This window comes from Lysinibacillus sp. GW821-FHT14F06 (assembly GCF_058803665.1).
In genome coordinates this window covers 28,322-137,020 of the sequence record NZ_JBXAPF010000011.1, presented here as the reverse complement: position 1 = coordinate 137,020, position 108,699 = coordinate 28,322, and the positions used below count along the sequence as shown (strand labels likewise).

The 108,699-nt window shown below is 37.7% G+C and carries 94 protein-coding genes, 1 pseudogene and 2 riboswitches; of the genes and pseudogenes, 59 read left to right on the top strand and 36 right to left on the bottom strand.

From position 1 onward, the window contains the following. Positions 1 to 126: 126 nt before the first annotated feature. From AC1RNS_RS12360 to AC1RNS_RS12350, 3 genes are all read right to left on the bottom strand, one after another. Entirely contained in the window at positions 127 to 1,104 is a 978-nt protein-coding gene (locus AC1RNS_RS12360) for a DMT family transporter (RefSeq protein ID WP_492992985.1), read from the bottom strand. 249 nt (positions 1,105 to 1,353) lie between these two features. Further along, on the bottom strand, positions 1,354 to 2,583 hold the full coding sequence (gene pepT, locus AC1RNS_RS12355) for a peptidase T (RefSeq protein ID WP_492992983.1): 1,230 nt from the start codon (positions 2,581 to 2,583) through the stop codon (positions 1,354 to 1,356). A gap of 292 nt (positions 2,584 to 2,875) precedes the next feature. Further along, positions 2,876 to 3,529, bottom strand: a complete 654-nt coding sequence (locus AC1RNS_RS12350; protein WP_492992981.1) for a lysoplasmalogenase — start codon at positions 3,527 to 3,529, stop codon at positions 2,876 to 2,878. A gap of 166 nt (positions 3,530 to 3,695) precedes the next feature. Between AC1RNS_RS12350 and AC1RNS_RS12345 the strand changes: the two genes are divergently transcribed. Continuing rightward, complete coding sequence (locus AC1RNS_RS12345; protein WP_492992979.1) at positions 3,696 to 5,375, top strand: hypothetical protein; 1,680 nt, start codon at positions 3,696 to 3,698, stop codon at positions 5,373 to 5,375. A 55-nt stretch (positions 5,376 to 5,430) separates the two neighbouring features. Here AC1RNS_RS12345 and AC1RNS_RS12340 read toward each other — a convergent pair whose 3' ends face one another. Both AC1RNS_RS12340 and chrR read right to left on the bottom strand, forming a co-directional pair. Beyond that, entirely contained in the window at positions 5,431 to 5,856 is a 426-nt protein-coding gene (locus tag AC1RNS_RS12340; RefSeq protein WP_492992977.1) for a hypothetical protein, read from the bottom strand. Between the two features lie 213 nt (positions 5,857 to 6,069). After that, positions 6,070 to 6,801 carry a class II chromate reductase ChrR gene (gene chrR / locus AC1RNS_RS12335; protein ID WP_492992976.1) on the bottom strand — a complete coding sequence of 244 codons (732 nt, stop codon included), beginning with the start codon at positions 6,799 to 6,801 and terminating at the stop codon, positions 6,070 to 6,072. 281 nt (positions 6,802 to 7,082) lie between these two features. Here chrR and scpC point away from each other — a divergent pair, with 281 nt between their 5' ends. After that, complete coding sequence (gene scpC, locus AC1RNS_RS12330) at positions 7,083 to 8,606, top strand: succinyl-CoA:acetate CoA-transferase ScpC (RefSeq protein ID WP_492992975.1); 1,524 nt, start codon at positions 7,083 to 7,085, stop codon at positions 8,604 to 8,606. Positions 8,607 to 9,039: 433 nt separating this feature from the next. Here the strand turns inward: scpC and AC1RNS_RS12325 are convergent, their stop codons facing one another. Further along, positions 9,040 to 10,521 carry a DASS family sodium-coupled anion symporter gene (locus AC1RNS_RS12325; RefSeq protein WP_492992974.1) on the bottom strand — a complete coding sequence of 494 codons (1,482 nt, stop codon included), beginning with the start codon at positions 10,519 to 10,521 and terminating at the stop codon, positions 9,040 to 9,042. Positions 10,522 to 10,717: 196 nt separating this feature from the next. Next, positions 10,718 to 11,350 carry a glycerol-3-phosphate acyltransferase gene (locus AC1RNS_RS12320; RefSeq protein WP_492992973.1) on the bottom strand — a complete coding sequence of 211 codons (633 nt, stop codon included), beginning with the start codon at positions 11,348 to 11,350 and terminating at the stop codon, positions 10,718 to 10,720. A gap of 156 nt (positions 11,351 to 11,506) precedes the next feature. Next, positions 11,507 to 11,620, top strand: a riboswitch (SAM riboswitch). A gap of 118 nt (positions 11,621 to 11,738) precedes the next feature. Between AC1RNS_RS12320 and AC1RNS_RS12315 the strand changes: the two genes are divergently transcribed. Together AC1RNS_RS12315 and AC1RNS_RS12310 are read left to right on the top strand one after the other, a co-directional pair. Continuing rightward, positions 11,739 to 13,040 carry an O-acetylhomoserine aminocarboxypropyltransferase/cysteine synthase family protein gene (locus AC1RNS_RS12315; RefSeq protein WP_492992971.1) on the top strand — a complete coding sequence of 434 codons (1,302 nt, stop codon included), beginning with the start codon at positions 11,739 to 11,741 and terminating at the stop codon, positions 13,038 to 13,040. A gap of 381 nt (positions 13,041 to 13,421) precedes the next feature. Beyond that, a complete protein-coding gene (locus AC1RNS_RS12310) occupies positions 13,422 to 13,808 on the top strand; it encodes a hypothetical protein (protein WP_492992969.1) in 387 nt (128 codons plus the stop codon). Here the strand turns inward: AC1RNS_RS12310 and AC1RNS_RS12305 are convergent. Further along, entirely contained in the window at positions 13,805 to 14,074 is a 270-nt protein-coding gene (locus AC1RNS_RS12305; protein ID WP_492992968.1) for a hypothetical protein, read from the bottom strand. The two genes, AC1RNS_RS12310 and AC1RNS_RS12305, sit on opposite strands and share 4 nt — an antisense overlap. 495 nt (positions 14,075 to 14,569) lie before the next feature. Here AC1RNS_RS12305 and AC1RNS_RS12300 point away from each other — a divergent pair, with 495 nt between their 5' ends. Beyond that, a complete protein-coding gene (locus tag AC1RNS_RS12300; protein WP_492992966.1) occupies positions 14,570 to 15,556 on the top strand; it encodes a homoserine dehydrogenase in 987 nt (328 codons plus the stop codon). 328 nt (positions 15,557 to 15,884) lie between these two features. Here AC1RNS_RS12300 and AC1RNS_RS12295 read toward each other — a convergent pair whose 3' ends face one another. Then, a complete protein-coding gene (locus AC1RNS_RS12295) occupies positions 15,885 to 16,115 on the bottom strand; it encodes a MerR family transcriptional regulator (protein WP_283870584.1) in 231 nt (76 codons plus the stop codon). Positions 16,116 to 16,654: 539 nt separating this feature from the next. On the opposite strand from AC1RNS_RS12295, the gene AC1RNS_RS12290 reads away from it, so the two are divergent. Genes AC1RNS_RS12290 through AC1RNS_RS12280 form a run of 3 tightly spaced genes read left to right on the top strand, consistent with a single transcriptional unit; the run spans position 16,655 to position 19,690 of the window. Continuing rightward, positions 16,655 to 17,347, top strand: a complete 693-nt coding sequence (locus tag AC1RNS_RS12290) for a response regulator transcription factor (RefSeq protein ID WP_492992965.1) — start codon at positions 16,655 to 16,657, stop codon at positions 17,345 to 17,347. Further along, positions 17,325 to 17,480 (top strand): hypothetical protein, encoded by a 156-nt coding sequence (locus AC1RNS_RS12285; RefSeq protein ID WP_492992964.1) that lies wholly within the window; start codon positions 17,325 to 17,327, stop codon positions 17,478 to 17,480. The genes AC1RNS_RS12290 and AC1RNS_RS12285 overlap by 23 nt, the downstream gene beginning before the upstream one ends. A 17-nt stretch (positions 17,481 to 17,497) precedes the next feature. Then, a complete protein-coding gene (locus tag AC1RNS_RS12280; RefSeq protein ID WP_492992963.1) occupies positions 17,498 to 19,690 on the top strand; it encodes a histidine kinase dimerization/phospho-acceptor domain-containing protein in 2,193 nt (730 codons plus the stop codon). 34 nt (positions 19,691 to 19,724) lie between these two features. On the opposite strand, the gene AC1RNS_RS12275 is transcribed toward AC1RNS_RS12280, so the two are convergent. After that, complete coding sequence (locus AC1RNS_RS12275; RefSeq protein WP_492992962.1) at positions 19,725 to 20,873, bottom strand: acyl-CoA dehydrogenase family protein; 1,149 nt, start codon at positions 20,871 to 20,873, stop codon at positions 19,725 to 19,727. A 438-nt stretch (positions 20,874 to 21,311) separates the two neighbouring features. Here AC1RNS_RS12275 and AC1RNS_RS12270 point away from each other — a divergent pair, with 438 nt between their 5' ends. The 4 genes from AC1RNS_RS12270 (at position 21,312) to AC1RNS_RS12255 (ending at position 26,093) form a co-directional block, all read left to right on the top strand. Then, positions 21,312 to 22,391 (top strand): metallophosphoesterase, encoded by a 1,080-nt coding sequence (locus tag AC1RNS_RS12270; RefSeq protein ID WP_492992960.1) that lies wholly within the window; start codon positions 21,312 to 21,314, stop codon positions 22,389 to 22,391. 95 nt (positions 22,392 to 22,486) lie between these two features. Next, a complete protein-coding gene (locus AC1RNS_RS12265) occupies positions 22,487 to 23,320 on the top strand; it encodes an undecaprenyl-diphosphate phosphatase (protein ID WP_492992958.1) in 834 nt (277 codons plus the stop codon). Positions 23,321 to 23,622: 302 nt separating this feature from the next. Beyond that, the gene (locus AC1RNS_RS12260) at positions 23,623 to 24,915 is read left to right on the top strand and encodes a protoglobin domain-containing protein (RefSeq protein WP_492992957.1); all 1,293 of its coding nucleotides are present in this window, start codon (positions 23,623 to 23,625) and stop codon (positions 24,913 to 24,915) included. A gap of 215 nt (positions 24,916 to 25,130) precedes the next feature. After that, on the top strand, positions 25,131 to 26,093 hold the full coding sequence (locus AC1RNS_RS12255; RefSeq protein ID WP_492992956.1) for a 2-hydroxyacid dehydrogenase: 963 nt from the start codon (positions 25,131 to 25,133) through the stop codon (positions 26,091 to 26,093). A gap of 76 nt (positions 26,094 to 26,169) precedes the next feature. On the opposite strand, the gene AC1RNS_RS12250 is transcribed toward AC1RNS_RS12255, so the two are convergent. Then, the gene (locus AC1RNS_RS12250; protein ID WP_492992955.1) at positions 26,170 to 26,970 is read right to left on the bottom strand and encodes a TIGR00266 family protein; all 801 of its coding nucleotides are present in this window, start codon (positions 26,968 to 26,970) and stop codon (positions 26,170 to 26,172) included. A 443-nt stretch (positions 26,971 to 27,413) separates the two neighbouring features. On the opposite strand from AC1RNS_RS12250, the gene AC1RNS_RS12245 reads away from it, so the two are divergent. From AC1RNS_RS12245 to AC1RNS_RS12230, 4 genes are all read left to right on the top strand, one after another. Beyond that, positions 27,414 to 28,892: an aldehyde dehydrogenase family protein gene (locus tag AC1RNS_RS12245; RefSeq protein WP_492992953.1), complete on the top strand. Its 1,479-nt coding sequence runs from the start codon at positions 27,414 to 27,416 to the stop codon at positions 28,890 to 28,892. Positions 28,893 to 28,918: 26 nt separating this feature from the next. Beyond that, on the top strand, positions 28,919 to 30,091 hold the full coding sequence (locus AC1RNS_RS12240; protein ID WP_492992952.1) for a saccharopine dehydrogenase family protein: 1,173 nt from the start codon (positions 28,919 to 28,921) through the stop codon (positions 30,089 to 30,091). A gap of 9 nt (positions 30,092 to 30,100) precedes the next feature. Further along, positions 30,101 to 31,294 (top strand): acyl-CoA dehydrogenase family protein, encoded by a 1,194-nt coding sequence (locus tag AC1RNS_RS12235; protein WP_492992951.1) that lies wholly within the window; start codon positions 30,101 to 30,103, stop codon positions 31,292 to 31,294. Positions 31,295 to 31,425: 131 nt separating this feature from the next. Further along, positions 31,426 to 33,528: a beta-propeller domain-containing protein gene (locus tag AC1RNS_RS12230; RefSeq protein WP_492992949.1), complete on the top strand. Its 2,103-nt coding sequence runs from the start codon at positions 31,426 to 31,428 to the stop codon at positions 33,526 to 33,528. A 78-nt stretch (positions 33,529 to 33,606) separates the two neighbouring features. On the opposite strand, the gene AC1RNS_RS12225 is transcribed toward AC1RNS_RS12230, so the two are convergent. Then, complete coding sequence (locus AC1RNS_RS12225; RefSeq protein WP_492992948.1) at positions 33,607 to 35,010, bottom strand: polysaccharide deacetylase family protein; 1,404 nt, start codon at positions 35,008 to 35,010, stop codon at positions 33,607 to 33,609. A gap of 244 nt (positions 35,011 to 35,254) precedes the next feature. Between AC1RNS_RS12225 and AC1RNS_RS12220 the strand changes: the two genes are divergently transcribed. Both AC1RNS_RS12220 and AC1RNS_RS12215 read left to right on the top strand, forming a co-directional pair. Beyond that, positions 35,255 to 36,007 carry a threonine/serine exporter family protein gene (locus tag AC1RNS_RS12220; RefSeq protein WP_492992946.1) on the top strand — a complete coding sequence of 251 codons (753 nt, stop codon included), beginning with the start codon at positions 35,255 to 35,257 and terminating at the stop codon, positions 36,005 to 36,007. A 20-nt stretch (positions 36,008 to 36,027) separates the two neighbouring features. Next, the gene (locus AC1RNS_RS12215; RefSeq protein ID WP_492992988.1) at positions 36,028 to 36,495 is read left to right on the top strand and encodes a threonine/serine exporter family protein; all 468 of its coding nucleotides are present in this window, start codon (positions 36,028 to 36,030) and stop codon (positions 36,493 to 36,495) included. Positions 36,496 to 36,551: 56 nt separating this feature from the next. Here AC1RNS_RS12215 and AC1RNS_RS12210 read toward each other — a convergent pair whose 3' ends face one another. Beyond that, complete coding sequence (locus AC1RNS_RS12210; protein ID WP_492992944.1) at positions 36,552 to 38,573, bottom strand: EAL domain-containing protein; 2,022 nt, start codon at positions 38,571 to 38,573, stop codon at positions 36,552 to 36,554. A gap of 186 nt (positions 38,574 to 38,759) precedes the next feature. Here AC1RNS_RS12210 and AC1RNS_RS12205 point away from each other — a divergent pair, with 186 nt between their 5' ends. From AC1RNS_RS12205 to AC1RNS_RS12190, 4 genes are all read left to right on the top strand, one after another. Further along, positions 38,760 to 39,653, top strand: coding sequence for a DMT family transporter (locus AC1RNS_RS12205; RefSeq protein WP_492992943.1), 894 nt, complete (start codon positions 38,760 to 38,762; stop codon positions 39,651 to 39,653). A 75-nt stretch (positions 39,654 to 39,728) separates the two neighbouring features. Further along, positions 39,729 to 41,450 (top strand): ABC transporter ATP-binding protein, encoded by a 1,722-nt coding sequence (locus AC1RNS_RS12200; protein ID WP_492992941.1) that lies wholly within the window; start codon positions 39,729 to 39,731, stop codon positions 41,448 to 41,450. Next, positions 41,450 to 43,282 (top strand): ABC transporter ATP-binding protein, encoded by a 1,833-nt coding sequence (locus tag AC1RNS_RS12195; protein ID WP_492992940.1) that lies wholly within the window; start codon positions 41,450 to 41,452, stop codon positions 43,280 to 43,282. The genes AC1RNS_RS12200 and AC1RNS_RS12195 overlap by 1 nt, the downstream gene beginning before the upstream one ends. A 596-nt stretch (positions 43,283 to 43,878) precedes the next feature. After that, positions 43,879 to 44,745 (top strand): GNAT family N-acetyltransferase, encoded by an 867-nt coding sequence (locus tag AC1RNS_RS12190; protein WP_492992939.1) that lies wholly within the window; start codon positions 43,879 to 43,881, stop codon positions 44,743 to 44,745. A 312-nt stretch (positions 44,746 to 45,057) separates the two neighbouring features. On the opposite strand, the gene helD is transcribed toward AC1RNS_RS12190, so the two are convergent. Further along, positions 45,058 to 47,286 (bottom strand): RNA polymerase recycling motor HelD, encoded by a 2,229-nt coding sequence (helD, locus tag AC1RNS_RS12185; protein ID WP_492992938.1) that lies wholly within the window; start codon positions 47,284 to 47,286, stop codon positions 45,058 to 45,060. A gap of 175 nt (positions 47,287 to 47,461) precedes the next feature. Between helD and AC1RNS_RS12180 the strand changes: the two genes are divergently transcribed. Then, positions 47,462 to 48,193, top strand: a complete 732-nt coding sequence (locus AC1RNS_RS12180) for a glycerophosphodiester phosphodiesterase (RefSeq protein ID WP_492992937.1) — start codon at positions 47,462 to 47,464, stop codon at positions 48,191 to 48,193. Between the two features lie 57 nt (positions 48,194 to 48,250). On the opposite strand, the gene AC1RNS_RS12175 is transcribed toward AC1RNS_RS12180, so the two are convergent. After that, positions 48,251 to 49,273, bottom strand: coding sequence for a DUF2804 domain-containing protein (locus AC1RNS_RS12175; protein ID WP_492992936.1), 1,023 nt, complete (start codon positions 49,271 to 49,273; stop codon positions 48,251 to 48,253). A gap of 182 nt (positions 49,274 to 49,455) precedes the next feature. Here AC1RNS_RS12175 and AC1RNS_RS12170 point away from each other — a divergent pair, with 182 nt between their 5' ends. Next, entirely contained in the window at positions 49,456 to 49,950 is a 495-nt protein-coding gene (locus AC1RNS_RS12170; protein ID WP_492992935.1) for an amidase domain-containing protein, read from the top strand. 99 nt (positions 49,951 to 50,049) lie between these two features. Next, on the top strand, positions 50,050 to 50,622 hold the full coding sequence (locus AC1RNS_RS12165) for a nitroreductase family protein (protein ID WP_492992933.1): 573 nt from the start codon (positions 50,050 to 50,052) through the stop codon (positions 50,620 to 50,622). 53 nt (positions 50,623 to 50,675) lie between these two features. On the opposite strand, the gene AC1RNS_RS12160 is transcribed toward AC1RNS_RS12165, so the two are convergent. Further along, the gene (locus AC1RNS_RS12160; RefSeq protein WP_492992931.1) at positions 50,676 to 52,058 is read right to left on the bottom strand and encodes a dipeptidase; all 1,383 of its coding nucleotides are present in this window, start codon (positions 52,056 to 52,058) and stop codon (positions 50,676 to 50,678) included. Positions 52,059 to 52,414: 356 nt separating this feature from the next. Between AC1RNS_RS12160 and AC1RNS_RS12155 the strand changes: the two genes are divergently transcribed. Continuing rightward, on the top strand, positions 52,415 to 53,389 hold the full coding sequence (locus AC1RNS_RS12155; RefSeq protein ID WP_492992929.1) for a helix-turn-helix transcriptional regulator: 975 nt from the start codon (positions 52,415 to 52,417) through the stop codon (positions 53,387 to 53,389). A 68-nt stretch (positions 53,390 to 53,457) separates the two neighbouring features. After that, a complete protein-coding gene (locus AC1RNS_RS12150; protein WP_492992927.1) occupies positions 53,458 to 53,913 on the top strand; it encodes an SRPBCC domain-containing protein in 456 nt (151 codons plus the stop codon). A gap of 258 nt (positions 53,914 to 54,171) precedes the next feature. Here the strand turns inward: AC1RNS_RS12150 and AC1RNS_RS12145 are convergent, their stop codons facing one another. The 3 genes and pseudogenes from AC1RNS_RS12145 to AC1RNS_RS12135 form a co-directional block, all read right to left on the bottom strand. Continuing rightward, positions 54,172 to 54,828 carry a DJ-1/PfpI family protein gene (locus AC1RNS_RS12145; protein WP_492992926.1) on the bottom strand — a complete coding sequence of 219 codons (657 nt, stop codon included), beginning with the start codon at positions 54,826 to 54,828 and terminating at the stop codon, positions 54,172 to 54,174. Positions 54,829 to 54,966: 138 nt separating this feature from the next. Further along, positions 54,967 to 55,572: a TetR/AcrR family transcriptional regulator gene (locus AC1RNS_RS12140; RefSeq protein WP_492992925.1), complete on the bottom strand. Its 606-nt coding sequence runs from the start codon at positions 55,570 to 55,572 to the stop codon at positions 54,967 to 54,969. Between the two features lie 178 nt (positions 55,573 to 55,750). Then, positions 55,751 to 56,154: pseudogene (locus AC1RNS_RS12135) on the bottom strand (SDR family NAD(P)-dependent oxidoreductase). Between the two features lie 546 nt (positions 56,155 to 56,700). Here AC1RNS_RS12135 and AC1RNS_RS12130 point away from each other — a divergent pair. Then, the gene (locus AC1RNS_RS12130) at positions 56,701 to 57,249 is read left to right on the top strand and encodes an RNA polymerase sigma factor (protein WP_427541836.1); all 549 of its coding nucleotides are present in this window, start codon (positions 56,701 to 56,703) and stop codon (positions 57,247 to 57,249) included. A 131-nt stretch (positions 57,250 to 57,380) separates the two neighbouring features. Here the strand turns inward: AC1RNS_RS12130 and AC1RNS_RS12125 are convergent, their stop codons facing one another. Next, positions 57,381 to 57,821: a MarR family winged helix-turn-helix transcriptional regulator gene (locus AC1RNS_RS12125; protein ID WP_492992923.1), complete on the bottom strand. Its 441-nt coding sequence runs from the start codon at positions 57,819 to 57,821 to the stop codon at positions 57,381 to 57,383. A 22-nt stretch (positions 57,822 to 57,843) separates the two neighbouring features. Next, the gene (gene spx / locus AC1RNS_RS12120; protein WP_004225558.1) at positions 57,844 to 58,248 is read right to left on the bottom strand and encodes a transcriptional regulator Spx; all 405 of its coding nucleotides are present in this window, start codon (positions 58,246 to 58,248) and stop codon (positions 57,844 to 57,846) included. Positions 58,249 to 58,657: 409 nt separating this feature from the next. Here spx and AC1RNS_RS12115 point away from each other — a divergent pair, with 409 nt between their 5' ends. Then, entirely contained in the window at positions 58,658 to 58,882 is a 225-nt protein-coding gene (locus tag AC1RNS_RS12115; protein WP_492992921.1) for a hypothetical protein, read from the top strand. 91 nt (positions 58,883 to 58,973) lie between these two features. Here AC1RNS_RS12115 and AC1RNS_RS12110 read toward each other — a convergent pair whose 3' ends face one another. From AC1RNS_RS12110 to AC1RNS_RS12100, 3 genes are all read right to left on the bottom strand, one after another. Continuing rightward, the gene (locus tag AC1RNS_RS12110) at positions 58,974 to 60,539 is read right to left on the bottom strand and encodes an ABC-F family ATP-binding cassette domain-containing protein (RefSeq protein ID WP_492992920.1); all 1,566 of its coding nucleotides are present in this window, start codon (positions 60,537 to 60,539) and stop codon (positions 58,974 to 58,976) included. A 34-nt stretch (positions 60,540 to 60,573) separates the two neighbouring features. Continuing rightward, the gene (locus AC1RNS_RS12105; protein WP_054772075.1) at positions 60,574 to 60,759 is read right to left on the bottom strand and encodes an SE1832 family protein; all 186 of its coding nucleotides are present in this window, start codon (positions 60,757 to 60,759) and stop codon (positions 60,574 to 60,576) included. 189 nt (positions 60,760 to 60,948) lie between these two features. Continuing rightward, positions 60,949 to 61,995 carry a PseG/SpsG family protein gene (locus AC1RNS_RS12100; RefSeq protein WP_492992919.1) on the bottom strand — a complete coding sequence of 349 codons (1,047 nt, stop codon included), beginning with the start codon at positions 61,993 to 61,995 and terminating at the stop codon, positions 60,949 to 60,951. Positions 61,996 to 62,229: 234 nt separating this feature from the next. Here AC1RNS_RS12100 and AC1RNS_RS12095 point away from each other — a divergent pair, with 234 nt between their 5' ends. The 26 genes from AC1RNS_RS12095 to AC1RNS_RS11970 all read left to right on the top strand — a co-directional run bounded on the left by AC1RNS_RS12095 (position 62,230) and on the right by AC1RNS_RS11970 (position 94,423). Then, on the top strand, positions 62,230 to 63,075 hold the full coding sequence (locus tag AC1RNS_RS12095) for an NAD(P)H-binding protein (RefSeq protein ID WP_492992917.1): 846 nt from the start codon (positions 62,230 to 62,232) through the stop codon (positions 63,073 to 63,075). A 141-nt stretch (positions 63,076 to 63,216) separates the two neighbouring features. Then, positions 63,217 to 63,771 (top strand): NADPH-dependent FMN reductase, encoded by a 555-nt coding sequence (locus AC1RNS_RS12090; RefSeq protein ID WP_492992915.1) that lies wholly within the window; start codon positions 63,217 to 63,219, stop codon positions 63,769 to 63,771. A gap of 442 nt (positions 63,772 to 64,213) precedes the next feature. Then, positions 64,214 to 67,996: a DEAD/DEAH box helicase gene (locus tag AC1RNS_RS12085; RefSeq protein WP_492992913.1), complete on the top strand. Its 3,783-nt coding sequence runs from the start codon at positions 64,214 to 64,216 to the stop codon at positions 67,994 to 67,996. A gap of 2 nt (positions 67,997 to 67,998) precedes the next feature. Then, complete coding sequence (locus AC1RNS_RS12080; protein WP_492992912.1) at positions 67,999 to 68,751, top strand: hypothetical protein; 753 nt, start codon at positions 67,999 to 68,001, stop codon at positions 68,749 to 68,751. A gap of 147 nt (positions 68,752 to 68,898) precedes the next feature. Beyond that, entirely contained in the window at positions 68,899 to 69,969 is a 1,071-nt protein-coding gene (locus tag AC1RNS_RS12075) for a glycosyltransferase family 2 protein (protein WP_492992911.1), read from the top strand. A gap of 313 nt (positions 69,970 to 70,282) precedes the next feature. After that, a complete protein-coding gene (locus AC1RNS_RS12070; RefSeq protein ID WP_492992910.1) occupies positions 70,283 to 72,475 on the top strand; it encodes a DNA topoisomerase III in 2,193 nt (730 codons plus the stop codon). Positions 72,476 to 72,667: 192 nt separating this feature from the next. Next, positions 72,668 to 73,432, top strand: a complete 765-nt coding sequence (locus AC1RNS_RS12065) for an SDR family oxidoreductase (protein WP_492992908.1) — start codon at positions 72,668 to 72,670, stop codon at positions 73,430 to 73,432. 192 nt (positions 73,433 to 73,624) lie between these two features. Continuing rightward, a complete protein-coding gene (locus AC1RNS_RS12060; RefSeq protein ID WP_492992906.1) occupies positions 73,625 to 74,491 on the top strand; it encodes a MurR/RpiR family transcriptional regulator in 867 nt (288 codons plus the stop codon). 5 nt (positions 74,492 to 74,496) lie between these two features. Next, on the top strand, positions 74,497 to 75,612 hold the full coding sequence (locus tag AC1RNS_RS12055) for a M20 peptidase aminoacylase family protein (protein WP_492992904.1): 1,116 nt from the start codon (positions 74,497 to 74,499) through the stop codon (positions 75,610 to 75,612). Positions 75,613 to 75,664: 52 nt separating this feature from the next. Beyond that, positions 75,665 to 76,477 carry a GNAT family N-acetyltransferase gene (locus AC1RNS_RS12050; protein ID WP_492992902.1) on the top strand — a complete coding sequence of 271 codons (813 nt, stop codon included), beginning with the start codon at positions 75,665 to 75,667 and terminating at the stop codon, positions 76,475 to 76,477. Between the two features lies 1 nt (position 76,478). Then, positions 76,479 to 77,585 (top strand): o-succinylbenzoate synthase, encoded by a 1,107-nt coding sequence (gene menC / locus AC1RNS_RS12045; protein ID WP_492992900.1) that lies wholly within the window; start codon positions 76,479 to 76,481, stop codon positions 77,583 to 77,585. A 34-nt stretch (positions 77,586 to 77,619) separates the two neighbouring features. Then, entirely contained in the window at positions 77,620 to 78,672 is a 1,053-nt protein-coding gene (locus tag AC1RNS_RS12040) for a YkvI family membrane protein (RefSeq protein ID WP_492992899.1), read from the top strand. 512 nt (positions 78,673 to 79,184) lie between these two features. Next, complete coding sequence (locus AC1RNS_RS12035; protein WP_492992898.1) at positions 79,185 to 79,802, top strand: TetR/AcrR family transcriptional regulator; 618 nt, start codon at positions 79,185 to 79,187, stop codon at positions 79,800 to 79,802. Positions 79,803 to 80,190: 388 nt separating this feature from the next. Next, positions 80,191 to 81,333, top strand: coding sequence for an acyl-CoA dehydrogenase (locus AC1RNS_RS12030; protein WP_492992896.1), 1,143 nt, complete (start codon positions 80,191 to 80,193; stop codon positions 81,331 to 81,333). Positions 81,334 to 81,557: 224 nt separating this feature from the next. Continuing rightward, complete coding sequence (locus tag AC1RNS_RS12025; RefSeq protein ID WP_492992895.1) at positions 81,558 to 83,192, top strand: AMP-binding protein; 1,635 nt, start codon at positions 81,558 to 81,560, stop codon at positions 83,190 to 83,192. A gap of 15 nt (positions 83,193 to 83,207) precedes the next feature. Then, the gene (locus AC1RNS_RS12020; protein ID WP_492992894.1) at positions 83,208 to 84,566 is read left to right on the top strand and encodes an acetyl-CoA carboxylase biotin carboxylase subunit; all 1,359 of its coding nucleotides are present in this window, start codon (positions 83,208 to 83,210) and stop codon (positions 84,564 to 84,566) included. Positions 84,567 to 84,640: 74 nt separating this feature from the next. Beyond that, on the top strand, positions 84,641 to 84,853 hold the full coding sequence (locus AC1RNS_RS12015; RefSeq protein ID WP_031418413.1) for an acetyl-CoA carboxylase biotin carboxyl carrier protein subunit: 213 nt from the start codon (positions 84,641 to 84,643) through the stop codon (positions 84,851 to 84,853). 15 nt (positions 84,854 to 84,868) lie between these two features. After that, positions 84,869 to 85,783 carry a hydroxymethylglutaryl-CoA lyase gene (locus AC1RNS_RS12010; RefSeq protein ID WP_492992891.1) on the top strand — a complete coding sequence of 305 codons (915 nt, stop codon included), beginning with the start codon at positions 84,869 to 84,871 and terminating at the stop codon, positions 85,781 to 85,783. Next, positions 85,783 to 86,565, top strand: a complete 783-nt coding sequence (locus AC1RNS_RS12005) for an enoyl-CoA hydratase (protein WP_492992890.1) — start codon at positions 85,783 to 85,785, stop codon at positions 86,563 to 86,565. The genes AC1RNS_RS12010 and AC1RNS_RS12005 overlap by 1 nt, the downstream gene beginning before the upstream one ends. Before the next feature lie 207 nt (positions 86,566 to 86,772). Then, positions 86,773 to 88,308, top strand: coding sequence for an acyl-CoA carboxylase subunit beta (locus AC1RNS_RS12000; RefSeq protein WP_492992889.1), 1,536 nt, complete (start codon positions 86,773 to 86,775; stop codon positions 88,306 to 88,308). A gap of 71 nt (positions 88,309 to 88,379) precedes the next feature. Then, positions 88,380 to 89,081, top strand: coding sequence for a VanZ family protein (locus tag AC1RNS_RS11995; protein ID WP_492992888.1), 702 nt, complete (start codon positions 88,380 to 88,382; stop codon positions 89,079 to 89,081). Positions 89,082 to 89,394: 313 nt separating this feature from the next. Next, positions 89,395 to 90,153 carry a putative metalloprotease CJM1_0395 family protein gene (locus AC1RNS_RS11990; RefSeq protein WP_492992886.1) on the top strand — a complete coding sequence of 253 codons (759 nt, stop codon included), beginning with the start codon at positions 89,395 to 89,397 and terminating at the stop codon, positions 90,151 to 90,153. A 22-nt stretch (positions 90,154 to 90,175) separates the two neighbouring features. Beyond that, positions 90,176 to 90,670: a Cys-tRNA(Pro) deacylase gene (gene ybaK, locus AC1RNS_RS11985; protein ID WP_492992884.1), complete on the top strand. Its 495-nt coding sequence runs from the start codon at positions 90,176 to 90,178 to the stop codon at positions 90,668 to 90,670. A 684-nt stretch (positions 90,671 to 91,354) separates the two neighbouring features. Beyond that, the gene (locus tag AC1RNS_RS11980; RefSeq protein WP_492992882.1) at positions 91,355 to 91,990 is read left to right on the top strand and encodes a YczE/YyaS/YitT family protein; all 636 of its coding nucleotides are present in this window, start codon (positions 91,355 to 91,357) and stop codon (positions 91,988 to 91,990) included. Positions 91,991 to 92,088: 98 nt separating this feature from the next. Continuing rightward, entirely contained in the window at positions 92,089 to 93,165 is a 1,077-nt protein-coding gene (locus AC1RNS_RS11975; protein ID WP_492992880.1) for a nucleotide kinase, read from the top strand. A gap of 58 nt (positions 93,166 to 93,223) precedes the next feature. Continuing rightward, the gene (locus AC1RNS_RS11970; protein WP_492992879.1) at positions 93,224 to 94,423 is read left to right on the top strand and encodes a glycine C-acetyltransferase; all 1,200 of its coding nucleotides are present in this window, start codon (positions 93,224 to 93,226) and stop codon (positions 94,421 to 94,423) included. 127 nt (positions 94,424 to 94,550) lie between these two features. Here the strand turns inward: AC1RNS_RS11970 and AC1RNS_RS11965 are convergent, their stop codons facing one another. From AC1RNS_RS11965 to AC1RNS_RS11940, 6 genes are all read right to left on the bottom strand, one after another. After that, positions 94,551 to 95,747, bottom strand: coding sequence for a CaiB/BaiF CoA transferase family protein (locus tag AC1RNS_RS11965; RefSeq protein ID WP_492992877.1), 1,197 nt, complete (start codon positions 95,745 to 95,747; stop codon positions 94,551 to 94,553). Then, positions 95,744 to 96,904, bottom strand: a complete 1,161-nt coding sequence (locus tag AC1RNS_RS11960) for an alpha-hydroxy acid oxidase (RefSeq protein ID WP_492992875.1) — start codon at positions 96,902 to 96,904, stop codon at positions 95,744 to 95,746. Before AC1RNS_RS11960 ends, AC1RNS_RS11965 begins: the two co-directional genes overlap by 4 nt. A gap of 14 nt (positions 96,905 to 96,918) precedes the next feature. Beyond that, positions 96,919 to 97,698 carry an enoyl-CoA hydratase/isomerase family protein gene (locus AC1RNS_RS11955; RefSeq protein ID WP_492992874.1) on the bottom strand — a complete coding sequence of 260 codons (780 nt, stop codon included), beginning with the start codon at positions 97,696 to 97,698 and terminating at the stop codon, positions 96,919 to 96,921. 11 nt (positions 97,699 to 97,709) lie between these two features. After that, a complete protein-coding gene (locus AC1RNS_RS11950) occupies positions 97,710 to 98,381 on the bottom strand; it encodes a methionine ABC transporter permease (RefSeq protein ID WP_492992872.1) in 672 nt (223 codons plus the stop codon). After that, positions 98,374 to 99,399: a methionine ABC transporter ATP-binding protein gene (locus AC1RNS_RS11945; protein ID WP_492992870.1), complete on the bottom strand. Its 1,026-nt coding sequence runs from the start codon at positions 99,397 to 99,399 to the stop codon at positions 98,374 to 98,376. Before AC1RNS_RS11945 ends, AC1RNS_RS11950 begins: the two co-directional genes overlap by 8 nt. Before the next feature lie 131 nt (positions 99,400 to 99,530). Next, entirely contained in the window at positions 99,531 to 100,364 is an 834-nt protein-coding gene (locus tag AC1RNS_RS11940) for a MetQ/NlpA family ABC transporter substrate-binding protein (protein WP_492992869.1), read from the bottom strand. 88 nt (positions 100,365 to 100,452) lie between these two features. Beyond that, positions 100,453 to 100,557: riboswitch (SAM riboswitch) on the bottom strand. A gap of 222 nt (positions 100,558 to 100,779) precedes the next feature. Between AC1RNS_RS11940 and AC1RNS_RS11935 the strand changes: the two genes are divergently transcribed. After that, positions 100,780 to 101,283, top strand: a complete 504-nt coding sequence (locus AC1RNS_RS11935; RefSeq protein WP_492992867.1) for a PPC domain-containing DNA-binding protein — start codon at positions 100,780 to 100,782, stop codon at positions 101,281 to 101,283. 460 nt (positions 101,284 to 101,743) lie between these two features. On the opposite strand, the gene AC1RNS_RS11930 is transcribed toward AC1RNS_RS11935, so the two are convergent. From AC1RNS_RS11930 to AC1RNS_RS11910, 5 genes are all read right to left on the bottom strand, one after another. Then, positions 101,744 to 102,919, bottom strand: coding sequence for a pyridoxal phosphate-dependent aminotransferase (locus AC1RNS_RS11930; protein ID WP_492992866.1), 1,176 nt, complete (start codon positions 102,917 to 102,919; stop codon positions 101,744 to 101,746). A gap of 145 nt (positions 102,920 to 103,064) precedes the next feature. Beyond that, on the bottom strand, positions 103,065 to 103,235 hold the full coding sequence (locus tag AC1RNS_RS11925) for a tyrosine-type recombinase/integrase (RefSeq protein ID WP_492992864.1): 171 nt from the start codon (positions 103,233 to 103,235) through the stop codon (positions 103,065 to 103,067). 54 nt (positions 103,236 to 103,289) lie between these two features. Then, complete coding sequence (locus AC1RNS_RS11920; protein ID WP_492992862.1) at positions 103,290 to 103,487, bottom strand: hypothetical protein; 198 nt, start codon at positions 103,485 to 103,487, stop codon at positions 103,290 to 103,292. Positions 103,488 to 103,709: 222 nt separating this feature from the next. After that, a complete protein-coding gene (locus tag AC1RNS_RS11915; RefSeq protein WP_492992861.1) occupies positions 103,710 to 103,880 on the bottom strand; it encodes a helix-turn-helix domain-containing protein in 171 nt (56 codons plus the stop codon). 20 nt (positions 103,881 to 103,900) lie between these two features. After that, positions 103,901 to 104,608 (bottom strand): hypothetical protein, encoded by a 708-nt coding sequence (locus AC1RNS_RS11910; RefSeq protein WP_492992860.1) that lies wholly within the window; start codon positions 104,606 to 104,608, stop codon positions 103,901 to 103,903. 600 nt (positions 104,609 to 105,208) lie between these two features. On the opposite strand from AC1RNS_RS11910, the gene AC1RNS_RS11905 reads away from it, so the two are divergent. Then, positions 105,209 to 105,976 (top strand): hypothetical protein, encoded by a 768-nt coding sequence (locus AC1RNS_RS11905; protein WP_492992859.1) that lies wholly within the window; start codon positions 105,209 to 105,211, stop codon positions 105,974 to 105,976. Positions 105,977 to 106,701: 725 nt separating this feature from the next. Here AC1RNS_RS11905 and AC1RNS_RS11900 read toward each other — a convergent pair. Continuing rightward, a complete protein-coding gene (locus tag AC1RNS_RS11900) occupies positions 106,702 to 106,944 on the bottom strand; it encodes a DUF3923 family protein (protein WP_492992858.1) in 243 nt (80 codons plus the stop codon). A 242-nt stretch (positions 106,945 to 107,186) separates the two neighbouring features. Here AC1RNS_RS11900 and AC1RNS_RS11895 point away from each other — a divergent pair, with 242 nt between their 5' ends. Continuing rightward, positions 107,187 to 107,645, top strand: a complete 459-nt coding sequence (locus AC1RNS_RS11895; RefSeq protein WP_492992856.1) for an SMI1/KNR4 family protein — start codon at positions 107,187 to 107,189, stop codon at positions 107,643 to 107,645. Positions 107,646 to 107,762: 117 nt separating this feature from the next. Continuing rightward, the gene (locus tag AC1RNS_RS11890; RefSeq protein ID WP_492992854.1) at positions 107,763 to 108,557 is read left to right on the top strand and encodes a carbon-nitrogen family hydrolase; all 795 of its coding nucleotides are present in this window, start codon (positions 107,763 to 107,765) and stop codon (positions 108,555 to 108,557) included. The last annotated feature ends 142 nt before the right edge of the window (positions 108,558 to 108,699 follow it).

Below are 108,699 nucleotides of genomic sequence, written 5' to 3'. Positions count from 1 at the left end.
TAGCCTGGAACGGAAATCACCTTCATTTTGACTAAATATTCACAAAGAGTCCCTTGACTATTTAATTTTTCAACACTGTGTGTACATCACTAAAGTAAATTTAATGATGTACATTTGACTTTAATATTACAGAGTAGGGCTGTTATGAGAGGTAGATTGTTGGACAGCACTTTTTTTCCCAAGTATCATCGTGTAGTAGCTGTGTAAGAGCATACCTACAATAATGACGCCTAGACCAGCTAAAGCAATTGGATCCGGGAAGGCGATACCGAGTAATAATACTTCACCAATAATAACAAAAAGAATTTCAGTCGATTGTGTTGCTTCAACTGCAGCAAGTTTACCTTGATGGTCTCTCACTCGATCGGTCGCAATGAAAAATAAGATTGTGGCAATAACACCTGAGCTGATACCGACAAGCAAAGATTGAAGCATTTGGTTTATGGAAGGAAGCCCAACTGTTGCTAGGGCATAAACGGCCATAATAATCCATGCTGGCATAGAGGCGATGGTCATACCTAGAACTCGCTGAAATGTATCAATACGTCCTCCGCAGATTTCCATCATTTTGCGATTACCAAGAGGGTATGCAAACGATGCAACTACGACAGGCATGATGCCAAGTATTAAGCTTTTCATTGGAACAGATTGTGCCTGTGGTACTTGAATAAGCAATATACCAGCTAAAATAACACTTGAAATCAGTAATGAAATAAGCGGTATTTTTTGACGCACTGTTTTTCCTGCTACGATCGAAACAAAGAGGGGAGCTAGTAATACACCAGCAACTATTGTAAACTGCCATGTTCCTGAAACGAGCCAGCCTGGTCCAAAGGCTGCTGCGAATGTGAGAGGCGCATAAAATAATACGAACCCAACAAAGCTCCATAGCAGCCATGCGATAGGCTGTGCTTTCATTTCGCCAGATAGTTGGGGAAAGCCCTTTCTGTAGAAGACAATTACGAGTAAAAATGGAAGCATGAAGAAATAACGAAGAGATGCGCTCCATAACCAGCTACCACCTTGCATCTCCATTGCATGATTTAAGATGAATGTAACAGCAAAAAATAGTGAAGCCAAAATACCTAATGCAATTTCTTTCATAGAAGTCACCTCAATTTGAGTTAATAATTCGTAAGTGAAATGTTAATATGTAATTCGAAAATTCAGTTATTTATCTTCATTCAGGCAGAAGACTCCCATCTCTCCATGTGGTGAGATGAATGCGGTTTTGGTTCCTTTTCAGTGGGTGTCGAAGATAAAGCCTCCGGACGCAATTACGTCAAGGCGAAATTGATTCTGAAAAAATTACGAAGAAAGGAGAAAGCCCTTCTTCGTAATTAAAATTATATCTTATTTTCCTTGCTGTTCAAATAGCTGAACAATCTCAATAATAACCTGTGTCGCCTTTTCCATTGTTTCAGCAGATACATATTCATATTTACCATGCATATTTTCTCCGCCTGCAAAAATATTTGGTGTTGGTAAGCCCATGTAAGACAGCTGTGAGCCATCCGTACCTCCACGAATCGGTAATGTAATTGGTGTAATATCTAATTTTTCCATTGCTGCACGTGCTATGTCAACAATTTCTTTTACAGGTTCAATTTTTTCACCCATATTATAGTATTGATCTTCGATAGTAATAGTTAATGCATCCTCACCAAATTGAGCTTTAATTTTGGCAGCCGCATCAAGCATAAGTTGCTTCTTCTCCTCAAACTTTTGACGATCGTGGTCGCGTACAATATAGGAAAGCTCTGTATGCTCGATAGCTCCCTTGAAGCCCATTAAGTGAATAAAGCCCTCATAGCCATCTGTTTTTTCTGGTACTGCATCAGCAGGCATTTCATTTTGGAAGGCTATAGCCATTGTGATGGCATTTACCATTTTATTTTTTGCAGAACCAGGGTGTACACTTGTACCCTTTGTCACAATCTTTACACCAGCAGCATTAAAGCTTTCATATTGTAACTCGCCAAGTGGTCCGCCATCCAACGTATAAGCATAGTCGGCTCCAAAAGCAGCTACATCAAATTTATGAGGACCACGTCCAATTTCTTCGTCTGGTGTAAATGCTACACGTAATTTACCATGTTTAATAGACGGATTGTTTTTTAGGTATTCCATCGCCGTCATAATTTCTGCAATACCTGCTTTATCGTCTGCACCTAATAATGTAGTGCCATCTGTTGTGATTAACGTTTGCCCTACATAATTTTTAAGCTCCGGAAAATCCGTTGGTGACATCACTAAATTTTCATTTAGCTGAATATTTCTGCCATCATAATTATCTATGCGCTGTGGATTGACATTTGTACCAGTATAATCAGTAGCTGTATCAACATGTGCTAAAAAGCCGATAGTAGGTACTTTTTTATCTGTATTCGCCTCTAGTGTTGCAAATAAATAACCATTTTCATCTAATGTAACATCCGTTAAACCTATTGCAGCTAGTTCATCTTTTAAAATGTGCAATAAATCAAATTGCTTTTGTGTAGAAGGAGTTGTTTCACTTGTAAAGTCAGATTGTGTATCAATTTTTGCATAACGGATTAATCGCTCGATTACTTGTTCTTTCATAAAGTATGGCCTCCTAATGTGTATGTTTAACTTATTTTAGCAGGTGTCCATACACCTGCTGAAATAGAGGAACTCAGTCTAAGTATGCCATGTCCTGTGCAAAGCGACAGCAACACGGTTTATCTGTGCGAAAGCGAAGCGACAGCAACACGGTTTTATCTGTGCGAAAGCGAAGCGACAGCAACAACAACAACAACACACAACTGAGTGACCAACATCATGCTAATGACGCTACGTTAGCACTACGCTTTCATGCAAAAAACATCTGTTGGCCCAAAGCCTCCGGTGGATATTATTGTAACACTTTACTTCGGATTTCGGAATATTGAAGGATGCTTAAAGCTATGAGTAATTGAGCGCTGTAATAGGTCAGCATAATAATCTCATGTGAAAAGGATAGGGGCATTACAAATTTATTAATGGCTAAATAGGAATCCGATGCGATAAATAACAGCGCCCCAATTATTGCGAAAGTGGAGCCTGTACGAATCGCAGTCCAACCCATCATTAAGATAATGGATATATACGCGATGACTGCAATACCTAGGACGACATCTCCAGAAGAAAGTACCGTTCCAGCAATCCACATAGCCATACTTGCCCCATAAACAAGTAAAATTATTTTTGCCCATGATGGTACCTGTCGCTCATTAGTAGACGAAAAGGCAAAGATATAAAAAATATGACCGATTAAAAAACTTGTTAATCCAACGAGAAACCACTGTAATGTATAATCACCCACCATACAAAAAATAAGACCAACAACAATCAGCAACTGGTACTTCTTTATGCCTTTTTGAGAAGCAGCTAAAATAATGATTAATAGCATAGGGATAACTTTAAAGATAAGCTTTATATTTTCTTCTATATGGGAATAGAAAAAAATATAATAAAAACCAAACACAACGATGACAGAAATTAAAAATTTTTTAAACAAATATTTCATCTCCTTTTCATTGAAATTCTTTATCTATGTTAAAATTTCCTTTATGAAGTCTTCTAATTTGATAAAAATCATTAATCAAGAAAGATTGATCCTCATGTAATGTATGAAACTTTTTACGAATGCAGTCGTAAATAAGTAGACAGTTAGCTAAGAAAGGGTGAGCAAAATGACCAAGCTATTAATAGCTTCAGCAGTCATTGCACTAATTGCGAGTATATTATTAACACCGCTTATAACGAAGAAGCGAGAAGATGGAAAATCTAAAAAGGTAATTGGATACTTTTTTATAGGTGTCTTTGTACTAGGATTTCTAGCTACTGGCATCACAGTATATGTCACAAAAATGGATGTAAACTGGCTTGCATTTTGGCCAGCTGTTATTCTATTAACATTAGGCGGGGCGTTCCTTGCAAGTGGTATTGAAAGAAAAATAAAAGGTGTGTTATTTTTAGCAAGTTTAGGGGTTGCCATATATGTATTATCAGCTCCTTTATGGAATGCCAACAACAAATTTACATCAGCAGAAATGAAGGAAGAGGTCGAGATAAAGCCGTTTGATGAAACACAAACACCAGCTAGTGTACCTCCTAAATTTGCACGTAATAAGATGAAAAAAGCGTTTGGTCAAGTACCGAATACGAGCTATTATGAATTAGGGCGCTTACAAATTCAAAAAGTAAATGGTGAGTATGTGTATATTGCACCCGTTGAATTTTCAGGCTTTTTTAAATGGATGAACGGTGGCTCTACACCAGGTTATTTTATGATGAGTGCGACAGATTCAGCAGATAATCCAAAATTCGTGGAGCAAGCAATGAAGTATGTTCCTTCAGCTTACTTGAATTCTAATTTAGAGCGTCATATTCGCTTACAGCATCCTTTCCTTATTTTCTATGGAGATGTACAACTTGAAGTAGATGATGAAGGTAAGCCGTATTACATTCGTTCCTATGGTGAATTTGTTTCAGCACGTAATGGCTTTGATGTAAAAGGGATTGTATTAGTGGATGCGTTAACAGGAAAATCCGAAGTTGTGAAGTTGGAGGATGTTCCAGAATTTATTGATGGCGCGGTTTCACCTGAGACTGTAAGCTTACAAAACAGCTACTTTGGTAATTATGTTCATGGATTTTGGAACAGTAAATTTGGGAAAAAGGATGTAAAACTTCCTTCAGATGAGGGAACAGAATCGAATGTCAGCCCAATTTTTGATGAAAAAGGCGATATGTATTATTTCACAGATTTTACGAGTCCTAAAGAGGGTGTCGATTCGATGCTCGGTTATTCTTTAACAAATGCACGTACAGGTCAAGCGACTTACTATACTGGAAATTTGGATTCATCTTATATGGATTCACAAGGGAATTTGCAAATTATTGAGAAGAAATTTATTGAGAAGAAATGGTCTGGTGAAATGCCTGTATTATATAACTTTTACGGGGAAGCTAGTTGGTTAACTGCGGTGCTTGATTCAAATGGTTTTTTACAAAACTATTTCATTGTTTCAGCAGCAAATCCTGAAATTTCGGTTTTTGCAACAACCCCTAAAGAGGCACTAAAACTGTATAAAACAGCCTTGAGCCGAGGAGGAAATACGGTTGATGGCAGTTCGAATGCAACTGAAAAAAATGCTAGTGGGAAAGTATTACGCGTATATAAAGAGCGTCTAGGCGACTTTACCGTTGTATCATTTTTATTAAGTAATGGGGAAAATTACTTAGTGAGTGCAGAAACGGAACCACTTTCAATTTATTTACAAGAAGGCGATGAAGTCATTCTTACTTACGGGGATACAGGTGAGCAGTTCCTCCCTGTACGTACTCTTATAATTAAAGGTCTACAATAGAAAATATGCTAAAAAAAGACGATCTAGTTGCAAATAAATTGCGCAGATCGTCTTTTTATGTTGTTTGGGATTGAATATAGTAAAGCATCTTTTCTTGATGATTAATAAAAAGTGTTTTTGCATGCTCGTTTAAGTCGAAAATTTCCTGAATATATTCATGAAGTATCTTCTGTTCATATTCAAAAGAGCAGGGATCTTCATTTTCTAATACATATGACAACAAAAGTGTATGTAATACTAATACTTCTAAGTTTTGTGTATTGGTAATAAATTTCAAATTGAAGATAGTTGTATGGGAAACGAATTCATTTACATAATCGATAGCACTCTGATAAACGGTCATATCTATATGAGGCTCCAGCCTCTTTCTTAATAACATACATTTATTATTTAAGTCTTGAATTTTTAAAAACAAACCTCTAACACTTCGCTTATGTTGTTGTTCTAAAGTACGAGCAAGATGTTTATTGACATGGGACATTTGAACAGAACTCCTTTCCACATAAAGTCATCATCTATAAATATGAATGGAATTGTTGGAAAAGGAAAGAGTCTTTTCGTTTAATTTGTACCTTAATTTAACATAATAATAGAGACGAATATACTAATTGCAATATGACGAGCTATTCTACATATAAAAAAGTGGAGTTAGTATCATACGATAGTAACCCCACCTATAAAATCTGAATTGAAACTATTTCCAATTGAAACCTTTTTTAGCTAAGAATTCATTAATATGTGGACGGCGTTGTTCCATTAAAAAATCAGCCATTTGTTTTGTCCAGTTGTCAATTTTTCTATTGGAAGAACGACTATTATAATAGGCTTCCATTGTTTCATTGTAACTTGGTAAAAGCTCCTCGTACTGTTGTGCATTGTATTCATTTTCATGTAGGATTGCAGCAACTGGTAGCCGAGGTTTTACTTCATTACGGCGAGCGGGAACCCCAATCGTTAAGCCAAAGAGTGGGAAAACATGGTCAGGTAAATCCAATAATTCGCTAATTTCCGCAGGTTTGTTACGAACACCGCCAATATAGCAAATACCGTATCCCATTGACTCTGCAGCAATAACAAAGTTTTGAGCAAATAATGATACATCTGCAACCCCAACAAGCACGTTTTCGGCTGTATCTGCTACAATTTCTACGCCTTCTAGTTTACCAGCTATTTGTAGACGTTTAAAATCTACACAAAAGACAAATGCAGCACCAGAGGTTTCGTATTGACGAGGGTTACCAGAGAGCAAGCCTAGTTGTTCCTTTTTTTCCTCATCTGTTACCAAAATAACACTATAAGCTTGTACAAAATGAGAGGTAGCAGCCATTTGCGCAGTAGCAATTAACTCCTCGATAATTTCCTTCGAAATTGGATTACCATCATAAATTCGAACCGAAGAGTGGTTACGCAATAAATCTTTAACCATTTAATATTCTCCTTTTTCCCTTATATATATGAAGAGCATATCACGCTTTTTCTACAAAATCGAATGTATTAGACGCTTAAACTATTTTTAAATAATTAATAAATGTATAAAATTTCTCGAAAAATATAATATTTTCTCGTATGTAGATTAAATATTCTAAATAGTATAAAATTGTGTATGCGACGGTTTATTTGGTATAACTTCTAATATTCGGAATTACGCAACGGGATACCTACCAAGTAATTCAGTTGAACAAAAAAAGTGGGATGGAGGAATAAGGAATGGAAGAAAAGTTAGCGAAAAAGCTTCGTAATGAACAGCTGAGAAGCAAGGTTGTCACAGCAGAAGAAGCAGCATCTTGGATTAAGGATGGTATGGTACTTGGGATGAGTGGATTTACACGTGCTGGTGATGTTAAAGTAGTGCCGCTTGCACTTGTTGAAAAAGCTAAAAAAGAGAGCTTTCAGGTAGATGTATATACAGGTGCATCACTAGGTCCTGAAGTTGACCAGTACTTAGCCGAGGCTGGCGTTATTCGTAAACGTGGACCTTTCCAGGCAGATGCGGGAATTCGAAATAAAATCAACAGTGGTGATATTACATTTGTCGATGCGCATCTGTCACACAATGCAGAATTAGTACGACAGAGCATTATAGGTCCTATTGATTTTGCGATTATTGAAGCGGCTGCTATTACAGAAGATGGCTTACTAATTCCTACAACTTCAGTTGGTAATTCTCCGATTTTTGTACAAGAGGCCAATCAAGTAATTATTGAGCTGAATGTGGCTCAGCTTGATGCATTAGAGGGAGTGCATGATATCTTTGTTCCAGGACCACAAGGAAAACGTGACCCAATTCTATTACAAAAGGCTTCAGATAGACTTGGCACAACAGGTATTCCGCTAGATTTAGAGAAAGTAAAGGGTATTGTGATTTCTGATATTTTAGATGCGCCATCAACAATTGTTCCGGCTGATGAAGAAACAGATATTATGGCCAATCATTTATTAAGCTTCCTACGTGATGAAATTAAAGTGGGACGTTTAACAACGAGTTTACGACCAATTCAGTCAGGAGTAGGGTCCGTAGCAAATGCTGTATTATTAGGCTTCAAAGAGTCTGAGTTTGAAAATTTAGAGGTCTACTCAGAAGTGCTGCAGGATGCAGTATTCGAATTAATTGATGCTGGTAAAGTAAGTTTTGCATCTGCTACTTCTATTACCCTGTCAGAGGAAGTTGGAAACCGGGTTTATGGTAATTTTGATAAATATGCAGATAAATTAGTATTACGCCCACAGGAAATTTCGAATCAGCCAGAAATTATTCGCCGACTCGGGTTGATTTCTGTAAATACAGCGCTGGAAGTTGATATTTACGGAAATGTGAATTCAACGCATGTTTCTGGCACAAAAATGATGAATGGTATTGGTGGTTCTGGAGACTTTGCACGTAACGCACGATTGGGTATTTTCGTCACAAAGTCTTACGCAAAAGGTGGTAATATCTCAAGTATTGTTCCAATGGTATCACATGTGGATCATACAGAGCACGATGTAGACGTAATCGTGACAGAGCAGGGGGTAGCGGACTTGCGAGGACTGGCTCCGAAAGAAAGAGTTGCGTTAATTATCGATAATTGTGCACATCCTGAGTATCGTGAGCAATTATGGAAGTATTTTAACGATGCTAATGAAGCAACAGGTGGACATCATACGCCGCACGACTTAGAGAAAGCGCTTTCATGGCATATTAATTATGCAAAAAGCGGCACTATGAAGGACGCAGCATTATCAAAAAAATAATAGAATAGTATAACAAAAGTCTTGAAGGATAGCTAATTTATCCTTCAAGACTTTCGTGTTAATAATAGTATCCAAAAGAAAAGCTCGGGTTGCTCAGGGAACTGATTGTATTGCTCAAAGAAAAGCTCAGATCACCCGAAGAACTGATCGGTTTGACCAAAGAAAGCTCGGGTCACCCGAAAAACTGGTCGGGTTGCTCAAAGAAAAGCTCGGGTCACCCGAAGGACTGATCGGGTTACTCAAAGAAAAGCTCGGGTCACCCGAAGAACTGATCGGGTTGCTCAAAGAAAAGCTCGGGTCACCCATAGAACTGATCGGGTTGCTCAAAGAAAAGCTCGGGTCACCCGTAGAACTGATCGAGTTGCCCAAAGAAAAGCTCAGGCTTCCCAAAGACTTGCCCAGATACTCATTAAAGAGTACTTAATGACTCTATTTACAATAATCCAATCCATTTCCAGTAAGTCATGGAGAACAGAAGCACTAGGATGAAACCAATAATGGTTAATGGAATACCAGATTTCAAGAAATCCTTTGTTGTAAAAGCACCTGTACCATAAGCAAGCATATTTTGTGGTGCGCTTATCGGTAACAGGAATCCAAAGCTAATTACAAATTGCTGCACGATGACGAAACCGACCTGATCAACATTAGTAGTTAATGTGGAGGCCAAAACGATAAACACAGGTACAAGCGCAGATGCTAAGCTTGTCGCACTGGCAAAACCTAAGTGAATAAGAATATTAAATAGTGTAACCAATGCGATTGTTGCTAGTATCGGCATAGTATCTAGACCAAGTGAACCAAACACCTTGTCAGATAACCATGATGCACCTTTCGTATTCAATAAAACTGTGCCTAGCATAATACCTACCGCAAAGACGATAATTGTCCCCCAAGGAATATGAGGCTCAACTTCCTTCCAAGTATAAACACCAATTTTGGGCATTAATAGAATAGCGATGGCAATAATTGTGACTGTTGTTGTGTCGAATGGGTGTAGCTTGCCCTCAGTTGCCCAGAAAAATAGTAAAATCATTGACGTAATGATTAAACGAATTTCTGGAGCTTTTAATGGGCCTAGTTCTGCAAGCTGCTTTTTGATTACCTCTTTACCGCCTTCTATGTTATTAGTTTCAGGCTTAATCAGAGAAATCATAATGAAAAATAAAGCTATAGACATGATAATCGAGAAGGGGGCTGCGTAGAGTAACCAGGTACCCCAAGAAATATCCACATTAAATTGTTCTTGAATAAAATTTAAAGCGACCATATTTTGAGCGGCTGCTGTCTTAATCCCAATATTCCAAATGGAGACGGCCTGTACTGAGGTAATGACAAGTAAGGCAGCGAGTCGGCTATCACGAGGCAAACCAAATGCAGCGACCATTCCAAGTAGTATTGGGACCACTGCTCCGGCACGAGCTGTAGCAGAAGGAACAAAAAATGCGAGTGCTATAGATACTAAAATGGCCCCAAAAACGATTGCTTTTGTTTTAGTCCCTACAAGCGAAAGTATCCATAGGGCAAGTCGTTTATGTAAGTTGGTAATTTGCATCGCTGCTGCTAAAAATAGAGCTGCGGCTACTAGGGCGACTGCAGAATTACTAAATCCACTTAAAGCTAGTTTTAAGGCACCTGCTGTTCCTAATTCTGTTGTTGGATCGTCTATTGACGGAGCAAGTCCTAGTAAAACAGTTACGAGTGCGATAATCATGGCAGAGCTGACAGGATATGAAACTGCTTCCGTTACCCAAAGGATGACTGCGAAAGCTAAGATGGCTAAAGCCCGTTGACCCGCAACAGGTAAATCGCCGCTATTAGGTAAAAAAATAATGATGATTAATGAAGCAAAGGCTAAACCAATCCAAAGTGGCTTCAAATTACGTTTTGCTGCTTCTTGTTGAAGTGTAGACATATTTTCTCATCCTTTCTACAATAAATATGACGATTATTGTCTATAACATCGGTCAGTAAAATGTTTTATTAAGAAAATAATTTGTCTATTTACTGGAGAAAAAATTAATATGTGAAATACTCTTTTTTTACAGCATTAATAGTAAATAAAGAGAAAATATATGGTCATAGAAAAGACAAAAACATCCAAAAAATTATTATTTCTTTTTCTTAAAAGCTGAAGTTACTTTAGGCTCTGTTCCTTTGACTAATCGTTTAATATTTTCTATATGCAAAATGATAGCTATTCCAAAAAGTAGCAAAGCAATGATCGTTGGACCTATCCCAGGAATCCATAAAAAAGTTGCTGTACAAAAAACAAGATAAAACTCTAAAACGCCAACGATTAAATAGTTTGTTGCAAAAGATAAAATGACAAATAAAATAAGTGCAAATAAACCAATTTTCCAATCAACAGCAAGCAAGATTCCTATGATGGAGGCTGTACCTTTACCGCCATTAAAGCCCATATGAAATGGAAAATTATGACCTAGAATGACACCTGCTGCTATGAGATAGATGAAGAGCCAAACCTGTACCTCTGTGTAATGTGTTGCATCTGCTAGATAGAAATGTGCGCCGATAATCGCTAATACACCTTTACCAATATCGATAATCGCTACTAATACCCCATATTTCCATCCTAGGGAAAGGGTTGCATTGGATGCACCTGCATTCCCATGACCAGTCTTTTTTAAATCTACACCGGATAAAAACTGAGCCACTTTAGAGCCATGAAGACAGCCGATAAAATAACCAACAATAATAAATAGAATGATGGTTTTGATCATGAAAATCCTCCTTTCTAAATAAATATTAAAATAGTGTATGCGTTCATATTACGTAAAGAAGCAGACTGAAGTTTCGGAAAAAATAAAATTTTAGTATTGACAGAAAAAAAGTCTATGTTTATACTGTGTAACAACGATGGAAATTGAATCTCAATACTCTTATCAAGAGCGGCGGAGGGATAGGCCCTATGATGCCCGGCAACCAGTAAGTGACATACTTGCTAAGGTGCTAATTCCTACAGATTCTTACTTGGATCTGGCAGATAAGGGGAGGAAAACTTGCAACCGCAACCCTCTTCTTAGCTGAAGGGGGTTTTTGTTTTTCTACTGAAAAAATCCTCCTCATCTCCGGTACCATCGTAAAAAAATAACCACTTGGAGGTATATAATGACAAATTTTAAACCAGAAACATTGCTGTTACATGGTGGCCAAGAGCCAGACCCAGTAACAGGATCTCGTACCGTACCCGTATATCGCTCAACAGCTTTTGTGTTTAAAGACACTGCCCATGCGCAACGTCTTTTTGCCTTAGAGGAAGCTGGTAATATTTACACGCGTATTACGAACCCAACTGTAGATGTATTTGAAAAGCGTGTCGCTTTATTAGAAGGCGGTACTGCAGCAGTAGCACTTTCATCTGGTGCAGCAGCAATAGCATTTTCAATATTAAATCTTGCAGGTGCAGGGGATGAAATTGTTGCAGCTAGCTCTTTATATGGTGGTACTTATAACTTATTTGCTAACACACTACCAAACTATGGTATTAAAACAATTTTTGTAGATGAAACAAATCCTGAGAACTTCAAAGCAGCAATCACTGATAAAACAAAAGCAGTATTCGCTGAAATTTACGGTAACCCAAGTTTAAAAGTACTGGACATTGAAGCAGTGGCTAATATTGCACATGAAAGCGGCTTACCATTAATTATTGATAGTACATTTGCTTCACCATATGGCTCTACACCAATTGACTTCGGTGCCGATATCGTTGTTCACTCCGCAACAAAATGGATTGGTGGACATGGAACAACTTTAGGTGGCGTTGTCGTTGATGCAGGGAAATTTGATTGGACTCGTGGTCGTTTCCCAGGATTCACTGAGCCAGATGCTTCCTATCATGGTATCAGATATGGTATAGACACAGCAGCAGCTGCATTTGCTACAAAACTGCGTGTACAATTACTACGTGACTTCGGACCAACATTAAGTGCTGATGCAGCATTTAATTTATTACAAGGTTTAGAAACGCTTCATTTGCGTATCCCTAAACATAACGAAAATGCTTTAGCAGTAGCTGAATATTTACGAAACCACCCATCTGTGGAATATGTAAATTATAATGGCTTAGAAGATTTTCCTACACATGATTTAGCTAAAAAATATTTAAGAAATGGCTTCGGTTCTGTGCTTACATTTGGCATTAAAGGTGGACGTGAAGCAGGGCGTAAATTAATCGATAGTGTGAAATTATTCTCCCACGTAGCTAATGTAGGGGATGCTAAATCATTAATAATTCATCCAGCTTCTACTACACATCAGCAACTATCAGCAGAAGAGCTAATTCAAACTGGCGTAACCGAGTCGCTCATTCGCTTATCAATCGGTTTAGAGGCAGTAGAGGATATTATTGCAGATTTAGAACAAGCTATTGAGCAAGTAACAGCTTCACAACAAAAGGTTGAAGCATAAAATATCGGCTAATGTTGTGGCGTTTACGTATTTTCTCATTCGATAAGCCTCATTTGGTAATGCGTAAAACGTTGCTACATCAAGCACTTATCTCATTTGATAAATTATCTGAAATTTTTTATAAATAATACCTAGTAATTTTATAAGTATTATTGACTTAGATAAAACCATGTTGTATACTAGGAAATAAGTTAAGCGTTCGAAAGGCTACCAACCTAGAACCAATTTCCAGCACTGACTTTTTGATCGGTTAGGTGCTCCAAATGATACTATGATTCCATTCGTTTTCATAAGTGCTCCCCCACTTTTGAAATATATATGAGTAGCTGCCAAGCCAGCAGCTACTCTCACTAAAAAACTGATGATAAAGGAGTGTTTTAAATGGGAAATGTTTATAGTGCACAAAACATTGCATCTTATCTTATTTACGAACTAAATGAAGGTCATGTGTTTGTGAACAACATGTCCATTCAAAACATACTGGCATCAGTTGAAAGTAAGTGGCAACAAACTTTTGGACATTCTGCTTTTGAGGAAAATGTTTATGCAAAAGAGGAAGGCTATACAGTAAAAGAAGTTTTTGAGGCATATGAAGAATATGGAATGAGTCATATTCATCTACCTGCGACAGAGTTTTATTTAAAATACGGTACATTTCAACTAGTTGAACGTACGTATGCTATACCAAATTTTACACAAGATGAAATAGGACTTGTTCAGCAAGCTATTAAACAATCTCGTTATCAGTTGTTAATAAAAGCTAGTTAATTCTCCCTCATATATTTGAGCTCATTCTCTGCTGCTACAGGGAATGAGCTTTTTAATTGAACAGAAAAAGGGAGTAAGCTATTTTTGTAAATAATTTTATGGCTATCTATCAAAAGAACAATTTTTATAGATGTTGTAACATACATATATAATAGAAGAAAGACAATCCTTTTATCAATTTCGCCTTGGCGTAATTGTTGCTGTCGCTTCGCTTTCGCACAGATAAACAATGCGTCAGGATTTTGAATTGTGCCTGCACAATTCATTCCTTCTAAAAATCCGTGACATTCGCCGGAGGCTTTATCTTCATTCAGTAAGTGTTTGGAAACCCACTGAAAAGGAACCTAAACCGCATTCATCTCACCATCTGTAGAGGTAGTAGTCTCCTACTGAATGAAGATAAAAAATCGTCAATATTTGTTCATAGATTATAGAACATCTTAAAAAACGTATAATAAAGGGAATGAAACCGATTTCTTTTGCACGTCTAGGGAAAACAAATGTCCGTCCTAGAAAGATTTTTCTTGTGCAATGTATGTATTTGCGTTACAATTTTCTTTAAGTTAAATTTTGAATTATTTGAATTTGTACGTCGGTTTATCTACATGAGCCAAATTTATTCTAGATGAGGGTGAAATACCAAAAAGTCATATTTATCAAAGTTACTTTACTGGTGTACGCACATTTCAAAATTAGTACGGATGAAGCTAATGCTTAAATATAATGAAACTGCGGAATGTAAGTTGGAGGGAATAACAGGAATGGCAACTATAAAGGCAGCGATCTTAGGATTTGGGACGGTAGGTCAGGGGATTTACCATATATTAAACGAAAAGCGAGAAGAGCTTAAAAATAAATTAGGCATTGAGTTAGAAGTAGCAAAAATCTTAGTGACAGATGCTAGTCGTGAACGTGTACCTGGCACAGCACATTTGATGACAACTAGTATGGATGATGTATTAGCGGAACCGGGCATGCAGGTTGTTTTTGAGGCAATCGTGAATGAGGAGCCAGCTTTTACATATTTAAAGCGCGCAGTTGAACATAAATGTCATGTCATTACTGCTAATAAGGTAATGTTCGCTAAGAGAGGCTTAGAGTTACAAGATCTTGCGAAAGTGAATGGTGTTTTTGTAGGTTATGAGGCGACAACTGCGGGCGGAGTACCTGTCATTAAAACAATGAAAAATATTTTACTTGTCAATGACGTAAGTCGTATTCAAGGCATTCTAAATGGGACATGTAACTATATATTAACGAAAATGCGTGCAGAAGGATGGTCGTTTGAGACGGCGCTAAAAGAAGCACAAAATTTAGGGTACGCAGAGGCAGACCCATATAACGATATTTCAGGTCAAGATTCGTTTAAGAAATTAATGGTGTTAAGTGCATTGGCATTTGGTGAGCAGCCGGATTGGGCAGAAGTAGAAGTGATTGGCATTGACAGCATTTCTGCTGAACAGGTAAAGGAAGCAACTGCAAAGGGTCTGCGCTATCGTCATGTTGCAGAGGTAGAAAGACTAGCAGATGGTAAGATTATAGCCAAAGTAGAACCTTTATTAGTAGACGCAGAACACCCGCTGTATCCAGTAGATGATGTAAATAATGCTGTTGCCTTAGATACGAACTATATCGGCACTTTGACGCTTGTAGGACCTGGTGCAGGCATGTATCCTACAGCCAGTGTTATGGTTGAGGATTATGCTGAAATTATTGGTAAACGTGCTGGGTTTGTTGTGAGTATTTAACTTCTTTCATCAAAAATCTCCCACCTGTATAGATGGTGAGATGAATGCGAATTTTAGCTACTTTTCAGCGGGTGTCCAAACACCCGCTGAAAGAAGTTAAGTCTCCGGCGGATGTCACGGAATCGAAAAGGAGTTAATAATGGATGTTAGCCTAAAATCATCGCATCCATTCGATAACGGCTAACTGATCTGCATCACGCAGGCCTAAGCACAAAGACTATTCCAGACGCAATTATGCCGAGGCATAATTGATATAGTAAAACGCAAAGTTACAAGGATTGCTACTTGATAACTTTGCGTTTTTTGTTGAACGATCTACATTAATTTGTTAATCCTCGTCCTTCACATCGATATCCTCAGGTATTGGAGTATTACGCCAAATTTCTATTTCTTCTTTAATGCGTTCTAACTGATCAAAGTACGTATTAAACTGTCCGCTATTAATTAAGATTTGGTCTCCATCATATACAGATCGAATGCGTCCTTCATAGACTAATCGTAGAATTTGGTCTTCAGACATGCCAAGATCTATCGCTGTTTCTTCAACTGTTTTATACATATTTTTCTCTCCTTTTATCTTGATTCAGCAATTCTTTACTGTGCGAAAGCGTAGCGGCAAGTATAGAATGCTTCTCCCCCCTAAAAGTGGAGAGATGAATGCGGTTTTTTCAGCGAGCGTACAAATGCCTGCTGAATCAAGATAAAGCAGTGAATATCACGGTTTTTGAAGAGGAGCTTTTTGAGCGAGCTCGGAAAAATCCGAACGTAATTACGCTAGAGCATAAATGACCACTTTTATTATAACGTCCTTTTCTAAGAAAAGCATAATCATCACTTAGGTAATTTAAAAATGGTAATTGTTTGATTTTGGATAAATCTGTATTATTAAAGGTAGTGATAGTGTTCTCGATGAGAGAGGAGCATTATCTGATATTTCCATTTTTGTCCTTCTAGCTGCTTTATTAATTGGCATGTAACGATTCGTTCTGCAATTGGCGGAGGGTTATTCATTAAAAGCTTAAGAAATTCTTCATTTTTATAATAAGTGGTTTTTAAGATTTGAACGGTACACTATTAATTGAGAGCGAGGTGTATATCATGACGAAACTAACAGTTCTTGTAACAGACGATGATCAAGATATTCGTGATGGTATTGAAATCTATTTAAAAAATGAAGGCTATAATGTGATAAAAGCTGCTGACGGTTTAGAAGCACTTGAAAAACTAAAAAACAATGAAGTACATTTAATTATTTTAGATATTATGATGCCCAATATGGATGGTATAACTGCGACGTTTAAAATTAGAGAAGAGCGCAATATTCCAATTATTATGCTTAGTGCTAAGGCAGAGGATGGCGATAAAATTCATGGATTATCTGTTGGTGCAGATGACTATGTAACCAAGCCTTTTCATCCATTAGAGCTGCTGGCACGTGTAAAATCACAGCTTCGTCGTTATGTACAACTTGGGACGTACAATGAAGGTACAACAAAAATAGAAATTGATGGACTGCTATTAGATGAAGATGCTAAAGAAGTAGTTCTAGAAGGTGAACCAGTTCGATTAACACCAATTGAATACAAAATAACTGAGTTATTAATGAAAAATGCAGGGCGTGTGTTTTCAATTCGGGAAATTTATGAGCGTGTTTGGAATGAAGAAGCCTATAATGCTGAGAATATTGTGGCTGTTCATATTCGAAAAATACGTGAAAAAATTGAAGCAGATCCGAAAAATCCACGCTATCTAAAGGTGGTATGGGGCGTTGGCTATAAAATGGAAAAATAAAATCGAACAATATATAACAATACTTGGTTTCGTAGCAGGAGTTATTGGGTTAATTTATTTCGGTATCTATGCCTATCAAATGGTAAATGCTCGCTCTTCTGAGGTACTACAATTACTTGAAAGAATTTTTTAGAGGGGAGAGTGTTCAGCGTGGTGAAAAAATGGAAATCTCTTCTTGCACTTTTGTGCTTAATTTGGGCTATTTTCAGTATATTTACATTCACTAGGGTAGGGTATCAATATATTGGGAAATCTTATTTTCAATCTGAAAATTTTCAGCATGAAATTGATAATTTTCAATCTCAGTTAGGACCATTCGTATTAAATTTACCAACTGCTGAGGATTTAAAAAGTAAAATAGAGGTTAATCAAAATGAAATTGAAGATCACCGTAATTATTTTGGAACTTTGGGAGAACAGATCGATAGCATAAAGGCTCAATATGAAGATCGCATTCAGGAAGCTGCCAATGTGAATGCAACAGATTTAAAAACTAAGCTTGAAAAAGAACGAGATGAAAAGATAAAAGATATTACAACTAATTTTGAGGATGATGAGCATGTCCGAAAAAAAATCCTTGCTCAAAAAGAAGAAGTTATTGATCAATATATAAAGGCCGCAAAAGACGAAGCAAAAAGTTTTGCGAAAAACTATAATTATTGGTCCTATGAATTAACGAACACCGAGACAGGTAAAACATATCGTTCAGGTGATGTTTCTGAAAGTAGTACCTATAAAATAAGATACACGTCGCAACGTCCATTAACTACTTGGAACATTAGTGATAATTTAAGTCATATTTTTTATCGAACGGATACCAATGTTGAAACAGAGCCTTTAAGAGAAACTGCTGACTACACGGGCATTATTTCGATTTCTAAAAAATCAGCTCAATTAGCAAGTATTATGGATGGCTATGAGCAGTTTACACGTAATCAATATATTTTCTTCTTTATTTGGATAACAGGTATTGTAGCGGCTGTTTTTGCATGGAAAGGTCGCAAAGAAGTACTTCAGGTGGTACAGGGTATCAAGGAAAAAGAAGCCCTTGCTAGGATGAAAATTGATTTTCAGTTAATAATTTTGTTTATATCTGGCTGTATATATTGGGCGGCATCACAAATTGCCTTTGAATCCATCGAATACTACTATCAAAATAATTATGTAAGCTATGTACTAAGTTTTTTATTTAAAGTTGGAGCACTATTTATTGTTGGTATTTTGTTCTATGTTCAGCTGATATGGTTATATGATCGATTGAATACGGCCAAGAAACTAGAGGGAAATTTAAAGTCCAGCTATTTATGGGCATTAGGGGATTCGATGACTGATTTATTTATCAATCGATCCATTGCACTACATTCTTTTGTCATGATTGGTGCAGCCTTTTTCGGCGGTGGCAGCCTTGTAGCTTCCATGTTAAGAGGTGGCGGATTCCCTGTACTAGTTTTGGGTATTTGTGCAATTATAGGTTTTCCGTCTGCTATTGTCTTTTTATCTAGAATGGGCTATTTAAACCGAATTATGAAGGATACGAAGGATATGGCAGAAGGGCGCTTAAACCGTGATGTCAAGGTAATAGGCAAATCGCCACTTAAGGAACATGCAGAAAATCTTAATCATTTAAGAGAAGGTGTTCGTACTTCTATGCATGAGCAGGCAAAAAGTGAGCGTTTAAAAACAGAGCTTATTACGAATGTTAGTCATGATTTGCGTACACCACTGACATCAATAATTACCTATACTGATTTACTAAAAAATCCTGACATTACAGAGGAAGAGCGTAAACAATACATTCATATACTAGATAAAAAATCAGAGCGTTTGAAAGTGCTGATTGAGGATTTATTTGAGGTTTCGAAAATGGCAAGTGGCAATATCGAGCTTCACCGAAGTAGAGTAGATTTAACCCAGTTAATACAGCAAGCAGTAGGGGAACATGAGGAGGATTTAGTACAGGCTCATTTAGATTTAAGAATGACCAAACCTAATGAACCAATATATGCTTATGTTGATGGGCAAAAATGGTGGAGGCTAGTTGATAATTTAATTGTCAATGTATTAAAATATGCATTAGAAGGTACACGGGTTTATGTAACATTGAAACGTACAGCAGATGGTGATGCTGAATTTTCGGTGAAAAATGTAGCTAAATATGAAATTAGTGAGGATGCTGAGGAATTATTTGAACGTTTTAAACGGGCAGATGCTTCAAGACATACAGAGGGCTCAGGGCTGGGATTAGCAATCGCTCAATCCATCGTTGATCTTCACGGTGCTCGAATGAGTATAGATGTGGATGGAGATTTATTTAAAGTGATTGTCCGCATTCCAGCAGTTTAGATAAAACAGCGGCAAATAGTTTGCCGCTGTTTTTTTATAAGCCTAAGTTTTTAGCTATAATTACTTTCATGACTTCATTGGTTCCTGCATAGATGGACATAACAGGGATATCTCGGTATCTTCGAGCAATTTTATATTCTTCCATATAACCATAGCCTCCATGTAATTGCATACATTGGATAGCAAGCTCACGTGCATTTTCCGTGATCCAGTATTTAGCCATGGATACTTTTGTGACAACATCATTTCCTGCAATATGCTCTTCAATTAAGGATTGTAAAAAGGATTTACCAAGCTCAATTTTTGTGGCCATTTCAGCTATCTTAAATTGAGTATTTTGAAAATTACCAATGGATTTTCCAAAAGCTTCTCTTGATTTTACATAATCAATTGTCAAGGCTAACATATCCTCAGCAGCCGTCTGTGCGGCAATAGCTACTGCTAAACGTTCCTGCTGTAGCTTTTCCATCATATAGATAAAGCCTTTTCCTTCTTCACCAAGAAGGTTTTCTATAGGCACACGACAGTCCTCGAAATATAGCTCAGCTGTATCCTGTGCGTGCATCCCAACCTTATCAAGTTTACGCCCTTTTATGAAACCTGCTGTGCCATCCTCGATGACTAGAAGGCTTATACCGTGATGTTTTTTTTCAGCCTGAGGATTTGTTTTCACCGCAACAACTGCTAAATTTGTATGAATACCATTTGTGATAAAAGTTTTTTGTCCATTAACGACATAATGATCACCGTCACGAATAGCTGTGGTTTGAATATTTGCCAAGTCGGACCCAGCTCCTGGTTCTGTCATTGCAATGGCAGTAATATAGTCGCCTGTAACACATTTAGGCAGCCAACGTGCTTTTTGCTCTTGTGTGCCATATGCTTCAATATAGGGCACAACAATATCATTATGCAGGCCAATGCCAATAAGACTGGAGCCTATTCTCTCTAGTTCCTCTTGAATGATGACACCAAAGCTAAAATCTAATCCAAGACCGCCAAATTGTTCTTCTACCTGTGGACATAGATAGCCCATTTCTCCAAGCTTATGCCAAAAATTGAGTGGTATGAGGTGATCCTTTTCCCATTGCTCATAGTGTGGCTCGGCTTCCTCGGCTAAAAACTTTCGTATAGTTTTACGGAATAACTCATGCTCAGCTGATTCAAATTTATACCTTGTCATTTGAATAACACCCCTTTTAGCTAGTAAATGCGTAAATTTACCTTCTTTGTTGTTATAATACTGGAAAAATTGTGAAAATAAAAGAGCTATATTATTTTGAGTAATTCATGAAAGATGACGAAAATGTCACTAATCCCAGAAAATTGTCATGTAAAACGTGAGAAAAAATAGAAAGTGGCAGGGTACAATTTAATTGGCAATAGGGCACTCACTTTCCTTAGTAGTTTATCTTGATTCAGCGGATGTACAAACCCCTGCTGAATCGAGATAAAGCCTCGGCGGATGTCACGGATTTGAAGAGGATTTTTTCGAGTGAACTCGAAAAAATCCGAACACAATTACGCTGGGGCTTAATTGATTCTAAGTACTTATTAAAATATGAATGGTAAAGATAATGCTATAATCAGTTAAGAATAAATGAAAGTAGAGGACTAGAATATGCCAAAAGTAATCGGTGGAATTCTTCTATTAAGTATTTATAGCGCATTAACATTTTACATAGGGTGGGGATTAAGGCAGTGGCTTGTCTCACTGGGATGGTTTCGTTACCCTATACTCTATTGGTTAGTACTGTTTGTTGCTGCATTTAGCATTGTTATTGGAAGACTGCACGGGTCTTTGAAAATATTCTCAGTAATAGGGAATTACTGGATGTTTATTTTTGAATACGGATTATTAATTTGTTTAACAGCACATGTAGTAATTTGGTTAAGCCCCTTTAAAAATGTGCAAATAATTGGTAGTATAGCAATTGCTGTGTTGTTTGGACTAAGTATTGTTGGCTCCTATTTAGCGTATTCTCCTGTAGTCCGTCATTTAGAGTTCACGATGGATAAAAAAACTAGTGAGCTAGATACTTTGAGAGTTGTTGTGGCATCGGATTTTCATTTAGGTGTTCTTTCACATAAAAGACATTTAGAGCGCTTTGTTACATTTTCGAATGAGGCAAAGCCAGATATCGTTTTTTTAGTTGGAGATATTGTAGATGATGATCCTAAATGGTTTGTAAATGAGGGAATGGCAGATGTGATGAAACAGCTAACTGCTACATATGGCGTGTATGGCGTACTGGGCAACCATGAGTATTATGGTAAGAAAATCCCTGAGTTTGTTGAAGAGATGGAGAAAGCCCATGTGAAAATTTTAAGAGATGAAACTATTCGGATTGATAATACGTTAATAGTAACTGGTCAAGAGGATCTGACGAACAAGGAAAGAAAGCAACTTGATGCCTTGAAGTTAACAGATGATCTGCCATGGTTTGTGATGAATCATACACCAAATGATTTAAACACACCTGCAGATTTGGGTGTAGACTTTCATATGTCAGGACATACACATAAAGGACAGCTTTGGCCTAATCAGTATATAACCTCTCGTGTATTTGAGCTCGATTACGGTTATAAGATGAAGGAGCAAATGCATACACTTGTTTCATCAGGTTTTGGCTTTTGGGGTCCTCCAATGAGGATAGGCAGCCGTTCAGAACTATGGGTAGTGGATATACGTTTACAATAACCTATAGTAATAGCTATTTTAGGTAAGTTGATAATCTTAGATCTTCTTCTAACCATAGATAATCAGTTATATTCAAAAAAAGGTAAGGTGACAACGTGGAAATCATAGAGTTATTAAAGGCACTTATTTTAGGTTTTGTAGAGGGCATGACAGAGTTTGCGCCAGTTTCGTCGACAGGTCATATGATTATAGTAGACGATATGTGGTTAAAGACAGAGGAATTTCTAGGGATGTATCCCGCCAATACGTTTAAAATTGTTGTACAATTAGGATCTATATTAGCCGTTGTTGTAGTAATGTGGAAACGAATGCTAAACCTAGTTGGACTTTATAAAATTGATGGGCAATCAACATCTGTGAAAGGTCACTTCAATTTATTGCATGTAATTGTAGGGATGTTACCAGCAGTTGTGTTAGGTTTTGCCTTTAAAGATTTTATTGATGATCATTTATTTAAAGTAGAGCATGTTATTTATGCATTAGTGGCTGGGGCTCTTTTAATGATAGCCGCAGATAAGCTTGCTCCAAAAAGACCAAAAGTGGATTCGCTAGATAAAATCTCCTACGGTTTAGCATTTAAAGTAGGCTTAGTACAATGTTTATCACTGTGGCCAGGGTTTTCCCGTTCTGGTGCAACAATTTCTGGTGGTGTACTATTTGGTATGAGTCACCGTGTAGCTGCTGATTTTACTTTTATTATGGCTGTACCCATTATGGCAGGAGCTAGTCTAGTCTCTGTATTGAAAAACTGGGATACGTTATCCATGGATTATTTGGGCTTCTATGTAGTAGGCTTTATTAGTTCATTTGTCTTTGCATTACTTTCTATTAAATTCTTTTTAGCGCTCATTTCTAAAGTGAAATTGATGCCATTTGCTATTTATCGTTTAGTATTAGCAGCCGTATTAGCCATTATTATCTTTATGTAAATTAGATAGTCACTCTTCTTTTAAAAAGACGAGTGACTTTTTTTGTAGATTTAACCGTTCAAACGTACAAAATTTAGGGTAAAACCAAAAAAAATGACTTATAGACAGTAAAAAAGACCTTAATATTCTAAAAATTGATAGGAAATTAACTCGAAAACAGACGGAATTTACCTATATATTGTAACTTTTATGGATTAGACCTTATAATAGATGCAGATACAAACTGGATACTTGTTACTTTTAGATAATGGTTAGTAGGATAGGTATAGTATGGCCAAGAACATATGCATGAGGTGGAGAGAATGTTTCGTATTGGAAATAGGCCTAAGAAAAATACAATTGAAATTTGTGATGAATCAAGTATAGGGGTTATTATTCAAGATCAGGAACGTTTGTTACAAATAAATCTTATAAATCTGACTAGACAGGATTTACGGTTGATAAGGAGTTTAAAGCCTTATATCGAACGCAATGTCGTAGAGGTAGTGGCAGCGTTTTATCAAGCGGTAGAAGGTGTACCTTCCTTGCTTGAGGTAATTCAAAAGCATAGCTCCAGCGAGCGTTTACGCCAAACATTACGCCATCATATTATAGAAATGTTTGAAGGACGTATAGATGAAGCCTTTGTGGAAAAGAGAAGAAGAGTGGCAAAAATGCATGTGAAGATTAATCTATATCCTAAATGGTATTTAGCTGCCTTTCAAAATCTTGAAAAATCATTAAGAAAAATAGTTTATCAGCTTCAGCTATCGAAGGACGATGAAGAAAAGTTTTGTGAAGCCATCAGTAAAATTTGTAATTTAGAGCAGCAGATTGTTTTAGAGGAATATGATAATTATGCGAATACATTGATGGAAGAGCACCGAAATAGTGTACGTACACATGTTAAGGAAATTATAGGTGGTATCTCAACGCGATTAGAGACTCAATCCCATAGTACGAATGAGACTGTTACGGAACTTATTTTTAGTGCCAAGGAAGTTAATGAGTATTTAAAGGACAGTATTAATGAAGCAAAAACAATGCAAAAAATATCCAATGTAGGTTATTCCAAAATAGTTTTGATGAACGAGCAAACTGGAAAAATACATCATAAGACAGTTGATATGGCAGGAATGGTAGGGGAATTAGATAAATCTTCCTCTAAAATTAATGATGTTGTTGAAATCGTTAAAAGCATTTCTGGTCAAACAAATTTACTTGCATTGAATTCAGCGATTGAGGCTGCGCGTGCTGGTGAGCATGGGAAAGGTTTTGCTGTTGTAGCAAATGAGGTACGAAAGCTTGCAGATCAAACCAAACATTCAGTGGAGCAAATTGCTGATTTAATAAAAATGTCTAATGGGATAACAAATCAGGTTGTCCATGCAATACAAGAGATTCAAGAGCTAGTGAATAATAGTATGGAACAAAATGCAGAATCTTTAAAAGCATTTGATGCGATATCTGGCTCAGTAGAGGGCTCTATCACTAATTTCCAAAATGTTGGACAGCAGATTACAGAATTAGCTGCTATTATCGAAACGATTGGCGAATCTTCTGGGGAATTGGAAAAGGTGGCCAATAGATTAGATACAACAATTAGAGATTTTTAAAACTATGCATGAAATCTTGCATAGTTTTTTATTGTTTTGGATTCGATAAAACTACTTTTTAGAAGGATGGAACCATTTATAGACGGATGAACATAATAGTTAGGAAGAAAGAAGGCGATAGCAAATTAACGAAGATAAGAATTCCCTAGAAAATGCTTGTACTAAGTGTTACGCTATAGGCGAATTGGGGAAATAAAAAGAGGGGTGTTCGGAGTATGAAAAAGAAATTATTTATTACACGTAAGTTCCCTACGCATATAGTGGAGCCATTGCAAGAGTATTATGAAATCGAACAATGGAAGGAGGAAGAGGAGGTTATACCACGGGATAAATTGTTGGCGGCTGTTACCAATTGCGAGGTACTATGGGTAACTATTGCAGATCAAGTAGATGAAGAATTGTTATCGCACGCACCCAATCTTAAATTAGTGACAAATTTAGCTGTTGGCTTTAATAATATTGATGTTAAAGCTTTACGCAAAAGAGGCATAATGGCAACAAATACGCCTGGAGTCTTAACAAATACCACTGCAGATTTAGTATTCGGCTTATTGCTTGCAACTGCAAGGAGAATTCCAGAAAGCGAACGATATTTACGTGAGGGTAAATGGAAAAGCTGGTATCCAATGCAATTAGTAGGAAAAGATGTGTCTGGAGCTACTATTGGAATAATTGGAATGGGCCGAATTGGGCAGGTCGTAGCAAGACGTGCAAAAGGCTTTGATATGAAAATTTTATATAATAATCGAAGACGTCGGCATGAAGCGGAGGAAATGTACGGATTTAAGTATGCTTCATTAGAGGAGCTTTTAAAGCAATCGGATTTTGTTGTCATTATGACGCCATACAATAGTGATACTGTCGGCCTTATCGGAGCAGAGGAGCTTGCCCTAATGAAGGATGACGCAGTGTTAATCAATGCATCACGCGGCGGCATCATTGATGAAGATGCACTCTATCATACGCTGAAAAACGGTAAGCTATGGGCAGCGGGGTTAGATGTTTTTGAGCATGAGCCTATTGCAATGGATCATCCGTTATTGACGCTACCAAATGTTGTGGCACTTCCACATATCGGTAGTGCATCACTTGAGACGAGAATGGCTATGTTCATGCTGAATGTGAAAGCACTTACTGCATATGGGCAGGGCAAGGCTGTTTCGAATAGGATTGATTAATGACACCTCTGTTAAAAGCAAAATAAAAAAGGAGCACATCGTAGTTAGATGTGTTCCTTTTACTTGAAAATAGATATTATCTATTAAATAAATCAAATAAACCGCCAATGCCGCCTTCACCTTTAGATTGACCGCCACCGCCTTGTGAAATTGGGGCTGCTGCGAAGACGCGACTTGCTAAACGGCTAAATGGTAGTGATTGAATCCATACTTTACCAGGCCCCTTTAAAGTAGCAAAGAAGATACCTTCGCCACCAAACAATGCCGTTTTTACGCCGCCAACCATTTCGATATTGTAGTCCACATCAGATGTCATAGCAACTAAGCATCCTGTATCTACGCGTAATACCTCGCCAGGCTGTAAAGTTTTTTCGTGAATAGCTCCCCCTGCATGTACGAAGGCCATACCATCGCCTTCGAGTTTTTGCATAATAAAGCCTTCGCCACCAAAGAACCCTACGCCAATTTTTTTCTGGAATTCAACACCGACTGAAACCCCTTTAGCAGCAGCTAAAAATGCATCCTTTTGACAAATAATTTTCCCGTTTAATTGACTTAAATCCATTGGAATGATTTTTCCTGGATATGGAGAAGCAAAATAAACATGGCGTTTACCTGAACCAGCATTCGTAAATGTTGTCATAAATAAGCTTTCACCAGTAATAAGTCGTTTTCCTGCACCAAGCAGTTTACCCATAATGCCGCTATTTTGGCCTTCTTTTGAGCCATCACCAAAGATTGTTTCCATATGGATTCTATCATCCATCATCATTAAGGCTCCTGCTTCAGCTACTACTGTTTCCTGAGGGTCAAGCTCAACTTGTACGTATTGCATGTCGTCGCCAAAAATTTGGTAGTCTATTTCATGATTATTCATAATGGGATTCCTCCAAAAGTAATTTTATTGTTACTGTATACGATTATAATTGACATTAGTTTCATTGCATAATTAATTATTTTAGAAAAAAAGGGAATAACATAGAAAATGTCGAATATAAAAAACTAGAATGTGTATTATTTATTTTCGTTTAGTCAAGCGACTTAATGATTGTTAATATAATAATCATAAAAGTCACATCTGTGGGAAAAGGGTTTAAAGTCTTTTCTACGGAAGTCAGCTAAAAGAAAATAAGGCCTCTGGCGGTTGTCACCGATGTTGCTAAACGTAAAGCTTTGCTATGCAGGTGAAATGTTTGGTGAAAATTCGGAATTTTGACATATTTAATTTTAATTAAATAGAATGATAGATAAATACCTGCATGCGATGTAACAATTAGCAACGTAGCCGAGGCATCTAGATTACTTCAGGGGGTGTGAGTATTGGAAATCAAAAACTATATCGGTGGTGAATGGGTAACACATTCCCATTTACAAAGTATAGCAGTGACGAACCCTGCGAACGGAGAGCAACTAGCGACAATTCCGCGTTCCACAGTAAATGAGGTAAATGAAGCGGTAGCGGCTGCTAAACAAGCACAAAAAAGTTGGGCATTAGTGCCAGCGCCTAAACGTGCTGATTATTTATATGCCATCGGTCAAAAAATGAAAGAGAAAAAGGAATATTTGGCGACCGTTTTAACAAAAGAGATGGGAAAGGTCATTGAAGAGGCTAGAGGTGAGGTACAGGAAGGGATTGATATGGCTTATTATATGGCAGGTGAGGGGCGGAGATTGTTTGGGGAAACAACCCCGTCTGAACTTGCTAATAAATTTGCAATGAGTGTCCGGTCACCTATAGGTGTTGTCGGCTTAATTACACCTTGGAATTTCCCAGTAGCAATCGCAACGTGGAAATCATTCCCTGCTATTGTTGCGGGTAATACATTTATTTGGAAGCCATCCAATGAGACACCGATGATGGCCTATGAAATGGGCAAAATTTTTGAGGAAATCGGACTGCCGAATGGGGTAGCAAATATTGTATATGGCAGTGGCCCAACTGTAGGAACAGCATTAATTGAGCACCCCGATGTTAAGGTCATCTCATTTACCGGCTCAACAACAACAGGAAGTAAAGTAGCAGAGCTAGGTGGCAAACACCTAAAAAAGATGTCACTAGAGATGGGTGGCAAAAATGCAGTAATTGTTATGGATGATGCTGATTTACAGCTCGCTACAGAAGGAATTTTATGGAGTGCATTTGGCACAGCTGGTCAAAGGTGTACAGCATGTAGCCGAGTGATTGTGCATAAAGATGTAAGAGAAGAACTAGAAAAACGTCTACTGGACGAAATGCAAAAATTAACAATTGGGAACGGCCTAGATGAACATGTAAAAATAGGACCAGTAATTAATAAAGCAGCATTAGAAAAAATCAATCACTATGTCCAAATTGGTAAACAAGAAGGGGCGACATTGCTAGCAGGTGGCAGAATATTAAATGAAACACCCTATGATAAAGGGTTTTATTATGAGCCGACATTGTTTACTAATGTTAAGACAAACATGATTATTGCACAGGAGGAAATCTTTGGCCCTGTCGTTTCAATAATCGAAGTAGCAAGTTTCGAGGAAGCGATCGAAGTAAACAATGGCGTGAAATTTGGCTTATCCAGCTCAATTTTCTCACAAAATGTGAATACAATTTTCCGTGCCCAGCGAGATTTAGACACAGGGATTGTTTATGTGAATGCAGGCACAACTGGGGCAGAAATCCATTTACCATTTGGTGGCACGAAAGGGACGGGGAATGGTCACCGTGACTCAGGAGTAGCTGCCTTAGATGTTTATACTGAATGGAAAAGTATTTATGTAGACTATAGCGGTAAATTACAAAGAGCACAAATCGATACAGAGTAACAGATCAACGAAAGGGGATGTTCTTGATGAAAGTTGTTGTATTAGGTGCAGGTTTAATGGGAAAAGAGGTAGCTCGTGATTTAATTAAAAATAATAAAGTAGAACGTGTAATCTTAGGGGACATAGATGTAAGAGTGGCACAGGATTTTGTGAACACGTTAAACACAGATAAGGTTGAGGTAGTGGAGCTTCATGCAGAGCACGATGAATCTTTAATGAACGTCATATCTAAAGGAGATGTGGTCGTAAATGCTCTATTCTATTCCTTTAATGAACGTGTAGCAAGAGCAGCAATTGAGGCTGGAGTACATTCCGTGGATTTAGGTGGACATATCGGTGGGGTAACGGAGAAAATTCTAGATCTTCATGAAGACGCAAAAGCTAAAGGCGTAACAATTATTCCTGATTTGGGCGTTGCTCCAGGTATGGTCAATATTCTAGCGGGCTATGGTGCATCAAAATTAGATGAAGTTGAATCTATTAAGCTCTTTGTGGGAGGTATTCCAACAGAGCCAAAGCCGCCGCTTCATTACACACGAGTATTTTCTTTAGATGGGGTTTTTGATCATTATACAGAGCCTTCAAAAGCGATTCAAAAGGGGAAACTTGAGGAAGTTCCATCTTTATCAGGTGTCGAGCCTATTTATTTTGACGATTTTGGTGTGTTAGAGGCATTTTATACATCAGGTGGTATTTCCACGCTGTATAAGACATTCCCTAATGTCCACACATTAGAGTACAAAACAATTCGTTATAAGGGGCATGCAGAGAAATTTAAGCTGTTAGCTGATTTAGGATTCCTCGATTCAACGAATAAGGTAGAGGTCGATAATCAAGAAGTACCTGTTCGAGCAGTTGTGCGTGAGGCACTTAAAAAGAAGCTTGAGCTTGGTACAAAACCAGATGCTGTACTACTGCGTGTCATTGTTGCTGGAGAAAAGGCACAGCAACAAGTAACATATGAGTACGAGATGGTCGTTAGAAAAGATATGACAATAAATGAAACAGCCATGGCTCGTGCAACAGCTAATACTATTTCTGTCGCTGCTCAAATGATTGGTGAAGGGACGATTACAGAGCACGGTGTATTTGCGCCTGAATCAATTGTACCAGGAGATACGTATATGGAAGAGATGGCAAAACGCGGTGTTGTTATAAAAGAGACATCTCATAAATCTGCAATGATTGTGAAATGGTAGGTGTTAACCATGAATTTTGACTTTACCATTGAGCAGGAGCTGCTACGAAAAACCGTTCGACAATTTGTAGACGATGAAATCATGCCCAATATTGCAAAGTGGGATGCGACAGGTGGTTTTGATGCAAAGATTTGGTCAAGACTTGCTGAGCTTGGCTTAATGGGCGTTTGTGTTCCTGAAAAATATGGTGGTAGCGGTATGGATTATAATGCGCTTGCTATTGTTTGTGAGGAACTTGAGCGAGGAGATACGGCATTTCGAACAGCAGTTTCAGTTCATACGGGCTTGAATAGTATGACCTTAATGCAATGGGGAACAGAGGAGCAGAAGCTACAATACCTTGTTCCACAGGCAAAGGGTGTTCGAATTGGTGCATTTGGTCTAACAGAGCCAGGAGCTGGTTCAGATGTAGCGGCTATGTCTACGACTGCCGTACGTGATGGAGGTTTTTATGTTATAAATGGGCAAAAAACGTGGATCTCCTTATGTGATATAGCTGATCATTTTATTGTATTTGCCTATACAGATAAATCCAAAAAACATCACGGTATTAGCGCATTTATTATAGAACGTTCAATGGCTGGCTTTACTTCAAAGGCTATTAAGGGAAAATATGGTATTCGCGCTGGTAATACTGGTGAGCTCTTCTTTGAAGATTTACGTGTACCAGTAGAGAATCGACTAGGAGAAGAGGGCGAGGGCTTTAAAATTGCCATGTCTGCTCTTGATAATGGTCGTTTCACGGTAGCTGCTGGCGCTGTGGGACTCATTCAAGCGTGCCTTGAGGCAAGTGTGAAATATTGTCATGAACGTGAAACATTTGGTAAACCTATTGGTGAACATCAGCTAGTAGGGCAAATGATTGCAAAAATGGAAGCAGGCTATCAAATGAGTCGTCTACTTGTCTATCGTGTTGGTGAACTAAAAAACAAAGGTGTTCGGAATACACAAGAGACGTCTCTTGCAAAATGGCAGGCCTGTGATTTTGCTAATAAATCAGCAGATGACGCAGTGCAAATTCATGGTGCCTATGGTTATTCAGATGAATATCCAGTTGCACGTTATTTGCGTAACTCCAAAGCGCCTGTTATTTATGAAGGCACACGTGAAATTCATACTATTATGCAGGCTGATTATGTGTTAGGAAAACGTCAGGATAAACCATTAAGCAAAATGCTACCAAAGTGGCCTTTTGATGAATAAACGAGAGGAGAATCATCCTCTCGTTTTTCTTATGTAGAAAAATTGCTATGCAAAAAATTTCTGAAAAATGTAACTTTCCAACTCTTCAGCAGTCTAATTGATAAACAAGTATATGAAAGAGAGGAAAAAAGATGAAAAATAAGTGGATAGCAATTATGGTTATCGCCGTACTCGCCGTTTTACCAGGGATCATTATGCTGACAATGACTCCAACTGTAGAGGCAAAAGCAGCAAGTGTTAGTATGGCCACTAAAAGCTGGCAAGCAACTTTTACTAAAGCTTTAAAGGAAAGCAAGATAACAAAAGAAACTGTTTATGTTACAAATAGCAAGGATCAAAAAGTTGAAGCAACTATCACACTAGGAGAAGATAAAAAGACATTAATTGTTAGTGATTTAACACCTGGTAGCTATAAATTACATGTACAGAAGGAAGCATTTGTACTTGGTGGACCAAAAGCTGCCTCACAAGTAATTTCATTTACCATTATTGAAAAGCTAGAAGCAGTAAAATCAGAGAAAGAGCTACAGCAATACTTTGACACTCTTTTAGCTAATCCAAATAAGGAAGTGAAATATGATTCAAGTAGAGAAATGGAAAGTAAGGCAGATAGCCCAAGTGTAAGCAGTAATTCCTCTATGACAAACAATCAAGTAGAGGGAGTTGAAGAAGGCGATTTAGTCGTTGTAAAGAATGGCTTTATTTATTCTGTACAAGAACATAGTATTACAGTGGTAGATGCAACAAATCCGAAAAATTTAGCATTAGCGACAACTCTTAAAATAGAGGATTCTAAATATATTTCAAAGCTTGCATTATATGATCATTTGTTAATAGCAATTGGGGATAAATATTTAGAAAAAGCAGGCACAAGCATGTCAACAGCTACTTTGTATGATATTTCGAATCCTAAGAGCCCAAAATTTATACGTGAGGTAGGGCAAGAGGGGTATTTACAGGATATTCGTATTACCAATAACACATTATATTTAATTGGTAACATGTTTCCGAATTATTGGGCGCTTCGAGATAACAAAGCAATAGATTTAAAGCCAAAAACATATGATAGTGGAGATGCGAAAGAATATCAAAGCCTACCACTTGAAAAAATATCCATTTTACCAAATACCATGGATGGAACATATAGCTTAATAACAGCTATAGATTTAAAAAATGGTGCAAAGGCAACTGTCAATACAAAAGGTTATTTGGGCGGTAGTAGTGGACTATATATGTCTGAAGATGCACTTTATCTTACAACATCAGTCTATGATGGCAGTCCAGTAGCTCCTGCTGAAAACCGGATTATGGATATGATGATTTGGATGCCAAGAGCAACAAATACACAGGTCTTTAAATGGAATGTCGATGGCACTACCATGAATTTTGTAGGTAACACAGAAGTAAAAGGAACTGTGTTAAATCAATATTCAATGGATGAGTACAAGGGGAATTTCCGCATTGTAACAACTGAAGGAAATACGTGGGATGAAAAAAATATTTCACGTAATCATCTCTTTATTTTAGATAAAAATTTAAAAGAGCTTGGCGCAGTTAAAGACTTAGCACCAGGAGAAAAAGTATATTCAGCACGCTTCATGGGTGAAAAAGCGTATGTGGTGACATTTAAGCAAGTGGATCCGTTATTTGTGATTGATGTAGCTGATCCTAAAAAGCCAACTGTCCTAGGGGAATTGAAAATACCAGGATTTAGTAATTACTTGCATCCATTAGATGAAACACATTTAATCGGAATTGGCTATGATACAGAGCAACGCTATGACGCATTTTCAAAAAGCAATTTTACAGTGACAACTAATATGAAAATGTCGTTGTTTGATGTTTCAGATTTCAAAAATCCAAAAGAACAATCATCTGTAAAAATCGGTGGTAAAGGTTCTTATTCGGATATTCAATACAATCCTAGGGCTCTATTCCGAAATAAGGAATACAATTATTTTGGCTTCCCAGTTGTCCTTTATGAGGCAGGGAAGGGCGATGAAATTGTTTACAAAGGTCAGGGAGCTCAAATTTATGAAATAACAGCAGATAAAGGAATCGTGCTAAAAGGTAGTATCATTGAAGAAAGTACTGGTGAGCCATATGAGAATTGGGATCAGCTTGTACAGCGTGTCGTATATATAGATGATGCCCTCTATACAGTCGCTCGCAATGAGGTGAAGAGCTATCAATTAAAAGACTTCCAACCATTAGATAAGCTAATAATAAAATAAAAAAGAAGTCCAATAAACTAAATTCTAGTTTATTGGACTTTTGCTTTTGTTGGATATAGGCAGTGCTTGAAAGAATAATTATTGACGATACGGGAGAATCTCTGAGACTGTTACAAATTCATAGCCCTGCTCCTGTAGATAGGCGAGTACCGCATCCAGTCCATCGGCAGTTGATTGATGAATATCATGCATTAAAACGATAGCGTTATTGTGTAAATTATTTTTCACATATGGTAATAGCTGCTGTGCATTGCGATGCTTCCAGTCTAATGTATCGATCGTCCATAGTACGACTGGAATTGGTATTTGCCCATTAATAGCATCGTTTGTTGCCCCATATGGAGGTCTAAATACAGTGGCATCATGATTAATTGCTTTCTCTAGCTCTGCAGAAGTTGATGTGTATTGCTTTAGTACCTGCTCTTGTGAAAGCTTTGTTAATACAGGATGGTTCCATGTATGGTTACCTATTTCATGACCTCGAGCAAGAACATCCTTAGCAATATCAGGATAATACTGTACACGCCCGCCGAGCATAAAGAAGGTAGCTTTTGCATGGTATTTATCAAGAGTATCTAATATTTGTTCAGTTACTTTTGGATGTGGGCCATCATCAAAAGTTAAGGCGATACGTTTCGTAGTGGAATCACCTGTAGTAGGTGGTTTCGTAGGCTTTATAGTCTCCATAGCAATTTGAAAATCAGAGGCTAACAACGGATTAATCAGCGAAAGAGGAAGCTTCACTATTGGTGCACCTGCTGCTCCACTAGCAATCTCATACTCATCGAAATAGAATTGTAACGAATCTTCTACAATGGAGAAGCGATTGAAGTTAGACCATTTAGGTTCTGTTGCCTTTTCTAGCTCATCAGTAAAGAGATCGTCTTTTAACTGAAGATTTTGCTGTAAATCTTTACGTACTTGAGTAGCCAATGTTGATAAGTTGTTTTCATCGCCTTGCAGTAATGTTTTAATGGTGATTTGTTCGCCAGTTTCATTATTGATGAAGAATGTCTTAGTTGAAACCTCATGATTTGCCCCGCCTAAGTACAGCATTTTCGTCAGTACAAAGGAATAATAATGCTCACGATATGGGAATGTTTCTAAACTAATATTAAGCTCGCCCATAGCCTCTTTGTTTTTAATTTTTTTCATTGATGACAGATAGGTTTCTTTTGAATCCGATATGTACTGTAAAACGGCTTCATTAAATGCTTTATTGTCTGTCTGTGGATAATGAATAGCAAAAGGTGTTTGTTTATCATTAGAAACGTCTGTTAAAATACGAATACCTGGAAACGCAGAGCTTTCTGTGGATAAATTACTAGGTACTGATTCTGTCCCTTTTGAGGCACTAATTTTTTGAAACTTAAAGTCATCCTTTGATAGGATAATGACTAAAATAATAGTTGTTAATGTAATAATGAGGCCGATTAATAGGAAATCAATCATCGGGCCGCGTCTTCTTCTGCGTTCCGGCATTTTTATGGATACGCTCCTTTCCTAAATTACTTTTCTATACAATCAGACGTGTCAGCCATTGAAAAAGTTATACGAATCTACGAAGTTTTGTTATCATTTTGTGGAAAATTAATTTTCATATAAAATCAATTTGCATTAGTCAGCATATAACAGCCAAAGTATAGTATTAAAAATTTCAGTTGAGTTTTTTTGGGCAGTTCGATACTATTGGCAAGGAACCTTTTAAAGGAGGCAGATAGCTGTAATGGTTTTACATGAAGCGGATAATGAATTTACGATTGACTGCTTATTGCTTGCAGGGCGTATTATGATTGAAAGTGGTGCAGAAACATACCGTGTGGAGGATACGATGCTACGCATGGCACATTCTCAAAATATGCTTGATGCGCAATGTTATGCCACACCAACTGGAATCATTTTTTCGTTAGGCAAGACACAGCCAACGAGGATCACATCGATTTCCAATAGGGTTACAGATTTACAAAAAATAGCCTTGGTAAATTCAGTATCTCGGAGACTCACATCTCACATGATAACATTAGAAGAGGCTTATGACGAGCTAAAGTCGATACAAAAAACAAATTATTTTTTACCAACCTATTTACAAGTCCTAGCATCAGCTCTTGCAAGTGGTTGTTTTCTTATTATGTTTAAGGGAGGATGGGCTGATTTTCCGATAGCATGTTTAGCGGGAGGATTAGGCTTTCTAGTGCTTGTAATGATAAATAATTTAACCAAAGTAAAGTTTTTCTCAGAATTTACTGCATCACTCGTTATCGGCTTCGTTGCCTTCTTTGCAGTCAAGTATAGTTATGGAACAGAGCTTGATAAAATTATCATTAGTTCTGTCATGCCACTTGTACCAGGTATATTGATTACAAATGCAGTGCGTGATTTAATGGCAGGTCATTTTATGTCAGGGATGGCAAAGGGGGCAGAGGCCTTTTTAACAGCCTTTGCTATTGGTGCAGCAATTGCTGTCACCCTAGCATTTTAGGAGGCGCACAATAACATATGATGGATATTATCATTCAATTAATTGTTAGTTTCTTTGCCACTGCTGGGATTGCTGTTATTTTTAATGTACCTAGAAAAACACTGCTTCATTGTGGCCTTGTTGGAGTAATTGGCTGGATCATCTATTATCTGTTAACAGAAAAAGGAATGGATGTCGTCAATGCTTCTTTCTTCGGATCATTTGTCATTGCAATAGTTGCTCATTTATATGCGCGGCGCTTTAAAATGCCAATGATTATTTTTATAGTAGGCGGAATCATTCCATTAGTGCCTGGAGGTATGGCTTATAATGCTATGAGAAACGTTGTAGAGGATGATTACTTACAAGGTCTGCAGTATGGGTTAAAAGCATTTTTAATTACTGGAGCTATCGTTATGGGCCTTGTATTTGCAGAGGTATTTATGCAATTAATATTCCGGTCGATACGTTCAAGTAAAGTTAAATTACAAAAAGTCTATAAAAAATAAAATAACTGGAGGCTGCGTTTGAAAAATTGCTCTAACGCAGCCTCCCTTTGTTTTTTCTATTTTACAAATAATGTTTCAATTTCCTCAGGAGTAGCAGGCTTACTAATATAATAGCCCTGAATAGCATCACAGCCATAAGTAATTAAAAGGTCTGCTTGCTCTGCAGTTTCAACACCCTCTGCTACAACTTTAAGTTCCATCGATTTTCCAAGCTGCACCATACCATGCATTAGCTTTTGTGTCTTTTCAGATTTAAGTAAGGAGCTTGTAAATGTTTTATCAATTTTTAATGTATCTATCGGTAAAATTTGCATGTATCTGAATGAGCCATACCCTGTGCCAAAGTCATCTAGAATAAAGGAAATGCCCTCGTTCTCTAGCTTACGCATTTGCTGAGTAATGAAGGTAGCAGCCTCTGCCTCTAGTGCAAACTTTTCTGTAATTTCAATTTGAATAAGGCTGGCAGGGCAACCCGTTTTAGCTAGTTTTTCAAGAATTGATTTTGCCATATTTTTATCACGGAATTCGCGAACAGAAGAGTTTATAGATACTTTCATGTCTAGACCGGCTTTTTTCCAAATTAACGCCTGTTCGCAAGCTTTTTCTAGCATAAAGGAACCAATATTGTTAATAAGTCCTGTCTCCTCTGCAATTGGAATAAGTTCGTCAGGTGCGACAACACCGATTACTTCATCTTCCCAACGGACTAGTGCCTCTACAGCTGTGATTTTTCCTGAATAAACATCAATTTGGGGCTGATATAATACTTTCAAATTCTTTTGATCAAGAGCCTGAAGTAAGCGTTTTTCAATTAAAGCTTTTCGATTCAAGGCCTTATGAGTAGCTTTAGATAATGAGACAATTTTATCGCCGCCTGCCTCACGAACATTAGAAATAGTTGCGATAGATGCTTTCATTAGTTGAGAAAATGTTGTCTGATCTTCTGGGAATCGTGTAATACCACCACTAATAGAAATTGGTACTGCAATATTGCTGCTATAGATTGGATGCTGTTGTAGATAGGACAGGAAACCTTGAATAAACCACTCACTTAAAGGTGTGATGACAACAAAATCATTTTCATTAATGCGTGCCATTGTACTATCTTGGAAATACATTTTTATACGGTTTGTAAATTCTACAATAAGGCTTTGATCGATTTGCTGATCATGTAGCTCTTTTAATGTGTAAAATTTATCAATACTTAAATAGACAAAAGAAAAGTGTCTCTCATCCTCAATCATATTAGAAATTACTTTTTCGAGTCGATGTGCATTCATAAGACCTGTTTCAGTATCTATATAAGCAATTTTTTCTAATTGATGCTGGATTGTTTTTGATTTCGTGATGTCCTTCTCGATTAAAATAAATTGTTGGTCATTTGTTTCAAGATTAAAGGTCGGGATAGCTGTTAGAAGTACCCAATAAGATTGGCCTGTTTTTGTAACTTTTTCAACCTCACCTTGCCACGTATGACCATTGTTTAAATTACGCCAAATAGTGTTTGTAATCTTTTCACTTAATTCATTGTCAGGGAATAGCTGCCAAAACGTCTTGCCGATGACACGCTTTGGAGTCCACTGACTTGTCTTTAGAAATTCTGCATTGCATTCTAAGATAAAACCATCATGATCAAGCGTAACGGTCATGAATGCTACGTCTAACCCTTGCTTTAAATTAATAAGCGTACTGCTATTTGACACAGAATTAATCATTAATTCTGGCAGCATAAATAACAGGAGAATATACTTCTCTCCTTGCTCTATAAATGGTTTAGCCAGCAATGCTGCAGTAATCTCTTCATTTGTAAATGTGACCACTTGAACTTGATCTATATACGTACTTTCATCATTGTGTAAAATAGCCTGAAATGTCTCTAATGATAAATGACGCAGTAGATTTTCATGTATGAATGGAGTAGTATTTCCTTTAATATCAGTCGCTGAAATACCAAATAGTTGTTCAGCCGGTTTTCCCAAAATAATAGCTTGTCCATCTTGATTCATGACAATTGCAGGAAAAGGAAGTGAATTTAAATAATGTTCATCAATCGTAAATGATTTATGCATATGACTCATGATTATTCGATCTCCTTGGGTAATCAATATATACTAATATTATAGTTAATTATCGGGAATTAGTCATTATGAATATATTTGTAAATATTTGATGATGAAAAATATTAGGACTTTTCTAGTGAAATGCAAGAAAAGTTTTGAAGAAAAATAACATTTTTTAGTACGTATATAGGAAGCAGGAATTGTATGGAACGTTTAAAAGGAATAATATTTATCGTTACTGGCTCGATGTTATGGGGTGCAACTGGGCCTTTAATGGAATGGTTACTTAGCCATACACCACTAACAGTGTCTTTTATGTTAACAATTCGTTTAACAGTTGCAGGTATACTATTGCTTACATATTTATTATTAACAAGAAAAGACATTTTTGGCATTTGGAAACAAAAACTGTGGAGTAGACAGCTCGTTATATTCGGTATAGCCGGAATGTTGGGCGTGCAATTTGCCTTTGTGGCAGCAATTAATGCGAGTAATGCGGTATTAGCAACCCTATTGCAGTTTTTAGCGCCGATATTTGTTGTTGCTTATGTCTCTCTTAGTTTAAAGAAATGGCCCCCTAAATATCAAGTGTTAGGGATTATTGGTACACTTATAGGTCTATTTCTCCTACTAACGAACGCTTCATTTGACGCTTTATTAGTTAGTAAAAAAGCCTTATTGTGGGGAGTAGCAGTTGGTCTAACGTTTGCCTTCTACACATTGTATCCAGCACGTCTTATGAAAGAGTGGAATGTTCTACTCGTTGTCGGCTGGGGGATGCTGATAGGCGGAGGAGCATTGGGGATTATTGGTCGTGTATGGCAGTCAAATCTATGGCTAGTGTTCACAGATATGAAGATAATAGGGTTGATGCTTGCACTCATATTCTTTGGAACAGTAGCTTTTGTGCTGTTTTTAAGCAGTATGAGATATATTACAGCAGTTGAGACTAGTGTACTATCTAGTATCGAGCCCTTAACAGCTATGGCTATTTCAGTAATTGTGTTTGGTACAACTTTAGGTTTTTGGCAATTAGTTGGTGTGTTTGTTATGCTTGTTTGTGTAACATGGCTTTCAGTAGCTGGAGAAAAAGCATAAAAGTATTATCGGACCAGGTGTTTATTACTATTTTGAAAATTCACTAAATTCCTATAAGTAACAAGGGGGAAGAATATGAAAGAAATTTTTTCCTATGTAAAGCCGTATAAATGGACAGCATCTATTGCGTTATGTTTAATGCTGTTGGAGTTATTTGTTGAGTTAGTTCAGCCGCTTATAATGGCTAAAATCATAGATGATGGGGTACGAGCACAAAATCAGGGAATGATTTTACAATGGGGGGCTATATTACTAGCTCTTTCCTTCGTAGCTTTTTTTGCTGGTGTCATTAATTCATATTTTTCATCACATACTGCACAAAGCTTTTCTTATGATTTACGAAATGCGATGTTTGAAAAAATTCAAGCGTTTACTTTAGCTGCTTATCAAAAGTTTTCAACTGCCTCACTAATTACAAGGCTGACGAATGATGTGACACAGGTTCAAACTGTGCTTTTTATGAGTCTGCGAATTATGCTTCGAGCACCATTGGCTGTTGTTGGTAGTATTGTTATGGCTTTTGTTGTCAATGCAAAACTTGCATTATTTTTAGTTATTGGGGCACCTGTAATTTTCATTTTTCTTATTTTTATGGTAACAAAGGGCGTGTCTTATTTTGGGCTTGTTCAAAAGAGAGTGGATCGTTTAAATCGTGTACTACAGGAAAATTTACAGGCTATCCGCTTGGTTAAGGCTTATTTACGTGGTACCTATGAAGCCTCTCGTTTTGAAGAGGTAGCTTCACGCTTAAAATTAGATACAGTCAAGGCTTTGCGTACAATGGAGTATATTATGCCTGTCCTGTTATTCATCATGAATATGAGTTTACTTGCTGTTTTGTGGTTTGGGACAAAGCAAATAGCTTCAGGTACAACACCGATTGGTGATATTGTGGCAATTGTCAATTATGCAATGCGTATGACAGGCTCATTTTCAATGTTTGCGTTTATTATAATCTTTTATGCTCGTGCCAAGGCCTCGGCAGAACGTATGGCAGAAGTACTATCTATTGAAAATGAGACTGAGCTTTCATCATCTATAGAAAGTGCCTCTAGCAGAAGATATTTTGGCGAATTGACCTTTGACAACGTTAGCTTTACATATCCAGGTGGAGACTCTCCCGTATTAGCGAGTGTAAGCTTTCGCGTTAAATCAGGTGAAAAATTAGCCATAATGGGTGCTACAGGTGCAGGTAAATCAACATTATTACAACTAATTCCACGCTTTTATGATGTCACTGAGGGGCGAATAGTAGTAGAAGGCAAGGATATTCAGCAATGGGACTTACAAGAGCTAAGAGAGATTATTGGTTATGTCCCACAGCAATCCTTATTATTTACAGGCAGTATCGCAGACAATGTTAAATGGGGGGACGCTGATGCTGAAATGGCTGCTGTGCGACAGGCGACGATGCAAGCGCAAATACATGCTTCTGTAGAAGATTTTCCACAGGGTTATGAAACAAGAGTTGGACAGAAGGGCGTTAATCTTTCAGGTGGTCAAAAACAAAGGTTATCTATTGCAAGAGCGTTATTACGAAAAGGTCATCTATTAATGCTGGACGATAGTACGAGTGCGCTTGATGTAAAAACGGAGCAAGCATTATGGGAGGCACTGAGCGAGGAACCAGCAACTATGCTTGTTGTTACCCAGAAAATACGTACGGCTAAAGGGGCAGATCGAATATTACTAATCGATGCAGGGAGAGTAGTAGCATATGGCACGCATAAAGAGCTATTACAGACTTCTGAGCTCTATAAAAAAATCGCAGTCTCCCAGCAGGAGGTAGAGAAATAATGGCATTTTTCCACAAACCTTTTGGTTATGAGCCGATTTTGACAAAAGATGATTTACAACAGGTTGTTAAGAAAAAGAAGGGCCCGCGTGCGACAGATTGGCGAAGTACATTGTTGAGATTATGGAAAATTGTCGATGAACAACGTGTACTCTTAATGATTGTGCTTTTACTTGTTATGGTGAGTTCTGTTTTAGCGCTTCTTGGACCCTATATAATCGGAAAAATGATAGATATGTATGTGATGCATGGTCAGCTCGCAGGTCTAGGTAAGGGCATTATGCTGTTAATCGGCATTTATGCTCTACTAGCAGTAGCGTTATTTTTACAAAATTACTGGATGATTGGTATTGCCCAGCAAACCATTTATAGACTGCGTACAAGCGTCTTTACACATTTTCAAAGATTACCCATTTCATTTTTTGATCGCCGACAGCATGGAGAGTTAATGAGTCGGATGACAAATGATATAGAAGCGGTAAGTTCAACATTAAATAGTTCCTTTATTCAGGTGTTTTCCAGTGTTTTAACGCTTACAGGTACTATAGTTATCATGCTAAGCTTAAGTCCTTTGCTAACGGTATTAACGATGACCATTATACCGATTATGTTTTGGGCTATGCGCTGGATTACTCGAAGAACAGCTCCATTATTTAAACAGCAGCAGGTGGCTATTGGTGCGCTCAACGGTATGATTGAAGAGACAATTTCAGGTCAACGAATTGTGAAGGCATTCTCACAAGAGGACAGAATGATGGAGGAGTTTCGTGAGAAAAGCTTGCGATTAAAAACAACAGGCTTTTGGGCACAGACATATTCAGGCTATATTCCAAAGGTCATGAACTTCTTAAACAATATGAGCTTTACAATTGTAGCTGGGATTGGGGGCGTACTTGCTCTTTATGGTCACGTGTCAATTGGGGTCATTGTTATTTTTACTGAGTACGCACGCCAGTTTACTCGCCCATTAAATGATTTAGCCAATCAATTTAATACAGTTTTATCAGCCATTGCTGGTGCTGAACGAGTATTTGCATTACTGGATGAACAGCCTGAAGTGGAAACTGCTTCAACACAAAAGCATAAACTATTAGGACAGGTGAGCTTCCAACATGTTTATTTTAAATATGAGCAGGAGGAAGAAGCTTATACGTTAAAGGATGTTAATTTTAAAGTAGAGCCTGGACAAACAATAGCTCTTGTGGGAGCAACGGGTGCAGGAAAGACAACTATCTTACAGCTTATTGCAAGATTTTATGAGGTAACAAAAGGTGAGGTTTTATTTGATGGTGTAAACATTCAACAAATAGAACGACAAGCATTGCGTTCGCAAATGGCCTTTGTGCTTCAGGACCCATTTTTGTTTGAAGCGTCAGTACGAGAGAATATTCGCTATGGTCGATTAGATGCAAGCGATGAAGAAATAGTAGAGGCGGCAAAACGCGCAAATGCTCACGACTTTATCATTAAGCTAAAAAATGGCTATGATACTATTCTTGCAGCAGATGGTCGAGAAATTTCACAGGGACAAAAGCAGCTACTGTCAATAGCTCGAGCATTAATTGCTGATCCTAAGATATTATTACTTGATGAGGCTACAAGCAGTATTGATACTGTTACTGAGCTTGCCATTCAAGAGGCACTGGATACCTTAATGCAGGGGCGTACAAGCTTTGTTATTGCTCATCGCTTAAATACTGTACACAATGCCGATATTGTACTTGTTATGCACAAGGGTGAATTAGTTGAAGCAGGTCCTCAACAACAGTTAATTGAATCGGGTGGGGTTTATGCGCAAATGTTACAATCTTCTTCATATCATCTTGAAGAGTAGCGTTATTATATGGAGTGATCTCTCTTTGGGATCGCTCCTTTCTTAGTTTTTGAAAACAATATCAATTATGCCTCTGCAGAATTGCCTTCATAAAGAGCTCCTTTTTGGTTCCGTGACATCTGCTGAAAAGTAGCTTAAATTAGCATTCATCTCACCCACCTAAAGAGGTAAGAGATTTCTGTATCTGCCACTGCCCTATGCTTATGCGCATAAAACAACTGCCGCTACGCTTTCGATACAAAAAAACATTTGCTGAAAGAAGTTAAAAGAAGGGTCGAAAATATGGCATCATTGCAAAAATAATTAAATGAAATGAAGACCATATTCTTATATCAAAAATGTAATTTATTTGTATAAATGGTATAATTGTAAGGAGGGTTGAAATATTTAATGAGAGCGCTTAGTATGAATATGTATCTATAAATTCTAGTAGTTTTCAGTTATTACAGTCATTAATGATTGTATAAATCCATTTATTTTCCTTGTATTAAAAACAAAATAGTTGATTATTAGAAGTTACTATTATAATTTGTTGCAAGCTGATTTTCTTTCTTGCTACAATAGGGCAATAGTCTGATTCAAGAACGGAGTAAACGATGAATATTTCAGTAATGACGGTGTCTTTTCCATTAGATGGGGAAACATTAAAAGAAGTAACATTATTATGTGAAGAAGCAACCGTACATGATTACCGTGTATATGAAACTGCAATGGGAGTTCCTATGGCGGGATCTTTTGAAACAAAGGGCTTTATGATACTTGCATATGAAGATGATAAGGATGTGTTAGTAGGAGCAGCAAGTGCTGTAGACTTAATGGGGCTTCATACATATGAATGGTCTCTAGTAGTAACGCCTGCCTATCGTCAAAAAGGAATCGGAACCGCTTTAGTGGAAGCTTTACAGGCTGGTCTTCAAGAGCGTGGAGTAGAGGGGCAATTGGCTGTAGTAATAGATGGATCACCCTTTGGTCATACGTTTATTGAAAATAAAGGCTTTACATATAGCTTTTCAGAGGCAACTTTAGAAACAAGAGCAGAATCAGTAAATTTATGTAAGGATGTAGAAATTACTCTTTATGCAGGTGAGCAGGCAGAGTTGATTGACATTTATAGTGAAGCGTTTGGGGATTTACCAGAAGAGTCTGAAGAGCTAATAGCCTTTAATACATCTACAGATGGCAGAAAGCTATGGCTGGCCCGCAAAGACGGTGAGGTCGTTGGAACAGTGACAACTGCTCAGGAAAATGAAGTTCAATGGGTCACAGCATTGGCCGTACATCCAAATTGCGAAGGACAGGGCATTGGTACAGCTATGTTATCCTTTTCCAAGGACTATGCAAGCAAAATCGGAGCAAAATTTGTGATGCTTGATGTAGAAATTGACAATGGGAAAGCCCTTTCTGTTTATGAAAAGGCTGGCTTTATGAAGGCACAACAAATCGATTATTATGTAAAGCATTAAAATGAATGGTAAGGAGGGAAAAGTAAAATCACTCCTTACCTTTTTTATTATAAAAGTATAACTAAGCTTTTTTATCATAAATACCTACTATCTTCATATAGTATTAATAACCCGATGAAAGGAGTCGTTACTCGTGCGCATGCCAGCATTGCCTAAAAAGAAGTCTCCTCCAAAGGAAGCACCTAGCTCATGGTGGAAAATTATTAAAGTGTATTTATCCCGAGGGAAGTTTTACCGTTTACCACCTCGGAATTAATAAAGGAGCATTGAAAAAGTCGCCCTAATAGCGACTTTTTATTGCTTATGGGAATTTTAGCTTTCTAAAAGAAAGGCTTCTTTTGCAGGGCCGATTAAATAGAGTTCATGCATTGCCCGTGTAAGTGCCACATACAGTAGCTTTCTGTCAAGCTTTGTATCATAGAAAGGTGTATCGAAGGCAGCGACGATGACTGCATCAAATTCAAGTCCCTTTGCTAAATGACTTGGCACTACAAGTAATAATTCCTGATTGATGGAATCATTTTCTGTAAGTAGTTGAGTGTTTATTTTATGGTCAGTTAAAGCTTTCTGCATTTTGAGCGATTCTGCTGATGTTTTACAAATTAATGCAATGGATCTATGTCCTTTCGCGCGAATGGATTCAAAAATTGACTTAATTTTTAGGGCATCGAATGCATTTGCTTGTATGAAAGTTGGCGCATTGCCATGACGAACTACAGGCTCCACTAGTGGTAACTGTTCTTCCATTTGTACTAAAACCTTATTTGCGACCTCCATGATTTCAATGGTTGTACGATAACTTTTTTGTAGTGTCCTGAAGCTTGCGCGAGGAAATAACTGTTGGACAGGCTCCCAGGCAGTTAGTGAACGATAACTATGAATGCCTTGTGCTAAATCGCCTACCATTGTAAACATATCTGTTTCAAGTCCAGCTTTTAAAGCAGCAAGCTGGAATAAACTATAGTCCTGTACTTCGTCAATAAAAACCACCCGCATTTTCCATTCATCCGAAATACCCTTAAAGCGAGCCTGTAAATAATACAACGCGGCTAAGTCCTCAAGCACCCACTGTTCCTTTAGATGAGCCTGTAAAAACTGCTGTTGTTCAAGATAATGCCACTCTGGTGCAAGCTCTGCTAAAAGCTCAGGTTTTGTAAGTAGGGTACGGTAAAGTATTTTTATATTATGTTTAGAGAAACGTCGCATATAAATAGTTGCAGTGGATTTAGCCTCTTTTTCAATAGCGGGTATTCGTTCATCCCGTTCATCAATAAACTTTGTAACGACACGACGACGTTTGTCATCATCTCGAATTCCATTTAAAGCTTTGCCAAGCGCCTCATCATATTTTTTATGCAACATATTTAAGACGGCTTGCTTCTTTTGGCGAACATGGCTGGCTAAAATCTTTTTAATATGGTCAATTCGCTTTTCAATAGGCATATAAGAAAGTTCGTATAAGAACAGCTTTTTTAAATGAGAGGCGCGCATAATACAGTATTTTTCAATGAAAACATCTTCAAATTGCTCAGCGATTTCCTGCTCAAGCTTTTGAACATAACGTTCTATAACATCACGATAATAAAGTGAGCCCTTCATCTCAGATATCCAAGCGGTGGACTGTTGAGATCCGCCTGCAACAAGAGTTTCTAACTGCTCATTAGGGTTTTGAAGTTTAAGCTTAAGCTTAGTAGCAGCAAGGACATAATCTGCAAAGGTTGTTTGACAAATTTTGTCAACGCCGAGTTCTGGCAAAACGTCACCAATATAATCGATAAATAGCTTATTTGGTGCTAATATCATGAGCTGCTCAGGGTTAAAATGCTCGCCCATAGTATAGAGGAAGTAAGAGATTCGGTGGAGAGCTATCGTTGTTTTTCCACTGCCAGCAGCACCCTGTACGATAATAGGCTGACGAAGATGTGCTCGTATAATTTCGTTCTGTTCTTTTTGAATGGTCGAGACGATTTCTGTTAAACGTACATCTGCCTTTCCAGCTAACGCTTCTTGCAGTAATTCATCATTCGTCGTTAAATCAATATCTCGTATATCAAGCAATTCACCATTTTCAATTTTATATTGACGCTTGGCAAAAAGGTGACCTTTATGAATTTCACCTCGAACATCATACTCCATATCACCAAGGCGACCATCATAATAGACGTTTGCAACTGGTGAACGCCAGTCTACAATAATTGGTTCGTGTGTCTCTCGATGGAACAATGAGGTTTTACCAATATAAAGAAATTCCTCTGGATCACCAGTCTTTTGAAAATGGATTCGGGCAAAATAAGGCTTCTTTTGCACAGCCTCTAAGCCTTCCTTTTGGTTACGTGCCATTTCAAAGAATCGGGCGTTGGCAAGGATATTTAAATAACTCAAACTAGAGTCTAAATAATCAAGATCTGCCATCGATTGCCGAATATTCTCCTGCGCTGATTTCAAGTCTCTTTGCGATTCATTTAATATTTGTTGCATATAATTTTTAGTAAAAGCTAGCCATTCCACCTCAGCCCTAAAATCTGGATGTTGTGTAGTCATTTTTAGCACCTCCTAAGTACTTACAAATTCAAAGTAGATTATCATACTACTATATATAATATTTACCATCAAGCGAAAGCGTAATAGGCTAATTATGTTACTATTAGATTTAGAAGCAAGTAATATATAATTGGTTTTTTGATCAAATTAAAAGGTGTCATAGGAGGTTATAGGTTTGGATATTTTCGCACATAGAGGCGTTTCTGCACATTACCCAGAAAATACGGTAGCCGCATTTTGCGCAGCAGCAAGGCTTCCCATTGCAGGTATCGAGTTAGATGTACATGTAACAGCTGATGGCGAGCTAGTGGTCATTCATGATGAAACGATTGATCGGACATCCAATGGTAGTGGCTATGTTAAAGATTATACCTTACAGCAGTTGCGTGCATTTGATTTTGGTTCATGGTTTTCTGCGGAATTTGAGGGTGAAAGTATCCCGACACTGGGTGAAATATTAGAATTGTTTGCAGGTACAAATCATCGTATTAATATAGAGCTTAAAACAGATGTAGTGCCCTATGATGGGATTGAGGCTCTTGTCATGAAGGAAGTTGCTGCACATCAAATGACAGAAAGAGTGATCATATCCTCCTTTAATCATGAGTCGATACAAATTGTCTCACAGATGGCACCATATATTGAAACCGCAGCTTTATTTGCTGAAATTTTAATTGATTTTAACGGCTATGCTGCTCAAATTCCAGCAAATGCAATCCATGTTAGTTTACCAGCAGCATTTCGAAAATCTGTTGGTAGAGCTTTGCAAGAAGGAGCAATTGTGCGGGTTTATACAGTGAATGATGTTAAGCATGCTGGGCATTTACAGGGACTCGGTGTGCGGGCAATTTTTACAGATGATCCAGAGCAGATTATAGCTGGATTGAGTGGGCAGAAAAAGGAATGAATAGGGGAGAGGCGCTGATACATCAATATCAGCGCGCTTGAGCCTAGTAATAATCCTTTACCATTTCGCACGATGCTCTTCGATACAGCCAAGCATTTGCTGAATAACGAGTGTTTCACCGTTATCAAGTAAAATTGAGCCAGCGTAATAGCCAAACATTTGGTGAACCTCAGATTTAACGAGTCCAGCATTTGTAGTGGCGACACGTTCGAAAAAGGGAGAGAAGGTTAAAGAAACTTGATTAGAGAATTTAGACTTTATCTTCCATCTTTGCATATAATCCTCTCGATCATAATGAAACAATAAATCCTCATGAATTTTTGTCATTTTTCCATCTACAAAAACGGCATTCTCTGTCATGCCAGTTCCATCGGTCCATTTTCCACCTAAATTGAGGCCGATACGTCTACCTCGAACTCGCTGCGAAGCCATTCCCCAATTCCAAGTAGCCTCACGTGGCCAAATTCCTCGACCATAATCTAAAACCGCAAAGTTTTCCTCTGGAGAGAATGTAAAACGGCGAGTGCCGATTGTCACAACACCTGAAGTTGGAAGTATATGATGCTTGCCGGTAAATTGAAAGGTTTTACGGTTCCAAGGGATGACTACATTTAAGGTTTCATCTGTAGGTGGATGCTGAATGATAAGCTTTGCACGTAAAATATCTCCATCAAAGTTTGGGATTGAAACAGATAGATGTGTTTCATTTTGGATATAGGCCATATCAATCATCATTTCACTATTTTTGAATGTTACTGATTCTAATACTTGAGTAGGCATTTTTAGCTTTCCGCCCAATGGAATCGTTATTGTTTTTTCAAAGTAGCGCTGAGTTTCATATTCAAGGAAATAGACGAAGCAGACCGCCGCGTAGTCTAGATGACTGATTGTCGCAGAGAATAAGATTTCATCACCGTAGACACACCAATAATTCCATTTCTTTTTGCGCATGATATGGCCGCTTAAATTGCTGTTTATAAGAGGCTTTCGTGCAAATCCGATGGCAGCTGGATTTAAATTACCTTTTTTATCGCATAAAAGAGTGGTTTGTAAAATCTCCTTTTCAGCATGCTGCTTCACATTCAACATCCCTTCTGGTCATAAAATAAAAGTCTATACTTTGTTAACCCTATTGTAGCAAAAACTATCTTAAAATTGGAAAAGATAGTGTTAAATCAGACCTCTTTCATCAATTATGCTAATAAGGACCTAATTAATAGAAATACCTATGTTTACATATCATGAACATAAGGAGGGAAGGCGTGGCGAAAATGTATAACAGACAGGCTGCTGTACAGTACGCAAATTTGTGGTGGAATAGACGAAATCCGGCATTTCCAAACTTTACGGTTGATTGTACGAACTATATATCACAATGCTTACTTGCGGGTGGAGCGCCAATGCGCGGAGCACCGAGTAGGGATAGAGGCTGGTGGATTCAACAGGGCAATTGGAGCTTTAGCTGGTCTGTAGCACATTCCCTAAGATGGTATTTGGAAGGTTCAAAAACTGGACTGAAGGGGAGGCGGGTTCAATCCGCTGAAGAATTGGACATTGGTGATGTGATTTTTTATGATTTCCAAGGTGACGGAAGAATTGACCATTCTGTTATTGTGACAAGTATTCAGAATGGTGTCCCTTATGTGAATGCTCATACTTCAGATAGTATCAATCGACCGTATCTTTACGAGGATTCCACAGCTTATACACCAAGCATGACTTATTATTTCTACCATATTGATGATAGTTTTGCTTAAAAAGATAGCTGTTTTAAAGCTTATCATTTTGTGATAATGTGGAAGATAGAAGAGATTCATTATAATACGATGTAATGTTATAGAAGGAGATAGTATACTATGAGCGAACAATTTTTGTCTGTTAGGGATGCCATTATTCAGCGTCGTTCCATTAAAAAATTTAATGGGCAGCCAGTAGATCGTGAAGACCTATTGGAAGTTATCGATGATGCAGTATGGGCACCCAATCATGGAAATCGAGAGCCATGGCGTTTAGTTGTTGCATGTGGTAAGGAATTATTTGCGCTTCACGATTTATTGCGTGATTTAACGGTACCCAAATGGCAAGAGCTTTCTAATGAGGACTTAACAAAGCAAATGACAAAATTCACATTAGCAGGTGGTTATGCTTTTATCATCGTTCCAGAGGATGCTCGTCAAAAGGAGCGTTTAGAAGATTACGCTGCAGCGAGTATCTTTATTCAAAACATTCAATTGCTAGCATGGGATAGAGGGATTGGTTCTTGCTGGAAAACACCTGCTTTCTTAGATCAACCAAAATTCCGTGAGGCTTTAAAAGTGCAGCCTGGTGAACGTGTAATTGCAATGCTGCAAGTTGGCTATTTTGATGAAGTCCCAAAAGGAAAAGAACGAAAAAAATCAGAAGATATTGTAACGATTTTTGGTCAATAAAATCATAAAATCCCCTCGCGTATAGTGAAGAGGGGATTTTGATTTTCCAATAATTATTTTTGTAATGTAGCCACTTCAAATAAATAATCGCTTAAAACGCGCAGTCCTTTATCGAAGTTTTCTAAATGGAAGTGTTCATTTGGTGCATGGAAATTTTCACTAGATAAACCAAAGCCCATAAGTACGACTGGTAATTCTAAAATTTCATCAAAGGCAGCCACGATAGGGATTGATCCGCCGCCACGTGTATAAGCAGTTGGGACGTTATATACTTTTTCATATGATCGACCAGCAGCTTGGATGAATGGGTGATCAAATGGTGTTAAGAATGGACGCCCTTTATCGAATTCAGAGATTGACACTTCAACACCTATTGGCTTGTGTTTTTCAACATGCGACTTTAACAGTGCTACAATTTCTTCGGGTTCTTGATTTGGCACAAGACGGCAAGTGATTTTCGCACCAGCCTCAGCAGGAAGGACTGTTTTAATGCCTTCGCCTGAGAAACCACCAAATACACCATTTACCTCTAATGTCGGACGTGCCCAAGTACGCTCTAAATAGGAATAACCAGCCTCACCGAATAATTCCTTGACGCCAACCTCATCTTTCACTGACTCCTCATCAAAACCAAGCGCACGATAAGCTTCACGTTCCTTTTCAGTTAATGGTAATACTTTATCGTAAAAGCCTTCAACTTGAATTGTGCCATGCTCATCACGGAAGGATGCCAAAATTTCTGCTAATGCATGGATAGCATTTTGTACGCCTCCACCATAAAGACCAGAATGTAAATCACTTTTAGCTCCACGAACGTCAATTTGAATACCTGTTAAACCACGTAAACCATAGCATACTGCAGGCTTTCCAGGACCATATAGACCTGTATCTGAAATCAAAATTAAATCTGCGGTTAATTTCTCCTTATATTCTTCAACATAAGTAGGAAGGTTTGGACTGCCAATCTCTTCTTCGCCTTCATAAATGAATTTAACATTAACAGGTAAAGTCCCTGTAGTTGCAAATAATGCTTCAATCATTTTTAGGTGCATAAACACTTGACCTTTATCATCACTGGCACCGCGAGCAAATAATTTATTGTCGCGAATTGTAGGATCAAACGGCTCACTTTCCCATAAATTTAATGGATCTACAGGTTGTACATCATAATGACCATAAAACAGAATAGTCGGTTTGCCCTCAGCATGTAGCCAATCAGCGTAAACAACAGGGTGACCAGCAGTTTGAGTGATGGAGATATTTTCAAGATTTAGCTTTTCAAACGCATTAGAAAGCCATTGTGCGGCATTTTGAATATCACCTTTATGCTCAGATAAAGAGCTAATACTAGGAATACGTAAAAATTCCATTAATTCATTCAAATGCTCCTCACGATGTTCTGCGAAGTAAGTATCTAGTTGCTGTAAATTTGTCATCTAACATCCCTCTTTCTAATTATTTCGATAATAGAAATAGTATAGCATAATTTTCTTACAGGAATGGCAATATCGTAATAGTAAAGCGAGAAGAAGTAGAAGGCACATCAGGTTTTTGCAATAGCATTCACAGTATAGTGGCTGTTCTCAGAGAAGTATTCAGTCGGGGGTGTTTTTAATCCAACTTTATTAAAAGCTTTAGCGAGATATTTTATAATAAAGTAGAATGTTCTTCAGAGTAAACGCTGTAAGTTATTTAACCAAAAGGTAAACATAGTTTTACATTAATGATTAAATTTTTTACTAATATTAATTTCTTACAACTATTTGATTTTCTGAGAAAGGAGTGACTATATATGTCTAAAATGGTTAATATGCTTTCTATATTATGGCTCCTCAAAACGAGGAAACAATTGACTGCTAAGGAGCTAGCAGAGGAATTAGAAATCAGTATTCGTACGGTGTACCGCTATATTGATGCATTGTGCGCAAGTGGAGTACCAATCATTTCAGATGCAGGACATAATGGTGGGTACAGTTTATTGAATGAGTTTACAAAGGCACCTTTATTTTTTAACCTGGATGAGCAAAAAGCACTTGTTCATGCTGCAAAATTTGCAATAGATGCAGGGTATCCCTTTAGTGAAACGTTAGATGAAGCAATTTCTAAGTTAAAAATGTATACAAATGAGGAACAATTAAATCATATCAATCGGCATTTAAGAGGATTTGAAGTCATCCATCCTACTATTGAATCGTCTTTGAAATCCAATCTTCAAGATTTGGAAATGGCTGTTGCCGAAAGTTATAGATTAGCTATTGTTTATCATAAAGATAGGGGGATTGAGCCACAATCACGTCACATAGATCCTTATGGTCTTGTTTATTGGAAAGGTAAGTGGTACACAGTTGCTTATTGCCATCTGCGCGAAGAAATTCGAAGTTTTCGAATTGATCGTATTCAATCATTATCCAGAACAGATGAAAAATTTGATAGGCCCTTGGGGTTTTCAGCACGTACTTTCTTTTTAAAGGGTCTTTTACCTGATTCAAGTCAGCTTGAAAAACTCATTTCTGTCCGTATCAAAGGCAATGCGCATGTGCTTGATGATTTATGTCAGCATTGGTTATTTCATCATGCTTTAATAGAACGAAAAAACGACCAAGCTCTTTTTAAGGTTGATAAAGAGTCTATTCATTGCTTTGTACCTTACTTTCTACTTACCTATGGTAAATCTATTACTATTTTGGAGCCAACTTTATTGCAAGAAAAATTGGCAACAATCAGCTTTGAGTTATTCAATCATTATCAAAATACTTCACTTCACTGACCGTACTTGTCAGTGAATTTTTTTATAATGTACATGTTCATAATAAAATTTTAGGAGGAATAAAAATTATGAAGGATTTGAAATATCAATTTTATATTTCAGGTACACCAGAGGAAGTTTGGAAGGCACTTATCTCTCCTGAGGGTACAAAACAAATTTATTATGGGTCCGTCATTAAATCTACATTTCAAGTGGGCGATCTCTTGGAGTATGTCGGTCCTGGAGTAGATGGAGATGAAACCGTGCATGTTTACGGGAATGTATTGGAATATGAACCAAATCAGTTACTTCGATTTACTCACTATCCTGGAAAGTCATATATAGAAGATGATTATGCATTAGAGTCACGAATTTCCTATTTTTTAGAACCTATTGGCTCATGCACGAAATTGACACTCATTCATGACCAGTGGAAAGAAGGCGATTCCACTTATGAAAACAGCGACAAGGCTTGGTGGATGATATTAAGTAATACAAAGACTTTAGTAGAAACAGGAAGTACTCTAGAATTTGATGAGGGTTAATAATCCGTCACAAATGGGTTATTAGAAAGGGAGTAGTAGAGCGTAATTTCTTAACTAATTTGTATCTAAAGATTTATGTATCTCATTGATTGTGAAATAAACAATTTTAATTGTGTAAAAAACTTAACCATGGTCTATAATTTTTCACATATTAAGCTGTACAATTATCGGGTACGAAACTGTAGAGAATAATCCATTTTGACTAAACTTTCTTCAAAGTGGATTATTCTTATATTTCAATCTTTATTTTTATATAAATTACATTTCAGGTTCTTTCTCAGAAAGCTCATGAAGTAGCTTTTTAATATTTTCAATTAAAGGTGCTGGGGCTTTTTTTATTGATCCAGTATCGAAGGGTGGTTGTGGATCATATTCCAATATTAATTGAACCCCTTTACTAAGATCCTCTCCAAACTCCCAAGCAACTAATTGAAGAGCCATGTCAATACCTGAGGAGATTCCAGCCGCTGTTACTATTTTGTCTTGACGAACAACTCTTTCTTCTGTTGGAATTGCACCAAGCGATTGAAGAATGTCAAAAGAACCCCAGTGACTAGTTGCCACTACATCATTCAATAAACCAGCAGCACTTAAAATCAATGAACCATTGCATACAGATGTAGTCCATTTAGTAGTCTCGTGCATTTTACAAATCCAGTTTAATGTTTCTTCGTCATTCATTGGATTTTTGTAGTTAGGGGGACTACAACCAGGAACGACAAGAATATCAGCAGATGTAATTTCCGAAAAGCTATAATCTGCATGTAAATAACCCATTTTAGAATCCAGCTTTACAATTCCTTTTTCCTTAGCAACAAATTTCACATTACATTGCTGTGTAGCTGCAAATACCTCATAGGGACCAATTGCATCTAATGCTGTAATTCCATCATATAGCATGATTGTAACTTCCATCATCATCTCTCCTTAAAGATTATTTCAGACCGGACCGTCCGGTCTGAAATAATCTTATATGTTCTTACTAGTATTTTCAATCTAATAATTGTTACATTTTCGTGAAGAGGAAATAAAAAAAACAAGAGGAATTGAGTTTTAGACCTCTTGATTCTTAGCTGAGTAGTATTGTAGGAGTATTTTTATTTGTTGAATGCTATGGAGCATGTGCTCATTATTTAAGGATAAACGACTTGCCATAATAGCACCCTCTAAAGTAGAAAATAAAAAAGAGGCTATAGAATAGGAATCTATATCTTCGCTAAATTCCTGTGAGCAAATTCCTTCCTCAATAATAGAGTGTATAAAATGTAATGTTTCGTTATGGGCTTTTGCGGCTAACTCATGAAGTTCTTGGAAGCCGTCATCACTTTCGATAGCTGTATTAAGAAGGGGGCAACCACCATCTACTGGAGGATTGTGAACAGCATCTTGATAAATTTCAAACATGGCTATTAATTTATCTGTAGCTGAAGCTTTAAATTGCGTTGCTTCAAAATAATGCTTCCAAATGATTTCCATGGAATAAACAAAAGAAGCAATAGCAATTTCATTTTTGTTCTCAAAACGTCTATAAATGGCTCCCTTTGGTAATCCAGTTGCATTCATAATATCCTGTATAGAGGTTAGATTGTAGCCTTGTTTATTAAATAATTTAAATGAGGTTTGGATAATCAGATCACGAGTTATATCTTCTTTCATCATTTGTTGTCCTCCGATACACACTAATAATAAAACAGTATAGCATAATGTAATCGGAGAATCTGATACTTCAATATAATAGAAATAAAATAAGGCCTGATTCCTGATAAAATTCCAGAGTCAGACCTTATGTTCAATTAATGGCTGTATAGCCATCATCGACAAGCAAAGTTGTGCCATTTTAAAGTGCATCATCACTTGTTAAAAATAGGGCAGCTTTTGCTATTTCCTCTGGTGTTGAACATCTACTGCTGTAAGTAGGGGAGTGTCAATGTATCCAGAACAAACCGTTTTTCGTAGGATAGTTCATGTGCAGGAGCATCATCAGCCCGCATTTGCATACATAATATTGAGCTTAACGTATTTATTAACGGTTTCATTAATTATGTTTATAATATCTTCTTCTTTTGTTATCGAAAGTGTATCATAACCATTCTGATTTAATTCTTCTGAGATACTTTGTCCACAATTTGAGAAATCCGCGATGACAACTTTGGTCTCTTCTTCAACAAAAAGGCGAACAGTAACTTAACCAATACCACTTGCGCCACCGGTTATGATAGCTACTCTATCATTTAGTTTCATAGTTAATCCCATCCTTTATTCCGCATTAACGGGCTGTAAGACGCTCACCCCAAAATTCAGCGAGAGCAAAGAAGTTAGGTGGGAGATGAACAGTCCGTAAGAGCCCGATTGGTAAATACTAATAATCATTGGGGGACGGAGAAAATCCATAATGATTAAGTTTTACTTTATTTTGCTGTTGCTCTGCCATCAATGATAAATTCGGCAGCTTGCAGAACAGCATTTTGTTTTTGACTCCAAGAAGCCAATTTACTTAAAGAATTAAGGTATGGCAGTTTCTTTTTCCTTTAAAATAACAGAAAAATAAAAATATTGATTTACACGAATACTATTGAAACTAACATAAAAAATAGGGAAGCGAGGCATGATAAAACGGTTATTTAGGGATAAGAAATATAGTAGTAAAACAATTTTTACGAATATTACAAGTGATAGTATCTAAGCTTACATGATTGTAATGAAATTGAAAGCCAATACGATAGAGTGTAATACATTATTTTGCGAGAATGTGTATAGAAGAAAGAACAAGAAGCGGAGGAATACACAATGAATGAAAAATTAGAAGGCGTATATGAGGAATTTAATCGTTACATATACCATTTATGTTTAAAACTTACTCGCAATAATGTAGAAGCTGAGGATTTAATGCAAGAAGTTTGGGTAAAGGTTGTTCGCTATGAGGACAGCGTGGCCGAAGTGGAGCATATTAAAGCTTGGCTGACAACTATTACGATGAATACATTTAGAGATCGCTATCGCAAAAAAGTGAGACGTAGTAAATATATGATGAACCAACCTGAAACATTAGACGTTCCGATTTTAGATTTGGTTCCCAACAATGATATTTCAACTGAAGAAAAAATTGAAAAAGATATCGTTACAAAATTAGTACAGGATAAAATGGAGCAATTAGATGGCATCTATCGAAAAACGTTATGGTATTTCTACATAGACCAATATTCACTTGCTGAAATCTCTACGATTATGAAAGTTTCCATTGGAACTGTGAAATCTCGTTTATTCCGTGCAAAAGCTCGTTTAAAAGAAATGCTAATGTCTGATGTGTCAATTGTAGAAGCTGTGCTGCCAGCATAATAGTATGAATTGGCCGCCAAGCGTAATTACTTAGACGGAAGTATTCGAACGGCTAAATCAAAAAAGGATGCATTGCAAAATAATTTGCGATGCATCCTTTTTATATTGTATAAACTTGATAAAGGTCATTCCTATCGATTTGGATCAAACTCAAGTAAACATTTAGCAAAAATATCACGTAGTGTTTGAACCTCCTCAGCTGAGAGCATACCAAACATATTGTTGATAATTTCACTTACTTGCTGGCGAGATTCCTTTAAAATATTTTCGCCTTCTGTAGTGATCACTAATTGTGATGCTCGTCTATCTGTTGCGTGCTGTGTTTTTTCAATAAAGCCAGCATTTATTAGCTTACTTGTTAAAACAGTGACACCGCCTGTCGTCACTTTTAACCGATCAGCAATGGCAGAAGGGCGCTTTGGACCCTCCTGCGATAAATAGTCTAAAATTAAAATATGGGATTTTGAAAAGCCGAGTACATTATGATTATTCCACTCGTTCGCCCACTTACGCTCAATGGAAAATACAACTTCAAACAACGAGGTAATGGCTTTCTGTTTTTCTTGATCCATATAGGTCATCTCCAAAACTGTTTTAACTTTCTTGTGCCAATCTTGTCATCGCATTTAATTCGTAAGCACGTACTTTACGTGGAATAAAACGACGGATGTCCATTTCATTGTACCCAACTTGTATACGTTTTTCATCAATTATGATTGGGCTACGCAGCATTCTTGGATGAGCTTGGATAATAGCAAATAGCTCTTGAATTGAAAGTTGGTCAATATCAATATTTAAATTTTTAAAATCATTTGAGTTTGTTGCAATAATTTCGTCTGTTCCATCTTCTGTCATGCTTAAAATTTCTTTGAATTCTGCAAGTGTTAGTGGATGTGAAGTAATACGTTTTTCTTTATATTCAATATTGTGATCTTTTAACCATTTAAGTGCTTTTCTGGATGAAGAACAGCTCGCTTGTGAGTAAATTGTAACTGTCATTCTTCATTCCTCGCTTTCTTTTTTAGATTATATTTTATAAATATCTTATTAGTAAGTTAAATAGGTTATACATATATCTTACTAGTAAGCTATATATAAATCAATAGTTAATTAAAAATTTTTTCATAGAAAAATGCTATTTTTTCAACTACATTAAAGTATACGCAGAAGAGAACGAAAAGTTTCGTAAATTCAGCTTACAATGATGTAAGTTTATCCAATATTCATGTATGAAGAACATAGGATGTAGAGAGTAAATCTAATAGATGGAAAGAGAGTCTGATTTAAAGGAAGTGATATAGTAGTTATTCCACTGATTATATTATGATGAAACACTGGTGATTATGCATAAAAAATATCTATTTGGATTTTTTGGAGAATTGGACCGATTAGGAGAGCAGGGGAATGCTTGGATAGGGAAGGAGTCGCTCAGATAGTCGAAGAAAAAGCTCAGGTAGTCAGAGTAACCGCTCGGGTAGTTGAAGAAAGCGCTCAGGTAGTCAGAGTAACCGCTCGGATAGCTGAAGAAAGTGCTCAGATAGTCGAAGAAATAGCTCAGGTAAGTGGAAGAACTGCTCAAACAGCAGAAAGAATTGCTCAGGTAACTGTAGAAACTGCTCAAGTCGCTAAATAAATCGCTCAGGTTAGCCACAAAATTACTTCTCCATCAAAAAAAGGGCAGTCCCAAGTGATAGATACATCACACTAGAACTGTCCCGATTAAATTAGCTTTGTTGTCCTGAAGTAAACCAATCTTGGACGTTCCAAACTTTAGTTGCGAGACCTTCATAAAAATCAGGCTCATGGCTAACGAGTACGATTGTCCCTTTAAAGTCTTTCATAGCACGTTTTAATTCGTCTTTTGCATCAACATCTAAGTGGTTAGTTGGTTCGTCAAATACTAGCCAGTTTGCTTCCTCCATCATCAGCTTACATAAGCGCACCTTTGCTTGCTCACCGCCAGATAAAGAGTTAAGAGGGCGTGTAATATGCTCCGTTTTAAGTCCAGCACGTGCTAATGCTGCTCGAACTTGGGCTTGCTCCATTGAAGGGAAGGCATTCCAAACATCGTCGATTGGCGTAATTTTATCAGCCTTTACTTCCTGCTCAAAGTAAGACGGATAAAGGTAATCACCACGAACAACCTTTCCATCAAGTGGATTGATTTTACCAAGCATTGTTTTTAATAATGTAGATTTCCCTACACCATTCATTCCCACAAGCGCGATTTTTTCACCTCGCTCAATATTGAAAGTCAATGGAGGCAGTAATGGTTTTTCCTTGTCATAGCCAATAACTAAGTTTTCAGCCTCCACCACATAACGACTTGAAGAACGAGCTTCTTTAAAACCGAATTCAGGTTTTACAGCTGTTTCAGGACGGTCGATACGCTCTAAGCGGTCAAGCTGCTTGGCGCGGGATTTTGCACGACCAGTAGTTGAGTAGCGAGCTTTATTTTTCGCAATAAAATCTTCTTGTTTTTTAATGAATTCCTGTTGTTTTTCATAAGCATCGATATGCTGACGTTTATTGATTTCAGCAAGTTCTAAAAACTTTTCATATGTCGCAGTATAGCGAGTTAATTTAGAAAACTCTAGTTGGAAGATAACATCCACCGTTTCATTCATAAACTCTGTATCGTGCGAAATTAATAAGAAAGCGTGTGGATAATTCTTTAAATAGATTTTCAACCACGTAATATGCTCTTCATCAAGATAGTTGGTCGGCTCATCTAGTAATAATACTTTTGGTTTTTCAAGTAATAACTTTGCTAGTAAAACCTTTGTACGTTGACCACCAGAAAGAGCAGCGACGTCACGGTCCAAGCCGATTGCGTCAAGACCAAGACCACGTGCAACCTCATCAATTTTCATATCAAGCGTATAGAAATCACCTGCGTCAAGAGCATCCTGTACCTCAGCCATTTGCTCTAATAACACCTCTAATTCCTCAGGTGTTGCGTCAGCCATTTTTCCTGTAATGTCATTCAGTTCTTCTTCTTTTTTATATAAAGGAAGAAAGGCATCTCGTAATACATCACGCATAGTACGACCCGCTGTCAGTACAGTATGTTGATCTAAATAACCATAATGGGTTCCTGGTAGCCATTCAACTTTACCAGTATCGTGGATTGCTTGACCCGTAATGATGCCCATTAATGTTGACTTACCAACACCGTTTGCACCTACTAGACCAATATGATCCCCTTCTACTAAGCGAAAGGATACATCCTTAAAAAGAGTACGGTCACCAAATGAATGACCTAAATTTTCAACTGTTAATATTGCCATATATGTTCCTCCAACTATTTATCCTGTTTATATCTTAAAGTTCTGCTAATTGTTTATTTAACTCTGCTAGTTTTGCTTCCATATTCGCAAGGCGTTGCTCTGCTTTTGCCACCTGATCATTATGACCAGTGGATTCAAGTTTTTCAATATCACCTTGTAAATTTATATAATCCATTTTTAGCTCTTTAATTTGGTATTCAATGTCGCTTTTTGTTGGCATGATGATTGCTCCTTTTACATATTTGTATTGCGAATGCGTATAAAAGCGATGGAGGCTTTTCCCATCCCCCACCGCTTATTTGTTAAAATCAATCGGGTACATATCATGTTTGAAATCACAATATCAGTAGGTGAAATACATAAGTGAAAAATTCTAATATATTGTATCATATTCACCTTCAAAGTAGCACTAAGTTGAAGCGATATTATGTCGATCGTAAGCGAAATCTAATAGCATGGAATGCAGTGTTTCATTGTTACTGACAAGATTTAGCTGTTGTTGCTTTTTAACAGCTCTTTCACTTCGAGCCTCATGTAATAGGAACTCCATGACAGCATTTTGAATTTGTGATTGCTTCATTTTGCGGCCAAGACCAAGATGAATAAAGCCGTTCTGCTCTCGAGGAAATGCATGTAGAAGCTCGGCCTCTGTCTGTGCAAGCGTAATACAAGGAACGCCATATGAGGCGACTTTATAAGGTGTGTAATTGGCATTACAAATCATAACATCGGCCTTTGGTAGTAGTTTTAGGAGTGCATTTTTATCGCGAAGAATAGCTGTGTTGCGACGACTGAGCACCATCATTTGCAAATCCTCGATTGCATGTTGATAGCTATCATCAATCATCACGGTAATTTGTAGTGGAATTTGTAGCTGCGTTAAGTGTCGAAGAGTACGGTAGGTAAGGTTATGCTCGTCCCCATCCTCAAAAGCAACAACGATATGGGGTGGGTCTTCAGGTGTTTTACTTTCTGGTATATCTTTGAAGTTTTGATATACTTCAGGTACTGCGAAAACAAAGCTACCGCCTATATAATGTGATGGTAAGTAATCTTTCACTTCTTGATAAAGTGCTAGTAAAACACAGTCACAGGCTTGACCACCATCACCAAAATCGTCAAAGTGAAGTATAGTCTTGCAGAATGGACGTAAATTCTCTACTTGCCAGCTTTCAGAGTTACGACCATCCCTTACAATTAAATCAGGTTGTAGTTCCTTTATTTGCTTCGATAGTTCATCAAAATGGTCGAATAAAATTGGAGAAAGGTTTTCATGCATTAAAATTGGAATCCCATCATTTGAAGGGGTTTTTACAAATATCAAAACTTTTTCATTTGTAAATAGCTTGGCTAACGTTGCAACCCGTTCAAAAGGATACAGCCCTTTATCAATACAGCTTTCAATAATGAAAACAATCGTCTTTTTCAGTTCTGTTGCTTGAGTTTCGTTTTGCAAATGTATCCCATCCTTTCATCTGTCTATTTAAATTATGGTGAATAATGGGCAAGTATGTGTAAAAATTAGGATTAGATTATTTGGAATATAAAACACTTTTAGTCTGATAACCTTTGATAAAGCCTTTATCCTTAAAAAGTTAGTGATAAAAAACGCTTCTTTTACCGATAAATAAAGTAGATAGTTTAATAGTATTGTTTTGTTAGGTATACGAATGTGAAGGGGGTACATCCAATGGGAATGCGTGCAGCAATTGTTGTAGGGGCTACAGGTTTAACTGGTACCTCACTTGTGGAACAATTATGTGAAAATGATGAATATGTTTCAGTTTTGGTTATTGCTCGAAGAAAGCCCGTGTTTACACATCCAAAGCTTGAAGTGAAAATCCGTGATTTTGATACTTTAGAAGAAAAAGACATAGAATTTGCACATGAATTGTACTGTTGTTTAGGGACAACGATAAAAAAAGCGGGTTCTCGTGAAATGTTCGAAAAAGTTGATTTTGAATACCCATTAGCTATCGCCTCATTAGCAAAAAAACGTGGTATCCCTCATATGCTTGTAATTACAGCGATGGGGGCAAATGAGAGTTCTCCATTTTATTATAATCGTGTAAAGGGGAAGCTAGAGCATGATCTGATAGAGCTAGGCTTACAGAGACTTTCTATTATACGCCCATCATTATTAGTGGGTGATCGAGAGGAATTTCGTTTGGGTGAGAAGGCAGGAGAGAAAGTGTTAAAGGCAGCCAAACCTCTATTAGTGGGGCCGCTTAAACGTTCGAGGGCAATTGATGCCTCACAGGTTGCAAAAGCGATGATTGTTATTGCACTGCATGGGAAGAAGCAGCCCGTTGCAATTTATCAATCACAAGAGTTAGCGAAGTTAGATTTCCCTGAAATAAAGGAAGAGGATGTTTCGCGGGAGGATTTATTTAATTGGGAGAAGCACAAATTATCTTCTGCAATTGATGAGGGCGATAAAGTAAACCGAGAGGTCATTATAAATCGGGATAAATATAAAATTGAGGAAACCGTTGTAGATAAGGAAGTGAATTTTCATCAGCGGGAGGATGAATAAATACGCCTCATCAATAAAGTGAGGGTGATTGCGTTCCGCCTAAAGACTGAATTTCCGTTTTTCACTATTGCTCTGCTTTTCGTGTCTCTATTCATTTGTTACAATATTATTGTAGAAGATGACTGTGGAGGCAAAGTGAACATGAAAATTTTACTGGTTGATGGCACAATGTTTGGTCGTAAAACAGGTGCTATTTTAGAGCAAGTGGAACAGTATATTAAGGAATTAAATGCTAGTTTCAATTTAGAAATTATGCATTTTAGTCAATATAAGCATCAAATTGTTGACGGATCTCCGTTAAATGATGATATGAAGAACATGATTCAGAAATTTGAGGAAGCGGATGCATATATTATTGCCACTCCCATTTTCCAAGCATCGATTCCAGGAGTTTTGAAAAATGCCTTTGATTTCTTACATCCGAAAACAATGCGCTATAAACCAGTGTCAATCGTAGCAAATGGTGGTACCTATCAACACCATTTAGTAGTAGAAAATCAATTAAAGCCGATTTTAGACTACTTCCGTGCACTTGTTACACCTAACTATGTGTACACACATACATCTCATTTCGATGCAGACAATCATATTATAGATGAAGATGTTCATAATCGTTTACGTGAGTTGGCTCGTGTGTTTGTTCAGTATTGTGAAATGAGTAAAACATTGCCGAAGGAAACGATTGACCAACATTAAGATTAAAGCTGTATCTTCATCCAGCAAATGTTTTTTGTATCGAAAGCATAGCGGCAGATACAGAAGACTCCTACCTCTACAGGTGGTGAGATGAATGCGGATTGGTTCCTTTTCAGTGGGTGTCCAAACACCTACTGAAATAGCGGAACTCAGTCTAAGAACACCACGTCCTGTGGCAACGACTGAGTGACCAACATCATGTTGGCCTAAAGCCTCCGGCGGATGTCACGGATTTTAAAAGGTATGAATTGTGCGGGCACAATTCAAAATCTGGACGCATTGTTTATCTGTGCGAAAGCGAAGCGACAGCAACAATTACGCCAAGGCGAAATTGGTCCCTTGTATGGTGGAAGAAAATCACTATGCAGGGGATTTTTCTTTTTAAGTATCCTTTTTCATTGTGATAAAATAGGATTTTAGCGATCGGAAAGGAGGGCTGCTCATGCAGGACATCGCTTTACTAGAAAAGCAACGCTGTAATCTTATTTTGACCAATAAGGCCAAGGAAGCGGTAGAGGAATGCTCAGCAAATGAGCATGCCTTTTTTGCGTTACAAAAATCTTTCACTGTGTACATAGAAAAGCGTAAAGCTAAAACGATTGGCGAAACGTTTTTATCCGTTTATTTTAATGCTGAGCATAATGAAAAACTAAACGAAGTTCTAGCAAAAAAAACAGCTATTATGGATTGTGTGCTAAAGGTGGAGGGCCTATTAGCTACAAATATTCGTTTTGTTCATATGCATAGTCCGATTAATACCAATCGACGCTTACCAGCAGCATTACAATTTATCACAAAGCCTAATAATGGTGCGGGTATTCCTCTCGAGCTTCATACAAAGATTAGAGAGCTGCCGATAGCTGAGGAACGTACAGAATATGTGAAAAAGCGTATTTCGAGCTGGGAAGGCTATTTAAAAATTCAAGAACGTGATGCAACCATTGATGATATTCATACAGAATTTAAGCAAAGCTATTTTAATGAAGATTTTTCAAGGCTCACGATTGTTTGTCCATATATAAAATCTAAGGAATGGAAGAAGCTTGAAGGTTTAAGCGTTAGCATTCAAGGAGTTCGTGGTGAAGTTGGACAAGTATTAAAAACAAATGCAGGGAAACAGACAGTAGAAATTGACCTAAAGCCTTTTGTACAGGATTTGGCTCGTAAAGACCAGCTGCATTTACGTTCTAAACAAGCAAGCTTTAGTAATTTTGCTACATTGAGTCAGATTAGGCGTTTACGCAATGGTTTTACAAAGCTAGAGAAGGGTGAGGCTGTTAATCCTCATTTAGAAACAATCTTATTTGAAAGACGCCCTACTGTCCGAGCAGCAAAACTACGTGAGGATATCGATTTTCATAATCATTTAAATGAATATCAGCAGCAAGCCGTCTTAGGAGCATTATCTGTTGAAGATTTGTACGTAATTCAAGGACCTCCAGGAACGGGAAAGACTACTGTTATTTCAGAGATTTGTCAGCAAAATGTCAAGGCTGGATTAAAAACACTTGTTGCTTCTCAATCGAATTTAGCAGTTGATAATGCACTAGGTCGACTTCTCTCCAATCAGGAAATTCGAATTTTACGCTATGGTAGAACAGAGAGCATTGAAGAAGAAGGTAAAAAATTTATTGAGGAAAATGTTGCTCTTCACTGGCGTGAGCAAACTCTCGCAGCGATTAAAGAGGAAATTTCAGCCTTTACTGAGCGTGAACAAGATCTAAAGGCAGGCATAAACAAGGCTAACGAAGAGCAGACCAAACTTAAGGCATGGCTTGAGAACCTGACAAAAGAGATAGCGGCAAAAGAGCAGGCTGCTATAGATGAGCCCGTTTTACAGCAGGAGATTCAAGCTTTAAAAAAAGAATTAAAGGCTACAAAAGCTGAGCAGCAGGAGTGTGAGGCGCAAAAAGAGCATTACGAAAAACAACTGGCACAAATTGAACCTACTGTAAAATCGCTTGAACAGGTTCTTACTGAAAATCCATCAGCTGAGCAGCTGCAAAATGTGATTCAGGAGACGACTAAAAAGATTGAGCAACTAGAAGCTGCTGCCCAATATAAGGAGCTACAGGAGCAAAAGCAACAGTTAGCTTACCAGTTTAAAGATATTCAGGTGAAATATGAGGAAGAAAGCGATCGACTGCATTTAATGAAGGAAGCGCAAAATTATATTGGTAATTTACTTTCCTATGAGCGAATTCAGCGATTTTTTCAGCATTATCAAATAAAACCCTCCTATGTACTGTCACAGCAAATTGAACGGGTTCAGCATTTAGAGGATGCTAAAGATCTAAATGCATGGGCTACGATTAACACGCGACTACAAAACGCCATTGCGAAGCTTGAGTCATTGCTTGCAAACGATGCAAGAGAACGCGCACTTGCTAAAAGTAGAGTACAGCCTGTTCAGTCGTTTTCATTGCAAAATCTAACAGGTGTCTTTTTTCAGCTTAATCAAGCCTTTCAAGATGGGCAATCACCCTCAGCTGAGCAGCTTGAAAGCTATTTGCTGGGACTGTATATGCGTCGTGATTTTGTTTGGCAAAAAGGTGTTGCTCTAAAACAGCAACAGCAGCATAAGGATCAAGAATTTGAATTGCTGCGTAAAAATATTAGCTCTTTAATTCATCAAGAATGTGCCATTACGAGCTTTGACGTTCAAAGCTTACAGAGACAATTGCAGCCATTTATACAGCATACAGAACGACTTCAGCAGTTAGCTGATACATTCCAAATAGATGTTGAACCAGAGGAATCTGTTGAGCAGTTGAAAATGCTTGTATCGCAATCAAAATCTTCCCTTCAGGACGCACAAAAGCTGCTAGAAGCAGTTGAGAAGGCAAATGTACAGCTCATGCCAAAGAAAGCAGTTCTTCAAACTGCACAAACTAGCTTACAAGAAATTGAACAGCAGCTTTCACAAATAGACGGAAGCCTAAAGGAAATAAATATTGCTGGATTAAAGAAGGAAAAGCAACTCACAGCTTGCACTAAGCTTCTGCAATCAACACCAGAGCGCACGTATGAGGAAGTAGAAGAAGCGATTAAAACATCTCAAACAGCTTTAGAGGAAATGCAACGTAAGGAACAGCAACTACCTCTAAGGAAAAAATTACAGGAGCAATGGCGTGACAAGCTACAAAACGCTACTGAATATGATTTAGATGAGATTCGTAAATTATATGTACGTCATGCTAATGTTATTGGTACAACATGCGTTGCTTCGGCAAGTAAGGAGTTTATGGAAAACTATCCTACATTTGATGTAGTTATAATTGATGAAGTATCCAAAGCAACACCACCAGAACTCTTATTACCAATGCTAAAGGGGAAGAAGATTATCTTAGTGGGCGATCATCATCAGTTACCGCCATTACTTGGAGATGATACGTTAGAGGAAACCTTAAAGACGATGCTGGATGAAAATCCAAATTTTGAGGGAGCACATGAATTAAAGAACTTGCTACGTGAATCTTTATTTGAACGTTTATTTAATAATCTACCACACACACATAAGCAAATGCTTGCATTGCAGTACCGAATGCATGAAAAAATCATGCATAGTATTACACCATTTTATGCGAAGGAAGAGAATGGCTTACAATGTGGTTTACCAGATTCCGATGCTGCACGTGATCATTGCTTAGAAGGTCAGTTTGTGAACCGAGATGATCATTTGTTATGGATTGATATTCCTAGCGAAAAACCTTATCTGGAGGAGCAGGTAAAGGGCGGAACAAGTCGTTACAATGAGGGTGAATTACAAACTATTCGACGTATTTTAATAGATTTAAATGATGCTGTTATCGCAGCAAAGAAGGCTGGCCGAATGCCACAAGATGCACAAAAAAGCGTCGGCGTTATAAGCTTCTATGGTGAACAGGTAAAGAAAATAAATCGTCTTCTTCAGCAGGAATTACAGTTATCCCATCTGCAATTTAGAACAGGAACTGTCGATAAGTTCCAAGGGATGGAGATGGATGTCATATTAGTTAGTATGGTCCGTAACACCCCTAAAGGTGGAGATATTGGCTTTGCAAGAGATTATCGCCGCTTAAATGTCGCCTTATCTCGTGCTCGAGAGCTATTACTGCTTGTTGGAAGTGCTGATATGTTTGCAAAACGTGCCAAGCATCAGGATACACGGGAAATGTATAGTAATCTTTTAAATACAGTAAAATCTTATAATGGCTTGCGTAATCATGAAGGACAGGTGATGTAGATTTGTCAAAATTACAGCAACGCTTAATGCGCGAACTTCAACAAAATCGAACGATTAAAATTGTTAAAACGGATGAATGGTGTATTCCAATCCGCACGGTAGAAGTGACATATGAACCTGTACGGCGCTCAACAATGGATGTTTTAATGACGATGCTGTTAATTAGCATACAGGAAGCGAATTTTAGTAGTGCTCAAGAGCTGAGTGAGCTTTTACTGGTTGATCCATTATTTATAGAGGATTTGGTGTCATTAATGTCTAGAGTAAGTTTAATTGAGAAGCAGGAAGGCTTTTATCAATTAACTTCTAAAGGACAGCAGCAGTTGGAGCGTGGGATTTTTGAGGAGGAGCTAGAGCCAGAGACAGCTACTTTATATTATAGTCCATGTCATCTCGCATTTCTTGCAGTTGACGTGAATCATATGGAAGAATACGAAGAGCTACCAGAGCTATATCGCTATGTGGATAAAGAGGCAGAGCAGCAGGAGCGTTTTGAAGAAGCTACATTAATAGCTGCACTTCAACAAGAGGATGACAAAGAAGCTGGCATCTCTCAAAAAATAATCTCAAAAATTGTTCAAGCAGACGCGAAGCAAATTAATGATATTCTATGCCTTGAATTTGTTCTTTATGATAAAGAACAGGATATTCTGTTTGCGCGTGTTTGGAATACCTTATTACATCAATGGGATCAACACCTTGAACAACAGCTCACAGAAAAAGAACAGCTACAATGGCGTGAACAATATTTATAAGCCAAAAAACGAACGTGATTAGCGTTCGTTTTTTGGCTTTTAGCGAAAGTTGGGCGATAAATTAAAAAAATAGGGTGATAAATTAAAAAAATGTTTCGATAAATTGATGAGCCTGCATATATTACTACAAATAAAAGGAGGGGACAGATGTTTACGATTAGTTTATGTATGATTGTTAGAAACGAAGAATGTATTATTGAAAGATGCTTAGATTCTGTTCAGCATGTAGTGGATGAAATCAATATTATTGATACGGGATCGACTGATCGTACAAAAGATATCGTCCAAAACTATACCTCACGTATTTACGATTTTATATGGTGTGATGATTTTGCAAAGGCACGAAACTTTTCCTTTCAGCAGGCCACGAAAGATTATATTCTGTGGCTTGATGCAGACGATGTGATGACAAGTGAACATCAACAAAGGCTACTTCAGCTTAAACATTCTTTGTATCCTAATGTCGATGCTGTATCTATGCATTATGATATATCACTGGATGCTGATGGCTATGTAGAGTCACGTGAAAAAAGATATCGTCTTATAAAACGACTGTGTCATTTTCAGTGGCATGGTGCTGTCCACGAATATTTAGAAGTATCAGGCCAGCTTTATCATAGTGATATAGCGGTGACACATTTACCTTTAAAAAGAGATGCTCATCGTAATATTCGTATTTATGAGCGTTTAAGGAAAGATGGGCATTCATTTTCAGCTAGAGATACATTCCATTATGCTAATGAATTAAAAAATCATCAGCGTTTTTTAGAAGCTGTTAATAAATATCATGGCTTCCTAGATTCTGCAACAGGCTCTGCTGATGATAAAATTCAGGCTTGCTTAAATTTAGCGGATTGCTATCAGGAGTTGCATGATGATAAACTAGCGAATCAAGTTATTTTGCAATCATTATTGTATGATCGACCAAGACCAGAAACTTGCTGTCGAATGGGTCAATTTTTTATGGAGCAATTTAAAAATAAAGAGGCTATTTACTGGTACTCACAAGCCTTGCAGCAGCCTTCGGAACAGCTATTTAGTATTCATAAGCCTGCTTTTTCTACATGGCTTCCCCATTTACAGCTAAGCCTGTTGTACAATCGTTTGCGTCTCTATGAAAATTTACATCAACATAATGAGGCAGCTCGTCAATACAAGCCGAAGGACTCTCGTATAATCGACAATCGAAAATACTTACTAAAGCAGTTAAAAATATAATGAACTTAAGGGAAAGGAACATCAATAAAATGAACATAAATACCATGTCCAATTAACACTGCAATAAATACAACAACCGTCATAAAAATCACATTTCGAGGTCTAAAATTTCGTGCCTCCATCTCATTCATCTCCTTTTTAACTTGAAGAATATTCTGTCAATTCAACATATGTTTGAAGAGTTAGAGTATGCACTATTTTTTGATGGATAGAAAAGGAACACATTCATATGCCTGAATGTGTTCTTAAATCACAAAATATAAAGCTCTTGTGCTATATTAAACACAATGATTGACGAAAGGATGTTTACAATTTGGCTAAAAGTTTAGTACTAGCAGAAAAACCTTCAGTAGCACGCGATATTGCGAATGTATTGAAGTGTCATAAAAAGGGGAACGGATTTTTAGAGGGAGATAAATATATTGTAACTTGGGCACTTGGTCATTTAGTAACACTAGCAGATCCAGAAAGCTACGATGTGAAATATAAAACATGGAATTTGGAAGACTTACCAATGCTGCCAGAACGTCTTCGCTTAACAGTAATCAAGCAATCAGGAAAGCAATATAATGCCGTAAAATCACAATTAAATCGTGATGATGTAAAAGAAATTATTATTGCAACAGATGCTGGACGTGAAGGTGAATTAGTAGCCCGTTGGATTATTGCAAAAGCAAATGTGAAGAAGCCAATGAAACGACTATGGATTTCATCTGTGACAGATAAAGCCATTAAAGAGGGTTTTGCCAATTTAAAGCCGGGTAACAGCTACGATAATTTATATGCTGCTGCTGTTGCCCGTTCGGAAGCAGATTGGTACATTGGTTTAAATGCAACCCGTGCGTTAACTACAAGATTTAATGCACAATTGAACTGTGGTCGTGTGCAAACCCCAACTGTGGCAATTATTGCTGCGCGTGAAGATGAAATTAAAAACTTCAAACCACAAATCTATTATGGTATTGAAGCACAAACAGATTCCTTAAAGCTTACTTGGCAAGACGCAAACGGCAATTCGCGTAGCTTTAATAAAGAAAAAACGGACGGTATTGTCAAAGCATTAGGCAGTCAGGATGCAAAGATTGTTGCACTTGACCGCAAGCCTAAAAAATCATTCGCCCCAGGTCTTTATGATTTAACAGAATTACAGCGTGATGCCAATAAATTTTTTGGCTATTCAGCAAAAGAAACATTGAATATTATGCAAAAGCTCTATGAATCTCATAAGGTACTGACATATCCTCGTACAGATTCACGTTATTTATCATCTGATCTTGTAGGTACATTACCAGAACGTCTCAAAGCATGTGGTATTGGCGAATATCGTTCATTAACAAATAAAATCTTAACAAAGCCAATTAAAGCAAATAAATCGTTTGTAGATGATAGTAAAGTTTCTGACCATCATGCGATCATTCCAACTGAAGGCTATGTGAATATATCTGCATTCAATGATAAAGAACGTAAAATTTATGATTTAGTGGTAAAGAGATTTTTAGCTGTCTTATTCCCAGCACATGAATATGAGCAGTTAACAGTGCAAGCTCAAATCGGTAATGAGAAATTTATAGCTAGAGGAAAAACAGTCATAAATGCTGGTTGGAAAGAGGTTTATCAAAATCGCTTTGATGATGATGAATCCACTGATGATGTAAAGGAGCAGCTGCTTCCTCGTTTAGAGCAAGGACAAGTAATAAAAACAAAGCTAATTGTCCAAACATCAGGTCAAACTAAGCCACCTGCACGCTTTACAGAGGCAACATTACTATCAGCTATGGAAAATCCTGCGAAGTATATGGAAACCAATGATAAAAAGCTTGCAGATACGTTAAAATCGACAGGCGGACTTGGAACGGTTGCTACACGTGCAGATATAATTGACAAGCTTTTCAACTCTTTCTTAATTGAAAAACGTGGAGGTAAAGATATTTATATCACCTCTAAGGGACTTCAGCTCTTGGACCTAGTGCCAGAAGAATTACGTTCTCCTGCTACGACAGCAGAGTGGGAACAAAAGCTTGAGTTAATTGCAAAAGGGAAACTGAAAAAAGATGCGTTTATTCATGAAATGAAAGAACATACAAAAGAAATTGTAGCTGAAATAAAAGGCAGTGCTAAAAAATATAAGCACGATAATATTTCAACAAAATCCTGTCCTGATTGTGGAAAACCAATGCTTGAGGTTAATGGTAAAAAAGGCAAAATGCTTGTGTGCCAAGATCGAGAATGTGGCCACCGTAAAAATGTATCCCGTGTCACAAACGCACGATGCCCGCAATGTAAGAAAAAGCTAGAGCTTCGTGGTGAAGGTGATGGACAAATCTTTGTATGTAAATGTGGATATCGTGAAAAATTATCAGCATTTGAAGCCCGTCGTAAAAAAGAGGGTGGCGGTAAAGTCGATAAGCGTAGTGTGCAGAAATACTTGAAGCAGCAAGAAAAAGAGGCCGAGCCGATTAATAATGCATTTGCAGATTTGTTAAAGGGTTTAAAATTAGACGAATGAAATAACTCTAGAAAGTAGCAGTTTGTGTGAAACTGCTGCTTTTTTTTATTACCCTCACTTTAGGAAAAATGAGAGAGCAACATTTCAAATATTGTTCCATGATAAGATTCTGTCTGTATTAAGCGACCAGTAGAATGAAGCTGTTTAATACAAATGAAATTCTACTACTATTTTAAACAGGGAGATGGGCGTATGGGTAAACTAGTTGGCAAAATTGCTCTTGTGACTGGAGCGAGCCGAGGAATAGGACGTAGCATAGCATTACGTTTGGCTCAAGAGGGTGCATTTGTAGCAGTACATTATGGAAAAAGGCAAATGGAGGCGGAAGCAGTTGTTCATCAGATTGAGCAAGATGGTGGAAGGGCCTGTGTGATTGGTGCAGATTTGAGTACACTTGAGGGTATTCATGATTTATTTAAGAAGTTAGATAATCGTGTTTTAGAGCATACTGGTAGTATACAGATTGATATTCTAGTTAACAATGCTGGGATTGGGCAAATTGTCTCTTTAGAGGAGACAACAGAAGAATCCTTTGAAGAGGTTATGAAAATAAACGTCAAGGCACCACTATTTGTTACGAAGCAAGCTTTACCACGCTTAAAAGATGGAGGAAGTATTATTAATATCTCTTCCTTTGTAACGCGTGTAGCATCACCAAGTGTATTCGTCTACAGTATGTCAAAAGGAGCCATTGACACATTGACTTGTCTTTTAGCTAAGCAATTGGGGAGCCGTCATATTACCGTCAATGCCATTCAACCTGGAATTATTAACACAGAGATGAATGCTGAAACTTTGCAGCATCCTGATGGTCAAAAAAATGCAGCTGGACTTTCAATCTTTAAGAGATGGGGAGAGCCTGAAGATGTGGCAGATATTGCAGCATTTCTAGCATCCTCAGACAGCCGTTGGATAACTGGTCAGTTAATTGATGCTAGTGGTGGATCTCATTTATAAAATAAATATCTGTTGAAACAACCAGCCCTGTAAGTTCTTTACAGGGTTTTTTTTATTTATGCTTAAAATTAACTATATAAACAGAAATTTCAGAAAAAATATTGAATTACGAAAAAAACTGTGATAGTGTATGTTACATGTAAAATGAAGTTTAAACTTCAAAAATAAATAAAAAAAGGATGTACTTCTTTGATGGATGATCAAATAATTCAACAAGTCATTCAAGATAAATTTCAAGAGCTTTCTAAAAGCCAACAAAAAGTAGCATCTTTTATTCTGAAAAATATGCAGACAGTTGGTGTTCATTCGGCAGCATATGTTGGTGAAAAAGCAGGTGTCAGTGAAACAACGGTCATACGCTTTTGTTATGCGATAGGGCTTTCTGGTTATGCGCAGTTACAGCGAGAAATAACTATGCATTTATTCAATGAAGGGAAAACAAGTAGCTTGCAAAATTATTTGCATTCTAAGCAGGCACTTTTTGAAAATCCACGTTTTTATGAGAAAACAATGGAAAAGGATGCATCGCATATTTTACAGGTGGCAAAGGGTATAAATGAGGATGATTTTAATAAAGCTTCGAAGCTACTGCATACAAAGAAAAAAATCTATATTGCTGGTAATGGCTCCTCCTATTTAGCTGCACAATGGTTACATTTTACTTTAAATCTTTTGAGGCCTAATGTTGTGCTATTAAACTTCGAAACAAGTGAGGTTATTCGTGCTATACAAGATATTGATGAGGAAAGTGTTGTCATAATTTTATCTTTCCATCGTTATTTTAAAGAGCCGATTCAATTTGCAGCTGAGATACAAGAAAAAAATTGTGAGATTATTGGTATTACGGATGCTCAAATTGCACCCATTACACAATATTCAACGATTACTTTTGTTAACGAACAGCAAGAGATGTCAACAATTGATGCAATGCCTGCACTGATATCATTCTTGAATACATTAATTGCAGGGATGACGGCACATGATCATGACTATTATGAAAATCAGCGCGTAAAATATGATGATTTCCAAAATAGCTTTTTAGCAAATCGATGGAGTTGAATAACATGAATCCAGTTTTAGAAAATCTACAGCCGCGTTTGGCTGATATATTTACACATCTTCATGAGCATCCAGAAATAAGCTGGCAAGAGCATGAAACAACACAATATATTGCTGAAATATTAGGAGAGGCACAGATGGAGCCCCAATTGTTCGATGATATGACAGGACTTTATGTTGATATTGGGAAAGGGGAACCCAAAGTAGGCTTTCGTACGGACATAGATGCGCTTTGGCAGGAGGTGGATGGTGTCTTTAAGGCTAATCATTCTTGTGGACATGATGGTCATATGACAATGGCTATTGGGACAGCACTTCTTTTAAAGGATATGGAGCATTTACTTTCTGGGGCGGTTCGTATTTTATTTCAGCCTGCTGAAGAAAAAGCGCAGGGTGCTCGTGCATTAGTCGAGAAGGGTCTTATTGATAACCTAGAATATTTATTTGGTGTTCATGTTCGTCCGCTAAAAGAGCTAGTGGATGGGACATATGCACCTGCATTATATCATGGTGCTGCAAAACTCTTTACGGGAACAATTATCGGGGAGGAGGCGCATGGAGCACGACCAGAGCTAGGAATAAATGCTATTGAGGTTGGCGCAGCTATTGTCGAGGGTTTACAAAAAATTTGGACGGACCCCAATGTTTCAGCTTCTGTCAAAATGACTCAATTTAATGCAGGAGGCTCTTCCACAAATATTATTCCAGGAAAAGCAACCTTTAGCATCGATGCCCGAGCCCAAACGAATGAGGTAATGCAAGTTATTACAGAGGGAGTAGAAAGAGTAAGGACATCCGTGGAGGCAATGTATGGTGCAAAAATAAACATAAAGGTTGATGCACATATTGTTGCTGCATTAGTTCACGATGCGGCACTACAGCATATGAACGCCGCTATCATCGATGTGGTCGGCGAAAAAGCTTGTGCACCACCTGTTGTGACACCAGGAGGAGAAGATTTTCATTTTTATACGTTTGAAAGGCCTCATCTAAAAGCTACAATGCTTGGTTTAGGCTGTGGTGTAACACCAGGGCTTCATCATCCTAAAATGACCTTTAATCAAGATAGACTTCTTACTGGTGTAAATATTATTACAAGGGCCATTTTACGTGCGCTTTAGCAGATTTACTACCCAATAAATATGGGATACAAGAGAGAAAGAAGAGAGAGCCATGATTGATATAAAAGAAATAAAAACAATCGATCAATTGGAGAATGTTCAACAACTAGAATATGAGGTATGGGAGATGCCGCCCATACCCCTCCATCAAACTTTAACAGCAGTGAAGAATGGTGGAATTGTTGTTGGTGCTTATGATGGGGAGCAATTAGTTGGATTTAGCTATGGATTTTCAGGATTTCGAGAGGGAAAAAGCTTTTTATGCTCTCATATGTTGGGGATAAATAAAAATTATCGTTCACAGGGAATAGGTGAAAAATTAAAGCAGGCCCAGCGATTGATTGCGATAGAGCGTGGCTATGATTTAATGGTGTGGACCTTTGATCCTTTAGAAACGCGTAATGCCTATTTAAATCTTTCAAAATTAAAGGGTATTTGTTACACGTACATCGAAAATTGCTACGGTGAAATGCAGGATGGTTTAAATAAAGGGCTGCCCTCCGATCGTTTCGAGGTAAGCTGGCATATAATATCTGATTATGTGATGCAGGATATCGTAATTGAAGTGACAAATCCAGTCCCTGTGGCAAGCTGTAGCCTAAATGAGCAAGGCTTTCCTCGCTTGGAGATAACTGAAAATTTGAAATATAACGAAGACTTTTATGCGTTGCCTGTACCAAAGGATTTTCAGGCATTGAAAGTGCAAAATCCTGATTTAGCATTAGATTGGCGTTTTAAAACACGTCATATTTTACAGCAGCTATTTGCACATGAATATGCTGTTGTGAAATTACAGCAGCAAGAAAAATACAATGAATATTTGTTGGTTAAAAAAGCAGCTATACCGCTGGAAGGAGAACAATAAGATGAACATTACAGAAATTACAATTCGACAACTCAAAATGAAATTAAAAGCACCATTTACAACTAGCTTTGGTACATTTCATGATAAAGACTTTTTAGTGCTAGAGGCGAAAGATGAATCTGGAATCATTGGCTGGGGAGAATCTGTTGCCTTCCACTCTCCTTGGTACAATGAAGAAACGCTGCAAACAAACTGGCATATGTTAGAAGATTTCCTCGTACCTCTTCTAATGAATAAAGAGATTCAGCATCCAGATGAAGTAAATGAACTATTTAAACCTATCCGCAAAAATAATATGGCAAAATCAACGATTGAAGGGGCAATTTGGGATATTTATGCACAGCAGACGAAGCAATCATTGGCAGCAGCACTTGGAGGCAAAAAAGACAAAATTGAAGTAGGAATCAGTATTGGCATCCAGAATTCAATTGATGATTTAGTAGCGTTAGTGGATGGATATGTACGGGAAGGCTATAAGCGCATGAAAATTAAAATTAAGCCAGGTTGGGATGTAGAAGTTATGCGTACATTACGTGAAACGTTTCCTGATGTAGCGTTTATGGCAGATGCAAATTCAGCCTATAATCTTGAGGATGCTGCAACACTCAAGCAACTCGATGCATTTCATTTAACAATGATTGAACAGCCATTAGCATCAGATGACATTATCGATCATGCCACATTACAAAAATTAATCGATACACCCATTTGTTTGGATGAAAGTATTCATTCATTAGAGGATGCTCGTAAGGCTGTAGAATTGGGCAGTACAAAAATTATTAATATTAAAATTGGTCGTGTAGGTGGCTTGACAGAGGCAAAGAAAATTCACGATTATTGTGAGGCCAATAACATTCCAGTTTGGTGTGGAGGTATGTTAGAGTCTGGGATTGGTCGTGCTCACAACGTCGCATTAACAACACTATCCAATTTCGTTTTACCAGGTGATACAGCTGGCTCAAATCGATATTGGGAAAAAGACATCATTGATCCAGAAGTTATCGTGAAGGATGGTTATATTGAAGTACCACAGCAGCCAGGGATTGGCTATGAGATTAATAGAGAGACGATTGAATCATTTACAGTCACAAAAAAAACATATCAATAATTGGACAAGGATAATCTAGATTAGTAGGTGTGCTATGAAAAAGAGTTGGCAAATTGGAGGCGCATTTGTAGGATTAATCGTTGGAGCTGGCTTTGCTTCAGGTCAAGAAATTATGCAATATTTCACGAGCTTCGGCTTGTACGGTATTGTAGGAGGAATTGTTGCAACCGTGGCCTTTGCATTTCTGGGTATGAGCCTAGCCCAATTAGGGACTGACCTGCAAACGACATCTCATAAAGAGGTTATTTATCACATTGGCGGGCGTTACATTGGGGTTATTTTAGATATTGTTATTACATTTTTCTTATTTGGCGTTGCTGTCGTTATGTTTGCTGGATCAGGATCAACATTTCAGCAAATGTTTGGCATTAACCCAATGGTTGGAAGTATCTTTATGGTGCTTATTACGATTTTAACTCTACTGTTAAACGTTAAAAATATTATCAATATAATAGCTCTAGTGACACCATATTTAATGGGGATCATTTTTATTATATTAATTTACTCCATATTCACAATGGACTTAACGATTGCAGAGCAAAATGCTTTAGCAAAAGAGCAAACGTCTGCATCTTCAAATTGGCTAATGGGTGCTTTACTTTATGTATCGTATAATATTGCGGCTGGTGCAGCGATGCTAATTGTTATGGGAGGGACTGTAAAAGAACGCAAAGTTGCTGGTATAGGCGGTCTGCTAGGCGGACTAATGCTAGGTGCCTTAATAATATTAATTAATATTGCTATGTTCGTTAAAATGGATGTAGTAGGTGGGGTAGCAATGCCGACATTAGAGCTGGCCAAGCAAATTCATCCTGTAGTAGGGGTATTAATGTCCATGGCTTTATTAGGTATGATGTACAATACAGCTGTTGGTATGTTTTATGCATTTGCAGTGCGTTTCATAGCGCCTGAACATAAATATTTTAAACTAGGTATTGTGGTCATTGGATTACTAGGCTTTGCTGCAAGCTTAGTTGGGTTTACAACGTTGGTTGGTAAGGTATATTCTACAATGGGCTATTTAGGCTTTGCTCTAATTATAGCTGTTTTGGTGTCATGGCTGCGAAAACCGAAAGATTTATCGTGATTCAGTAGATGTTTTTGTACTGAATGCAAAGCGTCGTGTATAGAATACTTCCACCTCTATCAGAGATAAATCCGTTTTTTCCTATTCAGCGGGCGTACAAACGGATTTTAAAGAAGAACTTTTCGAGTAAGATCGAAAAAATCTAGACGCAATTACGCTGGGGTGTAATTAATAAAGTTGCTGTTTACTATTCCCTTTTGTCATTACACTGGCAATAGGGAAATTTTTTTATGAAAACAGTGATGAAAGCTAGAGAGCAATCATACAGTAAGTATGTATTTAATGATTTTTAATTTCTGCTTAATGTATCATAAATTCTCGTAATTTGAAATAAAATCTATATTGTTGCTAGACACCTTTTTTTATGAATGCTATATTAAAGTTGTCATAGTATTTTTATAATTAGGAAAAATACATTTAATCAAACAAATTTATTGAAGCAATGCTATTCTACGTTTTTTCTAATTATAAGGAGTAAGAGTAAAGAGCTAGATGAAGGATGATAGATGCCTATGGTAAAGAAAACGTTAAAACAAAGAATTGTAGACGCTTCAGTCGTGCTGTTTCAGCAAGATGGCTATCACAATGTAACTGTTGATCGCATTGTCGAATATATTGGGGCATCAAAGGGTGGATTTTATCATAATTTTAAATCGAAAGATGAATTGTTATATGAAATTCACGATGTATTTATTTCGTATGTTATTAAACAGTCACAGGATGCCTATGACAAGTACGATACACCGATTACACGCTTATGTGCAATGCTGCAAACACTGACACAAGTATTTGATATGTATCAAGCACATATTACTGTTTTTTATGAGGAAAGCCGTTCACTACCAGAGGAATATAGTGAAATTATTCATAAAAAAAGGGATCAGTATCGGGATATTTTACAAAAAGTTATAGGAGAGGGCCAACAAACTAAAGACTTTCGTACGGAATTGCCGTGTACAATTGTCACAATGGCCATTGTTGGCATGATTAACTGGACATATAAATGGTATAAACAAACAGGTCCATTAACAATGGAGGAGATTACAGAGGTCTTCACGGACATGGTATTGCGTGCGATTGTGACGGAACAAGCAATGGAGGAAGCAACTCAATTTATGGTAAAGGGGTAGCCAGTAATAACACTGGTTTTATTAATTGTTCAAACAAACCGACTAGTCGGTATTTATCTTCGTTCTGTAAAAGACTTTCGCCTCTGAAGGTGGAGAAATGAATAGGATGTGGTTTCTTTACAGTGGTTGTCCAGACATCTACTGAAATAGAGAACTCAGTCTAAGAACGCCACGTCCTGTGGTAATTTATCTGAGCGAAAGCAACACATGAACATGACTGAGTGACCAACATCACGTTGGCCTAATGCCTCTGGTGGATGTCACGGATTTTAAATTGTGTCTGTACAATTCAAAATCTGGACGTAATTACGCCAAGGCGAAATAGATTAGTGCAACTGTCATCTGAGCAAAATCTGCTATGGCAAATTAGAAATTAGGGGGACTAGGGATGAACTTTGAATTAACGAAAGAGCAAGAGATGATTCGAGACATGGTACGTGATTTTGCTGAAAAAGAAATTAAACCGTTTGCTCGTGAGGTTGATGAGACATCGACAATGAGAATAGAAAGTTTTAAAAAAATGGCGGAACTAGGCTTGTTGGGTATCCCATTTCCTGAAGAATACGGGGGTTCAGGCGGTGATACGGTGTCTTACGCTTTAGCAGTTGAAGAAATTGGTCGTGCGTGTGGTGGTACAGGATTAAGCTATGCCGCAGCAGTTAGCTTAGGTGCCTCACCCATTTATAATTTCGGTACAGAGGAGCAAAAGCAGGAGTGGCTTGTTCCGTTAGCGAAAGGCGAGACATTAGGATCATTCGGTTTAACAGAGCCTAATGCAGGTTCAGATGCTGGTGGGACGCGAACAACAGCTGTTATTGATGGTGATGATTACGTCATTAATGGGGAAAAATGCTGGATTACAAATGCAGGTTATGCACGTCAAATTATTGTGACGGCAGTGACAGGTAAGCGTGAAGATGGTAAAAAAATTATTTCTTCTATTATTGTTCCAACGAATACACCTGGAGTAACGATAAATTGCAATTACGACAAAATGGGTGTTCGTGGCTCCAATACATGTGAGATTGTCTTGCAGAATGTTCGTGTCCCAAGAGCTAATCTTTTAGGGGATGAAAAGCGTGGTTTTAGTCAGTTTTTAAATACGCTAGATGGTGGCCGGATTTCAATTGCGGCTTTGTCTGTAGGAATTGCACAGGCTGCGTATGAAAAGGCATTAAAATTTGCTAAAGAACGTGAGCAATTTGGTGCACCAATATCAAAGCTACAGGCTATTCAGTTTAAACTAGCTGATATGGCAATGGAAATAGAGCTTGCGCGTACATTGGTACATAAAGCGGCATGGCTTAAGGATCAAAAGAAACCATTTGGAAAGGAAGCAGCAATGGCAAAATTATTTGCTTCTGAAATGGGCTTCCGTACTTGTAATCAGGCAATTCAAATTCATGGCGGTTCCGGCTATATGAAAGAATACGACGTAGAGCGTCATCTGCGTGACATTAAGTTAATGGAAATCGGTGAGGGAACATCAGAAATTCAACGTCTCGTTATTTCTCGTCTAATTGGCTGTTAATCATAATCAATTATGCCTCGGCATAATTGCGTCCTGAATCGGCTTTGTTTTTGCACAAAGAACTCCTTTTCGATTCTGTGACATCCGCCGGAGGCTTTAACTTATTTCAGCAGATGTTGGAACACCTGCTGAAAAGTAACTTAAAACCGCATTCATCTCACCACCTATAGAGGTGGGAGACTTCTGTAGCTGAAAGAAGTTAAATAGCATAAAGGAGGATTTTCATGGCAGAACTTGTGTATCAAACTATTGGTCAATTGCTAGATGAACAATCTGAAAAGTATCCACAGCACGAAGCATTAGTATATGCAGATAGGGATTTACGAATGACCTATGATCAATTAAATCGTCAAAGTCGTTTAGTTGCAAGAGGGCTAATGGCACTCGGTATAGAAAAGGGCGAACATATCGCAGTATGGACAACGAATGTTCCAGAATGGGTGCAGTTACAATTTGGTACAGGAAAAATGGGCGCCCCGATTGTCACAGTGAATACAAATTACCGTGCAAGTGAGTTGGAATATTTATTAAAGCAATCCGATGCAAAAACAATTTTTTTAATTGAAAATTATCGCGACCATTCTTTTATCAATACACTACAAGAGTTATGTCCAGAGCTTGAGCATTGTGAACCGGGTAATTTACAAGCCAAGCGACTGCCTTTATTGAAAAATGTTATTTTAATCGGTGAGACGAGATATCCTGGAGTACTTAATTGGTCTGATGTTTTAGCTGCCGCTGAGCAAGTAACAGAGGAGCAATTAGATCAAAGACAGCAATCACTTCATTACGATGATGTCATTAATATTCAATATACTTCTGGTACAACAGGCTTTCCAAAGGGTGTAATGTTGACGCATTACAACCTAGTGAATAATGCTATAAATATTGCGGAATGCATGCGATTAACTTCTAAGGATCGTTTATGTATTCCTGTACCGTTCTTCCATTGCTTCGGATGTGTCATTGGGACATTAGCTATCACAACTAGTGGTGGGACGATGGTACCAGTACAGGAATTTTCACCTGCTGAGGTACTGGGTACAGTTGAGAAAGAAAAATGCACAGCGTTGCATGGTGTACCAACAATGTTTATTAGTGAGCTCAATTTACCGAATTTTGAGTCGTTTGATTTATCCACATTGCGAACGGGTGTCATGGCTGGCTCTAACTGTCCTATTGAGGTGATGAAGGCTGTTATCGAAAAGATGGGGATGAAGGATATTACCATTTGCTATGGGCAAACAGAATCATCTCCTGTGATTACACAAACAAGAACAGATGACCCACTAGCATTAAAGGTAGAAACAGTTGGTCGTGCATTGCCGAATCTAGAAGTTAAAATTGTCGTTCCTGGTACAGATGAAGTAGCTGCACCACTTGAGCAAGGGGAGCTTTGCACAAGAGGCTATCACGTGATGAAGGGTTATTATAAAAATCCAGAAGAAACGGATCTTGCCATCGATCAACAGGGCTGGCTGCATACGGGAGATTTAGCAACGATGGATGAAGCAGGCTACATTCGGGTAACAGGACGTTTAAAGGATATGATTATTCGTGGTGGCGAGAATTTATATCCGAGAGAAATTGAAGAGTTCTTATACAAACATCCAAAAATTTCTGATGTACAGGTTGCGGGCGTTCCTGATCCTGTTTATGGGGAGGAAGCGGCTGCCTGGATCATTCTGAGAGAAGGAGAACAAGCAACAGAAGAAGAGATTCGAGATTTTTGCAGAGATAAAATTTCTAGACATAAAATTCCGCGGCATATTTTCTTTATTGATCATTATCCGATGACTGCATCAGGAAAGGTTCAAAAGTATAAATTACGTGAGGATTTTGCTGCGACAGTAATGTAGGAAGGGGACGGTGATATGTTTAAGAAGGTTTTAATTGCCAACCGTGGGGAGATCGCTAGGCGGATTATAAGAACTTGTAAGCGGCTAAATATTCAAACAGTTGCGGTGTATTCAGAGGCAGATGCTGGTAGCCTGCATGTTAAAGATGCTGATGAAGCGTATTGTGTAGGAAAGCCGCCTGTTGCACAAAGCTATTTAAATATTGACCGCATTCTCGAAATTGCACAGGAAAGCAATGCAGATGCTGTTCATCCAGGCTATGGCTTATTATCAGAGAACGCTGATTTTGCGAAGCGTTGTACAGAGGCTGGCCTTACATTTATCGGACCAAGTGCCGATGTTATTGCCTCGATGGGAAGTAAATTAGAGGCACGAAAAACAATGAAGGCAGCGGGTGTACCAATTGTAGAAGGTGTAGAAACACCCGTAGCAAATGTAGAAGAGGCAATCGCAATTGCTGCCCGTCTTGGCTATCCTGTTATGTTAAAAGCTTCTGCTGGCGGTGGCGGTATCGGCATGCAGCTTGTTGAAAATTCAGGGGAGCTTGCAAAAGCATTTGAGGGAAATCAAAAGCGAGCACAGTCATTTTTCGGAGACGGGACAATGTATATGGAGCGATTTATTGCGAATCCGCATCATGTTGAGGTTCAAATAATTGCAGACCATCATGGCAATGTCGTACCACTCTTTGAACGTGAGTGTTCCATCCAGAGAAGAAATCAAAAAGTAGTGGAGGAGGCACCATCTCCCTTCATTTCATCTGAAACAAGAGAGCGCATGCTAGAAGCTTCCGTCAAGGCAGCGAAGCATATAGGGTATGTTAATGCTGGTACGATTGAATATTTAGTAGATGCAAATCAACAATTTTATTTTTTAGAGATGAATACACGTCTACAGGTAGAGCATCCCGTAACAGAGGAAATTACAAAGCTAGATCTGGTGGAGGAGCAATTAAAGATCGCAGCAAAACAGCCATTAACGTTTACACGAGAGAGTATTCGTAAAGAAGGACATGCAATTGAAGTGCGTATATATGCTGAAAATCCTACCACGTTTTTCCCTTCTCCAGGTATTATCACAGCGCTAGAGCTACCTAAGGGAGAAGGTATTCGACATGAATGTAGTGTAGAGGCAGATTCAACGGTTACACCTTTCTATGATCCAATGATAAGTAAGCTAATTGTGTGGGGAAATACTCGAGCAATTGCATGTGAAAGGCTTATTCAAGCACTTCAAGCTTATAAAGTAGAAGGAATTCAAACAAACATACCAATGCTCTTGAAGACAGTTACACATGAACAATTTTTAAAAGGTAATACAACGACTAAATTTGTGGATGAATATTATTTACCGCAATTAGCACAGTCAAAATAAGAAATAAATTATTCAAAGCATTCGCACTTTCTAATGCGTGCGAATGCCTTACTTAAAATTAGGAGTGATGAACAATGGCAACAGTAAAAGCAAGCATGGCAGGAACAGTATGGAAAATCGTGGTGGCAGAAGGAGAGAAAGTGACGGCAGGTCAAGATGTAGCGATTTTAGAGTCCATGAAAATGGAGATTCCTATTGCGGCAGAAGAGGATGGCGTGGTGACAAAGATCATTGCCAATGAAGGGGATTTCATTAATGTTGATGATGATATTTTAGAAATTGAATAAGAGGGAGGCTTCTTGATGCAACTACCAACACATGTAACGATAAAGGAAGTAGGTCCTCGTGATGGCTTGCAAAATGAGAAGACACATCTTTCAACTGCTGACAAGGTACAGCTAGTAAATTTACTTAGTCAAACAGGTTTGAACTATATAGAGGTTACATCCTTTGTGCATCCAAAATGGATACCGCAATTGGCAGATGCAGTAGAAGTGCTTCAGACCATTAAACGACAAAAAAGTATTACGTATGCAGCACTCGTACCGAATATCCGTGGATTAGAACGGGCATTGCAGGCAGAAGTAGATGAAGTGAGCGTTTTTATGTCAGCAAGTGAAAGCCATAATCAAAGCAATATTAATAAAACGATTCACGACACATTTCCAATATTAGAGGAAGTAGTTACAGGGGCCAAGGCAGCTCATAAAAATGTACGTGGATATATTTCAACAGTGATTGGCTGCCCTTATGAAGGTTACATACAACCGGAAAAGGTTTTGCGAGTAACTGAGAAATTATTAGAAATGGGTATCGATGAAATTTCACTTGGTGACACGATTGGCGTTGGTGTGCCGACTCAGGTAGAGAGTTTATTGAACGAATTGCTAAAAAGGTACCCAGTAGAGCATTTTGCTATGCATTTTCATGATACACGAGGTACTGCACTCGTTAATATCCTAAAATCCTTAGAAATGGGCATAACAAAATTTGATAGTGCACTTGGTGGGCTGGGGGGATGTCCATACGCCAAGGGAGCTTCAGGTAATGTAGCCACGGAAGATTTATTGTATTTATTGGATGGAATGGGTATTACAACAGGTATAGAGATGAATAAAGTGCTAGAGGCGGCACTTTTTATTGAAGAGAAACTTGGAAAGACGGTTGCATCTAAACAGATGGCAATTGTCCGTAATGAAAGGAGTGCGAATCAATAATGACGCAGCTCGTTCGTTTTGAAATAGTAGAGGGAAGCATTGGGCTTATAACACTAGCAAGGCCTGACGCTGCAAATGCGATGTCTGTCCAACTACTAAAAGAGTTAGGTGCAGCACTTGATCACATCAACGGAGATTCAGCAGTTCGAGTAGTGCTATTAACAGGTGCTGGGGAAAAGGCATTTTGCGCAGGTGCCGATTTAAAAGAGCGTAAGGGTATGTCTGATCAACAGGTTAGGCAGATTGTCCAGTTAATTGGTGCAACTGTAACGAAAGTAGAAGCACTTTCCCAACCTGTCATTGCTGTGTTAAATGGTGTAGCCTTTGGAGGTGGTCTAGAGTTAGCGTTAGCATGTGATTTACGTATTGCTGCTAAACATGTAAAAGTCGGACTTACTGAGACATCTCTTGGCATTATTCCAGGAGCAGGTGGTACGCAGCGTCTTCCACGTTTAATCGGCATAGGAAAAGCAAAGGAATTAATCTATACAGCGCGCCGATTAAGTGCTGAGGAAGCTAAGGACTATGGCATTGTGGAGTACGTTTACGAGGGCCATGAGGTACATGCTAAGGCAATACAGCTTGCACAAGAAATGGCTAAAAATGCTCCCCTCTCCTTAATTCAGGCAAAAATAGCGATGAATCAGGGGGTTGAGGTGGACTTAGCGAGTGGCTTAAAAATCGAATCGCTCGCATATAGTGCTCTGATCCCTACAGAAGATCGATTAGAGGGCTTGCTTGCTTTCCAAGAAAAACGTGCACCACAATACTCAGGGAAATAAAGTTTTCTTCTATATGAGTAGTGGAACTAACATCCTGTGAAATCACATGTGTAATCAATCAATACCCTGTTGTTACTGTTTTCGATGGATGGAACAGCATGTTGCATGGTGGATTGTAGGAGATAATTTATTTTTTGTAAGAAACCAAAAGGCCGTAAAGTGCCATGATTTTATGGCATAACTGATTGGGCAAAGGGAGGAATTAACATGAGCAATATTTCGACAGATAATTCAACTACACTAAAGGATAAAATTTTAGCAGGTGGTTTACCGAAATATCACGATAAAAATGCACAACAAGGAAAGCTCTTTGTAAGAGAACGACTGGAATTATTACTAGACGATGGATTACAATCAGAGGATGGTCTTTATGCGAACTGTTTAGCAGGTGATTTGCCAGCGGATGGTGTGGTAACAGGAATCGGTAAAATACATGGTCGCACTGTCTGTGTATTAGCAAATGATTCAACAATTAAGGCAGGCTCTTGGGGTAAACGTACAGTAGAAAAAATGATTCGTATTCAAGAAACAGCTGAAAAGTTAAACTGTCCATTACTTTATTTAGTTGATTCAGCAGGTGCTCGTATTACAGACCAATTAGAGATGTTCCCTGGACGAAGAGGTGCCGGGCGTATTTTCTATAATCAAGTAAAACTTTCTGGGAAAGTACCACAAATATGCCTATTGTTTGGACCATCTGCAGCAGGAGGCGCTTATATTCCTGCCTTTTGCGATATCGTTGTCATGGTAGAGGGCAATGCATCCATGTATTTAGGTTCTCCACGTATGGCAGAAATGGTTATTGGAGAAAAGGTAGACTTAGAAACAATGGGTGGTGCAAAAATGCACTGTTCGGTTTCTGGCTGTGGAGATGTACTCGTTAAAACAGAGCAGGAAGCCATTGCATATGCTAGAAAATATTTAGGCTATTTTCCAAATAACTATGCAGAACGTAGCAAGGTCGAAGAAGCAAAACCACCAGCATCATTTGATAAGTCCATTGAAGAATTAATTCCTGAAAATCAAAATGTTCCTTTCGATATGTATAAATTAATCGATCGGATTATTGATGAAGATTCATTTTGTGAAGTTAAAAAATTATTTGCTCCCGAACTAATAACGGGGCTTGGTCGTATTAAAGGACAATCGGTTGGCATTATTGCAAACCAGCCTCGTGTAAAAGGAGGCGTATTATTCCACGATTCGGCTGATAAAGCTGCAAAATTTATTTCCCTTTGTGATGCGTTCAATATACCGCTCCTTTTCCTTGCAGATGTACCAGGTTTTATGATTGGGACGCAGGTTGAGAAGGCTGGCATTATCCGCCATGGTGCAAAGATGATTTTTGCTATGAGTGAGGCAACAGTTCCTAAGCTAACTGTCATTGTTCGTAAGGCATATGGGGCAGGGTTGTATGCAATGGCAGGCCCAGCATTTGAGCCCGATTGCTGTATTGCATTAACGAACGCCCAAATAGCCGTAATGGGACCTGAGGCAGCAGTGAACGCTGTATATGCCAATAAAATTGCAGAGCTTCCGAAAGAGGAGCAAGCAAGCTTTATTGCAGAAAAACGTAAAGAATATCAGGAGGAAATTGATGTTTATCGTTTAGCATCAGAGCTAATCATTGACGATGTGATTGCCCCGAATGATTTAAGAACGGTACTTGAATCACGTTTAGAGCTTTATATGTCAAAATACTTATTATTCTCAGAACGTAAGCATGGAGTAAATCCAGTATAAGAGCATTGAATGTGCTTTTCTTAATGCTGGTATGTGCGGAAATCCTATAGTTAAATTAAAAGGCCGGCTCAATGGTACGAGTTGGCCTTTTGAATTGCTTGCATATAAATATTTATAAACCTAGCTTATTATACCTCTTGCATGGGGATGGGGGGCATATTAAAATATGGGAAGAATATAAGGAAGTAGGTCGTTTAGGCATGCAAAAAAATAACATTTCTAATATGCAAGGTGATGCCAAGCTTCCATTGCCTTATCGTTCGTTGATTGATACATATTATTTTCCCCTAAAAATAATAGGATGGATAATTTTTTGTATCTATTCATTTATTGCTTTTTATAAACTAGTCATTAATCGTCTAGTTGATGTCATCATAATTTTATGGAAGGACGAGTACACACTCGTTGAATTAGGTCTGTTTGATTATAGTAACTGGCGATTAACCACAAATTTTGTACCCTTTGAAACTATTCTGCGCTATATAAACTACTCTCAGTATTTTAATTTGGATATCATTATTATTAATTTACTCGGCAATTTATTAATATTTACACCTATGGGCTTTTTGTTGCCTTTGCTGTCCAAAAAGTTTCGTAAAGCTTGGACGGTGATTTGTGCGGGTTTTTTATCAAGCTTAGCAGTAGAAACGATACAATTTATTTTTACGGTTGGTTCAGCGGATATTGATGATTTGATTTTAAATACGCTTGGCGCATGGTTTGGTTATCTAGCCTATAAAAGTATCCTTATTAAACCTAAAAAAAAATGTTAGAAACAGTCTATGCCAAAAGACTGTTTTTTTGTATAGATTTAACACTATTTGGAAAGTGAAAAAAGTATTAAGTTTCGTAGAAAAGTTTTAATTAAAAGAAAATATAGGATTTTAAAAAGGTATTTATACCTATTTTAGGAATAAAAGATTATTTCTTTAGGAGGTTAGTAGTAATTTGTACTTGAATTTAATATAGAAAATTCCGATAATGAGTGTACAGAAACTGTTCAGGTGGTAGAGATATAGTTAATAGAGGATATTATCATATCTAATATTTAACTTGCATATTAAGTAAGAAAGCTGAGGTGATCATATGAAAATATCAAGTTTAATAGAACATGAAAGAATTTCGCCTTCTAATCGCAAGAAAGTATTACAGCGAAAAGAAGCAGGGGATGCTTATCGAAAAAATGCATTGTATTTTCAGCCAAAGAAAAATCCATTATTGCAAGAGCTTGAGAGTTTATTATTAGGGCAAAAGGATTTAGACCTCTACGAGCAACAAAAAGAGGAGTCGCAGGATGTCACGCCTCAACAACAAGCCATTTTTCAAGAGATGGAACAAACAAAAAAGAGTGTGCTGGTTCATGAACAAGCAAACAAGATGGGCAATAGTGAGGGTTTTGAATCAATTGCCTCTTCTCAACTATCGGATGATGAAGATGTAGTTGGTATGAATCCCGAAAATACGTTACAAATTTTACAACAAGTACGTAATGCGGCATTAACTCCAGCACAGCCTTCTTCTCAAGATTTACGTATTGCGGCCAGTGCAAATGCGCAAATTCAACAAATTCAGGCACAATTACAGGGTCAGGAATTCAATCAAAACGTAATAACTGATAACGAGCCTCCTTATTTAAATGAAGTCATTGAGGTCAAAGTGCCGGAGCGTTTTTCGAAGGAATTGATATTAGATCCATTTGCGGATACAATTTTCGGTAAGAGTTATGGGGAGGCATTCAAGGCAGGGATATTTAAACATGTTTCTGAAAAATATGCGACCCATATCCAAATGGCGAAGAATGGCTATCGACTAGGGAATGAAGCCACTTTCTCAATGATAGCTTAATGATGCAGATGGGAGTTTTAATATGACAAAGGCAAAGCATGCTAAGACGAATGCTATACGATTGTTGGAGCAACAAAAAATACAATTTGAAGTAATTGAATATGAGACTGGCGATGGCCAAGTAGATGGTATTTCGGTCGCTGAAAAAATTGGCCATCCAGCTTCTCGTGTTTTTAAAACATTAGTGGCAAAGGCAAGTACACAAAAGCTTTTTGTATTTGTTATTCCTGTTGCTCAAGAGCTTGATTTAAAAGCTGCTGCGAAAGTAGTAGGGGAGAAAAAAATTGAAATGCTCCCTGTCAAGGAGCTACTGAGCTATACGGGCTACGTCCGTGGTGGCTGCTCACCTGTGGGCATGAAGAAGCTTTATCCGACAGTCATTGACGCATCTGCACTAGAGCAAGGTGATATTATCGTTAGTGCCGGGAAAATTGGGATGCAAATCCATGTACAATTAGATGATTTAATTGCTGTCACAAAGGCAAAGCTGGAAGCGATTACAACTACCCATGAATGAAGGCTGGGTAGTTTTTTATTTGGATTTTTACTCGGATAACGAGGAAAACAGTTTAGGTAGGGAAGCAACATGTTCAGCTAGCGAAGAGAATCGCTCAAATAGAGAGGAAATCCGCTCAGTTAGCTAAGAGGACTGCTCAGGTAGAGAAGAATTCCGCTCGGTCAGTGAAGAGATCTACTCAGGTAGGGGAACAATTCGCTCGACTGACCAAGAGACCCGCTCAGGTGGAGAAGCAATCCGCTCAGCTAGCAAGGAAAACCGCTCGGTCAGCGAGTAGAACTGCTCAGGAAGCCAAAAAATTCGCTAGGCTAATGAAGAGACCGCTTAGGTGAAGAAGCAATCCGCTTGGCTTGCGAGGAGAACCGCTCAGTTGAAGAAGAAATCTGCTCGGTTAGCAAGGAAACCGCTCAGAAAGAGAAGCAATCTGCTCGGATAGCAAGGAGAGCCGCTCAGGTAGAGATGAAAATCGCTCGGCTAACGAAGAGAACTGCTCAGGTATATAAACAAATCGCTCGGTCAGCAAAGGAAACCGCTCAGGAAGCTAAAGAATTCGCTCGGCCAGCAAGGAGAACCACTCAGGTAACCAAAACTTTTTTATAAGAAAAGGCAAGACACATCCCCTCGTTTTAGCTAGAAACTATGGTACAGTTAGAGCAATATCATACATAGAGAGAGGGATATGAAATGCGAAAAATTATGGGGTGGCGTTGGGCGTTTTTTATAGGTGGCTTAATCATTATGTCCCTTGGAATTACTATGTCTATTAAGGGCAAGATTGTAGGAACCAGCCCTTGGGACGTATTGCATGTGGGTTTATTCCAAAACTTTGGTTTATCGATTGGGACGTGGTCTATTTTAACAGGGCTTTTTATTGTTGTTTCCACCTCAATTGTTTTACGACAATGGCCAAAGATAGGAACTTGGCTCAATATGCTACTAATCGGATCATTTATAGATGTTTTTAATTGGCTATTGCCAACAACGAATATATATGGCTTACAGGTTACTTATTTTGTGATAGGTTTATTTGTTTTAAGTTTTGGCTGTGGCATGTACATTGCACCCAATATGGGAGCGGGTCCACGTGATACATTGATGATGATTCTGGTTGAGAAATTTGGTGGGACAATTAAAACGGCGAGAATGGGCATTGAGGTGCTAGTAACAATTTTCGGCTGGTTGCTAGGAGGTCCTGTCGGTGTTGGGACAGTGGTCATTGCTTTAACATCGGGCTATATTGTGCAATACTCATTACCTTATTGCCAGAAGATCTTAATGAAGTGTATTGGCAATGTAGAGGATATGAAGCCGTTCTATTAAATAGGAAGCTACTTTTACCTTAAAGGATAGAAGTAGCTTCTCATTTTTTTTGCTGTTGTTTCATATAATGCAGGGCATAAGATAAAGGAGGAGCGGTATTGAACGGAAATGTGACCTATTATTTTGGACACGCATTGACAGGGCAAGGAATTAAGCAATTATATAAGGAAATGATGGATGAGGCGGAATTGGTTTATCTTTTGCAAGGTGCTCCAACGATGAAGGGGTCGGAGCTTTTAAAAGAGCTTGGTTATTTTTACGTTAAGCAGGGCTTTGCGGTAGAGTGGTTTAAACACGCGCTGTTAGAGGATGTTGTGGAGGCAGTATTTGTTAGAGGATGTAATCGGCTCTATATTTGGTCTTCTGAATGGGGGATTGAACCGACTTTCCTTGGAACAAAGCATCGTGTGCTATCATTTTATGATTGTTTAGAGGACCTCCAGCTCGAGAAAGTTGGCGAACAGCTTGCTGGGTCAATGAAGGAACGAGAGTTATGGCGTGATAAATGTATCGCTATGCTAAGTAAAGCTATTAAGATTCATGATGATTGGGAGATTGTGACACAGAGCTGTATGAATTGGCAAGCATTAAATGATCAAGTGGAAATGTTAAAAACAAACGTGTTTCAATCCATCGTTTTAAATAAATCTGGCATTCGCACACACCGCTTACTGGGAACATTAACACCAAGAGGCGCTGAAAATACAGTAGAGAGTATTACCAAAAATTTAGCTCGTCGATTAATGATAAAAGGTAAGCCGGGAACAGGTAAATCCTCCTTAATGAAGGACTTAGCAGACGAAGCCAATAAGAGAGGGCTAGATGCACAAATTATTTGGTGTGGTTTGGATGCAGGCTCTGTTGATATGGTCATTATCCCAGAATTAAATTTCTGCATATTTGATAGTACAGAGCCACATGTTTTTGATCCACAGGATGGCAGACTGGGGGATGAAATATTTGATATAGGAAAACATTGTGCATTATCCCAGGATGCAGAAGCTCTAATCGAAGATATCCGGGCAAAGTATAAAGAGGCCATGCAGGATGCGATGGGCTACTCCAAACGATATGCGGAAGCAGAGTATACAGTACGTCGATTATTAGACCATTGTCTATCTGCTTCACTTTGGCGAGAAAAAACTGCTCCACTTTTCGAAAGATTAACAAAGTAATTTTTCAAATGGCATGCTTGTGCTACACTAGGAGCTAGAACAGTTTTCCTAGGAAAGGATGATACGCTTGTCAAAAGTATTAAATGCATTTTTAGATGAAAACCTACAAGACTTAAGAGACCAAGGCTTATACAACGAGATTGATCCAGTAGAGGGAGCTAATGGACCTGTTATTCAGGTGCGTGGCAAAGAACTTATTAACTTATCCTCAAACAACTACCTTGGCTTAGCAACAAATGAAGAATTGAAGCGTATTGCCAAAGAGACTATTGATAAATATGGTGTTGGAGCAGGTGCTGTTCGTACTATAAATGGTACGCTTGATTTACATGTTAAATTGGAGGAAAAGCTTGCAGAATTTAAAGGAACTGAAGCAGCTATTTCCTATCAATCAGGCTTTAACTGTAATATGGCAGCGATTTCAGCTGTAATGGATAAAAATGATGCGATTCTTTCGGATCAATTGAATCATGCTTCTATTATTGATGGTTGTCGTTTATCAAAGGCGAAAATCATTGCGTTTAATCACTCTGATATGGATGATTTACGTGCGAAGGCAAAAGCTGCGAAAGAATCTGGATTATACAATAAAGTTATGGTCATTACTGATGGTGTTTTCTCCATGGATGGTGATATTGCTAAATTACCGGAAATTGTTGAGATTGCAAAGGAATTTGATTTAATTACGTATGTGGATGATGCTCATGGTTCAGGTGTAACAGGTAAAGGAAAGGGTACAGTGAAGCATTTCGGTTTAGAAAAAGAAATCGACTTCCAAATTGGTACACTTTCTAAAGCAATTGGCGTTGTTGGTGGATATGTCGCTGGTAAGAAAAATTTAATTGACTGGCTAAAGGTACGCTCACGTCCATTTTTATTCTCAACAGCATTACCTCCTGGAGATGTTGCAGCAATTACGGCTGCAGTTCAAATGTTAATCGACTCCACTGAGCTTCATGATAAACTTTGGGAAAATGGCGATTATTTAAAAGCAGGACTGGCTAAGTTAGGCTTTAATATTGGTGAATCCGAAACACCAATAACGCCATGTATTATTGGTGATGAAAAGCTCACGCAGGAGTTCTCTCGACGCTTATTTGAAGAGGGAGTTTATGCGAAATCAATCGTTTTCCCGACGGTTGCAAAGGGCACAGGTCGTGTTCGTAATATGCCTACTGCGGCTCATACAAAAGAAATGCTAGATGATGCACTTGCAATTTATGAAAAAGTAGGTCGCGAACTAGGCGTTATTCAATAAAAAGGGTTGCCTCTTCGTGAGGTACCCTTTTTTATGTTTAGATGGATAAAACACTCAAAGTGACAGATAGCTAGATTGAATCAACATATTAGAACGCTCGAAATGGATGAAATAGGTTAAAAAAGCTCTATTTTGAATGAATGATATTTGAGGCTTTTAGCTGTTTGATATGTTCATCTGTCATATGCAATGATTTTAAAATTTCCTCATTATGTTGCCCTAATGTTGGAGCGGCTTTTATTAGCTGTCCAGGGGTTTGAGAAAATTTCGCTGGGAATCCCAGTGTACGCATTGGCCCAGCCGTTGGATGCTCATAAGATAGGACCATACCGCGCTCCAAAATATGAGGATCATTCAATGTTTGATCGTAGGAATAGATTGGGCTAGATGGTACACCATATTCATCTAAAAGCTGAAGCCAATATGCAGCTTTATGTTTGACCAATTCACTTTCGATTTCTTCCTCCAATGCTTTAACATTTTGAGCTCGTAAGTAGTTTGACGCGAACAGTGGATTACTCAGCCAATCTGGTCGATTGACGACTTTCGTAGTGAAAATCTCCCATAGCTTTTGATTGCCTGCACCCACTAAAATATAATCATCCTGTGTTTTAAAACTCTGATAAGGTGCGGAGACACGATGCGCAGTACCTGTTCGCTCGGGTAGCTGGCCTTGCCCAAAGTACGCTGCAGCCTCCCAAACCGTCCATGCCAATCCAGATTCTACTAAGGAAACATCAATATATTGCCCTTCACCGCTACGTAGCTTGTAAATATAGGCCATTAAAATAGACTGTAATGCTGTTTGAGCAGCTGCAATATCATTTACAGCAAAGCCAACCTTTACTGGTTTGCCATCTGCTTCACCAGTCATATGCATTAAGCCACTAAGTCCTTGCGCCATAATATCGTAGCCGCCTTTTTGACTGTAAGGACCTGTTTGACCATAACCTGAAATAGAGCAATAAATGAGACCAGGATTAATTTCTTTTAATGTTGCATAATCAATTCCTAATTTTTTAGTGACGCCAGGCCGATAATTTTCCACAAGCACATCTACTGATTGTATAAGCTCCTTAAATAGCTCTAATCCCTCAGATGTTTTTAAATTTAAACAAACACCTTTTTTATTACGATTAACCATCATGTACATATGGCTTTCTTCATTAATAAATGGACCCATTGTACGTGTGTCATCTCCATTGGGATACTTCTCAATTTTAATGACCTCAGCCCCCATATCTGCTAATACCATTGTGCAGTATGGACCAGCAAGCACCTGCGATAGATCAACAACTTTTAAGCCTTGTAATGCTTGATTCATTTTTCATCGACTCCATCTTTTTTCACTAAAGTAATATTTCGTAGTGCTGGAATGGAGGTTACTCCTGCTAATGCAATGGAAACTTTCAATTCATCGTATAGATTTGTCATGACTTTTTCGACTCCTTGCTGTCCATCTAACGCTAGTCCATAGACAAAAGGACGACCAATTGCTACTGCATCTGCTCCTAAAGCAAGTGCTTTGAGGGCATCCATGCCACGATACACGCCACTATCTAAAATAATAGGAATTTGTCCATTTACTGCTTTTACAATTGCAGGAAGCGCATCAAGTGATCCTACTACGCCATCCAACTGGCGACCTCCATGATTTGAAACGATAATACCATCAATACCATTTTCTATAGCTAATTTTGCGTCTTCAGGATGTAGAATACCTTTTAATAGAATAGGAAGATTAGATCGACGCTTTAATTCACGTACATTTTCCCAACTTAAGGTAGGATGGAAAACATTTTGCAACACACCTTGTACGTAGGATTCAAACGATTCATCCGGCAGAGAAGCCATAAACACGGGATCATTGATATAGTTACCTCTTGCATAGCCTAGCTTTAAAGGCGAAAATTGGTTGCGTACATCCTCTTCACGCCAGCCAAGCATAACTGTATCGACTGTGAGGACGATTGCTTCAAAGCCAGCAGACTCTGCTCGAGTGGCCATACTATAAGCAATTTCCTCATTAGTAGACCAATATAACTGAAACCATTTTGTAGCAGTAGGGGCAGCTTGTGAAACATCCTCAAGTGCATAGCTAGAAACCGTACTTTGTATATAGGGTATTTTTAATTGTTGAGCAGCGCGAACAACCGCAAGCTCTCCATCATCATGCGCCATCTTATTCATACCAACTGGGGCAAATAACAATGGCGTTGGATATGTTTTTCCGAAAAGCTCAATTGAAGTATTAATACTTGAAACATCATTTAAAAAGCGGGGCACAATGGAGTATTTTTCAAAAGCTGCACGATTATTGCGCAATGTTTGTTCGCCACCAGCACCTGAGCGTATGTATCCAAAAGGTCCAGCTTCCATTTTTTCCGCTACAGCCTTCTCTAAATCATCAAAACAAATGGGGAAGGGAGCTTGGGCAGTTATATTTTTTAATAGAAGGTCTCCATTAGTTGTTTTTGTCATCGTTACTACCTCACTTATTTATTAAAAATAGGCTTTCTTTTATTTAAAAATGCCTGTATACCTTCGTTATAATCCTCTGCACTAAAGGAGTTGAGAATGATTTGAGCTAGCACATCATTTTCTTCATTTTCACCATCTACAATAGCTTGGATAATTTTTTTAATGCCTGCATTGGCCACAGATGATTTACTTAAGAGTTGCTCAGCGAATTGCTGTGTGGCATTTTCAATATTCTCTGGCTCATGTAGGGCGGTAATCAAGCCAATGCTTTTTCCTTCTTCAGCTGTAAAAATATTTGCTGTGTATAAAATTTCTTTTGCCTTAGCAACTCCAACAATATTGATAAGACGTTTTGTACTTTCAAGATTATAGACAATGCCAATGTTTGCGGCAGTGATGCCTAGTTTACTTTTAGGTGTAGCAATTCTAAAATCACAGGCATTTGCTAACTCTAAGCCGCCACCAATCGCTAAGCCCTGTATCATAGCTATGGTTGGGTGCGGAAATTTATAGAGTGCATCAATTGCCCTTAATGCTAAATCATTGTATGCCTTCGCATTGTCAGCTGCATAACGAATATCTAAAAACTCACTAATATCTGCCCCTGAAGAAAAGGCTACTTCATTCACGCCGCGGACAATTAAAAGTTTAATAGAAGGGTCAGAGCTTAAATGACTAAGCTCATCCAAAATAGCCTGAAACATTTCCCTTGATAAAGAGTTACGTTTCTCAGGACGATTAATTACTAAAGTTGCTATATAACCATTTTTCTCTATATAAATTTCCTTTGTCACAGTGCTCCTCCTTAATCCTTCTTAAGTTTTGCTGCAAATCGATTGCCAATAGATTGAATACTCTGAACAAGGATGATTAAAATAAAGACGGTCGCATACATAACATCGACCTCATAGCGTAAATGACCATAACGGTAAGCAAGATCACCTAAACCACCCGCACCAACCATACCTGCCATTGCCGTTGCTCCAATAAGACCAATTGTGGCAATGGTTAAGCCTAAAATAATAGAAGGGCGAGCCTCGCGTAATAAAACATTCCAGATGATATGACGACGTTTAATGCCCATTGCTGTATAAGCCTCTACAACACCTGGGTCCACTTCTAAAAGTGCTGTCTCCATCAGTCGTGCGATATAAGGTGCCGTATAAACAACAAGTGGTACAATCACACCTTTCACACCAATAGTTGTCCCAACAATTAGTTTTGTAAACGGTAAAATAAAGAAGAGTAAAATGATAAATGGAACAGAGCGAATTATATTAATGAATAAATTGAAAAATTGATAAAGAAATTTATTTTCGAAAGATTGACCAGGACGTGTTAAAACAATTAAAAGTCCTAATGGAATTCCAATGACTATGGAAAAGAATAAAGAAATTCCGACCATTTGGAAGGTTTCGATAATTGATTTCCCAATAACATCTGACCAATCTGTAAAGAAGCTTTGAATACTATCCATTTTGGTCGCCTCCTAATTCTTCTACGGCTACGCCATTTTCTGTGAAATACGTTAATGCCTTTTGTACAATATGCGTTTCACCATTTAAATGAACGACGATATTTCCGACGATGCCATTTTTTAATTCAATAATATTGGCAGTTAAAATATTTGGCTGAACATCGTAAACTTTGCTGACCTCTGCCAATAACGGTTTTCCAGTACTTTCGCCGAGAAATGTTAGACGAATAACACTCCCTGAAACATTGAGCTGCTGAATAAGGGAAAGAGATAGATTGCGCTGTGAAATCGTGCTCAAGAACTTTCTCGTTGTTGGATGCTGTGGCTTCGCAAAAAGATCAATAGCTGAACCATATTCCACAACTTTCCCTGCTTCAAGAACAGATACGTCATCGCAGATTTTTTGTATGACATTCATTTCATGCGTAATAAGTAATATAGTAATGCCCAGCTCACGATTAATTTTCAATAGTAGTTCAAGAATGGCTTCTGTTGTTTCTGGATCAAGTGCACTAGTCGCTTCATCACTTAGTAAGATTTCAGGTTCTTGTGCCAACGCACGTGCAATAGCAACACGTTGTTTTTGACCACCTGAAAGCTGACTTGGAAAGCTCTCTAATTTTTCTGTTAAGCCAACAATTTCAGCATATTTCGCCACACGATTTTTCACTTCGGTATCGTTATAGCCAAGTAGCTTTAATGGGACAGCTATATTGTTATAAACGGTTGCTGTTTTTAAGAGATTAAAATGCTGAAAAATCATCCCGATTTTTTGACGAGTCTTACGAAGATCATTAAGGGAAAGGGAAGTAATATCCACATTGTTGATCCAAACTTTTCCTGCAGTTGGGCGTTCCAATAGGTTAACACAGCGAATAAGTGTGCTTTTACCTGCACCACTATAGCCAATGACTCCATGAATTTCACCTTTTTTAACATGAAGGTTAATCCCATCAACTGCTCTGACAATACCTTTTTTTGTTTTAAATTCTTTGGATATATTTTTTAACCGAATCATATGGATGTCTCCTTTCTAAAAAGCAAGAATCTGCTCGCTTTCCCAGAGGAGTCTCGCAGATTCTCTATTTTATCCTGCATTTAAACTAATAATCTGTGGAAAATCCCTGCTGATTAAAGTTTCACTACTGTTTACCAGCTTGCAATGACAGATCCTTTAAATTCATCTTCAATAAATTTACGTACTTCATCAGATTGATAAGCTTCAACGAATTTTTTAATGGTTGGATCGTTCTCATTTTCGGCACGTACTACAATATAGTTTACATAAGGAGAGTCAGTAGATTCTAAAAGGATAGAATCCTCTTTAGGATTAATGCCAGCCTCAAGCGCAAAGTTTGTATTAATAGCCGCTACATCAACCTCACTAAGCTGCTTTGGAATTTGTGCAGCCTCTAACTCTATGAATTTTAAATTTTTCTTGTTTTCCTCAACATCACGGATAGACGCTGTTAGGCCAGCACCTTCTTTTAATTTAATAAAGCCAGCCTCTTGCAGGACGAACAGCGCACGAGCACCGTTTGTTGGATCATTTGGTAAACCAAATGTTGCACCGTCCGGTATTTCATCAAAAGATTTATATTTTTCAGAGTAAACACCCATTGGATTCAGAATAGTTTTTCCTACTGGTACTAAGTCTGTATCATGATCTTTATTAAATGTATCTAAGAAAGGCTTGTGCTGATAGCTGTTTGCATCAAGATCACCTTCAGCTAATGAAGTATTAGGCAAAACATAGTCAGAGAAGGATTTAAGCTCTACTTCCAAGCCTTTTTCCTTTGCCACTTTAGCTGCAATCTCTGCAATTTGTTCATGTGGACCAGAAGTGACACCTACTACGATCTTATTTTCATCAATAGCCTTACCTTGATCGCCTTTACTATCTTCTTTTGTACCACAGCCTACTAATGCTGCTGCTAATGTAAAACCTGCTAAGCCTAATAAAAATTTGTTTCGTTTCTTCATGAAAATGACCTCCAAAGTTTGTTGTATCGATTTTTAAAAATAAAAAAACTCTCTTATAAACTAAGAGAGGCTCATGAAAAAACGTCCTCTCTTATCTATCAAACGATGATCGTTTGCAGGATTTAGCACCTTCCTTTAAAAAGGAGGTTGCCGAGCTTCATAGGGCCAGTCCCTCAGCTACTCTTGATAAGAGATATATAGTATTTTTATAAATCCGATAGAACTAATATAAATTATAGGTTATTATTAGTCAATAAATATTTTAATTTTTTATTTAATTTTGATTTAATGGATGTTTGTATGTCCGCTGAATCAGGTAAAGCCCCAGAGGATGTCATGAATTTTATAGAGGAACTTATCAAGTGAGCTATATTTGGTAACGATAATAAATGTATAAGCAAAAAGAGGTGTATAGATGTCTATAAGAGTAAATTATGGAGTTGGAGCATTTGGAAAAGTGATTAGTGCTCGTATTTTAATGGGAACTGATATTATCGAGGGTATAGAGGCTATCTGTCAAGAGAACGATATTGAGTCGGCTACCCTTGTTAGCTGTATTGGCAGTTTTCAAAAAAGTAGTTTTGTTTATTTAGTACCGGATGAGACATCTAAAATCAATGTCCGTTTCTGTGAAGTGGTTAAAAAAGAGGGCCCGCTTGAATTTATTCAAGGTGCTGGTGTTGTGTGTAAACGTGATGGGGAATATGAGACACATCTTCATGGATCAATGAGTGATCAATGGGGCCAAGTATCGGGAGGACATTTGGTGAAGGGGGGGAATATTGTGATTACAGCCGATATCGTTTTAGCAGAGGTACAGGGCATTCAGCATATTCGCCAATTTGATGATGAAACAGGACATGTTCAATTTTATCCCTTAGAAAAAGACTTACAGAGTCCAAGAAAGATTGAGAAATGAAAAAACTGTTCTATGGCATTGCTGTAGAACAGTTTTTTTAATTTGATTATATCAATTATTCCTCGGCATAATTGCGTCCAGAATCGGCTTTGTGCTAAGGCCAGCGTGATGCAGGCAGTTAGCCGTTATCGCATGGATGCGATACATCCTTTATTAACTCCTTTTCGATTCTGTGACATCCGCCAGAGGCTTTGGGCCAACAGATGTTTTTTGTGCGAAAGCATAGTGCTAACGCAGCGGCAGCAACATGATGTTGGTCTCAAGTCGTGTGTTGTTGCTGCTGTCGCTTCGCTTTCGCACAGATAAAACCGTGTTGCTGTCGCTTCGCTTTCGCACAGATAAATTGCCATAGGACGTGGAGTTCTTAGACTGAGTTCCTCTATTTCAGCGGGTGTTTGGACACCTCTGAAAAGTAGCTTAAATTCGCATTCATCTCACCACCTATAGAGGTGGGAGACTTCTACTGAAAGAAGTTAAATAAATTTAATTGTTCGATTCGATTTATGGCTTCACGTAAACGCTCTTCGCTTACAAGTAAGCCAACGCGGACATAGCCCTCACCATATTGTCCAAAGCCATTTCCTGCTGCTACAGCAATATCTGCCTTGTCGAGTAAGAGATCTGCAAATTGTTCACTTGTATAGCCTACTGGAACGGGGAGCCATGCAAAAAAAGAGCCCTTAGGTGCAGTTACATGCCAGCCAATACGCTGAGCCTCTTCGATTAGGACATTTCGTCGACGTTCATAAGTGGCTCTGAGCTCGTCTGCACATTCCTGTGATGCTGAGAGTGCAATCGCCGCTGCTTGTTGTACAGCAGGGAATTGACTGCAAAAAAGGTGATCTTGTATTAGATTGATAGCAGCAATAATATCAGCATTCCCAACTGCAAAGCCAATGCGCCACCCTGCCATATTGTATGTTTTGGATAGTGTATACATTTCAATTCCAACATCTTTAGCACCATCTGCCTGTAGGAAGCTAACAGGTTTGTTTCCATCAAATCCAATTGCCCCATAGGCAAAATCATGTGAAACGATGATATTATGCTCTTTTGCAAAGCGAACGGTTTCCTCGAAAAATTCATTTGTTGCAGTACCACCAGTTGGATTATTAGGGTAATTCAGATATAGAAGTTTCGCCTGTTCTTTTATACTATCAGATAAAGCTGTGTAATCGGGAAGGAAGCTATTCTCTGCAAAAAGTGGCAGTACTTCAACATTTACATCCCCTAATACAACCCCTGATAAGTAATCAGGATAGCCAGGATCGGGTAATAGCATTGTATCCCCAGGATTTAATATAGCTAAAGGTAATTCAACAAGGCCGATTTTTGTACCACCGAGAATAGCCACTTCTGTGTCGGGATCAATGTCTACATTGTATTCACGTTTGTAGAAATTGGCTGCAGCCTGGCGTAATTCAGCAATGCCGCGAAACGGTGGATATTTATGATTAAGGGGATTTTCAGCTGCCTCCTGTAGAGCCTTAATAATATGTGGAGGAGTAGGTTGATCAGGATTTCCCTGACCTAGATTAATAACATCACGACCTTCAGCTAAGGCAGCATTTACTTTTTGCACAAGTGCTGCAAAAAACTGAGTTGGGAGTTGCTGTAGTTTTTTTGAGAATTCCATGCACATTCACCTTTTTCAGAATATAATAATTATTGTTAAAGAATATGATGCAAATACTATTACTTTTTTTACTAATTGTCTAGACCCTTTATAAATAAAGGGGTTGAAATTCTCTAAAAACCACAGGCGACAAAAAGCGACCAAATTACAAAATCTTATTAAATAAATCGATTGCAGCTTTTTTATCTTCTTTAGTCAAATGGCTATATATGTTCATAGTTAACCCAACATCACTATGCCCTAATTGTTCTTGCATAATTTTAAAATTGGCATCGTTGCTTAATAAGTAAGATGCACAAGAGTGTCTCAAAAGCATGGAAATTTATCTTTGGTAGTTCAGGTTTTTTCGAATGGCGCCTCCAGGTATTGCTTATTTAGGACTTGCTATAAATTTTATTTCTGATGTTTTTGTATCATATCTTTTCCAACCGATTTCAGGTTTCAATAGTTGACTTCCTAGAATTGCACTATTTTCAGGCGTATTATCTAAATTAGTTACCCCTTCTTCATAATCTATAGCTTCGGCAGCTGAAGCACTTTCAATATTAAAACTTACTAGTGTTAGCATAATTAATGCTAAATAAATAAAACCATTTTAAAAAAACTTAATCACTTATGTATCCTCCTTAAAATTGTCTAAGGTTATTTCTTTTAATAACCTACAATTACAACTTTAACCAAATACATATGCTTATTTACCATAATAAAAATCGTCTTATTCTAATAAAAAAAGCCACTCATTTTGAGTGCTAAATTCCTTATATTTGTACATGAAAAAACAGACAACCATTTAGTTATCTGTTTCCTCATCTATACGCTGCAGTAAATCACCTAAATTCTTTACATCCAGAGCAACCATAATTTTCTCAAGTGCATCCTTTGGATACATCTTCATTTTATTGTTAGCAATTTCACTAATCAAACGTATTATTGTAAGTCCTGTTTGTTCGGCTAAATCCATCTGACTCATCCTCCTGTAAATTAATCTTGAATAGTAGTTAAAATTCCATCTTCAAAATATAGATATTTATAATCATAATAAACCCATTGCTCACTTACACCATATGTAGTAGTTGTTCTGTTAATTTCTATAGGTTTACCCCATCCGTCTACCAAAACTTCTTCTTTTGTCATCCCAATGTAAACTGCTTTAGGATTCATAGTTCTCTCATTAATTTTAAATTCAAGTTCGCTTTTTTTATATTCAAGTTTCCTTTTTTCATTTTCTGCTTCGTATATAGCTTCATTTTCTTCTGATTTTTTAATCCACTTTTCCTCTTTCTCTTTTGCAACAATTTTTAATTCATTAACTTTTTCTTTAATCTCATCTGGTATATATTTTATCTCTTCAAGTCTTTTAAGTACGTATTCATATTTTCCTAGAGTCGCACTTGTGTATACTCTCGGTAGGTTTTCATCTACACCATTGAATTTATCAAATGCTAATGCAAGATTATTATAATCTTGTTGTATTTCGTTTGCTTTTCCTTCTGTTTTAGTAATTAGAGTATCAAAATTGTCATTCTTTACTAATTGAATATATTCTTGTTCTTCTGCTGTAATTTCACGACTATATGCTTCTACTATTTCACTATCTGCATTTACCTTATCATTATCTTGTTTTTCTTCACCACATGCGCCTAAACCTAAACTTAAAACTAACGCTGCACTAAATGCTAATTTTTTCATAATTTATTCCCCCTCTATATTTCCTATTTTAGGAAATCGGAAGATAAAAGTACATAAAAAAAACAGATAGCTGTGATTAGTTATCTGTCTCACGATCTGTATGGGACTGTTTAGCTTGTTCAATTACTTCCTTAAATGGCTTTAATCTCCTCAATTGTATAACCAGCTTCCAGTAGTTCTTGGGTTGTTTGTTCTAGTTTGTCCATTTTGAAATTCTCATTTAAATTTTATCTATCTACACATTAATAATATCGAAATTTACTAGAAATATCAAAAGAGCTGTATTGGTAGGAGCGTGTAGTAAGGTTGTAGAACGTTCCAATAGAAAGCCGAATATTCATCTTATTATAGAAGAAACTACTAATAAAGAACGTCCAGTATCTTTCTATAATTGGTTAAATGAAAGAGATAGTCTCTCACAATCAATAAGTAACAGACAATGTAATTTAGCGAATTGGGTAGAATGGTAGATGGGGGGAAATAATGTTATGGAAAAACACTATACTTTTGTAGGGTTTTTAACATCCGTTGATAGAATATTAAGTTACTGGTATATAATACTAAGAAATTATGTTTTTATAACTGAGTAGGAGGAGAATGATGAAAAAATTATTTATTGTGTTACTAGCAGCATTCGTATTTGCAGTAGTAAATCCAACAAAATCAGAAGCGAAAGTGATGTATGATGGAGCAGAAGTTGTAAAAGGGCAAACAGGGAAAATGACCTTTAAAAAAGACATTAAGGTATACAAGAAAAATTCAGATGGTACGTTTGATTCGTTAGTGGTTAAGCAAAATAACTTCTTTAGAACGTATGATATTGAAAAATATGATGGCAAAATATTTTACCAGATGGGGCAATATCGCGTACAAGCAACGGATTTGGTAGTTTTCAAAGAAGTACCAGTAAAAATTCGTTCATCTTTCTATAACAATCCAACTTATATTTATATTAATCGTGACCAAATTGGACACTTTATGAGTTACGGAAAATATTTTAATAAAGATGAAAAGCTCAATGGACAAGCGGCCAAGATTTCTTTCTCAAATGACGAACAATTCCTTTCTTATTGTTTCATGGATGCAGATGGAGAAATATGTATGGGATATCAAGGGACAGATATTAAAATAGCAGAAACGATAAAAAGAAAAGAAGGCGTGCGTTATGAGTTAACAGCGGATACGCGAGCGCAACTTAGTCCAATAGAGGGATACGTTCGAGCTGATGATAACAGAATGTATTTAAAGGGAAGCGTTTTTTCATCGCTAGGTATTGAAATTAATGGTTATCTATATGTAAGGAATGAATCGGATTCGTTAGTTAGCTATTTTCCAATAAAATTATTAAAGTCAGTTGGAGATAAGTGATATATTATGAATTATATATAGCCCTCTTATTTAATTGATAAGGGGGCTATTTTTTATGGCTAATTGGCATGTGGATAGGATGTTTGTCGATGTCTTAGGTTTAGATGAAAAGACCACTCCGTGATGGGTGGTCTTAAAGTTTGTTTCAATAGAAAAATAGGCGACTTTGGGCGACCAAAAAGCGACCAAACGATTAAATATATACAGATTTATTTGGTTTTAGATGTAGCCCATTGGAAAGTCAATAGACTAGAATGGGCTACAATAAACACTTTTGGAAGCATCAAAACTTAATTGTACTTGTGATTTGAAAGCTATTACTTTTTTTACTAATTGTCTAGACCCTTTATTTGCAAAAACTTTGGAAAGTTCTAAAAAACTTCAGGTGGCATTTAATTCAATTGTAGCTATTTCTAATGCCGTTTTTAATAAGGAGGAGCAATCGCGGAATCCAAATGACGATTAAGAACAAGATAGCTTAATTGCCGTCTTAGTCCTTTTTCTGTTTTATAAGATCAATTTGTGTAAATATAAATTTTAAGCCAAAAAAATATAAAGATCCTTTTAATACTATATTTTTTAGTTAACTCATCTTGAACGGTTAAATTCATTAATAGACTACAGAATAAAAGTATAATAATTGCAAAGAATGCTTTTAATGCAACTTTCATGTACCTCCTCATAAAAAAAGCCACTTTTTATAAGTGACTTAGAAAAATATTGATTCAAGATAGTCTTCTTGTAGAATTATTGACTGTACTTTTTCTAACTAAATAAAAATAAATAAGTAGTATTAGTTGGAATAGTACAACGATTAGAAAGGCTACACCTAAAATAATGAAGGATATCATTTTGATTTCAGAAGTTTGGACTACCCCTGCAAAATCAACTTTTCTGACTCCAATAAATATGGCCACAGCAGCAAAGATAACTAGCCACACAAAATTTATAGCCCACCATATTTTCATTTTCATAATAAACCTCCTCTTTCTATGCTTAATTGTTGGGTAACAGGAAGTTGATCTAGAACCTCAATGTTATAATACATAAATTTTCCTTTAATGGTTTAATTGTAATGCTATACATTTTTATTGGCAACAAACTTTAGGCGGTGCTATTTCTCAGCCCTAAGACCGACTACCTGGAAAATAATATAAAATATTCCTTGATGTTTATATGATATAAAATGATCCTGAAAGGTGATAGAAATATGGATATGAATAGTATTGTGGATATATTGCATAGAACACACATAGCGGTTGAAGAGGAAATTCAAGGATGTAGTGAAGACGAAATTAAAGAACTAGAAAAGGAAATTGGACACAGTTTGCCTACTCTGTATCGCAATTTTTTGTTAAATGTGGGGCATCATGCAGGTTTGCTATTTCAGGGTACAGATATTTTCTTTGGAAGTATAAAAGAATTAACGCAAGAAGCGAACGAGTTACTAGAAGAAAACTATAAATCTTTCAATTTACCAGAGGATGCTTTTGTATTTTCTATGCATCAAGGCTATGGATTTAACTATTTTAGATTTAGTGAGGGTAAAAATCCTCCTGTATATCAATATATAGAAGGGGAGGGAGATTCCAAGTTAGCTTGGAAAAGTTTCAGCAGTTTTCTTTTAGATGAAATAAATGCGACTTTCGAATTTATCAAAGTTCTGTGATAATTCTAACAACTGGATAAATATAAATTAGTCTAGATTTAAATGTTGTATAATGAAATGTGTTAAAGCGTATTTGTATTTGAAAGTTATTACTTATGGTCAAGAGGAGGAATAGTAATGAAAATGGGCTGTATCCAATTGAATGTAGGCTTTGGCAAAGTTGATGAAAATTTTGCTCGAGCTGAGGAGAAGATTCGAGAAGCTGCAAATCGAGGTGCAGAAATTATTGTACTGCCAGAAATGTGGAATACAGGCTATGCACTTGAGCGTTTACCAGAGCTAGCGGATGAAGATGGGGTGCGTACGAAAGCTTTTTTAGCAAGTTTGGCGAAGAAACTTAGTGTACATATTGTGGGCGGCTCTGTTGCAACAAAAAAGGGCGATAAATTTTACAATACAATGTATACATTTGATAAAAATGGTCAGCTAGTAGGTGAATATAGCAAGGCACATCTCTTCCGTTTAATGGACGAGCATTTATATTTAGAGGCAGGCGATGAAATGAATCGCTTTACGCTCGGAGATATAGAGGCAGCAGGAGTAATTTGCTATGATATCCGCTTCCCTGAATGGCTTCGTGCCCACGCTTTAGAGGGAGCAAAGGTTTTATTTGTGCCAGCACAATGGCCAACACCTCGTATCGACCATTGGAAAACTTTGCTTCAAGCGCGTGCCATCGAGAATCAATGCTTTGTTATTGCGGTAAACCGTATTTCCAAAAAGGTAGAAAACTTCAATGGCCAGTCTATGATTATTCAGCCATGGGGAGAGGTTCTTTGGGTTGGCGCTGATGATGAAGAAGTGGCTGTTATTGACGTAGACTTTTCTATTGTTGATGAAGTCCGAGGCAGAATTCCAGTTTATGATGACCGAAGACCTGGATTATATAGTGGCGTAACTGCGAAAAGCTAATGATTTGGTAGCAAGCTCAAGAAGCGGAGCGACTTGAGCTTACTAGCCCCGAGCGAAAAGACAAGAGCCCCGAGCGAAAAGACAAGAGCCCCGAGCGAAAAGACAAGAGCCCCGAGCGAAAAGACAAGAGCCCCGAGCGAAA

Bases quoted from the DNA above. Each gene is read 5' to 3' on its own strand.
- AC1RNS_RS12360 (WP_492992985.1), bottom strand. From the start codon at position 1,104: ATGAAAGAAATTGCATTAGGTATTTTGGCTTCACTATTTTTTGCTGTT.
- pepT (WP_492992983.1), bottom strand. From the start codon at position 2,583: ATGAAAGAACAAGTAATCGAGCGATTAATCCGTTATGCAAAAATTGAT.
- AC1RNS_RS12350 (WP_492992981.1), bottom strand. From the start codon at position 3,529: ATGAAATATTTGTTTAAAAAATTTTTAATTTCTGTCATCGTTGTGTTT.
- AC1RNS_RS12345 (WP_492992979.1), top strand. From the start codon at position 3,696: ATGACCAAGCTATTAATAGCTTCAGCAGTCATTGCACTAATTGCGAGT.
- AC1RNS_RS12340 (WP_492992977.1), bottom strand. From the start codon at position 5,856: ATGTCCCATGTCAATAAACATCTTGCTCGTACTTTAGAACAACAACAT.
- chrR (WP_492992976.1), bottom strand. From the start codon at position 6,801: ATGGTTAAAGATTTATTGCGTAACCACTCTTCGGTTCGAATTTATGAT.
- scpC (WP_492992975.1), top strand. From the start codon at position 7,083: ATGGAAGAAAAGTTAGCGAAAAAGCTTCGTAATGAACAGCTGAGAAGC.
- AC1RNS_RS12325 (WP_492992974.1), bottom strand. From the start codon at position 10,521: ATGTCTACACTTCAACAAGAAGCAGCAAAACGTAATTTGAAGCCACTT.
- AC1RNS_RS12320 (WP_492992973.1), bottom strand. From the start codon at position 11,350: ATGATCAAAACCATCATTCTATTTATTATTGTTGGTTATTTTATCGGC.
- AC1RNS_RS12315 (WP_492992971.1), top strand. From the start codon at position 11,739: ATGACAAATTTTAAACCAGAAACATTGCTGTTACATGGTGGCCAAGAG.
- AC1RNS_RS12310 (WP_492992969.1), top strand. From the start codon at position 13,422: ATGGGAAATGTTTATAGTGCACAAAACATTGCATCTTATCTTATTTAC.
- AC1RNS_RS12305 (WP_492992968.1), bottom strand. From the start codon at position 14,074: ATGAATTGTGCAGGCACAATTCAAAATCCTGACGCATTGTTTATCTGT.
- AC1RNS_RS12300 (WP_492992966.1), top strand. From the start codon at position 14,570: ATGGCAACTATAAAGGCAGCGATCTTAGGATTTGGGACGGTAGGTCAG.
- AC1RNS_RS12295 (WP_283870584.1), bottom strand. From the start codon at position 16,115: ATGTATAAAACAGTTGAAGAAACAGCGATAGATCTTGGCATGTCTGAA.
- AC1RNS_RS12290 (WP_492992965.1), top strand. From the start codon at position 16,655: ATGACGAAACTAACAGTTCTTGTAACAGACGATGATCAAGATATTCGT.
- AC1RNS_RS12275 (WP_492992962.1), bottom strand. From the start codon at position 20,873: ATGACAAGGTATAAATTTGAATCAGCTGAGCATGAGTTATTCCGTAAA.
- AC1RNS_RS12270 (WP_492992960.1), top strand. From the start codon at position 21,312: ATGCCAAAAGTAATCGGTGGAATTCTTCTATTAAGTATTTATAGCGCA.
- AC1RNS_RS12260 (WP_492992957.1), top strand. From the start codon at position 23,623: ATGTTTCGTATTGGAAATAGGCCTAAGAAAAATACAATTGAAATTTGT.
- AC1RNS_RS12255 (WP_492992956.1), top strand. From the start codon at position 25,131: ATGAAAAAGAAATTATTTATTACACGTAAGTTCCCTACGCATATAGTG.
- AC1RNS_RS12250 (WP_492992955.1), bottom strand. From the start codon at position 26,970: ATGAATAATCATGAAATAGACTACCAAATTTTTGGCGACGACATGCAA.
- AC1RNS_RS12240 (WP_492992952.1), top strand. From the start codon at position 28,919: ATGAAAGTTGTTGTATTAGGTGCAGGTTTAATGGGAAAAGAGGTAGCT.
- AC1RNS_RS12235 (WP_492992951.1), top strand. From the start codon at position 30,101: ATGAATTTTGACTTTACCATTGAGCAGGAGCTGCTACGAAAAACCGTT.
- AC1RNS_RS12230 (WP_492992949.1), top strand. From the start codon at position 31,426: ATGAAAAATAAGTGGATAGCAATTATGGTTATCGCCGTACTCGCCGTT.
- AC1RNS_RS12225 (WP_492992948.1), bottom strand. From the start codon at position 35,010: ATGCCGGAACGCAGAAGAAGACGCGGCCCGATGATTGATTTCCTATTA.
- AC1RNS_RS12220 (WP_492992946.1), top strand. From the start codon at position 35,255: ATGGTTTTACATGAAGCGGATAATGAATTTACGATTGACTGCTTATTG.
- AC1RNS_RS12215 (WP_492992988.1), top strand. From the start codon at position 36,028: ATGGATATTATCATTCAATTAATTGTTAGTTTCTTTGCCACTGCTGGG.
- AC1RNS_RS12210 (WP_492992944.1), bottom strand. From the start codon at position 38,573: ATGAGTCATATGCATAAATCATTTACGATTGATGAACATTATTTAAAT.
- AC1RNS_RS12205 (WP_492992943.1), top strand. From the start codon at position 38,760: ATGGAACGTTTAAAAGGAATAATATTTATCGTTACTGGCTCGATGTTA.
- AC1RNS_RS12200 (WP_492992941.1), top strand. From the start codon at position 39,729: ATGAAAGAAATTTTTTCCTATGTAAAGCCGTATAAATGGACAGCATCT.
- AC1RNS_RS12195 (WP_492992940.1), top strand. From the start codon at position 41,450: ATGGCATTTTTCCACAAACCTTTTGGTTATGAGCCGATTTTGACAAAA.
- AC1RNS_RS12190 (WP_492992939.1), top strand. From the start codon at position 43,879: ATGAATATTTCAGTAATGACGGTGTCTTTTCCATTAGATGGGGAAACA.
- helD (WP_492992938.1), bottom strand. From the start codon at position 47,286: ATGACTACACAACATCCAGATTTTAGGGCTGAGGTGGAATGGCTAGCT.
- AC1RNS_RS12165 (WP_492992933.1), top strand. From the start codon at position 50,050: ATGAGCGAACAATTTTTGTCTGTTAGGGATGCCATTATTCAGCGTCGT.
- AC1RNS_RS12160 (WP_492992931.1), bottom strand. From the start codon at position 52,058: ATGACAAATTTACAGCAACTAGATACTTACTTCGCAGAACATCGTGAG.
- AC1RNS_RS12155 (WP_492992929.1), top strand. From the start codon at position 52,415: ATGTCTAAAATGGTTAATATGCTTTCTATATTATGGCTCCTCAAAACG.
- AC1RNS_RS12150 (WP_492992927.1), top strand. From the start codon at position 53,458: ATGAAGGATTTGAAATATCAATTTTATATTTCAGGTACACCAGAGGAA.
- AC1RNS_RS12145 (WP_492992926.1), bottom strand. From the start codon at position 54,828: ATGGAAGTTACAATCATGCTATATGATGGAATTACAGCATTAGATGCA.
- AC1RNS_RS12140 (WP_492992925.1), bottom strand. From the start codon at position 55,572: ATGATGAAAGAAGATATAACTCGTGATCTGATTATCCAAACCTCATTT.
- AC1RNS_RS12130 (WP_427541836.1), top strand. From the start codon at position 56,701: ATGAATGAAAAATTAGAAGGCGTATATGAGGAATTTAATCGTTACATA.
- AC1RNS_RS12125 (WP_492992923.1), bottom strand. From the start codon at position 57,821: ATGGATCAAGAAAAACAGAAAGCCATTACCTCGTTGTTTGAAGTTGTA.
- spx (WP_004225558.1), bottom strand. From the start codon at position 58,248: ATGACAGTTACAATTTACTCACAAGCGAGCTGTTCTTCATCCAGAAAA.
- AC1RNS_RS12110 (WP_492992920.1), bottom strand. From the start codon at position 60,539: ATGGCAATATTAACAGTTGAAAATTTAGGTCATTCATTTGGTGACCGT.
- AC1RNS_RS12105 (WP_054772075.1), bottom strand. From the start codon at position 60,759: ATGCCAACAAAAAGCGACATTGAATACCAAATTAAAGAGCTAAAAATG.
- AC1RNS_RS12095 (WP_492992917.1), top strand. From the start codon at position 62,230: ATGGGAATGCGTGCAGCAATTGTTGTAGGGGCTACAGGTTTAACTGGT.
- AC1RNS_RS12090 (WP_492992915.1), top strand. From the start codon at position 63,217: ATGAAAATTTTACTGGTTGATGGCACAATGTTTGGTCGTAAAACAGGT.
- AC1RNS_RS12085 (WP_492992913.1), top strand. From the start codon at position 64,214: ATGCAGGACATCGCTTTACTAGAAAAGCAACGCTGTAATCTTATTTTG.
- AC1RNS_RS12075 (WP_492992911.1), top strand. From the start codon at position 68,899: ATGTTTACGATTAGTTTATGTATGATTGTTAGAAACGAAGAATGTATT.
- AC1RNS_RS12065 (WP_492992908.1), top strand. From the start codon at position 72,668: ATGGGTAAACTAGTTGGCAAAATTGCTCTTGTGACTGGAGCGAGCCGA.
- AC1RNS_RS12060 (WP_492992906.1), top strand. From the start codon at position 73,625: ATGGATGATCAAATAATTCAACAAGTCATTCAAGATAAATTTCAAGAG.
- AC1RNS_RS12055 (WP_492992904.1), top strand. From the start codon at position 74,497: ATGAATCCAGTTTTAGAAAATCTACAGCCGCGTTTGGCTGATATATTT.
- AC1RNS_RS12050 (WP_492992902.1), top strand. From the start codon at position 75,665: ATGATTGATATAAAAGAAATAAAAACAATCGATCAATTGGAGAATGTT.
- menC (WP_492992900.1), top strand. From the start codon at position 76,479: ATGAACATTACAGAAATTACAATTCGACAACTCAAAATGAAATTAAAA.
- AC1RNS_RS12040 (WP_492992899.1), top strand. From the start codon at position 77,620: ATGAAAAAGAGTTGGCAAATTGGAGGCGCATTTGTAGGATTAATCGTT.
- AC1RNS_RS12035 (WP_492992898.1), top strand. From the start codon at position 79,185: ATGGTAAAGAAAACGTTAAAACAAAGAATTGTAGACGCTTCAGTCGTG.
- AC1RNS_RS12030 (WP_492992896.1), top strand. From the start codon at position 80,191: ATGAACTTTGAATTAACGAAAGAGCAAGAGATGATTCGAGACATGGTA.
- AC1RNS_RS12025 (WP_492992895.1), top strand. From the start codon at position 81,558: ATGGCAGAACTTGTGTATCAAACTATTGGTCAATTGCTAGATGAACAA.
- AC1RNS_RS12020 (WP_492992894.1), top strand. From the start codon at position 83,208: ATGTTTAAGAAGGTTTTAATTGCCAACCGTGGGGAGATCGCTAGGCGG.
- AC1RNS_RS12015 (WP_031418413.1), top strand. From the start codon at position 84,641: ATGGCAACAGTAAAAGCAAGCATGGCAGGAACAGTATGGAAAATCGTG.
- AC1RNS_RS12010 (WP_492992891.1), top strand. From the start codon at position 84,869: ATGCAACTACCAACACATGTAACGATAAAGGAAGTAGGTCCTCGTGAT.
- AC1RNS_RS12005 (WP_492992890.1), top strand. From the start codon at position 85,783: ATGACGCAGCTCGTTCGTTTTGAAATAGTAGAGGGAAGCATTGGGCTT.
- AC1RNS_RS12000 (WP_492992889.1), top strand. From the start codon at position 86,773: ATGAGCAATATTTCGACAGATAATTCAACTACACTAAAGGATAAAATT.
- AC1RNS_RS11995 (WP_492992888.1), top strand. From the start codon at position 88,380: ATGGTACGAGTTGGCCTTTTGAATTGCTTGCATATAAATATTTATAAA.
- AC1RNS_RS11990 (WP_492992886.1), top strand. From the start codon at position 89,395: ATGAAAATATCAAGTTTAATAGAACATGAAAGAATTTCGCCTTCTAAT.
- ybaK (WP_492992884.1), top strand. From the start codon at position 90,176: ATGACAAAGGCAAAGCATGCTAAGACGAATGCTATACGATTGTTGGAG.
- AC1RNS_RS11980 (WP_492992882.1), top strand. From the start codon at position 91,355: ATGCGAAAAATTATGGGGTGGCGTTGGGCGTTTTTTATAGGTGGCTTA.
- AC1RNS_RS11970 (WP_492992879.1), top strand. From the start codon at position 93,224: ATGATACGCTTGTCAAAAGTATTAAATGCATTTTTAGATGAAAACCTA.
- AC1RNS_RS11965 (WP_492992877.1), bottom strand. From the start codon at position 95,747: ATGAATCAAGCATTACAAGGCTTAAAAGTTGTTGATCTATCGCAGGTG.
- AC1RNS_RS11960 (WP_492992875.1), bottom strand. From the start codon at position 96,904: ATGACAAAAACAACTAATGGAGACCTTCTATTAAAAAATATAACTGCC.
- AC1RNS_RS11950 (WP_492992872.1), bottom strand. From the start codon at position 98,381: ATGGATAGTATTCAAAGCTTCTTTACAGATTGGTCAGATGTTATTGGG.
- AC1RNS_RS11945 (WP_492992870.1), bottom strand. From the start codon at position 99,399: ATGATTCGGTTAAAAAATATATCCAAAGAATTTAAAACAAAAAAAGGT.
- AC1RNS_RS11940 (WP_492992869.1), bottom strand. From the start codon at position 100,364: ATGAAGAAACGAAACAAATTTTTATTAGGCTTAGCAGGTTTTACATTA.
- AC1RNS_RS11935 (WP_492992867.1), top strand. From the start codon at position 100,780: ATGTCTATAAGAGTAAATTATGGAGTTGGAGCATTTGGAAAAGTGATT.
- AC1RNS_RS11930 (WP_492992866.1), bottom strand. From the start codon at position 102,919: ATGGAATTCTCAAAAAAACTACAGCAACTCCCAACTCAGTTTTTTGCA.
- AC1RNS_RS11925 (WP_492992864.1), bottom strand. From the start codon at position 103,235: ATGCTTTTGAGACACTCTTGTGCATCTTACTTATTAAGCAACGATGCC.
- AC1RNS_RS11920 (WP_492992862.1), bottom strand. From the start codon at position 103,487: ATGCTAACACTAGTAAGTTTTAATATTGAAAGTGCTTCAGCTGCCGAA.
- AC1RNS_RS11915 (WP_492992861.1), bottom strand. From the start codon at position 103,880: ATGGATTTAGCCGAACAAACAGGACTTACAATAATACGTTTGATTAGT.
- AC1RNS_RS11910 (WP_492992860.1), bottom strand. From the start codon at position 104,608: ATGAAAAAATTAGCATTTAGTGCAGCGTTAGTTTTAAGTTTAGGTTTA.
- AC1RNS_RS11905 (WP_492992859.1), top strand. From the start codon at position 105,209: ATGAAAAAATTATTTATTGTGTTACTAGCAGCATTCGTATTTGCAGTA.
- AC1RNS_RS11900 (WP_492992858.1), bottom strand. From the start codon at position 106,944: ATGAAAATATGGTGGGCTATAAATTTTGTGTGGCTAGTTATCTTTGCT.
- AC1RNS_RS11895 (WP_492992856.1), top strand. From the start codon at position 107,187: ATGGATATGAATAGTATTGTGGATATATTGCATAGAACACACATAGCG.
- AC1RNS_RS11890 (WP_492992854.1), top strand. From the start codon at position 107,763: ATGAAAATGGGCTGTATCCAATTGAATGTAGGCTTTGGCAAAGTTGAT.